This is a genomic window from Kribbella sp. NPDC056861, from assembly GCF_040687575.1.
Classification (GTDB): domain Bacteria; phylum Actinomycetota; class Actinomycetes; order Propionibacteriales; family Kribbellaceae; genus Kribbella.
The window spans coordinates 1-115,343 of sequence record NZ_JBFBNQ010000009.1 but is presented as its reverse complement, the minus strand read 5'-3'; the positions used below and the strand labels follow the sequence as shown (position 1 = coordinate 115,343).

The following is a 115,343-nucleotide window of genomic DNA, read 5'->3' as shown; positions in this document are numbered from 1 at the left end:
GTACGCCGCCCTGCAGGACCGTGTCGTCCTGGGCTCCGACTTCCCCAACATCCCGTACGAGTACGCAGTACAGCTGGAGTCACTGGAGCGCCTCGACCTGGGCGACGACTGGCTGCGAGCAGTCTGCTGGGAGAACGGCCTGCGACTACTCGGTGGGTAGCTGCGCGGCAAACCAGGCCAGCGTCAGCCCGGTGAGCAATGCGTCGCGGTCGAGCGACAAGTCGACCAGCTGAGCGTTCCAGGCCAGCAGTGCGGTGCTCAACACCAGCGCTGACACCTGCTGCCGCTCGTTGAAGGCAGTGAGGTTCTCGTTGAACCAGCGGACCTCAGCCAGCTCCACCGCGTCCAGGCCACGCTGCTCGGCCTGCGTCTCGGTCACTGCCGTGTACGCCGGTGTCGCGGCCAACCCGTTGCGGTCGTCGCCCACCTGGTACTCGCCGTACCCGAGGCGGCACATCAGCTCGTCCCACCCGGCCGCGGTCCGCCGGCTCGGCGACCCCTCGGGCAGACCCGCCAGCGCAGTCCAGGCGATGGACGGGATGACCAGGTGGTAGCCGCCCTGCGCTTCGTACGGGAGGGCGGTGTCGAGCACATCCATCACGCCACTGGGCCAGGCGTGGGTCAGCAGCACCGGCTGCGCGTTCGGATCGGCAGCGCGCAGGTGCAGGAAGTGCACGAACTGGCCGGCGATCTCGGTCGTGTAGTGGTCGTAGGTGTTGAGCCGGCTCTCCTGAGCGCGCCAGTCGAAGCCGCTGACCCAGTAGTCGAGCAGATCGTCGGCGTAGGCGGCAGGCACGATTCGGTCGAGTCCGGCCGCGATGTAGTCGCCGCCGTCGCGGAAGCCGCGCAGCCGCTGGTACAGCGAGTCGAGCTCGGCCTGCGGCACCCGTAGCCGCAATCGCCGAATCTCCGCCGTGCGCTCAATCGCCACCCATGAACCTCCGCGTCTCCCCCACCTCGATCGACCCTCTCCCAACAGCATGACGCCTGCGCCTTTCAGAACGCTCACCGCGGTCGGCCTTTCAACCACGATTGCACCTTTTGACAGCCCGGAACCAGTCCAGAACCGGTCCGGAACCGGTCCGGACCAGCCATTGCCGACGCTCATTCCAACGTTGTACTGTCGTCTGCGACCGCATCCCTCCAGCTCACGGGAGCCCTCGATGCCCACCGCAGCACCTCGCCCCGAGCACCCTCGGCCGCAGTTCACCCGCCCCGACTGGCTCAACCTCAACGGTGAGTGGCAGTTCGAGATCGACCGCTCCGACTCCGGTCTCGAGCGGGGTGTCCACGAGCGCGAGCTGCTGCAGCGGATCACCGTGCCGTTCGCGCCGGAGAGCCAGCTGTCCGGGATCGAGAACGTCGACTTCCTCGAGGCGGTCTGGTATCGCACGACGGTGACGATCCCCGCCGACTGGGCCGGCCACGACGCCGTACTGCACTTCCAGGCCGTCGACCACGACGCCACCGTCTGGGTGAACGGCGTCGAGGTGGTCCGGCACCGCGGCGGCTTCACCCCGTTCAGCGCCTCGCTCAGCAGCGTGGCCGCCCCGGGCGAGGAGGCCACCATCGTGGTCCGCGCCCGCGACAGCCGGTACGGCGTACAGGCGCGGGGCAAGCAGTCGCAGCCGTACTTCAACGCCGACTGCCACTACACCCGGACCACCGGCATCTGGCAGACCGTGTGGCTGGAGGCGGTCCCGTCGGTGCACCTGAACCGGCCGCGGATCACTCCCGACGTCGCCGGCTCCTGCTTCTACGTCTCCGTCCCGCTCTCGGCCAACAAGCCGGGCTGGAAGGTGCGCGCCGTACTGTCCGACGACGCTGGTGAGGTCGTCGCCGCCGAGGTACGCGCGGATCTCGATCTCGCGCCGCGTCTCGTGCTCGCCGTACCGGCCGACCGCGTCCGGCTGTGGGACACCGTCGACCCGCACCTGTACGGCGTCGAGCTGGAGCTGATCGATGCCGACGGCAACGTCGTCGACGCCGCCGACAGCTACGCCGGACTGCGCTCGGTCTCGATCAACGGCCAGGCCGTGCTGATCAACGGCAAGCACGTCTTCCAGCGGCTCGTCCTCGACCAGGGCTACTGGCCGGAGAGCCTGATGACGGCGCCGTCCGAGGAGGCGCTGGTCGCCGACATCGAGCTGAGCCTCGCCGCCGGGTTCAACGGCGCGCGGCTGCACCAGAAGGTCTTCGAGGAGCGCTTCCTGTACCACGCGGACCGGCTCGGCTACCTGGTCTGGGGCGAGTTCGGCGACTGGGGCGCGAACGTCGCGAACAACACCCAGAACGACAACCAGCAACCGTCGGCGTCGTTCGTGACGCAGTGGCTGGAGGCCGTCGAGCGGGACTTCAACCACCCGTCGATCGTCGGCTGGTGCCCGCTCAACGAGACGCACCAGTTGCTGCACGACCGGATCACCCAGCTCGACGACGTGACCCGGGCGATGTTCCTGGCCACCAAGGCGGCCGACGCGACCAGGCCGGTGCTGGACACCTCGGGGTACTCGCACCGGGTGCCCGAGACCGACATCTGGGACTCGCACAACTACGAGCAGGACCCGGTCGAGTTCGGCAAGCAGATGGCCGGCCTCGCCGACGGAGCGCCGTACGGGAACACGGGTGGTTCGGACGACAAGCCGATCTCGCTGCCGTACACCGGGCAGCCGTACTTCTGCAGTGAGTTCGGCGGGATCTGGTGGAACCCCGAGGCCGCGCAGGCGTCCGGCAACGACAACACCCAGTCGTGGGGCTACGGCCAGCGGGTCAAGGACGAGGCCGACTTCTACGACCGTTTCACCGGGCTGGTCGACGTGCTGCTCGACAACCCGTTGATGTTCGGCTACTGCTACACGCAGCTGACCGACGTCTTCCAGGAGGAGAACGGGATCTACCGCTTCGACCGCAGCAACAAGCTGGACGTGCCGCGGATCAGGGACGTGCAGATCCGCGCCGCGGCGTACGAGAAGGAATGAGTTCACAGCACTAGGACGGTTCCGTCGAGTGGGACCTTCACCCCTGCCGCCCGGATCCCGGCGTACTGCGAAGTCGCCGGATCCAGGGCGGGGTTGGTGTTGTTGAGGTGCGTATAGGCCCAGTTGGTCCCCGGCTGGGCCGCACTGAGTTTGCGGATCCGCTCCAGGCTCGCCTCGATCGGCAGATGGCCCATCACGGACTGCGCCTTCGTCGTCGCCTCGGCCTTGTCCACCATCTCGCCACCGTCATGGAAAGTGCCGTCCAGTACGACGTACGTCGCGCCGTCCACGAACTCGTCGAAGCCCTCCGGCCAGGTCGCCAGACAGGGTGCGTAGACCAGCACGCCACCAGTGGCCGGATCCTCGAACCGATAGGCGACCACCCACGGGCCGCTCGCCGCACCGGTCACGTACTTCGGCTGCTTGTTGCTGACCGCAAGCACCTTGACACGCAGGCCGGCCACCAGCTGGTCGGCGCCGATCGTCGACCAGGTCCAGGCGCCGTACTTGCCCAGCGTCGACCGAACCTCGGTCAACGCCTGCAGGACAGCGGGCGGCGCGAACACCTCAAGCCCGCCACCCTCGCGCAGCATCAGCAGCCCGAGCGTGTGATCCAGCTCGGCATCGGTCAGGAAGACGCCCTTGATCGGCGTCTCGCGCGGTCCAGGACCGGCCCGAAGCTCTTTGCTGGCAAGGATCTGTGAGCGAATGTCCGGCGACGCGTTGACCAGGTACCAGCTGTTGCCATCGGCACTGATCGCGAGACCGTCCTGGGTGCGTGGCACCAGGCCCGGATCGGAGCAGGTCGGGCAGGCGCAGTTCCACTGCGGGAAGCCGCCACCGGCCGCGGTACCGAGCAGGATCGCCTTCATCGGCGCATCTCGAACTCGGTCTTCGTGGTCGGGGTCCGCAGGATCAGATCGACCAGCTCGCGATCCGGCGACTTCTTGCAGACCGGGTCGGTCGCGGCTCCGTCACCGGTCAACAGGAACGCTTGACACCGGCAACCACCATGATCGATACCGCGTCGATCGCAGCTCCGGCAGGTGTCGCTCATCCAGTCCTCACCGCGATACGCGTTGAACGACTCCGAGCCGTACCAGATCTCGTGCAGCGACTTGGTGGTCGCGTTGTCGAGATTCAGCGTCTCGATCGCGCTCGCGGCCGGGCACGGCAGCACCGTCCCGTCCGGCGCGATCGTCAACTGGCGTGCGCCCCAGCCGTACATGCACGGCTTCGGATACTCCTCGTAGTAGTCGGCGACGATGTAGATGACCTGCATCTTGCCCTTGAGCCGATCAATGGCAGCCCGTACCACGGGCGCCGCCGCGGCGAGCTGCTCCTTGGTCGGCATCAACTGCTCGCGGTTGCGCAGCGCCCAGCCGTAGTACTGGGTGTTGGCCAGCTCCAGCCGGTCGGCGCCCATCTGCTCGGCCAGCGCGATGATGCCTTAGAGCTGGTCGTGGTTGGCGCGATGAAGCACGACGTTGACGCTGAGCGGGAGGCCGGTGCGCTTGATCAGCTCGGCGGCGACGATCTTGTGGTGGTGCGCGCGGGTGCCGGCGATCTTGTTCGCCCGCTCGGCATCGGCGGCCTGCACCGAGAGCTGGATGTGGGAGAGACCCTTGTCCACCAGGTTGCCGAGCCGATGCTCGCTGAGCCCGAGACCGCTGGTGACCAGGTTGACGTAGGCGCCGAGGTTCGCGGTGTGCTCGATCAGCTCCGCGAGGTCGGGCCGGCCGAGCGGTTCACCACCGGAGAAGTGCACCTGGAGAACACCCAGCTCACGCGCCTGGGAGAGAATCTCCTTCCACTGCTCGGTGTTCAGCTCCTGATCGCGTTGCAGCAGCTCGAGCGGGTTCGAGCAGTACGGGCAGTGCAGCGGGCAGCGATGAGTCAGCTCCGCCGTCAGTCCGAGAGGCGCCTCCGTCATGACCACTCCACCACCTGTCGATCGGCGAGCCGGGTGAGGACGTCGGCGACCTGCTGGGCCTGGACGCCGGCGTACTGCTTGCTCAGGGCAAGGGTGATCTCGTCGACACTGGTGTCGCCGTCGCACAGCCGGAGGATCGCGGTGGCGGTCGGGTTGGGGACGAGCACGCCCTCGGGGTACAGCAGCACCTGCAGGTCCCTGGTGTGGTCGTAGGTCATTCGCACCCCACGCTTGAGCCGGGGCTTCACTCCTTGGCCGCCGCACGTTCGATCGCGTCGAGCATCGACCAGAGAACGTCGCATTTGAAGGACAACGCGGCGATCGCGGCGTCCTGCTGCTCCCGGGTGACGCTGTGCTCGACGACCAGGTCGAGTGTGCCCTGCCCCTCACCGGAGACCGCGTCGATCCGATTGGTGAAGTAGGCCAGATCCTCGGCCCGGATCCACTCGTACGTCGCCAGCATGTCCGCCACCCGCTGCTTCATCAGGTGACCGGAGAACATCTCGGTCAGCCCGGAGGCCACCGCCTCCACCCAGGGCTTCGTCCGCGCGAACGTCACATAGGCATCGACCGCGAACCGTACGCCGGGCGCGAGGTGCCGCTGGTCGAGGACCTCCTCGCGACTCAGGCCAACCGCCTCGCACAGCCGCAGCCAGCGCTCGAGTCCGCCGTCGTCCCCGGTCCTGCCGTCGTGGTAGACGATCCGGTCGAGCCACTGGCGCCGGACCTGCGGGAGCGGGCAGTTGCTGATGATCGCCGCGTCCTTCTGCGGGATCATGCTCTGGTAGTACCAGCGATTGGCGGCCCAGAGCCGCAGCTCGCGCTCGTCGAGCTCGCCGGCGTGCAGACGCCGGTGGAACGGATGAGTTCCCCAGTACCGGTACGACAGCCCGCGTAATGCGGCGGTGAATTCCTCGGCATTCATCGTGGACACACGTGCCTCCGCAACCGACCCACGCACAATGGAACGTCACAAGTGGAACCGGGCAGGAACTAATGCCTTGTGACGGAACTGGCCTCAGGGGAATTCGGGGGCGGAGGCCCTGCTGGGCAGGACCTCCGCCGGCGGGGTCTAGTCGACCCGGGCCGCGTAGGAGGTGACCTCGGTCGGCGTCTCGAACTCGAGGAAATCAGGGGCGATCCAGGCTTCGCGCTGGGTAGTTTCCACCATGGTGTACTCCTTGCGTCGTGACGGGGGGCGCCGTCATGAGATACCCGGCCCGGCAGGGCCGGGAGCTGCAAGATATGACTTATGCAGGGAGTTTTACTAGCCCTGTCCGAAGTCTGGAATGCGCATACCGCACGAATTCGGGAATGTAAAGGCTTACAGGGTTCCGGTCACCAGTTGCAGTCCGAGACTGCTGAGCGCCACGGAAATCCACAGCAGCGCTCCCAGCGCCAGCGGCCGCCAGCCGGCCTTGCGCAGCTCACCCGGTCGCATCGAGAGGCCGATGGCAACCAACGCCGCGGTGATCAGGAAGGTGCCGACCAGCGCCAGGCTCTGCTGCCAGGCATCCGGCACCAGACCGACAGTCCGCAAGGTGGCCGCCACGATGAAGCCGATCAGGAAGAGCGGCACCATCCGCCGCCAAGGCAGCTTCTTCTGCTGACTGGTCGACGCGTCTTCGCGACGGGACTTGAGGATCACCAGGCCGATGACGACCGGGATCAGCATCAGGGAACGGGTCAGCTTGACGACAAGCGCCTGATCGCCGGCCTCCTGGCTGTAGCTGTAGCCGGCGGCAACTACCGACGAGGTGTCGTTGATGGCAGTGCCGGCCCACAGGCCGAAGGCTTGGGCGTCGAGACCGAGCAGGTGACCCAGCGGCGGGAACGCAAGGACCGCGACCACATTGAAGGTGAAGATGGTGGCGAGCGCATAGGCGACCGACGCCTTCTTCGCGCCGATCGCGGCCGTGGCGGCGGCAATCGCCGACGCGCCGCAGATCGCAGTACCGACGCCGATCAGCGTCTGGGTATCGCCGCGCACTCCCAGCATCCGCCCGAACAACCAGGCGCCACCGAGCGCGACAGCCAACGTCCCGAGCATCACCGGCAGCGAGTCGCCACCGACCCGGACAACCTGCTGAAGAGACAAGCCAGTGCCCAGCACAACGATCGACAACTGCAGCAACGTCTTGGAGGCGAACTCGTACCCCGGCCGCGACCAACTGCCTCGCAACGAAGGCACCAGCACCCCGGCCAGGACGCCGAGCACGATCCCGAACACCGGCCCGCCGATCACCGGAACCAGTCGCCCCAGCGGCACCGCGACGGCCGCCAGCGCGAGCACCACCAACAGTCCGGGTACCCGCTCGATGAAGTGGCGTGAGACAGGTTCACCCTCAGCAACAGCCGGTGACCTAACCTCGACGTGCACCACGAGCCGGTACCTCCTGACGAAAATGTGCGTACATTTAAGTTAGGAGATGACCGGACATTTGGCAACCCGGTACGAGCGGAGAGGTCCGGATGAGCGAGCGCAAGCTGGATCGCAGCGGTGCCCAGCCACTGTGGAAGCAGCTGCAGCAGGAGCTGGTACGCCGCCTCCGCGCGGGCGAGTTCGACGACCTCTTCCCCGGTGAGCTCGCGCTGGTCGAGGACTACCAGGTCAGCCGGCACACGGTCCGGCAGGCGCTCGGCAAGCTCCGGGCCGACGGGCTGATCGTCGCCGAGCGCGGCCGCCAGCCGCGGGTCGCCACCTCCCCAGAGATCCGGCAGCCGATGGGTGCGCTTTACAGCCTCTTCTCGTCGGTAGAGGCGTCCGGCCTGCCACAGCACAGCGTCGTACGGGCGCTGGATGTCCGGGCCGACGGGGTGATCGCCACCAGGCTCGACCTGGAGGCTTCGATCCCGCTGGTCTACCTGGAGCGAGTCCGGTTCGCAGGGGACGAGCCGCTGGCGCTGGACCGCGTCTGGCTGCCCGCCTCACTCGCTGACGGGCTACTGGACGCCGACTTCAGTCACACCAGCCTCTACCGCGAACTGACCGAGCGCACCGGGCTCCGGCTCGACTACGGCCGCGAAGACATCCGGGCGGTCAACCCGACGCCGGCGGAGCGCGCATTGCTGCACTGCCCCGCCGACGCGGCTGCCTTCTCGATCAACCGGCTGGGGCATGCCCAGGGACGCAAGCTCGAGTGGCGGCACACCGTAGTACGGGGGGATCGGTTTGCACTGGCTGCGGAGTTCTCGGCGCATGACGGGTACCGCCTGGCGCCGTCGACGGCCGGGGCTGCACTTTCTTAGAGGGTGATGGATTGCAGGTGGTCGACCACGGTGAAGGTCGAGCCGGCTGCCTCAGCTGAGGCGCGCAGCTTGGTTAGTCCACCCCAGTCGACGGCTGGCTTGTCCAGCGGCTGATCGAAGTCGTCCCAGTGAGTGGCGACAACAGTGGGCGCCTTGATCGTCTGCAGGAGCCGATCGGTGACGCCGGGCTCTCCACCGGGCGCCGCCAGCACCACGTCGACCTCTAGGTCTCTTAGCGAGACCGGGTCGAAGCCTGCGGTGCTGAGGCTGAGGATACGCAGTCCGCCGATCGTGATGACGTAGGCGAGCGTGCCGCCCTCCACCAGGTCCGCGATGGTCCGCGGCCGCGCCGGTACGTCGCCCGGCCGTGTCCCCGGGAACGCGAACTGGTGCCGCTTGCCACCGCACGAGTGCAGCGACCGGAACACCTCGACGGTGAACCCTTCGAACGGCAGGTACTCCCCGCCGCTCACCTGCGACAACTGGTCTCCGGGCGCTCTCATCGCCCGCAGCAGGTTGAGGTGCGTCTCGTTACCGAGCACTGTCGCGCCGGTCTTGCGGGCGACGTACGGGACGTCGGGGATGTGGTCGTAGTGCCCGTGGTGCACCAGGATCGCGTCGGCCGTGCTCACGTAGCGATCGACCACCTCGGGACGGCTGACCACCTTGGTCTTCGCGTCGGCGCCTGCCGCGCTGTAGGTGCCGGTGTGGAACCTGGTCAGCCAGGGGTCGGTGAGCACCACCGCCTTTCCGCACCTGAGCTCCCAGGCGTGGTTGCCCCACCACGTGAGCTTCACCGGCTCTCGCTGTTTAGTGGCCGCCTCAACTCCACTGGTACTCCGCCAGCCGACCACGCCCGCAGCACCTGCCGCGGCCGCCGCCGTCCCTGTCAGCACTCCCCTACGACTCAAAGTCACGCCGTCTCCCTCACTCGAAACCGGACCGTCAGTCAAGGCGTGGCGTAGTGCTCATGTCGAATATGCTCTTACATATGAATCGATCTTCTGGTGATATCGCTGCAGGTCAGCAGGGTCATGCTGACTGAGCGCTATCTGCAGATCTTTGTCGCGCTGGCCGAGGAACAGCACTTCGGCGACGCGGCGCGGGTGGTCGGGATCACCCAGCCGCCGCTCTCGCAGGGGCTGCGGCGGCTGGAGGCGATGGTTGGCGCCAAGCTGTTCGAACGCGGGCCTGGTCAGGTCGAGCTCACGCCGGCCGGGGTGGCGTTGCTCCCCTACGCCCGGCGGGCACTGGGTGCGATCGACGAGTTCCACCACGCCGCTGTCGCACAGGTGCCCGATGGCCCGGAGATCCGGCTTGGACTGGCGCCCGAGGTGCCTGCCTCTGTCGGTGCGGCAGTGGCCGCTGCGTGTGGAGCAGCCGTCCGCGGTAGTCGAGTCACCGCCGTCTCAGCGCCTACTAGCTCGTTGGTCAACCAGGTCTCCTCTGGCCGCCTCGCGATGGCTGTAGTGCTCCACCCAGCTGTCCTGGACGGTCTGCAGGCAGGCCCGGTCACCCTGCTCAGGAGCTGGGCGCTGGTGCCGACATCGCTGCACCCCGACGACGGTCAGCCGCTGCCGCTCCGCAAGCTTGGCGGCCTGCCCATCGCAGTACGGCCGCGTGCGGAGGCTCCTGCAGCGAGGGATCTGTTCCTGGACACGGTTGGCCTCCACCGGCCCGGTGGCGGAACAGTGGTCGTCACCGACGACAGGGCGGCGCTAGCGATGGTCGCTGCCGCCCAAGCGATCCTGGTGACGCCGGACGACTCCCTCCAAGCTGCAGGGGTCGGCAGACATCGCCTGATCGACGACCCGCTCCCTGTTCGCCTACGGCTGGTCTGGCCGCAGTCCCACGCTCTCCCGGCCGAGGTCATGGCAGAACTAGCCAACGCCCTGGTGACACCGTGACCGCCCGCATCCGTGCCGCCTTCGACGACGCAGGTGCGCGCGGCTGGCTCCATGCGATCTCCCTGGACCACCCGGACCAGACAGTCGACCTGGACCCGGACGTCGTCGTACCGATCGCCTCTGTCTACAAGCTCCCGCTACTGGCCGCCTACTGCCACCTAGTGGACACTCACCACCTCGACCCGCGAGAGCAGCTCACACTGCAACCAGCAGACCGCATCCCCGGCGCTACTGGCCTGTCGATCTTCCACGACCCGGTAACGCTGTCCCTGCGCGACTTGGCCGTCATGATGATGACCGTCTCCGACAACGCTGCTGCGGATGCCCTACTCAACAAGGTCGGAGAGGACCGGCTGTCCGAGCTACTGCGGTCCTTTGGCCTCCACCACACGTCGGTACGACGTGGGGCCGCCAGCAACCTCAGCGAGCTGCGACGGCGTACAGGGGCGAGCGATGTCGACGCAGCGTTCGCAGTACTGGCTGACAACGACCAGACGGACCCAGTGGGTGTCTACGACGCCGCTGGGATGGCTGCCAGCACTCCCAGAGACATGACGACGCTACTGGCTTCACTATGGACCGGCCAGCTGCTCTCGGCGGAGCAGACCGCGTTCGTTCAGAAGGTCATGCAGCAGCAGGTCTTCTCCCAGCGAATCGCCTCCGGCTTCCCGTACGACGGCGTACGCGTCGCCGGAAAGACCGGAACGTTCGGGGCGCTGCGGCACGAGGCCGGCGTGGTCGTGATGCCCGGCGGCGACGCCTACGCCGTCGCCGTGTTCACCCATGCAGCAAGGGGCGATCAACGGCTGCCACGCGTCGACGCGGCCATCGGCGAGGCAGCCCGCCTGGCCGTCGACCAGTTGCGTTAGTCAGCGACCACGGCGTACGCCTCGACCTCGATCAGCGCGTCTGGGCGGAACAACGCGACGACCTGCACCGCAGTACTGGCGGGCGGGTTCGCCGTGTCGATGTACGCGTCCCGCGCGACCCGGACGGCCGGCAGGAACGCGATGTCGGTGACGAAGAAGTTGAGCTTCACCACCTCGGCGAAGGTCGCGCCGGCCGCGGCCAGACAACGCTCCAGATTGGCGAACACCTGCCGGGCCTGCGCCGCCGGGTCGTTCTCGCCAACAAGGTTGCCTTCGGCATCAAATGCGACCTGCCCGGCGATCGCCACCCACCGGCCCGGACCGGTCACCACATGGCTGTACCCGTTCCCCGGCGCGACGCCTTCGGGGTTCAGATGACTGAGCTGGCTCAAGAGCTTCTTCCCATGGTCTGGACCACCATCTTTACCGCTTGGCGGTGTCAGAGGTGTGACAGGGAACACGCTCCAATGGGCAATTGTCGGCGAAACGGCCTAGCCTTCGGCCATGACTGAGTTCGAGCCCGACACCGAGCTGGTGTCCCGTCTCTCGTTGCCCAGCCACGTGATCGTCCAGGTGGACGGCCAGTGGCGGCGCGGCTGGTTGATCGGCCGCGAGCACGAGGACACGGGATGGATCGGCGTGGTGCAGTACGAGGACGACGACGGTACGGAGCACACGGACCGCCTGCCGGCGGGCCAGATCGCGGAGCCGGAGACGGACCGCCCGACCGAGGTGAGCACGCAGTAGCTCTCAGAGGAGGAACACACAGGAAGCCCCCGGGAGCATCCGGGGGCTTTCGTGTGTAACGACAACGTCGGGGCGCCTCATGCGACAGACGAGAACCCCGCCCCAGGCCCTTCGGGCGGTTGACCTGGGGCAGGATCCTCAGTGGCGTTACACACGGTGTATCGCTCGTTACCGGGTCGGCGTTACAGGTTTTCGCCAAGATTCCTGGTGGCGATCAGCCGCTGGGCCACGTCGCGCAGCTTGATGTTGCTGTCCTGGGAGTAGCGACGCAGTACGGCGAAGGCCTGGTCGTCGGTCAGGCTGAACCGTTCCATCAGGATTCCCTGCGCCTGGCCGATCAGCTTGCGAGCCTCGATCGCCTCCCACAGGGTCGACTCGGTCCGCGAGTTGGCGATCGCCACCGCGGCGTGGTCGGCGTACACCTGGGCGATCACGACGTCCCGCTCGGTGAAGCGATCGGGCGTCTCGGCGTACAGGGTGAGGGCGCCGACGACCACGGCCGGCGTACTGAGTTGGACGCTCAGCGCGCTGCGCAGCCCCGGCACGGACCAGCTCTGCCAGCGGGGGTCGGAGCCGAGGTCCGCGCTGACAACCGCCGATCGGTCGTTGATCGCATCAAGGGCCGGACCTTCGCCGGTCCTGAGCTGCGCGCGGTCGGCCTCGTCGGCCAGGGCGGTGGCCGCGTGCGGCTCCAGCCGGCCGGCCCGTTGAACCAGTACGACGCTCGCGTGCTCGACACCGATCGCGGCCTGCGCATAGCTGAGGAACCGCCTCGCGGTCTGCTCGGCATCGGGCTGCTCGTGCAGGTCGAGTGCCATCCGAGCCAGCAGCTGGGCCAGCTCGTCGTTCACCTCGCGGCTGCCGGGTGAGGCAGGAGGAGTTTCACCGGGAGTCGTCCTCGGGGTCGGTCCGTCGTCGCGGGCGGCATGCTGCGCCACCCGGCTGACTTCCCAACCTGGATGGATCCTACCCGGTGGACCACCAGGCGGATCGGAGTACCGGTGGTGGGTGTCCTGGACAAACGGCAGCCCCGGCGCACGCCTCTGAACGCCGGGGCCTGGAATGACCAATCTCTCGAGCGACCAGCCCCTCCTGGTTGACAAGTGCCCTTTCGTACCGTGGCCAATCACCCGAGGAGGGGCTGATGGCAACTTTCAGAAATTGATCGCCAGCAGCACCCGGCCGGACTCCGCGCCGCGGATGTCCAGGCCCTTGATCTGGTTGCGGTGCAGCTTGGTCGTGGTGGCCGGTTTCACCGTCGTACCGGGGGCTGCTGTCCAGGTCGCGAGCAGCGTCGCCTTGCCCGTCTCGTCGGTGACGTAGAGCTCGTAGCCGCGAGCCCGTTCGCTCGGCGTCGCCAGCTCCTCGTAGCGGCAACTGATCTCGATCGTCGTCCCCCACGGCTCGTCCACCAGTCGAGCGTCGGCGGTCAACTTGCTCGCCACGGTCTGCGCGAGCACCACGGTGTCGCCGTCCGGCTCCCCCCTGCTCAGGGTGCCCTGGATGACCACACCGGCCACGGCCGCGGTGGCGGCTGTCGCAGCCACCACCGCAGCCAACCGATAGCGCTTGCTGCGCCGGTCCCGCTGCACACTGCGCACCAGGCCCGGCAACAGGTTCGGCGGCGGGGCGGTGATCGTGGCCAGCGCCCGGTCGTCCGGCAGTACCGCCAGAGTCCCCGGTACGCCGGCCAGCGACGCCACCTCCGCCGAACACTCCGGGCAGGTGTGCAGGTGCTCCTCGTAGGCCCGCCGATCCCTCGCCGACAAAGCCCCGAGCAGGTACGCCGCGTCCCACTCCCGGTACGGGTCGCTCATTCCTTCGTCACCCCCCTCTCCTGCAGCGCGAGCTTCAGCGCCCGCAACCCATAGTGCAGCCGTGACTTGACCGTGCCGGCGGGGATGTCGAGCTCCTTGGCGATGTCGGTGACCGTGCGGCGTCCGTAGTACGCGCGCACGATCACCTGCCGATGGTCGTCCGACAACTGCGCCAGCGAGTCCGACACCAGCCACGCATCCAGTACGGCGTTCGCGTGGTCGGCGCTCGGTCTCTCCGGCAACTCGTCACTGGCCACCTCACGGGTGACCCGGGCGCTGCGCCGGTCGTCGATGACGAGATTGCGCGCCACCGTGAACAGCCAGGCGCGCGCCCCCGCCTCGTCCTCGGTCAGGATCTGCGGGCGCCGCCACGCCCGCAGCAAGGTCTCCTGAACGACGTCCTCGGCGAACCGGTCGTCCCCGGTCAGCCGGACGACGAACCGCCACAACGAGGGCGCGTGCACGTCGTGCAGCTCCCGCAGCAGTGCCGCACGATCGTCGGCCACCGGCACTCCTGTCCTGTCGTCGAGGTGCTCATCTTCCGGCTCCGCCGGGGTCACTCAGTCGCAGCTGCCAGCTGCCGCGCCTCCTGCTGCTTGAACACCGGCAGCCGCTCCACCGCCCAGGCCCCCGACCCGAGGAACGCGATCAGCAGGAACGCGAACGCGAACAACGCCGCCTTCTCCCCACCGTTCTGCACCGGCAACAGCGCGCCGGCCTGATGCACGCTGAAGTAGGCGTAGGCCATCGACCCCGAACACAGCAGCGCGGCGTACCGGGTGCCGAGCCCCAGCATCACGAACGCCCCACCGACGAACTGGATCGCCGAAGCCCACCACCCCGGCCAGACCAGTGCCTCCACCTGCTTGGTGCCCAAGATCCCGAAGATCGCCGCCGCCCCATGGGTGGCGAACAAAAACCCGATCACAATCCTGAAAACCGCCAGTACCTGATCCTGCCAGCGCTCCAGCACACTCATCACTTGCTCCTCACGGTGAACGGACGGGTCCACGCACCCCCTTCGCACAGCTGGTCAGGCCGCGCTCGGGGATGCCCTCACCCCCGAAGAACGACCGACCACCCCATCCGGTTCAACGCCACGTGATCTTTTAACTACCCTCCGAAACCAGTGGACTCGCTGGTCTACCCATTCGCGATCCACCCCCCAGACCTGCCAGACTGTCCCCAACACCCAGGGCCTCTAGCTCAATTGGCAGAGCAGCGGACTTTTAATCCGCGGGTTGTCGGTTCGAGTCCGACGGGGCCCACTTCGTATCTCGTACTGCGGACGCCCGCGCGCGGCTCCTGCGTCGCCGTGCTCCCCACCCCCCGGCTACCTCGCTCCTACGTCGCTCGTCCCGCCGCCGTGACGGCAAGGTGTGCCGCGTCGCCTGCTTATCCACGGCGGAGCTCGACGGGGCCTACAGCAACTCGTCTCCCACACGCCACCTCCGTCGCAACTCGCGGTCGTGCGCGGGTTGCTTGCTACCGAGTGGCACAGCAAGCTGGTCGGCTACTCCGCCGATCTGAGAGCAATCAATGGAGCAGATCGGCGTCTCTCGCAACACAGTTCGCGCGGCAGTCAGCCGCCTGGAACATGAGGGATTGGTCGAAGATCTCGGCGGAAGCCGCAGGCGAGTGGTCAGCCAGCGCATGCGCTTTGACTTCGACATGTCCAAGTTCGAGCTCGGCGCCTACACCAACGACCCACCGCCGGCAAAGACCAATGGCTTACCGGGTCGAGGCAGCGAACTGGACCGGCCGCCAGGTCGTCGTCAACGTGAGCGAGCTGCCCACGCCATCTTAGGTCGCGGAGTTCCTCGCGCTGGAGAAGGCCGGCACGCCAGCCGCCCCGAGGAAGGCATCCCAGAACGGGTCGCGATGATCGGACACGTGGACGCCACCCGACATCGCTTACAAGCTCATCGACGGCAGGGCGCCCCTGATGAGCCCCGAAGACACCAGTGCTCCCCGGCGGCATCTATCACGCCCTCGGCTTCCGCCAGGTCCGCTTCATCGACAACATCGAAGTCCGCATACCCACCGCCGAAGAGGCGGAGTTGATGTACCTGCCACCGGGCACCGCGGCAGGCCAGCACGCCCGAATCGGAATCGATGAGACCGGCCGCCGTGTCCGCGTCCTGATCCACGTCTGGGCCGGTGACCGCCAGGTCATCACCTACGACCTACCCGTACCCGAACGGCGCCTCCCGACCAACGGAGATCCCCAGTGACCACGTACCACGTACGCGCGGCCGTAGAGGTCGACGTCGAGGCCGTTCTAGCCCTCCGGCGCCATGCCAAAGAGTGGCTCAAGGCGGCCGGAATCGAACAATGGACCAAGAGCGCGTACGGCGCCCGCGTCATCGAAGGATGGATCGGCGCCGGCAGCACCTTCACAGTCTCAACCGACGACGGCGAGATCATCGGCAGCCTCTCCCTCGACAAAGGCGACCCAGACTTCTGGACCCCTGAGGAACTGAAGGCACCCGCCCTCTACCTCTACAAATTCATCATCCGCTCAGACCACTGCGGCTCCGGCCTGGGCGATGTCCTCCTGGATTGGTCCGGCTGCCGCACTGAGTTGGCCGACGCCTCTAGCTACGCCTCGACTGCTGGCGGGACAACGCCGGCCTACACAAGTACTACCTAAATCGCGGCTTCCAGTACCTCGCCACACGCACTCACCCCACCCGCATGTCCGGCGCCCTCTTCGAAAGACCAGCCAAAGTCCGCCTAGCCGTCAATAGAGATTCGAAACTGATCGACCACACTCTTGGTGGCGAACTGTTCCCCGCCGGCTCCGTCGACTTCAACAGGTAGCATCACCACCTGAACGCCCCTAGAGGTAGCTATGCCGGGGCTCGCACCCCGATCCGATTAGCTTCGAGCCATCTACTCCGCAGTCCCCAAGAGACGCTCAGCCTCAAGATCGATTTGTGCCCTACCCGAGTCCGGTAGACGGTCGACATACTGACGACGGTAGTCGCCTTTCAAGATATCTGCGCACTTGCTAATTTCGACGGTCTTGCGCGCGTCATCCAGCTGTGACGCCTCCGCTACGCGGTCCATGATCTTATCAAAAGCCTCCCTATTCATTCGACGGCCGAGCTGGATTCCAAGCAGACTCGGGAAGATTGTCGCAAACGTTTGACGCGCTTCAGTGGCACTCGGGGCCAGAGTTAAAAAGTTCAACAAAAATTCCGGCCTCATAGCGTAGCGACCATTATTTGCGCGAACAAAGTCTCGGGTATAGTGCAGGATCTTTGTTTCGCTTGTAAGCCACCATGTTGCCCAGCCGAATTCGCTAGACTTCGCCGCTTCGCGGTGCCGATTGCGACGTCCATATACCGCTAATGCAACTAGAGCGTCGTTCCTCGCTAACCTTGCATCCTTCTTCACTTCGGACAATTTTTCCGTAAGCGCCTCGACTTCCGCCGGATTGACAAGTGACTCAAGATCGCTCTTCGACTCAAAATCAAAGCCAAACAGAATCTGAAGGTACCGTCTTAACTCTTCCTCGCCATGAGGTTTATGCAAGTTCTTGGGGTCGCAGAACTGCCTGACGAATGCCGTCCAGTCGACTGGCCTTCGCCTTCCGAGGTCTTTATTCAGCCTTGCATAGAGGTAGGCTCGCAGCATGATATGTGGTGCTTGGCTAGCGAAATCATAAGTCAGATAGTCTTCAACCGCGCGAATATGGTTCTGATGCTCATAGTCAGCCGCCCGAAAGTGACTGATTACCTCTTCGAGCGCGGGTCCCGTGAGAATCAATTTCGCGCCTGCACGCACCGCCAAGAGCAATGTGTTTCTTGTCGTCTGATCCGGCTTTGCAAGATAATGTTCGCTCAAAGCGCGGATAATCTGATCCGATCCAACATACAAGCGGAAATCAGCGGTCATATCCTGAAAAAACTCAAGGAGCTTCGGTTCAGTCTTCAATGTAAACAGTAGGGCATATGTACGCGATAGTTTCTTCAGGTACTCCCGTTCGGTCTCGCTGGACTTGTACAGGACACCACGAAGGATCTGAAATGCACCATCGCCCACTCTCTGACCAAACTGCCCCGTTACGCCTTCCTCAGTCAATGCATTCCGAAGGCATTCAGTAATGGTTGGATACTCGTGCTCGCCTTCATCTTCCAAAAACGAGGAAAATTCAAGGCCCTCTCGCTCGAAGGCCATCCCCAGAGCGCGCAAGGCGATCTCACCCGCCCTACGGATCCCCACTTCACCCAAGCCATCTACACGAGGCGCAATAGACTGCAAACGCTCATGAAAACCCGCTAAGACATTCAGTCGCAATGCTTCATCCGCGCTATTTTCGTCGGCTATGTGGCGACGCGTCTCGAAGGGCAAAGCAAATGAATCTTCCGTCTTATGCCATCGAACAGCACGCCCATCCCTATAGTCCTTCTTCGACATCACTTTCAAGCGTCGATAGAGCCGCGGCTTAATCAAGGTGTGGACGCCAGGCAGTTCGGCGTCAATGCGATTCATTACTTCTTCCGCGGATCGCAAAATACCTTTATCGGGGTCAGTACCCTCCAAAGCCCAGAGCGCGAGCGCATCAGTCATCGCATTGACTAATGACTCATCCCCGGCACGATGCTCCATTTCTTGGGCGAGAAATACATACACCGCCGGAGACGCGACATGTCGCGAAGGCGATAGCAGTCGAGAAGCTCCGATTTGACGCAAATAGTCTGTATAGTGACGTAGGTGGTCATCGAACGCAGCCTGCGTCGCCGAGCTGGCATTCAGATGTACTGTTATATAGTTGCCATCACGAATAAGTATCGTGACGTCGAGTTCGTCCGTGAGATCACGTTCCACACGATCCGAATGCTTAACAGTTCTTGAAGTTAAATAGGTGAGGGATTTAGGCGCCCTCCCGAATTCTCTAAGCCGGTTGACTGTGCGACGGATCTTATTTTCAGCATCCGACTCAACTGATGCTTGATAGTAGACTTCGGGCCTCACCTTATCCGCAAAAATAGCGCCATCGCGAGCATCAGCGCCGCCATCCTTAATGCCACCGACCGGGACAAAGGTTGCTCCAATTAGTGAGCCATAGAAAGAGTTGGCAAATCTTTCGAATGGAAAACCCTCCGCTCGGTCAAGTGCAATCTGCACTAACTCCTGCGAAATTGCCTCGGTCCCCACAAGCCACCCCGATCTCTCAACATCCGCGTTGGCACCCACCACGCGCGTTCTCGCCGACTTCAACTCTTGGCACGCCAGACCACGCCTCCTGGGCGGTCGACCTAGCAGACGCTTCCAACGCTTACGCCAGACTCTCCTATCCGAACCCCCTGAGCAATCATGCCGCCACTACGACACGGAGGGAGTCCCATGGGATACCCCGTGATTTTGGACGGGAAGCGATGGGATCTGTCAGGGGCAATCCGCAATCCCGATCGGGTATACATGCAGGTCAGAGGGACGGTCGGGAACTAACGGGCACATCTGTCGAGCATCCGGGGCGAATCTGCCGGTTGTCGGTTCAAGTCCAACTGGGCCCACTCTGTACTGCGCACGCCCACGCCGGCTCCTTCGTCGACTGCTCCCCACCCCGGCTGTCTCGCCCCGTCGTCGCTCGTCCCGCCGCCGTGAAGGCGACCTGTGTCGATCACGGGCCTGTCCACGGGCAAAGCCGACGGCGCCCATCAGCGCCTCGCCCCCACATGCCTCCTCCGTCGGCACTCTCACCCACCCCGGTTCGCCTCTCCTCCACCGCGGCTCGCGGTTGTATTCGGCGCACCTGCTGCCACGTCACCCGGAGGGCCGTGCGCGCGATCCCGACAGGACACAAGTTGCGCGCGCACACCAGATGATCGACCTCGCCTAGCTCGAGGGCGGTGTCGACCGATGCGACCGTGGTCAACTCGACGGCCGTCGACGTGCAGGATCGTCCGCCAACCCCCTCAACGACGACGGCTGCCGCGCACTACCTTGGCTTCGATGTCCATCGACGAATCGTGGCGTGAGATCGAGCGCCTCCTGCCGCCCCGGATTGCCGCGACTCTTCGCCCGCCGGCGAGCGAGGAGTCGCTCCAGGCATGGGCAGAAACCGTGGGCAGCTTGCCGCAGCCGCTGGTTGAGCTGTACTCGGGTCATGAGGGCACTGATCATGCCGGCGGCAGCAAAGCCTTCTGCTTCGTCGGCGCTTGGTATCCGTTGCCGATCGAATCCGCGATTAGGTACTACCACCAGGTGCTGTTGCTGACCGACCTGTACAACACCGCGCCACTCATCCCGTTTGCGATCGGGATTGACGGCTCTCTGCTGAGCGTGTCGCCGGACGGGTCGGCGCCTGTGCAGATCGTTTACACGGACGGTCCAGGAGGTGTGCATCTGCCCAGCATCGAGAGTCTTGTTCAGCGGACTGTCGCGGGCTTGCGGGACGAAGATCCGGAGTACCGGCTCGAAATCACGCCGGACAATCTTCTCTGGGTTCATCGAGAATATGAGGCTGAGCACCTGGGTCGGGGGCGTTGCAGGTAGTTGCAATTCGGTTGGTGTGCCTGGTTGTTCTCGAAGGCGTCTGGAACGGTCGGAGCGTCGAGTGAGTCCGGTCCTGGGGAGGAAACTTGAAGCGCATCCGTGTGTCTGTGTTGCTGGCTGCCGTAGTCGGGCTGGTCGGTGCGTTACTCATAAGTCCGGCCGCTGCAGCCGTGACCTCGTTTCACGCCTGGATCACTTGTGATTCCGTGACCAACAAGATCGCCACCGGCGTGACCGGGTCGTACGGCGTACCGGCCAACACCGCGGTGAAGGTCGAGTTCAAGGTTGAGTTCGGGTACTACGCGACGGCCGCCGCATCGGCCAAGATCCCGGCGATGGGGTCCGTCACCACGGTTGCTGGTAAGTCGAGTGCGGCTGGGGATCTGACGGTTAGCGGCTATAGCCGCAGTTTTCCGATCAGTGCCAATCTCTTCTACACGGAGAAGGTCGCTGCCACGGTGAAGGACGCTGCGGGCAACATCCTGACCAGTCGGACTGCTACCTGTAACTACGACCGGCGGACCAATGTGACGTTGACGTGTGATCACGAGACGCAGACGATCACGGCTCGGGTGGAGGGCGCGCAGTTCAACGAGCCGCAGCCGATGGGATTGCAGATCAAGTACGAGCGCAGTACTACGTCGCAGGCGTCGGCCATTGACCCGGTTTTCACCATGCAGCGGTTTACCTGGGCGACGAAGGGCGTCTCGCCGGTCAACGGGGCGTTCAGTCAGGTTGGGTTCTCGGATCCGGCTACTGATTACTACTACCAGTCGCAGACGGTCTGGGCGACGGTGAGTTCGCCGTACACCGGGCGGGTACTGGGGTTCGGGACTGCCACCTGCGTCTACTCCGACCACCGCAATGACTGAAGAAGATGTTCACCAGAGATGTCGGAATGCGCCAAGGCGGTTCGTAGAGAGGGTGTAAGACCGGTGACGGGCCGGTCCGGTAGCTAGGAGATGACGATGAGCAACGTGGCGCGGCAGCTGAAGGAACTGTTTGTTCCAATTCATGAGGTTGTCTACATGGCTGATGAGCCGAACGACGAGCTGCAGGCACTGGGGTACGAGGGGTACTGGCCGCTGTACTTCGCGTCGCGGTCGGCGCCGTTGGGGAAGGTGCCGGCTGAGGTTGTGGATGCGTTGTTCTACAACTTCACTCCGGGTGAGGCTGCCGCTTGCATCCCGAGCGTCTGGGAGGTGGCAAGTCCGGAGGAGGTGCTTGCGGCGCGGGAGCGGGGGTGCGTCAAGGCGCTGCGGCGGATTCTGGGTGAGCTGGCCGACAGTCCGGTGATCGCGCGGGCGGCTGAGCTTGCCACGCGGGCTGCGTACAACGCACCGGCGGAGGGTCGGGGCCTGTACGCCGGGCTCAAGTCGTTGCCGGTGCCTGCGGAGCCGCTGGCGCAGCTCTGGCATGCGGCGACCTTGCTGCGCGAGCACCGGGGTGACGGGCACAACATCGCGCTGGTCGCGGCGGGGATCGATGGGCAGCAGGCGCATGTGCTGTTGGCGCTCTACCTGGGGATGAAGCCGCGGGAGTTCGGGCGGCTCGATCCGTTGAGTGACGAGCAGTTGGAGGCGGTCGTCGCTGGGCTTCGGGAGCGTGGGCTGGTCGACGCCGATGATCAGTTCACGCCGGCCGGCAAGAAGCTCCGGGACGAGATCGAGGAGCTGACCGACAGGTTGGCGGCGCCGGCGTACAGCTGTCTCGAGCAGCACGAGATCGACGAGCTGCTCACCGACCTCGGGCCGGTCCTGGAGAAGATCAACGCCGACCGGCCGTTCTAGGAACCTTGCGCAACGAAACCCCGCGAGGTAGCTTTCGCTACAACATGTAGCGAAAGCGGGTGTACACGTGGCTGGTCGGCCTCGGGATTCTGGGCTGGAGAAGCGATTGGTGGCGGCCGGGTGGGAGCTGCTGACGACCGACGGGTACGACGCCCTGGCGATGGCACAGGTGGCGGTCAAGGCGGGGGCCCATCGGACTGATGTGTACCGCCGGTGGCCGAGCAAAGCGCGGCTGGTGGTCGATGTGCTGGCGGAGTACTTGCCGCCGGTGCCGGATGTGGATACCGGGTCGTTGCTGAACGATCTCAGGGCCTTCGTCCAGGATCTCGCCAAAGCGTGGAATTCTCCCTGGAACGACGGGCTGGTCGGGTTGCTGGCTGACTTGCGGCACGACGAAGAGGCCAATGCTGCCTTCAAACAGATCGTCGCGCAGCGGGATCAGCCGGTGGTGAATGCGATCGCGCGGGCCGTGCAGCGCGGGGAGATCGGTCAGGTTCCCGAGTTGCCGTTAGTGGGTGACTTGCTGGAAGGGCCGTTGATGCACCGCAGGGTGTTCGGTGGGCGGCCGTTGTCGGCGGACGATCTTGAGGTGGTCACGCGATCGGCGTACCGGCTTCTCACGGGGACGGCCGTGACGGCGTGACCGAGCTCCACGAGTTGAGCGCAACAGAGCAGTTGGATGCCCTGCACAACAAAGCCATCAGCTCGCGGGAGCTGACCGCGCATTACCTGGAGCGCATCGAGCGACTCGATGGTGAGCTGGGCGCGTTCACGACGGTTGATCCGGAGGCTGCTCTCGAGCAGGCCGGCCGGGTGGACGACCGGCTGGTCAGCGGGCCGCTGGCGGGGCTGCCGCTCGGGATCAAGGATCTGTACGCGACGGCCGGGCTGCGGACGACGTACGGGTCGGCCGCGCTGCAGGACTTCGTGCCCACCGAGGACACCCGGACTGTCGGACTGCTGAGGCAGGCTGGAGCGGTCATCGTCGGCAAGACGAGTACGTCGGAGCTGGGCGCGACTTGCTACACCGAGCACGACGGGCGAGCGGCCGTTACGCCGTACGACACGACTCGCTACTCAAGCGGCTCGAGTGGTGGCGCGGCGACGGCGGTCTCGGCTGGGCTGCTTCCGCTGGCTCATGGCAGCGACTCGGCCGGCTCGATCCGTACGCCGGCAGCGGCTTGCCATCTGGTCGGGATCAAACCGAGTCGTGGGCTGGTGAGTGCGGCGCCGGCGGTGTCGTTCTTCAGTGCGGGGACGGAAGGGCCGATCGCCAGGACGGTGGCGGATGCGGCGCTGCTCCTCGAGGTGATGGCGCAGCCCTGGGCCGGCGATCTCTACGGCTGGCGGCTGCCGGCCGACAAGCCTCGCAGTACGCGGGCCTTGAAGGTCGCGATGTGGACCGACACCGGACTCGACGACGTCGACCAGCATCCCGAGGGCCTGGCCGCGGTACGCCGTACTGCGGATCTGCTGCGTGAGCTCGGACATCACGTGCAGGAGATCGCGATCCCTGCCAGGCTTGACGATCCCACCCAACAGGCGGTCAAGACGTGGTTCGCGGCGGCCGTCGGATTCGCAGTACCGGCGTTGGTTCCGGCGGAGCGCAGGCATCTGCTCAAGCCGTACACACGTCATCTTCTCGAGAGCACCTTGTCAGCCAATGATGTGATGACCTCGCAGGCGGTTCTTGCCCGCTACGCAAGCACTTTCCTCGCGACCTTGGACGAGTACGACGTCGCCCTGACGCCCACCACCAACGGTCCGCCGGTTCCGATCGGGCATTTCTTTGCCAACGGCACCGAAGGTGAATCCGATCTGATGCTCGCCTGGTCCTGCCACACCCCGTGGGCGAATCTGACCGGTCAGCCGGCCATCTCGTTGCCTTCACACCTGGACCCCGACGGTCTGCCGCACAGCATCCAGCTGGTCGGTCGACCCCGTCACGATGCCGAGCTGATCGCTCTCGCCGCACAGCTCGAGACGCCGTGAATCCCGGCGAGGGCCTGACCGAGCAGTACGCCGTACTGCCTGACGGGCGCAAGCTCCGGACCATCGTGGCCGGCGCGGGGCCTGGGCCGCTGGTCGTCTTCGAGGCCGGCATGAGTGCGCCAGCCGCTTCGTGGATCCATACCCAGCGCGAGATCAGCGCGCACGCACGCACACTCTCCTACGACCGCGCCGGGTACGGCGGCAGCGATGTCGATCGCCACGACAGGACCCTCGAACGCCTGGCCGACGACCTCACGTCGTTGCTTGATGCCCTCAACGAGACCGGGCCGGTGGTGCTCGTGGGCCACAGCTGGGGTGGTCCGATCATCCGCGAGTTCGCCGACCGGCACCCGGACCGCGTTGCCGGGTTGGTGTTCGTCGACGCGTCGCTCGCCGAGGTGATGCCTGAAAAGCCGGCGAAGATGAAGCGCGCCTTTCAGCTCCTGGCGCTGGTTGGACAGTTAGGTGGCAAGAACCTGATTCGGCGAGCGACCGTCCAGCACCCGTTCTCCCCCGAGATCAGCGAGACCGACGTCGCCATCCTGCTGCGCGACTACGCGTGTGCCCAGGCGATGCGGGCGGGCGCTCGCGAGGCCGCGCAGCTCGGTCCCGCGCTCGAGACGATGCGACGACTCCAGGCAACCGGTACGCCGGACGTCCCGACCGTGTGCCTGCAAGCCGGCCGGGTCGACCGTGGCATGACCATGCTGCGCCCGATCTTCAACCAGACCGCCACCGACCTGATGGACGCCGTACCCAATGGCACCTGCATCGTCGTCGAGAACGCCGGGCACCTCATCCCGCAGGAACAACCCGCCGCCGTCCGCGACGCAATCCTCAAAGTAGTCGCCCAAAGCAATTAAGCGTCAGGACAAGTCGGCGACTGGTGTGGCCGGGTCGTTGTCCAAGGCATTGGCCAGTTGCGGCACCAGCAGGTCCAGCGCGTAGAGCAGCGCCTGTGGGCCGCTGTAGGCGAGGGATCCGGACAGCGGTGTCTTGAAGGTCGTGTATAGCGTGCGGTCCGTCTTGACGACCTTCAGCTGGCCGAAGACCGGGCGCTTCAGCATGGTTGCCTTGGTCGCGCCGTTGATGAACAGGACATCGCGGTCGAGCAGGTCGAGCCGCTCGTCACTGATCTCCTCTTTCTCCTGCTGGGCGGCGAATCCCAGCGCGTCGAAGAGCGCCCGGCGGGGATCCTTTGCCGCCAGCAAGTAATGCTGACCGTTCTCCGGACCGAAGTCCTCCACCAGCACCTTGCCGGCGAACTCCGGATGCGCCTTCTTCGCCTCCTCCAGCTTCGCGTTCACCTGGTCCACCAGGGTTTGCGCCTCGGCCTGCTTGCCGAGCGCCTTGCCGGTGGTGAGCGTCTGGACGTCCCACGGGGTCTGCTCGTCGGCGTACTGCTTCGACTGCACCACCGTCGGCGCGATCGCGGTCAGTTTGCCGTACGTCGCTTGGTCGATCGTCTCGTAGATCGCCAGGATCAGGTCCGGCTTCTCCTGCGCGATCGCCTCGAAGTCGAGCTCGGCGGAGAAGGTACGGATCTGCTTGTCGCCGACCGCCGCCTTCACCCACGGGTAGTTCGGATACTCCTCGAACCACTCCCGCGTGCTGATCGGCACCTCGCCGAGCGCCAGTACGAAGTCCTGGTCGTTCCAGCCCGCCGTGACGATCCGCTCGGGCTTCTTGGTGATGGCCGTCGTTCCGAACTTGTGCTCGATACTGACCGGCCAACCCGCGGGCGCGGTGGCACCGTCTCCGGCGTCGTTCTGGCTGTTGCTGCAGCCGGCAACAGCCAGAACGAGCGCGGCGAACACGGCGGTCGAGCGCCGAAACAGAGAAGCCATGCGAGTTAGGTTAGCAATACCTAACTAGATCTGAGTAGCCGCGAGCAGGTCCTCCAACGAGGCTCGGGTGATCGGGTAACTGAGCAGGTCGAGGGTGCCACGTTCGGTCACGTCGGCCTGGTCCGCGTCGGACGGGTCGATGGCTTCGCAGATGGTGTTGTACATCCAGTTGAGCCAGCCACTGACGGCGACCGCGAAGGATGAAAGGTCGAGTTTTGGCCAGTCGGCGGCTTCGAGGTAACCCGCGCGAAAGGCCGAGACCGCCTTGGGGTTGAGGGTTGGGCGGAGGGTCCACTGGCAGAGGGCGAAGCCGACTTCCAGCGCGGGGGTGAGGGAGCCGGCGAAGTCCCATTCGGTGATGACGAGTTCGCCGGCGCGGCCGAGGCGGACGTGTTCGGGGATCAGGTTGCTGTTGCAGAGGATCAGGTCGGCGGGGTCGACGTCGATTTCGATCCGGCGCAGGTCGGCCAGGTCGGGGAGGGATTCCGCCAGTTGGTCGGCCCACGGTTTGCCAGCGGCTCGCGCTCGGCCGAGGAGTTCGGACCAGTCGGCATCGGATTTGCGGCTGGTCAGATACCAGTTGAGCGGCGTCCGGCTCGGGATGGCCAGCGCATGCAGTTTCCCGTACGCCGTACCGATGCCTTTGGCAACCATTGTCGGGGTCGGGATGACCGGCGCCGGGCCGACCTCGATCCACTCGTGGACCCGCCAGTGCTGGCCCTGGACCGACGTGATCAGGCGACCATCAGGCGTGCGCACCGGGGTTGGAGCGGCGACACCGACGGCGACCGCGGCGTCGCACAGTCGGGCGCCGACCTCGGCTTGCTCAGTGGTGATCCAGGCATAGACCGTGACGGCCAGCCAGCGGCCGCGGTCGGTCACCAGCGACCAGCAGCGACCCATCGGCGTGAACGAAACCGGCGATGCCGGAGCAACAACATCCCCAAGACCAAAGGCCGCGGCCAACTCTTCGGCGAGACCGACCGGAGCAATCGGTACTGCGGCCGCCCGCCGCTCGGCCTCGGACTTCAGCTCGGCCCAGTCGCGCATCCCGTACTCCGTCGCCAGCGCTCGCTGCGCATCGGCCAGCGATGCGGTGGGACTGGATTCGCGGAGCGCGGCCAGCAGGTCCTTGGCCTCTTGGCGCAGGAACCCCAGGCTCGGCTTGTCAGGCAGGAATCTCACAACGCGTCCTCTCGCGCCCGGACTCGCACGGGCCACAAGGAGCACGATGCCCTGGCCAATGAGGTAGCAGCGGGGTGGCTTCCAGCCTTCCGGCGAGTCTCGACGCGGCCCCAACCACGCTGCCCCTGACGCTAGCCGACCCCGCACGATCCGGTCAACGAACCCGGCTAGCCCCGCCACCAGCCGCCCCGGCTAGCCCTGCTGCTGGCCGACGCAACTAGCGCCTGGTGAGATCCCCGACGATCAACCCGGCCAGCGCATCGCTCGCGGCAGCGACGGTCGTCCGGCCGCGGGTCAGTTCGCTGGCCAACGCCTCGGCCGCCCCGAGCAGCCCGATGCACCGCAGCTCGAGAGTTGCCAACGACAACGACGAGTACGGCGCCAGCGCCCGCGCTATCATCGCCGTGTACTCCGCGTCGAGCGCGTTCTGCGCAGCCTCCGTCTCCGGATTCCCCTTGAGCGCGGCCGACAGCGCGCCGGCCTCGGGGATATCGGTGACACAGGCGAAGTACGCCGTACTCATCACCCGAGCGGTCACCTCGACCGTCGGCTCGGCGGCCTCCAACGCCGTCGCGAGCGCGGCCCGGTGATGCTCGTCGAGTTGCCGATACAGCGCCAGCAGCAAGCCGGCCCGCGTCCCGAAGTGGTCGTAGACGATCGGCCTGCTGACCCCGGCGGCCTCCGCGAGCGACACCAAGGTCAGACCGTCGGCGCCGCGCTCACGCAGTACGCCGAGGGCAGCTTCGAGCAATTGCTCGCGTCGGGCGTCCTTCGACAACCGGATCATTGTCCTCCTTGAAACTGCCTCCCAGCCTAGGCTACAAAGTGTAGGTTACAAAATGTAGCTACGAGAGGAAGAGCGTCAGATGAAACCCGTACTGATCCTCGGCGGCTCCGGCCAGGCAGGCTCCGACACCAGCGCATTGCTGCGGAAGTGGCACCCGGACCTACCCATCACGATCGCCGGTCGCAACCTCGCTCGTGCCCAAGAGGTCGCCGACGAACTGGGCAACGCGACAGCCGTCACCGTCGATCTCCAGCGCACCGATCTGGGTCTGCCGACCGCGGACCAGGCCGGCGGCGCGTCAGCCACGGCCGAGGCCGACTACTCAGCCGTGGTCGCCCTGCTGCGAGACGAGCGCTACAACGGCCTGCGCTACGCCCAGGACCACGGCCTGCCGTACTTCGGCATCTCCAGCGGCCCGGCGGAGATCGCGCCGGAGGTCATCGCGGTCGCCCAGCGCCCGACCGCGTCGCCGGTCCTGCTCGCCAGCCACTTCTTCGCCGGGTCCGTAGTCCTCGCGGCACTGCACTCAGCCAGCGAGTTCAGCCGCGTCGACAGCATCCACATCACCGCAGTACTGGACGAGCAGGACATCGGCGGCCCTGCAGCACTGGCAGATCTGGAGCGCTGGGCAACGATCACCTCATCAGGACTCGTACGCCGCGACGGCGTCTTCACCTGGTTGGCCGACACCGCGACGGAGGTCCGGCGGCTCGACGGAAGCACCTTGCCGGGGCAGATCGCGCCCGGGGTGGACATCCCCAGCCTCGCGTTCGCGACGGGCGCCCTCAACGTCCAGCTCGACTTCGCTGTCAACCAAGGTGATCATGCGGCCGCCGAGATCCAGATCGACCTCCAAGGCCTCAACCAAACCGGCGATCCCCTCCACACCACCCACTCACTCACCCACCAAGCCGGCCAGCGCCCGCTCACCGCAGTCGGCATCGCACTCGGCGTCGAGCGCCTGCTCGGTCTCCGCGACACCCCGTCGTACGGGTCCCCGACGGCCCAGAGATCTACCCCGGTACCGCCAGGCATCCACACCCCCGAGTCCCTGATCGACCCCGGCTACGCGGTCGAGCGACTGCTCGAGTCCGGCGCCGACTTCGCCGAGGCAGCCGTCCGCAGCTGAGGCTTTGTGCTACGACTGCCTGATGGTGGATGAAGAAGGCGGACGCCGGGAACTGTTGGCCGATGTCCCGGGAGCGGGGGCGTCAGGCGGCGGCGAGAGTCTGACGACGGTGCTGGTCGCGTTCGTGGCGAACGTGTTGATCGCGATCGCGAAGTCGGTGGCGGCGGTGATGACGGCGTCGGCGTCGTTGCTGGCCGAGGCGGCGCACTCGTGGGCCGACGCGGGCAACGAAGTCTTCCTCCTGATCGCCAACCGGCGAGCACACAAGCCGGCCGACGAGCTGCATCCGCTGGGTCACGGGCGCGAGGCGTACGTCTGGTCGCTGTTCGCCGCGCTCGGGCTGTTCGTCGCGGGCGCCGCGGTCTCCATCACGCACGGCGTCCAGGAACTCATCTCCCCGGAACCGGCCGACCACTTCATCATCGGGTACGTCGTACTCGGCGTCGCCTTCGTCCTGGAAGGCATCTCCTTCCTGCAGTCGGCCCGGCAAGCCCGCGCCGAGGCGAACACGCTCGACCGGGATCTGATCGAGCACGTGCTCGCGACCTCGGACCCGACGCTGCGCGCGGTGTTCGTCGAGGACGCCGCCGCGCTGGCCGGCCTGGTCATCGCGGCGGCCGGTCTGCTCGCGCATCAGCTGACCGGTTCGTCGATCCCCGACGCCGTCGGCTCGATCCTGGTCGGCCTGCTGCTCGCCTGGGTCGCGCTGCTGCTGATCAACCGCAACCGCCGATTCCTGGTCGGCCAAGAGGCAGATCCGCAGGTCCGCAAGGCCGCGCTGCAGGCCCTGCTGGACGCGCCGGAAGTTGCCCGGGTCACCTATCTCCGGCTGGAGATCGTCGGCCCCCGGATGATCTCGGTGATCGGCGACGTCGACCTCACCGGCGAGGACACCGAGTCCCATGTCGCCGTCCGGCTCCGCGCCCTGGAGGCCAAGATCGCCGCCTCCCCCGCGGTCGCCGGCGCAGTACTCAGCCTCTCCGCCCCGGACGAACCGACTCTGAGTGTCTGATCTCCCCGACGCCGTCAGGCAGGCGGTCAACGGCGCCGAGGTACTGGCAGTCGAGCTACTCACCGGCGGCTTGGCCAACAACACCTGGCGGGTGCGGTTGACCGACGAAACCGTGGTCGTGAAGTCCTCGAATGACGAACAGTCCGGCGTCTTCGCGGCAGAAGCGGCAGGCCTCGCCGTACTACGAGCCGAGGGCCTCCGCACTCCCGACGTCATCGGTGTCACCGACAACTCGCTGACGCTGGCGGCGCTCGATCCGATCACCCCAGGCACAGACGAATTCTGGGAAGCTGCCGGACGGGATATCGCCAGGCTGCACACCAAGACCTCGCCACAATACGGCTGGCCGGAAGACGGCTGGCTGGGACGGCTCCCACAGGAGAACGCGTGGGACGCCGACGGCCACCGCTTCTTCGCGACCAGGCGAGTACTGCGCTATCTCCGCGAACCCATGACCCAGGACGCTCTCTCCCCGCAGGATCGAGCCGCGATCGAGCGACTCTGCGACCGGTTCCCCGACCTTCTTCCCGAGGCGCCGGCCGTGCTGACCCATGGCGATCTGTGGCGGGCGAACGTGATCGCGACCCCGGACGGCCTGCCGGTCTTCATCGACCCGGCGGTGAGCTGGACCTGGGCAGAGGTCGATCTCAGCATGATGTTCTGCGCCGGCGGAGTACCGGACCGGTTCTTCGCGGCGTACCACGAACTCCATCCGCCTGAGCCTGGTTGGCAGCAGCGGCTGCGGCTGCTCAACCTGCGCGAGCTGTTGAGTGTGGTCGCCCATTTCGGGGCGGTCGGGGACAACGTCGCGCAGATTCGGGCCGTGGTCGCGACCTATCGATAGGGGTCGTCGGCCGGTAGCCAGCAGGTGGTGAGGTCGGCGCAGAACGGCGGGATGTCGTCGGTCAGGGCGTGGATGCTGGACTGGATCGCGGCCCGCGGGTCGGACTTGCGGGAGATCAGCGACCAGGTCCAACACGGCGCCGGGTCGATGACAGGGCGTTCGACCAGGTCGGCCGGGGTCGGCGTGGTGGTGCGCTTCGGGTTGTTGAGGACCGGGCGGCGCAGGCGGCGAATGTGCTCGTGGAACGCCGGGCCGGTCAGGCCGCCGTCGTCGACGTACTCGAGTCTCGCGCCTGTCGCGCGCGCCAGCTCCTCGGCGTACTCGTTCCAGGACGACCAGGTCGCGATGTCGGCGTCCACCAGGATGACGACGTCCTTCGCGCGGACCGGCGAATCGTCGGGGCCGGGCGAGACGGCGTACAGGCGGTCGGCGCCGATGAAGCGCGCCTCCAGGTCCTGCTCGGCCAGAGCGGGAGTCTTGATCCACGCGATTGCCAGGTCGACGCTGCCGTCGGCGACCCGCGCTGCCTGCGTGTGGGACGGCATCACCCAGGCGTCGATCCGGAGCCGGGCGATCCCGGAGACGCGGGTGAGGAGGTCCGGCGGGTGCCAGCTGACGTAGCCGAGGCGGACCGGTTCGGCCTGGGAGAGGCCGGCGGCTGAGCGGCGCAGCTCGTCGGCCTGGTTCAGCAGGTCGCGGGCTGGCGCCAGCAGCGCTTCGCCGGACGGCGTCAGGGTGACCGAGCGGCGGTCGCGGTCGAACAGCCGGATGCCGAGGTCGCGTTCCAGTGCCTTGATCTGCTGGGACAGCGACGGCCCGGCGATGTGCAGGCTGGCGGCGGCGCGGCCGAAGTTGAGCTCCTCGGCCACCGCGACGAAGTACCGGAGCTGCCGCAGTTCCATCTGAGCATCGTAGGCGTTGCCTCCCAGCACGGAGGCAACAAGTCCTGGAACGCCATGCTGCGCCGCGCCACTATCGAGTCAACGGAGAACGATCGCTCTCCCTTGATCAGCAGAAAAGAGCAGCACAGTGAGCACCCAGAAAGTCGCAGTCGTGACCGGAGCGTCCCAGGGCATCGGCGCCGGCCTGGTGACCGCCTACCGCAAGCTCGGGTACGCCGTGCTGGCGAACTCGCGAACCATCCAGCCGTCGGACGACCCGTTCGTGCTGACCGTGCCCGGCGACATCGCCGCCCCCGGCGTCGGCACCGAGGTGATCCAGCAGGGGCTGGCCGCCTTCGGCCGGATCGACACCCTGATCAACAACGCCGGGGTGTTCATCGCCAAGCCGTTCACCGACTACACCGACGAGGAGTTCGACCTCGTCACCGGCGTCAACCTGCGCGGCTTCTTCGAGGTCACCCGGTCCGCCATCAAGGCGATGCTCGACCACGACGGCGGCCACATCGTGAACGTCTCGACCAGCCTGGTCGACCACGCCAACGTCAACGTGCCGTCCGCGCTCGCCTCGCTGACCAAGGGCGGCCTGAACGCCGTCACCAAGTCGCTCGCGATCGAGTACGCCGCCCGCGGCATCCGCGTCAACACCGTTGCCCTCGGCATCATCCGGACGCCGATGCACCCGGAGGAGACGCACGCGGCGCTGGCCGGACTGCACCCGGTCGGCGAGATCGGCGATGTCTCCGACGTCACCGGCGCCATCACGTACCTCGAAGAAGCGCCTTTCGTCACCGGCGAGATCCTGCACGTCGACGGCGGCCAGAGCGCCGGCCACTAGTACCCCGCACCGGGCGGGCGGTCCTCCCACCGTCCGCCCACCCCTCAAGGAGCATCAGTCATGAGCATTCTCAGCACCCTGCTCGACCAGTGGAAGGCCGGCATCGACGCCCACGACCCGGCGGCCGTCGCCAAGCTCTTCACCGACGACGCCATCTTCCAGGGCCTGCACCCGTACAGCATCGGCCCGGCCGGCGTCGCGGAGTACTACGCATCGCAACCGCTCGGCATGCGGGCCGACTACGAGATCCTGGAGACCCGGCAACTGAGCGACGATCTCGTCCTCGGCTACCTGGAGGTCGCCTTCTCGTTCGTCGACCGCCCGACCCTGAAGGTCTTCCTCAGCATCATTGCCCGACGCAACGACAGCGGCTGGCAATTCGACCACTACCAGGTCTCCAAGCTGGGTTAGGAAGTAGCTAACTTACAAGTGGGTACTTCCCGCCGACGACCGGGTGACCTAGCGTCAACGGCATGGCAGACCTCGAACGGAACAAGCAGATCGTCGTCGACTACTACCAGACCGCGTTCGACGGTGAGCCGGAGAAGGCCGCCGAGCAGCACGTCGGCGACCGCTACGTGCAGCACAACCCGATGGCCTCGGACGGCACCGAGGCCTTCATCGGCTTCGTCAAGTGGCTCCGCGGCGAGCACCCCGAACTGAAGCTGGAGATCAAGCGGGTCGTTGCCGAAGGCGACCTTGTTGTCACCCACTCGCACCTCACCCTCGAGCCCGGCGAACCAGGTCAGGCGCTGGCCGACTTCTTCCGGGTCGAGGACGGCAAGGTGGTCGAGCACTGGGACGTCATCCAGGACATCCCGGCGACCGCCGCCAACCAGAACTCGATGTTCTAGTCTCCCTGTTTGCTAGCTAATGTTAAAGTGGAGCATCAAACATTAGCTAGGAGTTGGCGTGAGCGTTGCGGAGCTGATCGCGGCCGGGTTCGCGATGGGTGGCGAGCGGCTGGTCGCGCTCGATCTGGTGGACACGAAGCTGCTGGCGGTCGATCCGCCGGTAGACCTGATCGAGACGCCGGAGCAGTTGGCGAAGTGGTGGGAGCTCCAGCACGCACGGTTGCCGGAGGGCCCGGTTCCGGACGGTACTGCGGTGCGGCGGTTGCGGACCGCAGTACGGGAGGTTCTCGACGCTCAGCTGGAGGGTCGCCAGGCGTCACCGAGCTCGGTGGAGGAGCTCAACGCGGCGGCCGCAGGTGCGCCGCGGAGTCTGCGATTGACGGTGACGGACGACGGGCCGCGGGCCGAGACGCGGTGGCATCCGGAGTACGGCGGGAATGCCGCGCTGGCGATGATCGCCGGCGAGACCATCGAGCTGCTGACCGACGAGGCCCAGCTGAGCACGCTCCGACGCTGCGCGAACCCGAACTGCTCGATGCTCTTCCTCGCCGAGCACAAACGACGGCAATGGTGCATCGGCAGCGTCTGCGGCAACCGGACCCGGGTCGCTCGGCACTACGAGAAGACGAAGCGCTCATGACCGGCTTCCACGAAGGCGAGTTGGCGGTCCAGCAGAAGGCCGGGGTCGCGCACGACGCGTCGCGGCTGGAGGGGATGCTGCGGCCGGCATCGCTCGAGGGTGGCGCCAAGAAGTTCCTGGCGCAGCGCGACTTCGCCGCGATCACGGCGCGCGATGACGACGGGCGGTTGTGGACGACGGCCTTGTCGGGATTGCCTGGCTTCCTCGCCTCGCGCGACAGCACGTTGACGATCGGTACTGCGCCTGGCGCGGGCGACCCGTTGCACGGAGTACCGGCGTGGCAGCCGGTCGGCGTACTGGTGATCGACCTGGCGCTGCGGCGGCGGGTGAGGATCAACGGGGAGCTGGTTCATAGTACCGGGGAAGAGTTGGAGATCGCGGCGGAACAGGCGTACGGCAACTGCCCGCAGTACATCCATCCGCACGAGGTGACTCAGCCCGCGTCGAGCTTGCCGGTCATCACGGACGGGACGCTGGGTGCCGAGCAGAAAGCGCTCATCGAGAACGCGGACACCTTCTTCCTCGGTACCGCGCACCCGACGCGTGGCGCCGACACCTCCCACAAGGGCGGCGAGCCGGGCTTCGTGCGGGTCGAGGGCGGCGACGTGTGGTGGCCGGACTATCCCGGCAACAACATGTTCAACAGCCTCGGCAATATCGCGATCGACCCGACAGCCTCGTTGCTCTTCCTCGACTTCGCGACCGGCACGGCGTTGCACCTGACCGGGACAGCGACCATCGAGTGGGACGCTGGGGGCGAGACAGGCCGGGCGGTCCGCTTCCACCCGACCCGCACAGTACTCAACAGCTGGAGCTGATCATGGCGACGCTGCACTCGCTCAATGTCGGTCTGCCGAAGGACGTGGCGTGGAACGGGCGCACGGTCCATACGGGAGTGTGGAAGTCGCCGGTCGAGGGGCCGCGGATGGTACGGCGGCTGAATGTCGACGGTGACGGGCAGGGCGACCTCGGCGGCCACGGAGGTGAGCAGCGGGCGGTGATGGTCTACCAGCTCGACTCCTACGCGTACTGGCAGGAGTACTTCGGGCGCGACGACTTCACCTATGGGATGTTCGGCGAGAACTTCACGGTGGACGGGTTGCCGGATGACGAGGTGTGTATCGGCGATCGGTACCGGATTGGCGAGGCGGAGTTCGAGGTCAGCCAGCCGCGGGTGACCTGCTATCGGGTCGGCATGCGGCTCGGCGAGCCGGAGCTTCCTTCGTTGCTGGTCGCGCATCATCGGCCGGGGTTCTACCTGCGGGTGATCACGGAAGGTGTGGTCGAGGCTGGGGACGAGATCGTTCGTACCCGGGTGGGGCCGGAGGCGTTGAGCGTGGCCGATATCGATGCGCTGTTGTATCTGCCGGATCGGGATCGGGAGAAGCTGCGGCGATCGCTGGAGATCCCGGCGTTGAGCCCGGGGTGGCAGCAGTCTTTTCGTGAGCTGGTCGAGCAGTACTCCGCGGCGCAGTCGGCGGCTGCGGCTGGCGGCGAGGCAGGCGTCGCTGGGCAGACGGCGGCTGCGGCTGGCGGCGAGGCGGGTGTCGCTGGGCAGACGGTGGTTGCCGGTTGGGCTGGTTTTCGGGCGCTGGCGGTCACCGCGGTGGTGCACGAGAGCAGCTCGATCTCGTCGGTTTGCTTCCGTGCTGTTGATGGTGAGGCGTTGCCTGCTGCCCGGGCTGGGCAGTACCTGACTCTTCGGGTGACGCCAACTGCTGGGTCGTCGGCGGTCCGCAGCTACTCGTTGTCGTCAGCACCGGGCGCAGCGGAGTACCGGATCAGCGTCAAGCGCGACGGGCTGGTGAGTAGCTTCATCCACGACCACCTGACCGCGGGGATGACCGTCGACGCAGCCGCGCCGCGCGGTGACTTCGTGCTGACCGACGACCCTGGGCCGGTCGTGCTGGTGTCCGCGGGCGTCGGCATCACGCCGGTGCTGGCGATGCTGCATGCACTTGCTGACAGCAAGAGTTCATCAGTGGTTTGGTGGATTCACGTGGCTCGCGATCCTGCGCAGCAAGCCTTCGCCGCCGAGGCGAGTGAGCTGCTGGCGACTCTCCCCCAAGCTCATCAGCACGTCTTCTACACCGCCGATAGCCAGCGCCCTGGTCGCGAGCAGTTCGCCGCGCTGGGGTTGCCGGCCGACGCGACGGCGTACGTCTGCGGCCCGGCCGTATTCATGGCCGAGATGCAGGAAACTCTTGCGGAGTTGGGGATTGGGCGCGTCCACACCGAGCTGTTCGGCGCTTTGCCGTCGATCAATCCCGGGCTGGTCGATCAGCGCGCGGTACCACCCCATCCGCCAGAAGGTGCGCCGGGCAACGGTCCGCTGATCACCTTCGCCCGCAGTGGTTTGTCGGTGCCGTGGTCCGAGCAGCACGCCTCGCTACTGGATCTGGCCGACGCGTGTGACGTACCGACGCGGTGGTCGTGCCGCACGGGTGTCTGCCACACCTGCGTCACGCCGCTGATCTCCGGCGAGGTGACCTATCGGCCCGAACCACTCGAGCCGCCGACCGCCGGCCAGGTGCTGCCTTGTTGCGCCCGCCCGGCCGGCGATCTGGTGCTCGACCTCTGAGCCGCTCGCCTACTTGGCGATCTCCCAGACATGGCCGGCCGGGTCGGCGAAGGCCGCGGTACGGATTCCCCACGGGCGATCCATCGGGCCGTTGAGGAACTTGACGCCGCGGCCGGACAGTTCGGCGTACAGGGTGTCGACGTCGTCCACCGGCACGGTGAGCTGGAACCGCCGACCCGCCTCCGCGCCGCCGACCGGTGCCGGGTCGATCAACTCGGGCGCTTCGGTGACCTGCAGCAGGTTGATGAGCAACTCACCGACCTTGAAGGCGACCGACACTTCGTCCCCGCCGTCGAGTGGCAGCCCGAACACCTCCCGGTAGAACCGCTTGCACTCGTCCAGGTCCTCCACGAACAACGTGATCGCAAAAACCGACCGCGCCCAGGGTGCTACTTCACTCATCACCGTCTCCTCTCGAATGACCTTGCGCCCGCCACGTCGGAGCGGCCCCGGCCAACTCGACATTCCGACCCGGCATGATGGAACGGTGAGCGAAGACCTGACACCGGAACTGGCCGCGACCATCGAAGAAGCCTTCGCCCGGCGCGACCGGGAGAACATGCAGCCGACCATCGACTTCTTCGAGGATCTGCTGAGCAAGCATCCCGGCAACCCGTACGTGCTGTATGAGGTCGGCGGCTCGTACGACACCGCCGGTCAGGAGGAGAAGGCGGTCCCGTACTACGAACAGGCTCTGCCTGGTTTGAGTGGGGACATCAGACGGCGGTGTCTGCTTCAGTACGGCAGCACGTTGCGCAATCTGGAGCGCTTTGATGAGTCGCTTGCGGTTTTTGCGGCGGCTTGCAAGGAGTTCCCGGAGTCTGACTCGCTTCGGGTTTTCAAGTCGCTTACCCATCATGCGGCTGGTCACCCTGATAAAGCGCTGGCGACGTTGCTGCTGGTTATTGCTGACCGGGTGGATACTCCGGAGATCAAGCGCTACGAGGCGGCGATTCGGGGCAATGCGGAGTACCTTGCCACGCTGAAGTAGGTCGGTGGGCGCGGTGCTTGACCTGGTTGCTAGCAGGCGTTGCCTATCCCCGGGGTGCTGGGCTGGTGGTTGCTGTGGGCTTGCTGGCGGCGGGCACCTTGCTTGAGGTTCTCGCCGCTGCGCCGCAGAAGTAGGTGAGCAGGCCGTCCGTAGTTGAAGCGGGGGTCCGTGGTTGGTGCCGGCGTCCGTCGATGGTGCCGGCGTCCGCGGTTTGTACCGGCGTACGTGGTTCGTGGTTCGTGGTTCGTGGTTCGTGGTTCGTGGTTCGTGGTTCGTATGTGGTTGCTGTGGGCTCGCTGGCGGCGGGCACCTTGCTTGAGGTTCTCGCCGCTGCGCCGCTGAAGTTGGTCTAAGGCCGAGGAAATTTGATCGTCTGGCTGTGGCGCGGCGGGTGGGTTAGCAGGCGCAGGCTATTCCGGTGGGGGCGGTTAGGGGGTCGGAGGGGCGGCGGGTGATGCCGTTGGCGGTTTCGACTGGTAGGCCCTCGCGGGTCCAGTACTCCATGCCGCCGATCATTTCTTTGACTGGATAGCCGAGTTTGGCGAACTCCAGGGCTGCTTTGGTGGCGCCGTTGCAGGCTGGGCCCCAGCAGTAGGTGACTACTGGGGTGCCCGGTGGGACTGCGGAGGTGGCACGGGCGGTGATCTCGGCGGTTGGGAGGTGGATTGCTCCTGGGACGTGGCCTTGGTCCCAGCTTTCCTGGCTTCTGCTGTCCACCAGGACCCAGCCGGTGAGGCCGGCGCCGATGTCTGCGGCTACGTCTGATGGGTCGGTCTCGTAGGTGAGTTTGCTTGCGAAGTGCGCGATGGCTTGCTGTTGCTCGGCGGGAGCTGTTTTCAGTACTGCTGACATGTCGTCTCCTTCAGGCCAAGGTCAGTTGGAGAGACCAGCGTCAGGCAGCGGAAGCACCTCCCACCAGTGGCAGGAATGACCTACTGCGGCAAATTACTGCCACGGCGTCGGTGGACCAGTGGAGGGAGGTCGGTGTCCCGGATCTTGGCTCGGGCGCGGGCTGTTTTGATCGCGGCGCTCAGTGTTTCCACGTCGTACGCGCCGTAGTGGCGTTGGCCGTTGACGAAGAAGGTCGGGGTGCCGGAGACGCCGCTGAGGTCGGCGGACTCGACGTCCTGGGCGACTCGGGCAGCCGCGACGTGACGTTTGACCTCGTCGTGGATGCGATCGTTGTCCAGGTTGAGTTGCTGGGCGTACGCCATCAGGTCGGCGGGCTTGAGGTTCTCCTGCTTCTCGAGCAGCAGGTCGTGCATCTCCCAGAACGCACCTTGCGCGGCCGCCGCCTCGGAGAACTCGGCTGCGATCTGCGCGCGTGGATGGACGTCGGTCAGGGGTAAGTGACGCCAGACGTAGCGCAGGTCGTCATCCTTCAGCAGATCTCGCACGACGGGCTCCGCGAGTCCGCAGTACGGGCATTCGAAGTCGCCGTACTCGACCAGGGTGACCGAGGCTGTCTCCGGGCCGCGGATGTGATCGCGCTCCGGGTCGACCGGCTCGATCAGGTCGACCAGTTCGTCGACGTCGCCCAGCATCGCGACGGCCTTGCGCGCTGGAGACAGCAGCCGGGCCGCCTGGAAGACCAGCCAGGTGAGGATCGTGGCGACTACCACCGCGGACAGCAGACCGAGCTTCGCCTCCGCCAGCGCCGGGCCCTCGAACGCCAATGTTGCTATCAGCAACGACACGGTGAAGCCCATGCCGGCGATCGTGCCGCTGCCCGCGACCGCCGCCCAGCCGACCTGCGGACGCAACCGGCCGCCACTGAACCTGGTCAGCAACCACGAGGCCGTCATCACCGCGACCGGCTTGCCGATCACGTAGCCGAACAGGATGCCGAGCGTGATCGGCGACCGGTACGCCTGGGCGAGGAAGCCGCCGTCGATCGTGATGCCCGCATTGGCGAGGCCGAAGATCGGCACGATCAGGTAGCTCGTCCAGGGGTGGTAGAAGTGCTGGAGGCGTGCGTTGGGCGAGAGCGTCGAGGTCAGACCAAGGGTCGCCGACCGGGCCAACTCCGGGGTCGGCTGCTCGCGGAACAAGCGGAACAGCCCGGTCGCCTGCTCGAGCTCGTCGCGGCCCGGTGAGTACGCCGAGGCGGTCAGGCCGATCGCCAGGCCGGCCACCACGGGGTCGACACCGCTGGTCAGCAACGCGGCCCAGGTGACCACGCCCAGTACGACGTAGACGCCGACCTTGCGGATCTGGAACAGGCTGGCGGCGACGAGTACACCGAAGGCGATGATCGCGATCATCAGCGGCATGAACTCGATGTCTTCGCTGTAGACGATCGCGATCACCAGCAGCGCGATCAGATCGTCCACCACGAACACGGTCAGCAGGAACACCCGGACCCGATCCGGCACCCCGCGCCCGACCAGCGCCAGCAGGCCGAGCGCGAGCGCGGTGTCGGTCGACATCGCGACACCCCAGCCGTGCGCGCCCTCGCCGCCGTGGTTGAAGGCCAGATAGATCAGCACCGGCGCGGCCATCCCCGCCACGCCGGCCACCACCGGAAGCACGAACCGGCTGCGGTCGCGCAGGTCGCCCAGGTCGAACTCCCGGCGCGCCTCCAGCCCGACGACCAGGAAGAACAGCGTCATCAGCCCGCTGTTGACCCACTCCTGCAAGGTCATCTCGAGCTGACGACCGCCGAGCGCCAGCGAGAGATCGGTGTGCCAGAAACCGTCGTACGAGCCGGGCGAGAGGTTGGCCCAGGCGAGTGCGGTCAGGATCGCGATCGCGAGCACGCCCGAGCTGCCCGACTCGGTCCGCAGGAAGTCCCTGATCGGCGCCGCGAACTCCTTGGTCCAGGTCGTCCGCCCGCTCAACAGCCCCGAGAAGTCAGCCATCCCGCCCTCCAGTTGCCTCGTCCACTGGAGTGGTCGCGAAGGACTCGACATAGGTGAGCACGGCGTCGAGCGCTGCTCGCAGCGGAGCGACGTTTCGCCTGGTTTGCGTCAGCAGCGTGCCGCCCTGAAGCGCGGCGAGCAGCGCCATCGCCAAACCTCGCGGATCAGCCTCTTCACGAAGTTCGCCGCGGTCCCGCATCGCCTGCAACCCCTCGCGCAGCAACTGCTCCCACTGCTCGAAACCGACGGCCAGGCGGCCTCGGGCGAGCAGGTCACTCTCGGCCACCTCGCCGGCCAGCGAGCCGAGCGGGCAACCGCCTTGGCAGTCGTTGTCGATCAGCCGCTGCACCGCGGCCGACGCCCAGCGACGCAGGGCCGCGAAGCTGTCGAGCGCGCCCAGCTCGGGGCTGCCGTGGAACTCGATCACGACCCTCGCCTGGTGGTCGACCACGTCGGCGACCAGGCTGCGTTTGTCCTGGAAGTAGTGGGTCATCTGCGAGCCGCTGACCCCCGCGGCCGCACGGACGTCCTCGATGCTGGTGCCCGCGACGCCGTGCGCGTAGATCAGGTCGGCGGCGGTGGAGACGATCCGCTCCTTGGTCGCTCGACCCTTCCGCGTCAGCTTCGCAGTACCGGTCATGCGGACACCTTACTCGGTCTTTTGGGATGAGTAACCCAGAACAGCATTGACCCCGCAAAACCGGTTCATAACAAGATCGGACATCCGGCTACCACTCCCGGGGGGCGAGGCTGCATGATGTCCGCTGAGGAACACTCCAGCCACGGGGTGCCCCCCGACGATGATTCATGTCTGGAGCCACGATGGCTGACTTCGAGGTTGCCGCGCCGACGTCTGCGGACGCCTTCGCGCAACTCGCTGTCGAACTGCACGACGCGCCCGGCGTCGAGGAGACCGTCGATGCGGTGGTCCAGTTCGCGCTGCAGGCGCTGAACTGCATGTACGCCGGAATCGCACTCTATGTGCGCGGCTCGCGACCCGAGGTCGCCGCGAGCACCGACCCGGTCGTCAACGACGTCTACGAGCTGCAGATCAGCTCGGACGTCGGCCCGCTGATCACCGCCCTGCGGGATCGCGACAGCGTGCTGATCCGGGACACCAGCAAGGACGAGCGGTGGCCGGAGTGGGCGGCGAAGGTGGCCGGCCTCGGGGTCCGCAGCGTGCTGGACGTGCCGCTGACCACTGGCGACGGCAGCCGCTCGATCGTCGGCGTACTCGGCCTGTACTCCGCTGAGCCCGATGCGTTCGGCGAGGACGACGAGGCGATCGCGCACATCCTCGCCCGGCACGCCTCGGTGGCGGTCGCGTCGGCCCGGCACGAGGAGACGATGGCGCAGGCGGTCGACGCCCGCAAGCTGGTCGGCCAGGCGATGGGCATCCTGATGGAGCGCTTCGACGTCGACGGCGATCGGGCCTTCGCCATCCTCAAGCGCTACTCCCAGGACACCAACACCAAGCTCCGCGACGTCGCCCAGCAACTGATCGACACCCGCAAACTTCCCCATTAACACCCGCGGGGGCGGCGGTAAGGTCGGCAGGGTGGGAGTGGGAGCTTGGCGGCCGTTGAGCGGGCCGTCACATCAGGTCGCATTGGAGATCCTGCTGGACGGGCCCCTGTCGCGGGCCGAATTGGCTCGGCGGGTGGAGTTGTCGGCGGGGAGCCTGACCCGGTTGACGAAGCCGATGCTGGAGTCGGGGCTGCTGGTCGAGGTACCGGGTGGGCCGGCTGATCCCAAGGTCGGGCGGCCGTCGCAGCCGCTGGACATCGTGCCGACCTCGCACCACTTCGTCGGCGTGAAGCTGACTGGGGACACCGCGCTCGGGGTGCTGACGACGCTGCGGGCCGAGGTGATCGCGACCGAGGAGCGGCCGCTGCCTGATCACTCCCCTGAGGCCGTCGCGGAGCTGGTGGTGGAGATCGCCCGCTCGTTGGGTGACGGGCGGCCGGCGATCACTGGACTCGGAGTGAGTCTGGGCGGGCACGTCGACAGCTCCGGCGACGTACTGCGGGGCGACTTCCTCGCCTGGGAGGACGTGAAGTTCCGGCAACTCATCGCCGAGCGCACCGACGCACAGGTCGTGGTCGCGAACGACGTCACCGCGGTCACTGAGGCGATCCACTGGTTCGGCGCGGGGCGCGGGATCAGCAGGTTCTGCCTGATCACCATCGGCGCGGGGGTCGGCTACAGCCTGGTCGTCCACGACAAGCTGGTCGACACCACCGAGGCCGGGCTCGGCCTGGTCGGTCACACCCAGCTCGACCCGAACGGCCCGCCCTGCGAACGCGGCCACCACGGTTGCGCAGGCTCGATGCTGACCACCGACGCCATCACCACCCAGATCAGCCAGGCCCTCAACCGCCCGATCGGGTACGACGAATGCCTCGACCTGGCCGCCGCCGGCGATCCTGAAGCAAGTCGCGTGGTGAAGGCTGCCGGGCACGCCCTGGGCCGCCTGATCGCGGCAGCCAGCAACTTCACGATGCCCGAGGCCGTCATGCTCGGCGGCGAGGGCGTCCGGCTGGCGACAGTCGCCGCGACCGAGCTCGAGGCGGGCCTCCGGGCCGACCGTCACCCAGCAGCCGTCGCACCGCCGATCATCCTGCAGGACCCGTCCTTCACCCAGTGGGCCCGCGGTGCCGCAGTGATCGCCATCCAGACCTTCGTTCTCGGCAAGTAACTGGCTATCTCAAAATACCCAGTTACACTGATCTCCATGGATGAGCTGGTACGCCGCTGGGCGCACGGCTGGTGCCTGTGTCGAGGCCTGGCCGCCGCGCAGGACCACGAGACCGCCCTGGAGGTCACCCTCGACCTCCCCGGCAGGACGCGTGAACTCTTCGCGCTCACCGACCGCACGGACGTGATCGACGACCTCGCGATCGAGATCACCAAGGCCACCGAGCCGACCTGGCTGACCGTCACGACCCAGCACCCCGACGCGACAGCCGCAGTACTGGAGCAGGCCGGGTTGGAGGTCTTCGCCGAGCGATGCCTCCTGATGTCCATCGACCTCAACCTGCACGCAGAAGCCGCCACGCCGGCGCAGTACCGGGTCGAGACGAGCAGCGACGGACCGCTGGAACGCACACGAATCCTTGATGCCCAGGGCAACATCGCAGCTCGCGGGATGGCCGCGATCGTCGGCCAGGACGCCGTCATGCACGACATCCAGACCGACCCGGCCCACCGCCGCCTCGGCCTCGGCAGTGTCGTGATGGCGACCCTCAGCAGCCGGGCACGCCAACGCGGCGCCGCCACCGGTCTGCTGATGGCGACGCCCGAAGGCGGCTACCTCTACACCAGGTCCAGCTGGTTGACAGAGGCAACGATGTTGACGGCGATCAGCGGAACTGACCGGCCACGTAGTCGCCGGCCGGCTGCCGGGTGATCACGTTGAGCCGGTTGAAGCTGTTGATCAAGGCGATCTGCGCCACCAGCGCGAGCAACTGCTCCTCGTCGTAGTGCTTGGCCGCGGTGGCCCAGACCTCGTCCGAGACGCCACCGTTGGCATCCGCGAGCCGGGTGCCCTCCTCGGCCAGCTCCAGCGCGGCCCGCTCGGCCTCGGTGAAGCAGGTCGCCTCGCGCCAGGCGGCGACCAGGTTGAGCCGCAGTTGCGACTCACCGGCGGCAACGGCGTCCTTGGTGTGCATGTCGGTGCAGAAGCCGCACCCGTTGATCTGGCTGCAGCGCAGGTTCACCAGTTCCAGCGTCGTGTACGGGACCGACGACGCGCCGACCACACCGGCCGCGCCGACCAGGTGCTTCATCAGCTTGCCGGCCGCCGGGCTACTGAAGACGTTCAAACGGGCATCCATGACTGGACTCCTCTGTCGTTTTGGTGTGTACACAGTTACGACACGACAGCCCCGCCGACTGTGACTCCGCTGCGAGGTGACCTACGTCTCGCGCGACCGGAACGCGGCGACCTTGGTCCGGTTCTGGCAGGCGGTCGAGCAGAACCGCTGGGTGTGATTGCGGGTCGCGTCCAGGAACAACTGGTCACATCGCTCGGCCACACACCGCCGCAACAGCTCGTACTCCGAACTGCCGAGCAGGATCGCCGCCGCCGTCGCGAACTCGGCCAGCCAACTCGTCGCCACCGACGCGTCCGGCCCCGCGAAATGCAGATGCCAAGGCTCCCCGCCGTACTGCGAAAGCTGCGGCGCCGCCCGAGTCGCCCGCAACAGCTCGTTGAGCTCGCGCGCACTCGCGTCGATCTCCCCCGCGGCCAGCAACGCCAGTACGCCGTACAGCCGGACTCCACCGGCCGCGAACTCCGCAAGCGCCGCCTCGTCCACCACCGGCGACAGGTTGGTGGTCAGCCGTAGTACGGCCTCCACATCGGGGATCGACCCCGCGGCCTGCGCCCGCCCGCGGCTCCATTCCGCCCCGAAGCGGTTACCCAACGCGAGCCCCGCGTCGAGGGATGCCTTCAGATGACCGGTCGCGTCCACCCGCCCAGCCTAGTGATCCGGCTCGATCGAAAGGACGAGCGGTATGACGTGGTGTCGTACCAGGGTCGTACGCGCCGGTGAGCCAACATCCGACCGGGAAACGATGTGTCAGCTCGTTGCCGGAAACAACAATGAGCGCTATGAACCTGGTCCAGAGCCCGACCCGTCCCTGCCTGGGACTGGCCGAGGCCGTGATCGATCTGTCCGTGGTCAGGGACAACGTACAAACCCTGCGCAAGCGCATTCGCCCGGGCACGGAGCTGATGGCGGTCGTCAAGGCCGACGCCTTCAGTCACGGCGCGGTCCATGTCGCCCGCGCCGCGGTCGAGGCGGGCGCGACCTGGCTCGGCGTCGCCCGGGCCGACGAAGCCCTTCAGCTGCGGGCTGCCGGGTTGACCGAACCCATCCTGATCTGGCTGTACGACGCTGCCGAGCTGCTGCTGCTCGCCGACATCGACGTCAGCGTCTCCACCGTCGCCGAACTGCAGCAAGCGGTCTCGGCTCCCAACGTGCGCAACGTCCACCTCAAGCTCGACACCGGCATGCACCGCGGCGGCAGCGCGCCCGACCAGTGGATCGAGCTGACCCGCACCGCCGCCCACTACGAGGCACTCGGCGCGATCAAGGTCCGCGGCATCTGGTCGCACCTGTCGCACGGCGACGAGCTGGACGCGACGCACAGCAAGAAGCAACTCGAACTGCTGCGCACAGGGGTCACCCTGGCCCGCCGAGCCGGTCTGGACCCGGAAGTGATTCACCTGGCCAACTCCTCCGGCGCGCTCACCCTGGACGCGCCGGACTGCAACCTGGTCCGGATCGGGGCCGGCCTGTTCGGCATCGACGAGGTCGACGCCGGTCTCCGGCAGCCGATGCAACTCGTCTCGAAGGTCGCCCAGGTCCGCCGGATCCACGCAGGTGAAGGCGTTTCGTACGGGCACGACTTCGTGGCCGAGCACGACACCACGATCGCACTGATCCCGATCGGGTACGCCGACGGCATCCCGCGGATCGCCTCCGGCCGGGCCGGCGTGCTGGTTCGCGGTGTCCGGCTGCCGGTGATCGGCCGGATCACGATGGACCAGTTCGTCGTCGACGCCGGCGACCTGCCGATCGAGCCCGGCACGCCGGTAGTTGTCTTTGGCAACGGAGATGCCGGTGAGCCGACGGCCGCCGACTGGGCCGCCTGGGCCGGCACCATTCCACACGAGATCTACTGCGGAATCGGCTCCCGGATCCCGCGCCGCTACGTCGAAGGGATCCACCAGTGAAGGTCGTCGTGATCAGTGGCGGAGCCAGTCCGGAGCACCAGGTCTCGCTCGCCAGCGGACGCGGAATCGCCAAGGCGGCCGAGCTTTCCGGGCACAGCGTGGTACCGCTGCTGATCGATGCCGAGGGCAACTGGCAGGACGGACAACACGAGGCGATCGCGTTGCTGCAGGACAGCGACGTCGCGATCCCCGCCCTGCACGGGGAAGGCGGGGAGGACGGCGTCATCCAGGGCTTCCTGGACCAACTCCACATCCCGTACGTCGGCAACGGCGTCGCGGCGAGCGCGGTCGGGCTCGACAAACATCTGACCAAGGCCGTACTGCGAGCGCAGGGTCTCCCGGTCGCCCCGGGGATCACCGTCCGCGGCGCGGACCTTCGCGACCCCGAGGCGGTCGTCCAGCGACTCAAGGCAGCGGGGATCGAGTTCCCCGTCTTCGCCAAGCCGGCCAGTGGCGGCTCGAGCTTCGGGGTCGCGCGAGCCACTGACCTGCAGTCGCTGGCGACCGCCTTGGCCGTCGCGGCCGAACTGGACCCGCGGGTCCTGGTCGAGCAGGAGATCCACGGCCGGGAGATCGATCTCGCGGTGATGGAGTTCCCGGACGGCCGGGTCGAGGTCGCGCCGGCGCTGGAGATCCATGCCGATCCGGATCAGCCGTTCTTCAACGCGGCAACGAAATACGACAGCGGGCGGACGCAGTTCGTCGTACCGGCGCCGCTGGAGGCCGAGCTGACCGAGAAGCTTCGCCGTACTGCGCTGGAGGTGTTCGACGCGCTCGGCTGCCAGGGGCTGGCCCGGGTGGACTTCTTCGTCCCGGCCGACGGCAACCCGCTGGTCAACGAGATCAACACCTTCCCGGGCTTCACGCCGGCCTCGCAGTTCCCGCGGATGTGGGCCGCGGCCGGTATGTCGTACGCCGACGTGATCGAGAACCTGCTGACCACCGCGGCCGCCAAGAAGTCCGCATGACCGTCCTGCTGAGCGACGAGCGCATCACCCGGATACCGGCGATCGAGAGCGGCGAACCGCTGGTCGACCTCTTCAGCCGCGGCATCTCCGCCGAGGGACGCCAGTACGTCCGGGAGTCGCTGGCCGATCGGCTCGCGGTCGCCGAGAGTTTCCTGCCCACCGGGATCCGCTTGCACGTCGTTGAGGGGCTGCGCGCGGTCGAGAGCCAGCAGGAGATCTACGACGGCTACGTGGCCGAGTTGCGCACGCTCAACCCTGGGATCTCCGACGACGAGGTGCACGTCCTCGCGAGCCGGTTCGTCTCGCCGGTCGAGGTCGCGCCGCATGTCGCAGGCGCGGCAGTGGATCTGACGCTGATGGGCGAGCACGGCCCGTTCGATCTCGGTACGCCGATCGACGCGACGCCCGAGCAGAGCAACGGCGCGTGCTTCTTCGCAGCCACCAACATCAGTCGCGAGGCCCGGACCAATCGCGCGTTGCTGGCCGACGTACTGGCTTCGGCGGGGCTGGTGAACTACCCGACCGAGTGGTGGCACTGGTCCTTCGGGGATCGCTACTGGGCGTTCGTCGAAGGGCGCGAGCAGGCGATTTACGGGCCGACGGCGGTGCTGGTCGCCAGCTGAGGCGTGCTGTCAGGTGAGGCGTGCCGTCAGACTGCTTGGTCGCTCGCGTCCTGGGCCATCGACGGCGCGACCCAGAGGCTGTCGGCGGTGCCGCGGTCGAGGTGTTCGGTGTAGATGTCGACCTTGTAGGTGATCACCCGGAGACACTCGGTGAGCTCCTCGATCTGCGCGGCGACCGCCTCCTGGTGACTCTTCAGCAGCGCCAGCCTTGCCTCTTCGTTGCCGGCGCCCTGCCGGACCAGGTCGGTGTACCGCCGGATGGTGTCCAGCGGCATCCCCGACGACCGGAACTTGATGCACATGTCCAGCCAGTCGACGTCGTCCTCGCTGTAGACGCGGCGACCGTTGGCCTCCCGGCGTACCGGGTCGGCGAGGATGCCCTCCCGCTCGTAGAAGCGCAGCGCGTGCACGCTCAGTCCGGTGCGTTCGGAGACCTGCCCGATGCTCAACCCGTCAGCCATGCCGCTCACAGTAGCTGCGGCTAGAGTCAACTCTAGGAGGATTTCAGCCCTTGGAGCGCGGCCAGGGCCAGCTGGACATCTGCCTGGGTGGAGTAGATGTGGAAGGACGCGCGCAGGTTGCCACCCCGGACCGCGGCCCGTACGCCGGCTGCCGCGAAGGCCTCTTCAGCCCCCGGGAGCGAGGTGCTGACGATCGCCGAGTTGCCCGGCGGCAGGCCCAGTCCGGCGCGGAACTCGTTGGCCAGGGCGAGGTTGTGCCGGTGGATGGTCTCGACGCCGATCTCCTCGATCAGCTCGAGCGCGGGGGCTGCGCCAACGAAGCTGAACCAGGCCGGCGACTGGTCGAACCGGCGCGCGTCGTCGGCCAGCTCCATCCGCGTTCCGTAGTACGAGGTGTGGACGGTTCGGCCGGCGTACCAGCCTGCGTGCAGTGGGCGGCAGCGTTCTTGCAGGCGCGGTGAGAGGTAGCCGATGGTCGCGCCGCGCGGGGACATCAGCCACTTGTAGGTGTGCGCGATCAGCGCGTCGACCCCGGCCACGTCGAGCGGCAACCAGCCGACCGCCTGGCTGGCGTCGACCACCAGCAGCGCGCCGATCTCGTTGCATCTGGCAACAACTTGGGCGAGGTCGAGCACGGTTCCGGTGGCGGACTGGACCGCGCTGACGGCGACCAGGTCGATCCCCGGCTGGATCGCCTCGACGAACTTCTCGGTACTGGCCGCGGTCACCTCGACACCACGGTCGGCGTGCACCATCCAGGGGTAGACGTTCGAGGTGAACTCGATGTCGTCCACGAGCACCCGCGACCCGTCCGGCAGCGCGGCCGCGATCGGCGCGATCGCCGCCGACACCGTGCTCCCGACGAACACGTCTTCGGCCGCGGCCCCGACGATCCGCGCGAACGACTCCCTGGCCCGGATGGTGGACCCGTCCCACGGCTCCCAACTGGTGGCCCCGACCTGCCAGTCGTGGAGCACCGACTGCAACGCCTCCCACGCCGGCCGCGGCGGCAACCCGTACGACGCCGTGTTCAACCATCCCGGCTGCGGCTCCCACAACTCCGCGTACTCAGAACTCATCCGACCGCCTCCTGTACTGCGTAGTGCCCGATGTCAGCCCCCAGTGTGACCACACCCCTCGGAACTCGGTGGTTTTCGGGCTGGTCAGCTCGTGCTGGTGAGGCGTTTGCCGGCTGGGTTGAGGACGTGCCAGGTGCCTTTCAGGCCTTCGCCCAGGACGTCGCCAGGGGCTTTGTCCTTGGCGAAGCGGTAGAGCGGCCAGCCGTTGAGCGTTGCCTGGACGTCCTTGTCGGGGCGGACGACAGTGCCGACCTTGGCCTGGCTCACGCCGGCTCCGGCCAGTACTCCGGGTTTCTTGACGTAGACGGGGATCCAGGCGGCCAGGCAGGCTTTGCTGACGCAGACCGATTTCGATGGGTCGCGGCTGTCCAGGACGGACATGTAGAGGGTGAGGCCGTCGGCGTCGACGGCGACCAGGCCTAGGTTCGTCGTACCGGCTTTGATGACTTCGGGTTGTGATGCTGGTGTTGATGGTTTGGCGGTTGGTTTCGCTGTTGGTGGTGGGGTGCTGGGCGCCGCGGCAGGTGGCGGTGGTGCGGCGGCCGGTGGTGCTGTGGTGATGACGTTTCCGGCGGCGGGACTGAGGGCTGCCACCGCGACGGTGGCGCCGATCACCCAGAGCATGGTCGGCAGGCTCTTCAGCATCATGAGGCCTTGAAGATCGCGCCGTCGCGTTGCTCGAAAGCGACTGCGGGTAAGGGATTCTTGGCTGGTCCGGCGACTCGCTCGCCGGTGGTCGCGTCGAACTTGCTGCCGTGGCAGGCGCAGTCGATCGTTCCGTTGCCGACTCCTGTCACCGCGCAGCCCTGGTGGGTGCAGATCGCCGAGAAGGCGCAGATCTTGCCGCCGGCGTCTTTGGTGAGGACGAGGCTTTGGTCCTTCAGGATCACGCCGCCGCCGGCTGGGATGTCGGCGACCTTTGCCAGCGGGGCTGGGCCGGGGGCAGGCGCGTTGGTTGTAGCGGGGGCGCCGGTGGTTGGCGGCGCAGTACTGGGAGCTGGTGCACTGTTGGTGGCTGGTACTCGCTGGACGACGCATCCGGTCATCAGCGCGGCCGCGCCACCTGCGGCCAAGAGGGTTCTGCGTTCCATTGTCTTGTCTCCTGTCAGCGCAGCGGGACGCCGGATTGGGCGAAGTACCAGACCGAGGCTGTCGCCCAGGCGCCGATCAGCAGGGCGAACAGCAGTCCGCCCGAGATCGGCAGGGCCCAGCTCGGCAGCTTGTCGGCTCGCAGCGCGAGCATCTTGGTCGTGAACGCGCCGTAGAAGGCGCAACCGAACAGCGAGTGCAACGCCGTCCTGGTGTCGAACGTGCTGAAGCCGAGGCTCCACAGGCAGTGATAGGCCACCGGCAACGTCGCGACGAACGCCACCGACCCACTCCACCGATGCAGCTGCGACAGCACCGCGGGCGCCTGGCGCTTGACCGGCAACCGCCCGTACATCCACAACGCCGACACCACCTGGAAGACCACCAGTACGACGGCAGCCGTGGCGAGCCAGGCCTTCATCGGCGTCAGGTTCGTGAACCCGACGATCAACGCCAGCGGCCGCCCGGTCGGCGTGTGCGCCTTCCCGTAGAACCCCAGCGAGACCGCGACCAACGCGCCGATCACGGCAAACCCCAGCAAAACAAGGACTCCCCGTACCCCGGACTGCTGCTCCGGCGGAGCCACCACGTCTGTACTCATGTCCCCTCCAACCGTCGTATGAGGGCTATACGTGCCAACAGCCGGACCGGTTCAACGGGAACCGTCGCAAGCGGCGTACCAGAGCGCGGGTGGCTGCTTGACCTAGACAGCGGTCTAGCTCCTAGGTTCTGCGCTAGACCACAGGAGCTAGGAGTTGGACATGCGCTACCGCACACTCGGCGGGACCGGTATCGAGGTGAGCGTGCACTGCCTCGGCACGATGATGTTCGGCGCGGTCGGCAACCCCGACCACGCCGACAGCGCCCGGATCATCCACGCGGCCCTCGACCAGGGCATCAACTTCGTCGACACCGCCGACATGTACTCCAGCGGCGAGTCCGAGGAGATCGTCGGCAAGGCACTGCAGGGCCGCCGCGAGGACGTCGTACTGGCGACCAAGGTGCACTTCCCGATGGGCGAGGGCCCCAACCGCGGCGGCAACTCGCGGCGCTGGATCACCCACGAGGTCGACCAGAGCCTGCGCCGACTCGGCACCGACTGGATCGACCTGTACCAGGTACACCGGCCGGACCCGGCAACGGAGATCGAGGAAACCCTCTCGGTCCTCACCGACCTGGTCACCCAGGGCAAGATCCGCACCTTCGGCTGCTCGACCTTCCCCGCCGAGGACCTGGTCGAGGCGTACCACGTCGCCGAACGCCGCGGCTACGGCAAGTTCCGAACCGAGCAACCGCCGTACTCCCTGGTCACCCGTGGCATCGAGCGCTCCCTGCTACCGACCACCCAACGGCTGAACATGGGCGTCCTGACCTGGAGCCCCCTCGCCTCGGGCTTCTTGTCCGGCAAGGTCCGCCGCGACCAGCCGGTAGACCTCGCCGCTGGACGTGCAGCATTAACCCCGCACCGCTTCGACCCTTCACTGCCGGCGAATGCCTCGAAGTTCGACGCTGTCGAGCAGTTCGCCGAGCTTGCGGCTGGTCTCGGCCGGACGCTGCCAGAGCTGGCGCTGGCGTTTGTGACCGCGCATCCGGCCGTGACGTCGGTGATCATCGGCCCGCGCACGATGGAGCAGTTGGAGGGGCTGCTGGCGGGTGCTGATCTGACACTCGAAGACGACGTCCTGGACCGAATCGACGAGATCGTCCCACCGGGGACGGACCTGCATCACTATCAGTCGGATGGACTTTGGTCGTCGCCTGCTTTGACTGATCCGGCTAAGCGCCGGCGGTTGGTTGGTGATCGGTCGGCTGGTTAGACCGCCCTTGCCTGCGTTTAGTTGGTCTGTCTTGCCGCATTAAGCGCTTGATGGCGTGAGCATCCAGGCGCGGCGAGTTGGCATGCAGCGTCACCCCTTGAGCGGGCGGCCCTGGATGAGCACGCGTGGCACCACCGGTCCGAGCAGACCGGCTGATCCGCGTCGCAGGCTCGGGCCGCGTCAGCATCCAGGCGTTTGCGAGGTGGCGCCCAGCGCCACGAGCCCTCGGCTGGCGGTCGTGGACGGGCCTGCGTGGCACCACCGGTTCAGGCAGACCGGCTGATCGGCATCGCAGGCTTGCCCGCGTCAGCATCCAGGCGCAGGCGACGTGGCGCCCAGCGCCACGAGCCCTTCGGCGGGCAGACCTGCCCGAACACGTACAGCACCACCGCCCTCAGGCAGATTGGCTGATCCGCATCGCAGGCTTGGCTCGCGTCAGCATCCAGGCGTTTGCGAGGTGGCGCCCAGCGCCACGAGCCCTCTGGCGGACGGTCGAGGATGAGCAAGCCGCCACCAGATCGGCTGGTCCGCATCGCAGGCTTGGCTCGCGTGAGCATCCAGGCGTTTGCGAGGTGGCGCCCAGCGCCACGAGCCCTCGGCTGGCGGTCGTGGCACCACCGGTTCAGGCAGATCGGCTGATCGGCATCGCAGGTTTGCTCGCGTCAGCATCCAGGCGTTGGCGAGGTGGCGCCTAGCGCCACGAGCCCTCGGCGGGCGGACCTGCCGGACACGCACAGCACCACCGTTCCAAGCAGACCGGCCGATCCGCATCGCAGGCTTGCCCGCGTCAGCACCCAAGCGCAAGCGAGGTGGCGCCCAGCGCCACGAGCCCTCGGCAGGCAGGCGCGGTCAGCAGGCGTAGGCCCACTGGCCAAGCAGATCGGCTGATCCGCATCGGAGGCTTAGCCCGCGTCAGCATCCAGGCGCTAGCGAGGTGGCGCCTAGCGCCACGAGCCCGGCGGACGGGCGGTGCGGGTGGGCGGGCGCAGGACCACTGCCCAAGGCAGATCGGTTGATCCGCATCGCAGGCTTGCCCGCGTCAGCATCCAGGCGTTAGCGAGGTGGCGCCCAGCGCCACGAGCCCTCGGCGGGCGGCGGGCAGCAGGCAGGCTGCGGGCCGACCACCGAGGAGCCGTCGAGAAGTTGTCGAAGGCTGAACCTTCTAGCCCAGCGAGTACAGATCGCGGCTAGTTCTCAACAGAAGCCCGATGGATCTTCACCACCAGCTCAAGCAAAGTCGCCCGCTCGGCCGCCGTCAGCGGCGCGAGCGTTGCCTTTTCAACCTCCCGTACGACGCCCCGCCCGCCCGCGAGCGCCTTGCGGCCTGCCGCGGTCAGCGTCACCTGATAGCGCCGCCGATCGAGTGGATCGCGAGCACGCGCTACCAGTCGGCCGGTAAGCAGCTCATCCATCAGCCGCACCATGTCGCTCGGATCCACCCCCAGTGCCGCGGCCAGCGCCTTCTGCGCGACCGGCCCGTGATCGTCGAGCTCCGCGAGCGTGGCGTACTGCCAGAGCGTCAGGCCGGGGCGCTCGGCCAGCCGCTCCGCGATCGCGCGGCGGCTCGCTACCGCCACCTTGTGCAGCACGAAGGTGGTCGTCTCCAGCAGGCTCTCCATCGGCATATCGTAGGCTCTGACCAATCGTTGGTATTTACCCACTATTCTTAGGAGTCTTGAATGGACGCTTTCTACCCGCGACTGCTGGTTCGCGATTTCCCTGCTGCCGTTGAGTTCTACCGAGGCGTGCTGGCCGAGTTGTTCGGTGTCCAGCCGGTCAAGGTGCTGGCCGAGGCGAGCTATGCGAACTGGGATCTCGAGGGCCAGACCGGGTTAGTGCTGTTCGGTCGCGCCATGATGGCCGGCGCGGTCGGCACCGAGGAGTTGCCGACAGACGGCCCGACCCAGGACAGCACGATGCTGGTCTTCAAGGTGGCCGATGTCGACGCGGCTGTGCCGGTCCTCACGCAGTACGGCGCTGCCGTGGTCACCGAGGCGCAGGACCGACCGCAGTGGGGAGCCGGCCTTCGCACAGCTCACCTGCGCGACCCCGAAGGCAACTTGCTGGAACTGCAGTCCTACTGAGCGCCGGATGACACCATGACGGTTGGGGTACTGGTCTGACAGCAGCCCCGCCCATAGGAGGACGTATGAGCTTCGACAGACCAGGACTACCGCTCCCCGGCCAGAAGGCCGCGGAAGTGGAAATCGGCGAGGACCTGCGCGCGGAAGGGGTCGAACTGAACCCCGACGGCGAGCTGGAAGGCCTGGACCACCCGGGCACCGTCTCGGCCGGCCCGCAGCCGAACCCGCCGCGCCGCCCTCACGAGGCCGTCGTGGTCCCACCTGCAGAGCAGGTCGAACAGCCCGAGGCCATCGAGACCGACGAGCCAGTCGCGGCCGACGGGCCGGTCGAGGCAGTCAGGCCGGTCGAGGCAGTCGAGCCGGTCGAGGGCAACGAGGCGCACGAGCCGGTCGACGACCCCGCCCACGAGGACCCCGCCACCACCTGACCGCTCAGCCGCGGCGGAATTGGGTGATCGTGACGCCCGGCGCTATCTCGACCTGACCAGTGGCGACGTAGCCGCGGGACAGGTAGAGCGTGGCGGCCGGGGTGTTCGCCGTACCGGTCGAGACCAGGCTGGTACGGCGTGGCTCAAGCACGTCCAGGTGGTCGAGCAACGCGCGACCGTGGCCTCGCCGGGATGCAGACGGGTCGACCACCAAGCGGCTGATCTCGACGGTGTCCGCGTCGGGGAACTCATAGGCGACCGCGGCAACCAGTTCGCCTTCGGAGTACCGGCCGAGCCAGTGTTCCGTGGAGGACATGAGTGTCGCGAGGTCTTCGTGCAGCGGCGGGATGCCGTCGAAGCCGATCAGTTCGGCCTCCACCGCGTACGCCAGGCGCTGCACGACCAATACCCGCTCGGCGGTGGGCTGGTCGGTCAGGTCGAGGGCGCGGATCATCCCATCACGCTAGCAATCGGGCTCCGAGTTGTAGGTTGGCTACGCCTACAAAGCGAAGCGAGGATGACGAGTGGACGCCACGGTCGACCGAGACGCCTGGGGCGTGCCGCACCTGACGGCCGCCGACCCGCTGGCCCTCGCCTATCTGCAAGGCCAGAACGCGGCAACCGATCGCGCCTGGCAGCTCGAGCTGCAGCACCACCGCTCGCTCGGCAGCAGCGCCGCCTTCCTTGGTCCTGAGGCACTCAGCTGGGACACCTTCGCCCGTCAGGCGCGCCTCGACGACACCGCGCAACGCTGCTGGGAGCAACTCGACGGCCACACCCGCAGCTGGATCTCGGCGTACGTCGACGGCGTCAACCACACCCTCCCGGCCGCCGGCAGCAGCGCCCCCGAGTTCGCCGCCACCGGCCTCACCCCGACGCAGTGGCAACCGTGGGCGCCGCTCAGCAACTGGCTCGCGATCCACATCCTGTTCGCCGGCTTCCCCACCAAACTTTGGCGCGAGCACGTCGCCCGCCACCTCGGCGACGACTTTCTCAACCTCTTCAACGCCGAGGGTCCCGCCACCGCCGGCAGCAACGGCTGGCTTATCCCCGGCAGCAAGACAGCAACCGGTACGCCGATCATCGCGGGCGACCCGCACCGGTACGTCGAGAGCCCCGGCGTCTACCAGCAGATCCGCCTGACCTGCCCCGAGTACGACGTGATCGGACTCGCCGTCCCCGGTGTCCCCGGCATCGCGCACTTCGGCCACACCGGCACCGTCGCCTGGGCGATCACCAACGCGATGGCCGACTACCAGGACCTGTACGCCGAGCAGCTCCGCCGCACCGACTCAGGCGTCGAGGCACTCGGCCCCGACGGCTGGCAACCGACTGCCCGGCACACCGAGGTCATCGAGGTGGCCGGCGCCGAATCTGTCGAGATCGAGGTGATCGAGACCGCCCGCGGCCCGGTGATCATCGGCGGCGTCGACGAGTCGCAGGCGATCAGCCTGCGCTATCCCCCGCGCGTCTCCCACCGACTCGGCTTCGAGGCTCTACCCAAGTTGCTTAAGGCAATGACCGTGGAGGACATCGACAATGCCGTCGATCGATGGGTCGAGCCGGTCAACGTGGTGATGGCCGCCGACACCGCAGGTGGTCTGCTGCACCGGACGGCGGGGTTGGTGCCGACGCGTGACAACACCAACCGCCTGCGCGTAGTACCGGCTTGGGAGGCGGCGCACGAATGGCAGGGCTGGCACGACCCGATGCCGCGAGCAACTGTCACCGATGCGATCGCGATGGCCAACAGCCGCGGGATCGCCGAACCGCTCGGCGTCGACTTCGCCGCCCCGCACCGCTACAACCGGATCAGCGAACTGCTGGCCGAGCGCAACGACTGGACCGTCGGCGAGATGCCGCTCATCCACACCGACACCCTGCTGGGCTCGGCCAGTTCGTTGCTCGATCTCCTCATCGACCTCAAGGGCCTGTCGCCCGAGGCAACCACCTTGCGCGAGCAGCTCCTCGGCTGGGACCGGCGAATGGATGCCACCAGCACCCTCGCCTCCAGCTACTCAGCACTCCGCAAGGCCCTGGTACGCCGCCTGGCCGAGCACCCGGCGATCGCTGTACTCGATCAGGACCTAGACCTGCCCGACCTCTTCGTCCCGTACCTCGACACCCTCGCCCACACGTACTTCGCGCTGGAAAGCCTGATCGCCACCGACCTCCTCCCCGAGGTCAACGTCACTTGGCTGACCCAGGAGGCGCTGGAAGAGGTTGCCCACCGCAAGCCACGCGGCCCGTGGGGCGACACCCACCACCTGACCCCGCTGCACGCTCTGCGAGGCCCAGTCTTCGCCCCAGGCGAGGACCACTACGACCTGGAGGTCTCCGGCGACCACCACTGCGTCTGGTCCACCTCAGCCGTGCCGGGCCTCACCGACACCTGCATCCGGGCCTCCGCCGCCCGCTACGCCTGGGATGTTGCCGATCGCAACAACAGCGCATGGATCGTGCCGCTGGGCAGCTCAGGCGTCCTCGGCGATCCCCATCACCACGATCAGCTCCCCCTCTGGCTCCGCGGCGAGCTCACCCCGGTGATCAGCTGAGCCGGCCCTCGTACGTCTCCAGCACCACCTGCAGGCGATCCCGGCGGAAGCGCCCCGGCTGCAGGTCGTAGACCCGGCGTCCCGCCTCCGTCCAGAACCTGTCCGCAGGCACGGCATCGGCCCCGGCCGGAACGAACTTCAGCACCTCAGCCACCGCCGCCACCGCGAACCGCGTCATGATCCCGGCCGCGGCCGGGTCGTCGGTCGGCACTACCGACATCAGCTGATCGGCGACATCGAGCCACTGGCCCGGGTCGACGAGCACCGACGGCTCCGCGCCACCGAAGTTCGGATCAGCACCGGCGTGCTCCCGAGCCGGCAAGCGGAACAGGTACTCCCGGGCGGTCGAGCACTTCTCACACGTCCCGCTGTACGCCGCCACCAGCTCGCCCTCCACCTGGGCCAGCCCGTGCTCCCACTCGGTCTCGGTCGCCCCACAGTCACCGCAGGGCGTCAGATCGAGGTAGACGTACGCCTCATCGCTGGTCCGCGCCACCGGCAGTACCGTCATCTTGTCCTCCCGTCTCGCACTTCTCGTCATCATCGTCGCAGTCGTCATCGTCATGCGGTGGAATGGCGACGTTGGTCGGCGCCCCCAGCAACCGCACCCACGGATCGACCGACATCCACCCGGGAGCCGTCGGCGCCGGCGGTTGGCTCGGCGGCGGGGATGCCACGACCGCCACGTCCGTACGCCGCCCGTCGGGGTCGAGGATTTGCTCGAGCTGGCGGTAGTCGGACTCGAACATCGTCAGATACGCGACCCCCTGCGGCGCGAGCTCCACCGCGAAGCTGTCGCTGACCTCCCCGGTGCGCAGCAGGCGCTGCCGGACCAGCTCCACGTCGTACTGGACCTCGACCCGCACCGTGACCGCGCGGCTCTCCTCGAACCGCGTCCACTCGCGACGCAGCCCGCGGGTGTCGACCGTCTGGTCGGCCAACTGGTCGCCGACGGTGATTCCGCCGCTCAGGCCGAGATCGGCTTCGGAGACCTGGGATGCACCGTCGACGGGGAGCAACCGGCCTGCTGTGATGGTGTGGGTAACTCCCTGCTGGCTGCGGTCCTGTTCCCCTAGCTCCACGTGATCACCCGGTACGCCGATCAGCTTCGCGCCCAGGACGGTCGCGCCGATCCGTACCTCGACTGTCTGGGCGGAGTACCCGGGCCGGGGCAATGGGAGCAGTGTGAAGCCGTCGTCCTGCGCCATCCGGCTGAACGACGCTGCCAACGTCACCGGCGAGAGCAGGCTCTCCAGCTCGGTCCGGTGTGCCCGGGACCCGGCCGGCCCGAGCAGATCCGGCTCGGCCAGCCGGGTCAGCACGGCCTCCCGTAGCTCGTTGCCCTCGGCGCCTTCCGTGAAGAAGATCGGCGGCACCCCGCGCTCGTTCAATGACCTGATCGGCGCGTCCGTCGTCTGCGGCGCCGCCCCGGATCCCGACCCGGTCGAAGCCTCGGGACTCGTGGACGCCGGCACAGGCAGTGCCGGCGCCATCGTCCGGGCCGGGATCAGCTGAACGATCTTGCCGGTCAGCGCGACCGTCGGCCGGCCGGTCACCTCGACCACGAACTGCAGGTCCCGCGCGACCCGGTGCAGTCCTTCCCCGGTCGCCATCCGTTCGATCCGCAACAACTGCGAAGCCGATGTCACCGAACTCGAGCCGGTCCGGTCGGTACCGAGGTTCTCCGTCCGGCCCTCCTGGATCCCGCCCCCGACCTCGGTGCCCGCCGACCGTCCGGCGCTCGCCGTCCGCGACTGGTCGTCGTACAGGTAGCGCTGGACCCGGCTGATCGCGTCGTTGGTGACCCCCAGCGACGTCGGCTGCCCGGTGAACGCCGCCCGGATCCTCACCTGCACCTGCTCCGAGCCCAGCCGGCCAGCCCGGCTGATCGGATAGGCCCGGGTGAAGCCGTCCGGACCGAGCATCTCGTCCAGCCTGCCGACCCAGCGGGGGCCGGCCAGGTCCGCGAACAACGCCTCGGTCAGCATCGGGTCGCTCTCCGGCCCGGCGTCCTGCGCGGTCAGCAAGGACCGGACGGTGTCGAAGAAGGTCACCTCCGTGCCGGACTCGGCGACCGTCGCCGCCTCGACCACACTCGACCCGAGATTCTCCCGGTACTGCGCGGGCAGGTCGACCGCGACCGTCCCGGCCAGGTCGGCGGCCTCGGCGAGGACCAGGTCGAGCTGCGCGGCCTTCGAGCGTGGCGTCGGCCGCTCAGGCGTGAACTTGGCCAGTACTTCCCGCGGTCCGTGGTTCCGGGACAGCGCAGGCAGCGGTTCGTTCGCCGCCGCCGCGACGGACAGCATCCGGCGATAGTCGCGGATCAGCGCGGCGGCAAGCCGGCGATCCAGTTCGAGGTGCCCTTGCAGGTACCGCTCGACGACGTCCGCCAGTTGCGCCGGCGGCAGTGTCAGGTCGCCGTCGACATGGAAGCGCAGGACGTCCCGCTCAGGAATCTCGAACGTGGTCACGCCGTCGACGACCTGAGGCGCGGAACTGCCGGCCGCCACCGACAGCTCGGTCTTCGCCGAGAACAGGTAATGCCGGCCGACCTCGATCACCATTCGTTCGATCCCGGTGGTCGTCTGGCGGGTCCGGACCATCGCCGAGGTGGTGCCGTGCTGCGCCGCCATCGAACCCGTCGCCTGGTCGCCCACCCCGAAGTTCATCGCCGCGGAGCTGCCGGTACTGCGCCCCGCCGACAGGCCATGACTGTTCAGCGCGAGGTTGATCTCCAAGGTCACCTCGTCGGTGAGCCCGAGCAGCACGAGATCGCTGAGCTGCCCACTGATCGCGAGGCTGCCACGGGTCGACGCCACGCGGGCCGACTGGATGACCACATCCGTCCGGTACGTCGTCTGCGCCCACTCCGGATGCGCCAGCAGATGACGCGGGTCCAGCAACGCGGCGAGGTGATGTCGCGCGGCCGGATCCTGGCCGGTCACCTCCGCGGCGAGCGCTGGCAATCCGTTCGTCCGCACGCCGATCATCACGGCTCGGTCGAGCACCTTGTGCGCGACCGGACCTGCCGATACCTGGGTCGGCGCGAGCTCGGTCGACGGCAGCAGGTCGGTGTCGACCAAGACGCGCGCCGACGTACCGGGTGATCCGAGATGCCGGATCCCCTCACCTGGGGCCGCGTCGAGCTCGACCACCTCGAGGCGATGCGGTACCTCGAACACCGCCAGCGGGGACAGTGTCTCGATCAGGCCGGCCCGGTTGACCGTGCCACCGGTGATCCAGCCAAGCGTGCGGCCGAGCGACTGGCGGCCGTAGGAGAGCCCCGACCTGATCGCCGGCCTGCCCGGGGTGTCCTGGCCCAGTCCGAGCGGCGAGGCGGTCCAAGGCAGCGACTTCGACCAACTGCCGGACCGGACGGCGTTCTGCGAGCCGATGTTCAGGACCTCCATCGCCTCGTCGGTCGAGACCGCCACCGACGACGGCGCGTCGGGGTGGATGGCGATCCGCAACGTCAGCGATTCGGTCGGCCCGTCGGTCGCCGCCTTGGTCAGCGTCACCAAGATGCCGCTCTGGACTGCGATGTCGTAGCCGGCCTCCAGTCGACCGACGGACAACTGCGCACGAAGCTCGGTGAGATTCAGCAGTTGCGCCTGCGCCGCGACCGGATCCGAGGTCAGCCGGGTCAGGTCGACGTCGCCGTTGACGTCCAGGGCCGGGAGGAATCCACGCTTCGCCAAGGGCTCGGCGAGTTCGGCCAGCGCCTGCTCGCCGCCGGTGACGTACTGGACCTGGGTCGGCCCGGCAGCGTTGAGCTCACCACTCGGCGTCTCGAGCCAGGTCGGCAACTTCAGCTCGCGGCCTGGCACCTGGCGGCCCTCGCGCGGGTCGCCGCGGAGTACCGGCTCACCGTTCTCGATCAGGGGGTTGCCGTTGTCGTCGAGCACCAGCGCGCTCTTGGCGATCGGCAGGCCGTGCCGGTAGGCGTCCGTAGTACGGAGTCTGAGGAGGGCTTCGGTCTCGCCGGTCACCACGGCCGGCGACTGGCCGGTCAGCGCAAGCGTCACCTGGTGATCCAGCACGAGCCGGTAGCCCTGGGTCGGACCGATGTAGCGCTGGATGCCGATGTGGACCGCGGATCCACCGCCTGCAAGGGATTCCGTGCGGCTTCGGGAGCGACCGGCGGAGGCGGTGGGGCCTAGGTCGAGCTGCTCCTCCCCCAGGTTGCTGAGCGCGTCACCGCCGTAGCCGAGGGTGGTGGCCAGCGAAGTACTTGTAGTGAAGTTCTGCTGGCTGGTCGCGTTGCTGAACCCGAAGCGGAGCCGCTCCTGCCAATGCGAGCTGCTTGATCCACCGACCAGTTCGGTCCGCTCGTACCGGACGGTGGACTTGATCTGCAGGTGCCCGACCGGCCGGCCGGCGACCTGTAGCGGCTGCAGGATCGACTGCTCGGTGCTCTCTGGCAGGCGCGCCGGCAGGTCGTGGTGGATGGCGGACCGGATCTGCTCGTGCAGCAACGCGGACTGGTCGCCGAACTTGCTCAGCTGCTCCGCGAAGGCGGAAGACACCTTGTCCGTCAGACTTTGCAGGCCGTCGAGCGAGGTCAGCACATGGTTCGGCAGGCGTCCGGACGGCGGGGTGCCGCGCTCGACGGTGTCGGTGGGCGCGTCCGTGAGATAGACGTGCGACGACCAGGCATGCAATCGAGCAGCATCGCCCTTGTGACCGGCCGAGACCCGAACATCGGCGAGTCGGGCGGTGGGCTCACCGAGCGGGCGCGCGGTCACTCGCCAGCTCGCCGCCGCGACGATCAACGCCGACTCGCCGCGATTGTTCTCGATCCCACCCTCCAGCCCGTACTGCGCCCCGGTGGTCGTCCGGCTGCGGCCTTGGGTCGATCCGTACTGGAGCTTGGCGCTCAGCAACTGACCGGCCTGGGCGATCCACGAGCTGTCCGCGAAGAGCTTCGTCAACTGCTGCAGCGCGAACGCTCCACTGGTACCAGCCGAACCGTTCTGGGTCAGGCCGAGTCGGCGAGAACCCTGCGACAGCTGGGTGATCGACGTCTCCGTCGTCCGGGCCGACGGATCGAGCAGCTCGGTCAACTCCGACAGACTCAGCTGGAACCGCAGCTCGATCGGGTGCGCGTCGCCGACCTGGATCGTGGTGCCGTCCGTGGTAAGCACCTGCGCGAACTCCGCGGTGAGTCGTTGCTGCAACGCGCCGACCGTGAAGCGGTGGTCGACACCGTTCGCCGCCAGGACCGCGTTCACCCGGTCGGTCAGCGCGGACAGATGCGGCAGCCGGTCGGTCGGCAGCAGACTGGATCGCGCCATCGGCGACGGAGCCAGCGCGGCCTGACTCTGCTCGTACGCCGTCAACCGGGTGGCCAGTCCGGCCACGGCCGCCGCCCGCTCCACCGCAGTACGGGTCGGTGCGTCCAGCAACAGATGGTCGTAGCCTTGGGCAACGATCTCCGCTTGGCGCAAAGCGTTCCGGTACGCCGCCGCACGCTGGTGCTGCCGCTCGATCGTCTCGGTCTGCTTGATGATCTCCTTGCGGGCGCTGTGCTCGCGGAAGTACCGGCCGGTGTCGGCGCTCGCGGCCGCCTTGGTGACCGCCTCCTCGGCCTGACTCAGACGCTGCTCGGCGAGCTGCGCATCGCGTTCCTTCGCCGCCACCCGTGCTCGGAGGTCGTCGATCGTGCGGTGCATCGCATCCCGCTTGCCGGTCAGATCGGCGACATCGAGCTGCAGTTGCTCGACAGCCGACAGGCCTGAGGTCCACGGCATGGCAGGCGGCTGGTGCCCGCGCGCCTCGATCGCCTCGGCCAGCCCGGCCAGGTCCTGGCGCAGCGCCTGCTCGGCTTCGACAGCCTCGGATCGCCCAGCCAGTACTGCGTCCGCCGCCTCCGACCATTGGCGGCTGAGCAGGCGGAACTCGTTCTGCTGCGCTGTCACGCAGGCGTCTTCGGCGTTCGGGTTCTGCTGCGACCGGGCGCGGCTGAGGAGTTGCCGCAGCCGGCTCCGGGGTGCGCTGTTCTCCTCCAGCGCATGGGTGATCTCGTGTACCCAAGCGCGCGTCAGCTGGTCGCCGGCCAAGCCGGGCGCGAACCTGACCAGGTGCGGATCTTGCGCGGTGCCGCCGCGGATCGTCGTCGCGGCGACCCGGCCGGCGCGGACCGGTCCGGGAGCGGCGCGGAAGATCTGTTCGCCGTGTTGGCGGCTTCTGACCTGGATCAGGTCGGATCCGATCTGGTCCGGCTGACCCTCGATCACGCCGCCGAAGTCGCTCTCTTCGGCCGCCAGCGCGGCCTCGACCAGCTCGGCGGTCGTTGCCCGCGGTGCATCGGCGGGTCGGCCGTCGGCGACGAACCTGGTGCCGTCGACTTCCGGCGCGTGGACAGTGTCGCCCTCCGTGCTGGTGGGCTGTGAAGTGAGGAACTGTTCCAGCTGGTGATAGTCGCTTTCGAACATGGTCAGGTACGCCGTGCCGCGCGGTGCTTGCTGCAACTGCACCGGGTCGCCAGAGCGGATCTCGCCGTCGCGCGCTAGCTGCTGGCGGACCAGGTCGACGTCGTACCGCACCTCAACCTCGACGGTGACGGCACGGCCCTTCTCGAAGCGGCTGCGCTCACGTCGTACGCCGCGGCCGTCCGACGTCTGGTCGGCCAGCTGGTCGCCGGCCGAGACACCACCGGTCGTCCCGAGGTCGGAGTTCTCGGCGGAGGTGCCGCCGTCGATTGGGAGTAGCCGGCCAGAGGTGGTGGTGTGCGAGACCGTGTGCTGGCTGCGGTTGACCTCGCCGATCTCGACGCCGTCGACCGGACCGCTGACCAGGCGGGTGCCGACGACGGTCGCGACGACTCGCACCTCGACTGTGCGGGAGGTGTAGCCCGGGAGTGGGAGCCGGAGGATGGCGAAGCCGTCGTCGTGGGCCATGCGGCTGAAGGATGCGTTCAGGGTGACGGTGGAGAGGATGCCGGCCAGTTCTGCGGCGTGCATACGGGCGCCGGCGGGGCCGAGTAGGTCGGGTTGTGCCAGGCGTTCGAGGATCGCGTCGCGTAGATCGTTGCTTACGGCTCCTTCTACGAAGTAGGCGTCTGGCAGGCCTCGGGAGTTCAACGACCCGCTGGACGCGGTGGGGGTCGGTTGGGTTGTGACAGGGGTCGGCTGGACTTCTGGGAGGACTCTCAAGGGAATCAGCTGAACCAGATCACCGGTCAAAGTGACGGGAGCGATCGGGGTCAGCGGCGAGTCCGCGCGGGTGAGGGCGCGACCGGTGCGGCTCCGGGCGGGAACGCCCGTCGCCTCGGGCATCAGCTCGATGGTGAACTTCAGGGCACGCCGGACGCGGTGCTGCCCGTCGAACGTGGCGAGACGTTCCAGCCGGGTGGTCTGCTCGCCGACCGACACCGCGGTGGAGCCACTCCGGTCCGTGCCCACCGTGCCCGACCGGCCCTCCTGCCAACCGCCGTCGAGCCCGGCGCCGACCGATCGGCCGGTCGACGCGCTGCCCGAGCGTTCGCCGTACAGGTAGCGCTGCACGATGCTGACCGTCGACTTGGTGGTGCCGAGCGATACCGCCTCGTCCACGAACTCCGCGCGGATCCGCAGCGTCACCTCCTGCGCGCCCAACCGGCCCGGCTGCGCGAATGGGTACGTGCGACTGAAGCCGTCCGGCCCGAGCATGTCCTCCAGCCGACCCCACCAGCGCTTGCCTGCCAGGTCGACGGACAGTGCCTCGGCCAGCATTGGATCCTGCTCCGGACTGAGGCCGAGCTGCTCGGTCATCAGCTCCCGAACGCGGTCGAGCAATGCCACGTCCCGGCCCTGGTCGGTCACCCTCGCCTGCTCGACCAGGCTCGACCCGAGGTTGTTCTGCAGGTGTTCGGGGATCCGGATGGTCCGCGTAGAGTCCAGCGCGGTCGCCTCGGCGAGTACTAGCTCCAGTTGAGCCGCCTTGCTCCGCGGAGTCGGCCTGCCCGCCTGCGGCTGCAGCTTCTCCAGCAGTACCCGGGCGGTGTGACCAGCCGACAGCGCCGGTACCGGCTGGTTCTCCACCGCGGCAGCCGCCAGCGCCGCGCGGTAGTGCCGGATCACCCCGCCCGCGAGCCGGCGATCCAGCTCCAGGTTGCCGTTCAGGTAGCGCTCGACCACATCCGCCACCTGCTCCAGCGGCAAGGTCAGCTCGCCGTCGAGGTGGAACTGCAGCGCATCGCGCTCGGCGACCTGCAGCACCACCGGCGCATCGGCCGTCACCGGTGTGCCGTCGGCGGTCACGGTCAGACCGGCCACGCCCTGCAACAGGTAGTGCCGGCCGACCTCGATCGTCAGCCGCTCGACCCCGGCGATAGTCATGTCGGTCCGCGAGGTGGAGGACGACGTCCCGTACTCACCCGACGCCGTGCCACCCTGGGCGTCCATCGTGCCGCCGACGTTGACCGAGGTCGATCCACCGGTGCTCTGGCCGGCCGACAGCCCATGGCTGCTCAGCGCGAGGTTGATGTCACCGGCCACCGCATCGGTCATCCCGAGCAGCGTGACGGCGCCGATCCGGCCGGCGATCGCGAGACTGCCCCGCACCGAGATCGGCCCGGCGCCGCGCAGTACGGCATCCGTCCGGTACGTCGTCCGCGCCCACTCCGGATGTGCCAGCAGGTGCCGCGGGTCCAGGAACGCGGCGAGGTGGTGCCGAGCCGTGGGGTCTTGCCCCGCCAGCTCAGCGGCGAGTTGGCGCAGCTCATGCGTGTCCAGGGCGACCAGGGTGGCCCGGTCGAGCACCTGGTCGCTGACCGTGTCGGCGACCAGCTGGTTCGGCGTCACCTCGGTGGACGGCAGCAGGTCGGTGTCGAGCAGGATGCGCGCCGACGTACCGGGCGTACCGAAGTACTGGATCGGCTCCTCTGCTGTGGAGTTGAGCTCGACCACCTCGAGGCGATGCGGTACTTCGAACGCGGCCACTGGCGAGCGGCTCTCGACCAGGGTGACCTGGTTGACGGTGCCGCCGGTGAACCAGCCCATCACCCGGCCCAGGGACTGGCGGCCGTAGGAGAGGCCGCCCTTGACGATGCCAGTGCCGGTCTCGCCTGCGGTGAGGCCGAGCGGCGACGCGTTCCAGGGCAGGGACTTCGACCAGCCGTTGGTCCGGCCGGTCGTGTCGGAGCCGATGTTGAGGGTCACCATCGCCTCGTCGGTGGTCACCCCGACCGCCGACGGCTGCCCCGGCCGGATGCTGACCCGCAGGCTCAGGGTCTCGGCCGCGCGACCGGTTGCCGCCCTGGTCAGCGTGACGACGATGCCGTCCTGAACGGCGATGTCGTACCCCGCCTCCAGCCGGTTGACCGAGAGCTGGGTCCGCAACTCGGTCAGGTTGAGCAGCTGGGAGTGCCGTTCGAGCGGGTCGGTAGACAGCTTGCTGAGGTCCGGATCGCCGTTGGAGTCCAGGGGCGGCAGGAAGCCACGCTCGACCAGCGGATCGGTCAGCGCCGCCAACGCCTGTTGGCCACCGGTCACCTGCTGGGCCAGTCCGGGGCCGGCGCCAGTGAGGCGGCCGGTGGCGTTCGCGAGCCAGGTTGGCAGCTGGAGGCTGCGGCCGGGGACCGGTACGCCGGTACGCGGGTCGCCTCGGAGTACGGGCTCGCCGTCGGTCAGTACGCGGTTGCCCTGCTGGTCGTGGATGAAGGCGCTCTCTGCGACGGGCAGGCCGTGCCGGTAGGCTTCGTTGGTCTGCAGCCGGGTCAGGCCGACCGTATCGCCGGTGACGTTGCCCTGCGATTGGCCGTCGAGGACCACGGTGACCTCGTGCTCGAAGACCAGCCGGTACGCCTGGGTCGGGCCGGTATAGCGCTGGACACCGACGTGGATCCCGACGCCGCCACCGCTCGACGACTCGGACCGGTTCAGCGAGCGCCCGGCGCTGACGGATGGGCCGACGTCGACGGTGGTGTCGCCGAGGTCGGTCAGCACATCGCCGCCGTAGCCGAGCGCTGCGGTGAGGCTCGTGCTGGCCGAGAAGTTCTGTTGTCCGTTGGCGGTGCTGAAGCCGACGCGGACGCGCTCCTGCCAGTGCGCTGTGCTCGGTTGGCCGACCAGCTCGGTCTGCTCGTAGCGCACGGTGGTCTTGACCTGCAGGTGGCCGACCGGGCGCCCGTTGGCCTGCAGGGGGCGCAGGATCGAGCCCTCGGTGCTCTCGGCCAGTCTGGACGGCAGGTCGTGGTTGATCGCCGAATGGATCTGCTCGCGGAGCAGCGATGCGTCGTCGCCGAACTTGGCCAGCTGGTCGCTGAACTTCGCGAAGACTTTGTCGGTGAGGCTTTGCAGGCCGTCGAGAGAGGTCAGGGTGTGGTTCGGGAGGCGCCCGGCGGGTTGGGTGCCGTTGGTGGTGGTGCGGGTGGGTGCCAGGGTTGTGTAGGCATGTGAGGCCCAGGCTCGCAGCCTGGAGACGTCCTTGGCGGTGCTGCTGTCTACCCGTACGTCGGCGAGCAGGTGGTCGGGCTCGCCTAGGTGACGAGCTTGCAGGTGCCAGCTGGCGCGGGCGGAGTACAGGAGAGACTCGCCGCGGTTGTCCTCGACCGCGCCGTCCTGCCCGTACTGCGCGCCGTTCGACGTGACCGAGCGGCCGCGGCCGGAGCTCTGGCTGCCCTTGACGGTGACCAACTCGCCGACGGCGTTGATCCAGGACTGCTCGCCGAACAGTTTGGTCAGCGTGTTGAGCGCGAAGGCGGCGCTGGTGCCGACGTGACCGTTCTGGCTGATGCCGAGCTTGCGGGACGGTTGCGGCAGAACGCCGAGCATCGTCTCCGAGGCCTGCACCGACGGGTCCATCAGCTCGATCAGTTCGGTCACCGACAGCCGGAGCCGCAGCTCGATCGGGTGGGCCCGGCCGATCTGCAGGGTCGCGCCGTCGGAGGTGACCAGCTGACCGAACTCGGCGTTCAGCCGGTGCTGCAGCTCGCCGACGGTGAAGCGGTGGTCGACGCCGTTCGCGATCAGGACGGCGTTGACGCGTTCGGTGAGGGTGGACAGGTGTGGCAGCCAGTTCGTGGGGAGCAGGCTCGACAGGGCGATCAACGGTGGGGCTATGTCGGCCAGGCGTTGTTCGTAGGTGGTCAGCTCGGTCAGCAGGCCGGCTGCGTGTGCCGCCCGCTGCTGCGGGTCCATCGAACGGGCATCGGCCAGGAGGGTTTCATAGCCTTGGGCAGCTTGTTGCAGCTGGTCGTACGCGGCTTGGTAGGCGGCGGCGACTTGGTCGTGCCACTGCTTTACCTCGGCCTGCTTGGCGGCGTCCTGCTGAGCCTGGTGGACGCGTGAAGATCTGCCGGAGTCCTGGTCCTGGGCGGCTTTTGCTGCGGTCTGCTCTGCCTGCTGAGCTGCTTGCGCGGCCTCGGCGGCTTTGGCTTCCTTGGCGTCGATCCGGCGCTGTAGCTCTTGGAGTTGGCGTTGGGTGTCGTTGAGCTGGCTCTCGACCGTGGCGACGAACTCGTCGACCGGGTCGTGGGTGGACTGCTCGATCGGCGCGGTGTTCTCGAGCTGCGGTGCTTGGTGCCCACGTGCCTCGATCGCGGCGGTGAGGCCGCGCAGGTCGTTCTCCAGCGCTTGAACGGTTTCAGCGGTGCCAGTACCAGCCTGTACTGCGGACTGCGCGGCTCGGAGTTGGCGGGTCAGCAGGCGGTACTCGTTGAGCTGCGCGGCGACGCAGGCGTCCTCGGTGCGGGCGGACGGTCGCCGCAGAATCCGGCGCAGGCGGCTACGGGGCGCGGCCTGCTCTTGCAGGGTGTGGCTGATCTCGTGGACCCAGGCGCGGGTGAGCTGGTCGCCGGCCAGGCTCGAAGCGATCCGGACGAGGTGTGGGCGGGTGATGCTGCCGTCGCGGACGGTGGTGGATGCGACGCGGCCTTGCGGGACGGAGCCGTCGACGTAGCGGAAGTACTGGGGGCCGCGTTGGTCGGTTTGCACGACGACGATGTCGTCGGCGACGAAGTCGGGGCGGCCGTTGATCAGGCCGCCGAAGTCGGCTTCGTCTGCGGCGACGGCGGCTTGGACTGCTTCTCGGGCGGAGAGTTGTGGGGTGTCGGTTGGGCGGCCGTCGCGGACGAAGCGGGTGTCGCGGACCTCGGGTGCGTGGACGGTTCTGCCGCGCTCGCCGGATGATGCTTGGGGACTGTCCGTGGCTGGGGTTGTGGTGGGGTTTGGGGTTGTGGCGGGGTCTGAGGTTGTGGCGGGGGTTGTGGTGGTGGCGGGGGCTGTTGTGGTGGTGGTTGCCGGCGCAGCGGCTAGCCGTTGGGCCTGCTCTGCAAGGCGTTCCGCAGTACGACGCAGGGCGGCTGGGTCGAGTGGGCTCTCGTCGGTGGTCTGCGTGGGATCAGTGCGCGGATCCGCCGGCGGGGTGGTCTCCGCCTCGGTGGCCTGCTCAGCGGTGGGCTCTGCCGCAATGGGCTGCGCCGCCGAGGCGGGCTGCTCCGCGGTGGTCTGCTCCGCGGTGGGTTCCTCGACGCGGTGTCTGCCTTCGTACTCGGCATGGTGACGGCCGGACGACTCGTCGGCATGGTGCCGGCCGGTCGCCTCCTCGGCGTGGTGACGGCCGGTCGCCTCGTCGACGCGGTGGCGGCCGGGGGGTGTGTCCAGGGCCAGGTCGGTGATGAGGTCGGCGGCGGTGGCTGGGCCGTGGGTCTCGGTGGCTAGCGGGCCGGTGAGAGTCGGGTCGGTTACTCGGACGGTGAAGCGGTGTGGGTCAGCAAGTGTGCTCGGGCGGGCTGTGCGGTCGATGGTGACCTCGACCTGGTAGCCGCGCTCGACCAGCGAGGCCAGGCCGCGTTCCAGCGCGTTCAGGGCATCGGGATCCGCGACGGTGCCGTCCTCGAACAATGACTGAGCGCCGTTGACCCGGGTGTGGTTCCACTCCAGCACGCCTTCGCCGGCGGAGTCCGACCGATGGTGCCGACCACCCGGGGCGTCAACGACCGGTACCGCGGGTGGCGCCGACTGGAGCGGGATCGTCACCCGGCCGCCCGGTCGGTCGAGTCCGGGCGAGACGCTCAGGACGGGAAGTACCAGGCCGTTCGGTACTCCGGACGACCGCCACAGCAGGTTGGCGTTCTCCAGCGCCTCTTCGTACTGGGTCCGGACCAGCGCGCGGGAGTCGTCCGTACCGTGTACGGCGTGGTGGTCGACGGCCTCCGCGGCCTGCGCCAGCTTCTCGAGGGCGATCAGTCGCTCGGCCAGCAACGGTTTGCCGGCCGGCTCGGCGATCAGCCGGCGGATTGCCTGCTCGACACCGGCGCGGATCTGGTCGGTCAGCCCGACAACCCGGCGGCCGGTTGCCACGTCAACGGTCCCGAGCTCCGGGAAGCTCTGCGTAGATCTGTTGCCGTCGGCAATCGCCTCGAACATTTGGATCTCGAACTGCACCTTCCGCCGGGCCTCGGCGAGCTGGTCGTCGGTGAAGCCGAGCGCCTGCAGCCGATCGACCTCCGCGGCCAGCTGATCGATCCGCTGCAGCGTCTCGACCCGCCTGGTCCGGGCGACTTCGTCGAAGACGCTCTCCGCCCGCTGCGTGGGTACGCTGTCCAGCTCGGCCCGCCGGACGGCAGCCCGGATGTAGTCGGTGTAGTTCCGGTCGGTCTCCAGCGGCTCGACGGTGGCAGTCGCAGCGGCGGTGCCTCGGGTGATTCGTTCGGTGATCTGTTGCGCGCGGGTCGACAGCTGGCCGACCAGATAGCGGCTCAGGGCCTGTTGTTCCAGCAGGTCCGAGCGGTTCAGCGCCTGGCTGGCGAGCACAGGCTCCAGCTGGGTTGAGATGCCGATCTCGGTCCGGCGGAACAGGTACCGCGCGATCGGCGTACCGATGATCGCGCCGGACGCGCCAGCCACGGTCAGGACGACCCCCAGGTCCGGCAGGTCGAAGACCAGGTCCAGGCCGACGGCGCTCAGCGCGCCACCCAGCGACGCGGCGGCCACCTGGATCGTGTACGCCGTCCAGGACGACTGGCCGCTGGGCCGGGCGCCGGCTGGGGCCGCGGTCGGTACCGGCAGTCCTCGCTCATCGGCCAGGTCCGCCAGGTCGGACGGCGCCCCGACCAACTGCTCCAACTGCCCCGCCAGCCGCCGGAACTCGCGCAGCCTGGGCTCGACCGTCTCGGCCAGCGCGGCGATCTGCACGGCCTCCTGCTCGGCGCGGGCCCAGACCTTGCGAGCGTCGTTGGCGGCTTCCTCGCGGTTGATGAAGTACTTGTCGCCCATCGCTCCGGTGACCGAACCGACCAGGCCTGGTCCGACGGCGTTGAGCAGCCCCTCCACCTGCGCGCTGACGTGCTTGGCCAGCTCGGTCGGGTCGACGTCGACGGTCTGCGAACCACCCACGAAAACCCGGCGGGCAGCGGAGGAGACGTTGTCGATGAACTGCACGGCCAAGGTGATCTTGAATGGCGGCGCACCAGGGATCTTCGGGTTGACCTGGGTCACCCCTGGCGCGGGCAGGGCCGCGGGCTCGCCGACCGACCGGCCGGCACGGACGTCGAGAGCCGTCAGCACCCGGTCGAGACGGGTTTGCAGCTCGACCAGTTCGGTGGCGAGCTGGTTGGCGTACAACGCGGGATCGGACAGCCGGATCCGCTCCGTGGCGTCTACCCGGCGTAGCCGGAACTCGAGTTTCTTGACGTCGACCAGCCGTTCGGCCAACGACTTGGCCAGGGCCGAGGACGCGATCACCATCGCGGTCGAGAGGGCCGGTATGCCGACCAGCGTCAGTGCCCCGGAGACCGCGGCGGTCGCGAGCGTCGGGGTCGCGTACCGGATCAGGTAGTTCCGCCATGCGGTTGCCATTGGCAACTTCTCGATGGGTGGCCGAACCGCCTCCGGTCCGTCGAGCAGGCCGCGCAGGCCCGGGTAGTCGAAGCGGCGCTGGGTCCGCTCACCGACGTACGCCGGACGCTTGCCGACCTGCTTCTGCGCATCCAGATAACGCTCGGACAGTGCGCCGGTGAAGGCGTTGATCAGGGTGGGGACCGCGATGCCTACGCCGACCAGCGGGTCGCCGGTGAAGACGGTCGCCGCCGCGCCGATCACCATCGTCGACCAGCCCGAACCGATCACCGCCTTGACCAGGTAGCCGCCGCGGCTGACCCGGTCGTCGCTCAAGGCCTGGCCTCGGTCCTTGATCCGATCGAGTACGGCGCGTTCGTCCTGGTTGAGCATCGAACGCAGCAGCTCGGCGTTGGGTTGCTCGTCGACTACGCCCATCGCCAGGGCGAGTTTGCGGATCTCGGCTTGTACGGCGGTACGGCGTACCGGCTCTGTGGCGGGGATTCGCTCGTCGAGCATCCCTCGCTGGCGCAGCTCGGCGCGATCGCCGGCGTCGGCGGGGCGCTGTACTGCTTGGGTTTGTGGTGCGCTGTCGGGCTGGAAAACTTGTGTGCCGTCCTCGTCGCCGCGGATGATGGCGGCGGATTCGGCGAGTACCCGGGCGAGCATCGGGGCGATCTCGTCCTGGGTGAGTCGGTCCGACAGGAGCAGGTCGACGGTCGGTACTCCGTGCAGCTGGACGGAGTACTCCAGTTGCTGGCCGGGCTGGAGCGGGCCGACCCGCTTCACCAGGCGGAAGGTCTCGCCGGATGAGGTGGTGATCCGGTAGATGCCGTTGCCTTCGGGGTGGATTGCCTGCAGCTCGGCGGCTGTCAGTAGGTCTGATGGGTCTGCCAGTAGTTGGCCGGAGTGGGCACTGACCAGGACCCATCCGGGGACGAACCGCTCTACCCGGTGCGAGATCTCATCTGTGACGACCGTGTTTGCGTCGGTCGTGGTCTCCGTGGTCGGCTGAGTGGTCGGTGCCGCTGCCGAGTCGGTGAGTGTGTCGAGGAGTCGGGCGAGGGTGCGTGCGGAGTACGTCGACCTGCCGGTAGCGGAGTTGATCTCGACGGTGTAGCTGTACGGCGACACCTCTTGCGATGGGCGGGGTGTCCGGGTGATCGTGAGCTCGACCTCCGCACCGGCTGCGATCTGCTCGGCCAGTACGTCCTCGAGTCGGGCGTAGGCATCGAGCTCTGTGACCGGGAAGTCGCTCATCAGCGCACTGAGGCCGGAGTTTCCGAAGAACCGCCACCCCAGTACGCGCCCGTCGTACAACGGACGCCCGGCCCGGGAAGCCAACTCGGCCAGTCGCTCTCGCACTCGAGGCGCGGGGTCGTCCAGTACTCGGGTCAGCCGGGCGATGATCTGTTCGCCGACCTGAAGCGGTCCGCGCGGCCTGATCACCTCGTTGCCGTCGAACACCCGGCTCAGCCGCTCACCGTCGGCAGTCCGCACCGGTCCACCGTCCACCGCAGCATCCCGAGCAAGGTTCGGAGCCGGAGCCGGCGCCGAGGCCGGGACCTGGGCCTGAGGCGGGGCAGGGCGGTCGGTGGCTGTGGGGGTTGGGGCGTTGTCGGCGGGGCCTGGGGTGGGTGGGGTTGGGTCTGCGGGAGGTGTTGGGGTGGTTGGTGGGTCGGTGGGGGGTTCGAAGACGTTTTCGGTGCCGGGGTGGAAGTTTTCGATGGCGCTGGGCTTGAGGGGGACGAACACTTCGCCGGGGGCGTTGCGGAAGGTTCGGGCGTTGGTCCAGATCGTGCGGCCGGCCGGGTCGATGACGCGATACGCGACGGTGATCCAGTCGGGGCGGGCGCCGGGCGGGAGGATTACGTCGTACTCGACGGTGTTGCCTTGTTGCACCCAGTCTGCGAGTTCGTTCTCGAAGTTGTTGAAGGCGCCGCTGTTGAGCTCCCTGTCCTGCGGGAAGTAGTTGGTTCTCACCACCTCGTGGAGGAACTGCCAGGCCAGGGCATGGCCGCCGGAGTCCGTCAGCTCGCCTCTGAGGTGGGCGCGGTGTCTCGCGTTCCGGTCGCTGCGCGGCCGGCCCTGGCCGCGGAAGACCTCGGCGAGACGGGCTCGGACCATTCGCGGGCGGCCCGAGTTCTCCACCAGCCAGCGGGCGAGGTTGCGGCCGTGTGATGTCTCCTCGGTCCAGACCACTTGCTCGGCTTGGGCTTCTGCGTCTGCGGAGACCTTTGGAGATGCGGGGTCGAACCAGCCGAATTCGTTCGACTCCGAGTTGCCGCCCGGCTCGGTCGGTGGGTCGATTGGGCCTTGGGGGCTGTCTGTGCCGGTCGTGCCGGTCGGGTTGTTGGCGCTGGTACTGGTGTGGGTTGGGGTGGCTGGTCGTGGTGTGGGGGCGGTGGGTGGTGTCGCCGCTGCCACGGCGGGGGCTGCTGCTGCCAGTGCTCCGGTTTGTACGAGCTGGGCGGGGGTAGCAGTTTCGCTTGTGGGGATTGAGGAATCGGTGGTGGGGGTTGCTTCGATGGTGGGGGCTACTTCGGCGGTGGGTGTCTCGTCCGTGGTTGGTGTGTCGTCGGTGGTTTCGGTGGGGTTTGTTTGTTGGGCGCGGGTGGGTCGTGGTGTCGCGGCTTCGGTGGTGGTTGAGGGGTTGGTTTGGGAGGTAGGGGTCTGGGTGGTTGGTGAGGTGGTGTGTGGGGATGTGGTTGGTGAGGAGGACGTGGGCGGACCGCTCACGGTTTGGGTGGGGGCGACCGGAGCTTGCGGTGCTGAGGTCTGGGTGGTTGGGGTGTCGGTGCCGGACGTACTGGTGGTTGGGGTGTCGGTGCCGGGAGTGGTGGTGGTTGGGGCGTCGGTGCCGGGCGTAGTGGTGGTTGGGGTGTCGGCGGTTGGGGTTTGCGGGGCGGTTGTCTCGGTAGTTGGTGTGCCGGCGTCCGTGCCTGGGGTGTCGGCGGATGGGGACTCGGTGGTGGGGGTGCCGGCGGTTGGGGTTTGCGCGGTGGGGTCTGCCTGGGTGTTGCCGGGTGCCTCTTGGGTCGGGTCGGACTGGTTGTTGATCTGGTTCGGGTGGGTGGCGTCGCCGGGTGAGACCGTGTTGGTGTGTCCGCCTGGGGTGCCTGATGTTCCGACGGGTGGGCGACCGAGGCCTTCAAGACCGCTAGAGCTATCTCCGTCTGTACCGCCTGTACCCGAAGGCTCGTTGCCGGACGACTGCTGATTTCCACCAGCCTGGTTCCCCGGGGTCTGCTGATTGCTACCCGGTGGCTGTTGGTTGCCCTGGGCATCATTTCCGGCAGGAGACGTGGGGGTGTTGTTGTCGGTCGCGCCAGGATCACCACCCGTACTGCCAGGCGGCCGGGCTGGCGCGGGCGGAGTTGGCCCGGTCGGGTCGGCCGGGCCGACCGGAACAGGATCCGGCACCCGGACCGGGAGCGGGTTGCCGCCCAGATTCTGGATACCCACAGAGGCTCGTTGGCCGAGGTTGCCGCCGGCGTGGACCGCTCCGACCCGGCCGACTGCCAGCGCACCCGCGAGCGGGCCCTGGTTGACGATCGCGTTGCCGAACTCTCCCCAGGTCGGCACCGTCCCGTCGACCAGGTGGGTGGCGGCCACGCTGAGGATCGGGGAGCTGATGACCGTCGTCGGGAACGCGTGGCCGGCCTGGTTCAGGAAGTCACGGCCGGCGCTGCGGTCGCCCAGTCGCAGGCCGTCCGCCAGCCGGTTCGCCGGCAGGGCTCCGAGTCGGCCGATCGGGCTGAGGACCTTGTTCAGGCCTGGGCCACCGGCGCCGGCGATCGCGTTGATCAGCATCTGGTCGGTGTTGATGCCATCCTGATATCCCTGCACGTTGTTGAGGAGGTCCTGGACCAGCCCGGCGGCGACCTCGTCGGCCGCTTCCCGCGTCGCTTCGAAGAGTCCCTTGCCGGCCGCGCCGGCCACCCTGAGCACCGACTGCGGGATGGCCGCCGCCACCGGACGGGCCACCGCGGTGGCGGCCGCGCGGACGACGGCGGTCAGCCGCAGCGCCATCCCTGCCAGGATCCGGGCCTGCCAGAACGCCGCGGCCGCCGCGGGCATCACCAGCGTGGCCGCGAAGAAGAACGCGTTCAGCGCCAGCTCCGACAAGATCGCGTTCCGGACGTTGGCGACCTCGCGCGCGAAGGTGAAACACAGCTCCGCCATGTCCTGGTACGCACGGATCGCGGACCGCAGGTCGGTCAGCGTCTGCCCCGCGTTGCGGGTGTAGACGGCGCCGGTCACGTCGCGCCAGACCGCCGGGATGCCCTGGACCGACTGCTCAGCCTCGGCGACCGAGGTCTCCAGAGCCCGGCCGAGCTCCTGCCACGCCTCGCCCATCTGCCACACCACGGCCTCGTCGGTGGGCGGCCAGATGTTCTCGTCCCAGTAGGTCCGCAGCCACAACCACAACTCGGTGGTCGGCTCGGGAACGCTCACTCCAGGGATCGCATCCGCGCGGCGTCGTCCGCGGCGTGCTGGATGTACTCCGCGACGATCTTGGCGCCCTGGGTGCCCATGTGCTCCAGCAACGGCTTGACGTTCTTCGACAGCTGCTTGAGCTGCTCGTCACTGGCGTTGTAGCTGGCCCGGAAGTTGGTCGACAAGGTGTCGAACCCGGTGTCGGCCTCCCGCTCACCGGCCTCGATGGTGCCGGTGGCTCCCGGCAGCGCGTCACCGAACGGCTTGCCGGACTCGTACAGCCGGCGGAGCAGCGCGCTGGTCTCCTCCGTGTACATGTCGATGTCGCCGATTCCACCGAAGTTGATCGGTCCCTGGCTCATCAGCGGCCTGCCTTCCGGGCGTCGGTGATCGCGGTCAGGAACGGTTCGAACGCGAGCGCCGACGGGTCGTCGCTCCCCGCCGGGAACAGTGCGGGCAACTGCTCGGCCGCAGACTTCTGCGCGTCCTGGACGGCCTCGTTGATCACGTCCCGGATCCGGCCGGCCAGCGCCTCGGCGTCCGGGCTGCGGTACACGCGGGGATCCAGAACCAGCTCGCGGACCTCGCCGTAGAGGCCGACCGTGGCCTCGACCAGCCCGTCGGGCGACTGCGCGGTACCGGTGGTGTCGTCGCTCAGCGCGCGGAACCGCCGGATCTCACGGTCGGCCTCGTCGAGCTGACCCAGCAGCGAGTACGCCGTACCGGGCACCTGATCACGGGAAACCATGTCGCCTCCTCCGTCGCTGAACTCTCGCCACTATCGCCAGCGCGGCCGAGCCGCGGAGCGCCTTGACCTCTTCCGGCCACCCGACCCGGCGAGCGCGCGGGATCGAGCACCCTCGAAGGCGTGAGCAAGAGATCGCGCGTCCCGGCCCTGCTGCTGGCCGCTGCCGCGGTGGCGCTCGGCATGCCGGCGGTACCGGCGTCGGCGGCGCCGCCCCGCGGCGCCTGCACGAATCCGGAGCCGGGCCGCCCGGTCGAGAAGTCGTTGCCCTGGGCCCAGTCCCTGTTGATGCCCCAGCGGGCCTGGCCGTTCAGCACCGGCGCCGGCGTGACGGTCGCGGTGGTCGACTCCGGGGTCGATGCCGACCATCCGCAGCTGCGGCGCAAGGGCAAGGTGCTGCCCGGTCGCGACTTCTATCTGGTCGGCAAGTTGCCGGGCAACTTCGACTGCGTCTCGCACGGGACCGGGGTGGCCGGCATCATCGCGGCCGACCAGATCCCCGGGATCGGCTTCCAGGGCGTCGCCCCCGGCGCCCGGATCCTGCCGGTACGGGTGAGCGAGCGCGAGACCGGAGACGGCGGGCAGGCCGAGCTGATCGACCCGCAGATCCTTGCCAAAGGCATCCGGTTCGCCGTCGACCAGGGCGCGCGGGTGATCAACCTGTCGATGTCCGGCGACCAGGACCAGGCGCCGGTCCGGGCGGCGGTCGCGTACGCCGTCGCCAAGGACGTGGTGGTCGTCGCCGCCGCCGGCAACCGGCAGAGCAACGCCCCAGGCGGACTCCCCTCGTACCCGGCCCAGTACCCCGGAGTCCTCGGCGTCGGGGCGATCGACAACGCCGGCAAGCGACTCGGCCCCTCACAGGTCGGCCCGTACGTCGACCTGGTCGCTCCCGGCGGCGGCGTCCTCACCGCCACCCGGCATACCGGGCACGCGTACTCCGACGGCACCAGTTTCGCCGCGCCCTTCGTTGCGGGCAGCGCGGCGTTGGTGCGGGCGGCGTACCCGAAAATGACTGCTGCACAGGTGATCCAGCGTCTCAAGGCCACGGCGGCACCGGCTCGTGGCGGGGCCGACAGCGCGGAGTACGGCGCGGGCATCGTCGATCCCTATCGCGCTGTCACCGAAGGCATGGCCGGGGTGGCCGCGAAGTTGCCGCCGATGCAGGCGCCGCCGGTCGACCAGCAAGCGCTCGACGCCGCCGCGTGGTGGACCGCTGCCGGGCTCGACGCGCGCTGGATGACCGCGATGGCCGTGGCCGGTACTGCGCTGATCGTCCTGCTCACCACGATGCTGGTCGGCGGCCGGCGCCGTCGCTGGCAGGCGGGCAGATCCTGCCTGGTGCAACGACGCGAACCGGTCGCGGCCGAGCTGCCTCCGGAACGCCTCTTCGCCCAGACCGACTGACGCCCAGCCCGATTGACCTCGTCTGCCCCCAGACGACAAGAAACCCCGGCCAGTGGTCTCTGGCCGGGGTTTCTTGTTCTGCTGATGGTTCACATGCCGGCGGCGATCCCCCGGCAAGTGGCCAGTGTGCTCTGGCCGTCGGCGGCGCACTGGTTCCACGCCGTTCCCTGGCGCTGCTGGTGCTCGGCAGCGTTGAGGGTGCCGTTGACCTCCTGGTGGATGGCCGAGACGGCATCCACACCGGCGCCGTCCATCCAGGCGTTCTCGTGCAACGTCTGGCTGGCCCGCAGATGGTCCTCGGCGGAGAGCTGACGCTGGCTGGACATGTTGGTCATGGCCGAGGCCGAGTCCGCCATCCCACCGAACTGCTGGAAAAGCTCTGGCATGGGTCCTGCTCCTCTCTGATGGTGTTCGGTCGGCCGGTCAGGCCGTCAGCGAGCCGCCCAGCCCGTTCATGGTCTGGACGTCGTTGCTGATGTGGGTGTCGTAGTGGTTGCCGATCTGGCCGATGCTGGTGGACCGGTTGTTCACCCGCTCGTGGTGCGGCCGGACGTTGCCCTGCCAGTTCTCGCCGACCGTGGACGCGGCGTTGTAGCCCGGCCCACGCCACGACCCGTTCAGGTCCATCGTGGTCGCCGCGGTACGGCTGGCGTTGCCCGACAGGTCCTGGCCGTAGACCGAGGTGACGTTCGCGTGGTGCGCGATGTTCTCGGTGAAACCCTGGATGAAGTCGCTCATCCTCTGCTCCTTTCCGATAGTGATACCTGTTCGCCAAGGTAGGGAGCGCTGCCCCGGTGCCACCGCGGACGACACCTTCCTGCCACTCCCGGTCGGCGCCGCGGCGGGAGCGTGATGATCCATGAGGAGCGAACTCTCGTGGAGGTTGACGATGGCAACAGTGGTGGTCCGGCGGCCGACCCGGCGGCCCGCGCCCGATCTGCCGGGCGGCGAGTTGTTGCTGGAGGCACCGCCCGAGGTACCGGAGGCCGGTGGCCGGCAGTGGGCGCAGATGCTGATGGTGCTGCCGATGGTGGCGATGATGGGCGCGATGATGCTGATGTTCTCCGGCAGCATCGCCAGCAGCCTGCGGTACGTGATCTTCGGCCTGTTCGGGCTGGCGATGATCGGGATGATCGTGCTCGCGATCTTCAACCGGGGCACCGGCGCCGGCAAGGTCGAGATGGGTCAGGCCCGCCGGACCTACCTGCGCCACCTGGCTCAGCAACGGCTGCGGCTCGGGCGCGCGATCGACCAGCAGCGGGAGACGCTGCACTACCTGCACCCCGATCCCAGCTCGTTGTGGGCGCTGGCCGGCAGCTACCGGCTGTGGGAGCGGCGGCCGGACGACGCGGACTTCGGCGTCACCCGGATCGGCATCGGCCGGCAAGGCCCGATGACGGCGATCGTGCCGCCGGACACCCAGCCGCTGGAGCGGCTGGAACCCCTTTCTGCGTTGGCATTGCGGCGCTTCGTCTCGACGTACGCGACGGTGTCCAACCTGCCGCTGGCGATCGCGGTGACCGGATTCGCCCGGATCTACCTGCCCGGTGACGAAGTACGGTCGCAGTCGCTGGCCCGGGCCATGGTCGCCCAACTGGCCGCCCTGCACGCACCGGACAACCTGAGGATCGCGGTCTGCGCCGGCGCCGATCGGCGCGACGACTGGGACTGGGTGAAGTGGCTGCCGCACGCCCTGCATCCCGAGCGTACCGACGCGCTCGGGCCGTTGCGTCTAATCGCCGGCTCCATCACCGCACTGGAGGCGATGCTCGACGACCTGCTCGCCGACCGGCCTCGGTTCGATCCCGATCTCGCCAGCTCGACCCGTGGGCCGCAGGTGGTCGTCATCCTCGACGGCGGCGACGCGGACGGCTCGGACCATCTGCTGGTGGGGGCAGGCCTCGACGGAGTCACCATTCTGGATCTGACCTTCCCGCCGCCCCGTGCGCTCGACCCCAGCGCGATCAGCCTCGACCTGTCGGCCGACGGCGACCTGGATGCCGAGACGATGGACGGTACGGAGAGGATCGGCCAGGCCGACACCTTGGATCTGGTCACCGCCGAAGGGTTGGCCCGGCAGCTCGCGCCGCTGCGGCTGACCGCGGGCGCGCACGGCGAACAACCGCTGAGCGCCGACCTGGGCCTGGCCGAATTGCTGGACCTCGGAGACCCCTTCGACTTCGACCCGGACGACACCTGGTTGCCGCGGCCGAGCCGCGACCGGCTCCGGGTCCGGTTCGGGCTGCGGGCCGACGGCCAGCCGATCGAGCTCGACCTGAAGGAGTCGGCGCAGGAGGGGATGGGGCCGCACGGTCTGCTGATCGGCGCGACCGGCTCCGGCAAGAGCGAACTGCTCCGGACCCTGGTGCTGGCGCTGGCGATCACGCATCCGCCGCGCTCGCTGAACTTCGCACTGGTCGACTTCAAGGGTGGTGCGACCTTCACCCGGCTGGACAAGCTGCCGCACACCAGCGCGGTGATCACCAACCTGGCCGAGGAGCTGCACCTGGTCGACCGGATGGCCGACGCGATCAACGGTGAGCTGCTCCGTCGCCAGGAGCTGTTACGGGCCGCAGGCAACTTTTCCTCCTTGCGTGACTACGAGAAGGCCCGGGCCGCCGGCGCCCCGCTGGACGAAGTACCGACCTTGCTCGTCATCTGTGACGAGTTCAGCGAGTTGCTGACCGCGCGGCCGGACTTCATCGACATGTTCGTCCAGATCGGCCGGGTCGGCCGGTCGCTCGGCGTCCACCTGCTGCTCGCCAGCCAGCGGCTGGAGGAGGGCCGGTTGCGTGGCCTCGAGACCCACTTGTCGTACCGGATCGGCCTGCGGACGTTCTCCGACATCGACAGCCGGACGGTGCTCGGCGTCAACGACGCGTTCCACCTGCCGCGCGCCCCCGGTCACGGGTTCCTGCGGGTCGGCACCGAGCAGATGGACCGGTTCCGGTCGGCGTACGTCTCCGGGGTCCATCGCCGGCCGGTTGCGGGCATGCTGCCGCTGAACGGTGAGCAGACGGTCGAGCTGCTCGACTACTCCACCGGGTACGTCGCCGCGGCGGTCGAGGAAGAGGACGACGAGACGACGGCCGATCCCGACGGCGCTTTCGACGAGACGATCGGCGAGAGCCTGATGGACGTGCTGGTCGACCGGTTCGAGGGCAAGGGAACGCCGGCCCACCAGATCTGGTTGCCGCCGCTGGACGAGGCGCCCGCGCTCGGCACGGTGCTGCCGGGCATCCTGGGCGGCCCGACCGTACCGGGCTTCGAACCCGGCCGGCTGACCACCATCGCCGGCATCGTGGACCGGCCGCTCGAGCAGCGCCGCGACCCGTTGCTGATCGACCTGTCCGCCGGTGGTGGGCACGTCGCCATCGCGGGGTCGGTGCAGAGCGGCAAGAGCACGGCGCTGGTCACCCTGATCAGCGGACTCGCGCTGACCCACTCGCCGCGCGATGTGCAGTTCTACTGCCTGGACTTCGGTGGCGGTGTGCTTAGCGGCGTACAGGATCTGCCGCATGTCGGTGGGGTGGCCGGCCGGCAGGACGTCAATGCTGTCCGGCGCAGTGTGATCGAGGTGCTCGGCATCATCTCCGAGCGGGAGAAGTCGTTCGCCAAGCTGCGGATCGACAGTATGGAGACCTATCGCGAGCGCCGCCGCCAGGGTGAGCTGGCCGACCTGCCGTACGGCGATGTCTTCCTGGTGATCGACGGCTGGGCGACGATCCGCAACGACTTCGACGACCTGGAGCCGTTGCTGGCCGATATCGCCACCCGCGGGCTGGCCTACGGCGTGCACCTGATGATCACGGTCGCTCGCTGGTTCGACCTGCGGACCAACATCCGCGATCTGTGCTCGACCAAGCTCGAGCTGCGGATCGGTGACCCGATCGACTCGATGGTCGACCGGCGGGCGGCGGCGCTGGTACCGGAGCACGCGCCAGGACGCGGTATCTCCACCGGGCGACACAACTTCCTGATCGCCGCGCCGCGGCTGACCGAGCCCGACGGCGAGCAGCGCGTCTCCGTCGGTACCGCGGAGCTGGTCCGGACGGTGGCCGCCGCGTGGCCTGACGTCACAGCGCCAGAGGTACGGCTGCTGCCGACCGACGTACCGTACGAGGCCGGAAACGGCGCCAGCTCCCGGGAAGCCGGGCTCGCGGTCGGTGTCGCCGAGCGCAGTCTCGAACCCGTGCTGCTGGACCCGGTGACCAATCCGACCTTCATCCTGCTCGGCGACGCCGCGTCGGGAAAGACCAGCTTCCTGCGGACCCTGCATCGGCGGATCGTCGAGACCTACACGCCCGAACAGGCCTGTGTGCTGGTCATCGATCACCGGCGCAGCCTGCTCGGCTCGGTCGAGGGCGAGCACCTGCTCGGCTACGGCACCGGGCACCAGGTGTCCGCGAGCCTGATCAATCGGCTGGTACAGATCCTGGACCAGCGCCTGCCCGGCCCGGACGTCACCCCGCAGCAACTGCGGGACCGCTCCTGGTGGCAGGGACCGGATGTCTTCGTACTGATCGACGACTACGACATGGTCGCGTCCGGCGAAGGCCACCCGCTGATGCCGCTGCTGCCGTACATCCCCCAGGCAGCGGACATCGGACTGCGGGTGTACGCCGCCCGGCGGACGGGTGGAGCGATGCGGGGGCTGTTCGAGCCCGTACTCGCGAAGATCCGCGATGTCGGGTCCCCTGGCCTGCTGCTGTCCGGCAGCCGGGAGGAAGGCCTGCTGCTGGGCGGGTTGCGGGCTCAACCGCTGCCACCCGGGCGCGGCTTCCTGGTCAACCGTCAAGGCAGTACCCAGCTGATCCAGCTGACGCATCCGCCGGCCGACCTGGATCCGGCCGTCTGACAAGAGGTTCAGGTGCGGCTTCGTCCGCACACCATCACAAGGAGGTTCGATGGCCGACATCGAGATTACCGCGACCGAGCAGTTCACCAACTTCGATCAACAGATGGCCGCACTGGTCAGTGGCTTCGACACCAGCATGGGCAGCGCGGCGGACAAGTCCGCGTCACCGGCCGCGGCCGGCGCCATGGAGGAGGGCAGGCAGTTCATGACCCAGGAGCGGCAGGCCCGCGACACGCTGGCGCAGTTCATGAGCCAGACGTCCGAGGGACTGCACGGGTACCAGACCGCTGTCGGTGCGATCAGCCAGGAGTACAACAACCTGATCGCGCTGAACAACACCACCATGAACGCGTTGCTGCAACCGGGGAAGACCCCGGCCGCCGTCAACCCTATCTTCAACTGGCCGGACGTTCTGCAGCGCCAGGCAGGAGGAAACTGATGGCCGACTACAACGCGAAGTACGGCGTGACCGCCGCCACGACGCTCGACCAGCTCGAGACGGCGGTGAACGCACTGGCGACCGTCGCCGCGGAGGAGCAGCAGCTGGTCGGTCCGCTCAACACCTCTCGCGAGATGTGGACGCGAGCGGGGCAAGGAACGATCGGCGCGGCCGGCGACCTGCGGAAGAACTCGGCGGAGCTGCTGTCGGCCTGGCGCAGTCAGGCCGACTCCTCGCTGTTCAGCTCCGCGGTGGACCGCTCGTCGAACTCCCTGATCGACGCCGGTGGGCGGATGTCGGGTGGCGCGGGTCCAGCGGCAGGCGGTGGGGTGGCGACGCTGCTGGGGCCGGTGATCGAGTACATCACCAGGACCGGCCAGGAAGCCAACCGGATCAAGGGGACGGCGCTGCAGCAGATCCAGACGGCCCGGCAGATCGCGGCGTCGCTGGCCTCCGAGCCTGGCGCGACGGTCGGCGCGGCCGACATCGAGCAACAGTACGTCGAGCAGATCCGTCCGACAGTGGCGGAGCTGGGGCAGGCGCTGAACTTGCTTGCCACCATCTACCAGGGAACCGGGCCTCAGATCGTCAGTACTGCGCAGGGCATGAAGTGGCAGGGGCCTGGTGCCAATGCCGGCGGCCAGCCGGGTGCTCGGGCAGGTGGCGCCGGTACTGGTGGCGCTGGTGCGGGCGGCGGCGGAGGCGCTGGTGGTGGCGGTGCTGGAGCCGGTGGAGCAGGCGGCGGTGGAGGCGGCGCTGGCGCCGGTGAGGCTGGAGCCGGTGGCGCGGGCGGTGGCGGCGCGGGCGGTGCAGGCGAAGCGGGAGCCGGCCCCGGTGGTGCCGGTGCAGGTGGCGCAGATGCTGGTGGAGCAGGCGCAGGTGGAGCCGGCGGCGCGGACACTGAGCTGCCGGAGCTCCCTGGTGGTGGCCTGCCAGGAGGTCTTCCGTCGTTGCCGACTGGCCCTGGCGGCACAGGTCTGGCCGGGCTGCCACCAGTGGCGACGTTGCCGAACCCGAACCTGCCGACACTGCCGACCGGTCCGAACGGCTTGCCGATCCCTCCGGGTGGTCTCCCGACCACCGGGCCGGGAAGCTTCCCCCCGTTGATCCCGCCGATCAACCCGCCCGGTGGGCCGAACAACAAGCTGCCCGCGCTGCCGCCCCTCCCCGGTGCGGGCAACGGCGCAGGCGGTGGCCACGGCAGCGGTGGAGTCGGCGGCGGCGGGCTCGGCAAGAGCCTGCGTGGTGGTCACCTCAACCTGCCGCAGATCGGTGGTACCGACCTGGCGAAGCCGGGTGGTACCGAGCTGCGTGGCGACCAGCCGATTGCACGCGCCGGCGATCAGACCAGCGCGCCGTCCCAGCCCACGACCGGACGAGCACCAGGCGCACCGGCCGGGCTCGGTGGAACCACATCGGGTACTACGGCCGCCGGCGCCGGTTCGGGCGGCGTACCGCCGATGATGCCGCCGGGCAGCGGTGCCGCAGGCGGCGGAGGCGGAGGGCGAGCCGGTAAGCCGGGCGCCGGAACGATCCGGCCGGTCAACCGCAAGCGCAAGTCACAGGACGACGAGACGCCAGGTGTCCCGCTCGGCCTCCGGGGCAAGGCCGGCAAGTCCTTGCCGGGCGGCTTCCCGATGATCCCGGCCGCAAGCCGCCGTCGCAAGGACGAGCGGGAGAAGGTCGACACCATCCAGCTCCTCGACGAGGAGCTCTGGCAGGTCGAGGAAGCCGAGGCCGCCGAGAAGCGGACCGGCCGCCTGGCCACCTGAGCGGTTCGGGCCCCGGGGACACCCCCCTCCCCGGGGTCTGAACTGGCCGCCGATCCAGGCGCGGCAAAAGGAACGGCCCGGCCATCTGAGATGGCCGGGCCGTTCTTCGTTGTCTGGTTGACAGTTGGTGGATCAGGCGACGGGTTGTACTGCGGCGGCGGGATCCAGACCAGGGCCCTGAGGGATGCGGGCTACCAGTTGGGCGGGGATTCGCAGCGGCAGCACGTCGGCGTAGCCGAGCGTCTCCAGCAGCGCCGGGTCGGCCAGCGGGTAGGCGCGGCCGAGGTCGGTGACGATGGAGATGGTTCCGGCCTGGGCCTGGTTCGACGGCATGGCTTCGACGATTGCGGCGGCGCCGGGCTCGACCAGGATCCGGTCGGCCAGGGCGGTGCCCAGTTTGCCGCGTTTGATGGTCATGGTGGCCTGGTCGCGGGACGGCATCGAGGCGTCGATCGCCACGGTGGGGACGGTGTCGCCAGGACGGTACGTCGCGCAGACCGTGCCCTGACCGTTGCGCGGGGCAACGAATTGCGGGCGGGAGCGTGGCGACTGGCCCTCGTCGGCTCGGGTCGACGGCGGTTCGGCGCGGCCCAGGGACAGCAGACCGAGGGGGATCGCGACCGGCGCCTTGCCGCCGTACGCCGCCATGTTCGGACGGTACGCGCGCTGGATGTCGTACTGCAGCGCGGTGATCGGCCGGAGCTTGTCCTTCAGCGCGACGTAGTACTGCTGAGCGCCACTCGACGTGGCCACCACGAACAGCTGCCCGACCCGGGTGGCCGCCCGATCCGGGACGGCGGTGGACGGTTTGCCCACGTCCGCGCTGCTGATCGGCGCGATGGGATCGCCGTCCGGCAGCGCGGCGACGAATGCCGCGCCGACCCTGGCCCACGGTTCCGACCCGAGCGCGAGCCCGACCGTCGTGGTGTCCGACTTCTGGATCCGGTGCCGGTAGCCCTTCCAGATCAGGTACTGATCGCCGGTCTCCATCACCGCCACCAGCATCGCGGAGTCCCCCATCGGCTGGTCCTGGCCGGGTTGCGACCCGACCATCAGGACCGACTCGCTGGTGGCCGCGCCGCTGGCGTCCAGGGCAGGCTCGGAGCACAATGTCCAGCCGCCGGTGAGCAGCCGCTTGCGATCCGGCAGCGCGTCGGGGGCGTCCTTGATCCCGATCAGCGATCCGCGCGGTACGTCGGCCAGCGACCGGCGCGACACCCGGCGCACCTCGCCGTACTTGCCCAAGGCAAGCAAAGCGGAGGCGTAGTTGGTGACCGGGTGCAGATGGCCGTCGACGTACACGAACCGGGTCCCGGTCTCCTTCTCCACCACGACGACATCGCCACCGCTCCAGGCCTTGCTGCCACCGGGCACCACCAAGCCGTAGACGCCGGCCACGACCAGCGCGAGCACGAGGATCGCCGCGCCGCCGAACGCCGCCGACAACGGCCGCTTGAACGGCGGCTGCTCCGGATCCGTCTCCCGGGTCACCAGCGCCGAGGTCATCCGCTGGACGGAGAACTGATGGGCCTGCAGCTGATCCTTCCTGGTCGCCATCTCAGCCTCCCCAGCCCCGGACGGTCCCGTACAGACCCAGTACCGCCGCCGCGACCGGGATCACGGCCAGCGTCACCATGACCTCCAGGATCTCGGCGTACCGGCTCAGGTACGGGCTCGGCCGCCGGCCGCTGTAGCGGAGGCCGAAGAAGACCGCGAGCGCGGCCAGCAGCAGCACGGCCGGTGCGATCACCGCGACCGGATCGACCAGCTCCCGGGTCAACGGACCGAGGATCAGACCAGCACCGCCGACTACGGCGGGGATCAGCAACAACAACCGCTGCTTCACGATCGGATACAACCGGGTTCGCAGGAAGGCCCCGGCGCTCAGCAGGCAGACCAGGATCGTCGCCGACCGCGTCTCGGCCATCACCAGCAGGACCTGGCAGGTGGACAGTACGACCATCAGCCCGACCAGCATCCCGGTGAGCAGCCCGTCGGCGCGGACCACAGCGCCGTACACGTGTTTGCGGGGTGGCAGCGGATCGTCGCGCACCAGGTCGGCCGTAGTACGCGGCAGGATCGGCATCGGTAGCCGCCCGAGCCGCAGCGCCAGCGAGGCGAACAGTGGCGAGAAGCCCAGCAGCAGAGCGCCCAGCATCGCTGCGACGTCCGGCCCGTCGAGCGCCGCCGACGTACCAACCCACCCTCCCAGTACGCCGAGAACGCCGACGCTGACAGCGCCGACGAACAGGACCGCGCCGTCCACGACACCGAGGTAGCAGCCCGCACCGGCGAGCATCAGAGCAGCACTGGCAGCCAGTACCTGCGGCGCGCCGATCGCCGGCCAGCTCTCCGTACCAGCCAGCAACAGCCCTCCTCCGAGTGCCGCGCACGGAAGGCCGATGCCACCGACCATGGCGCCGGCACCCGAGTCACCGACCACTCTGGCCAAGGTCGCCGCCCCGGCGACGAGCAGCAAGGCGGTGATCAGCAGCCAGCCCGCCGGCTCCTGCCAGGGCGCACCGAGTCGCAGCACGGTCGTGATGACCACCAGCAAGGCGACCGCCGCACACACCAGACCAGCCATCCTCGTGTGCCACGGCGACCAGACCGCGCCTAGCCGGCCGGACCCGGAGGCGACGGCGTCGACCAGGTCGTCGTACTCGAGCTCGGGCCACTCCAGCCGGCGCGGGACGAGGTGCAGGATCTCTCCGTCGCGGATCCGGTGCGAGCTGAGGCTCCGGCCGAGGACCAGTTCGGTGCCGTCGGCGCGGCGCAGGACCCAGCCGCCACCGGGAGCGCCCTCGTCGGCCAGCTGCTCACCGGCCTTGGTCAGTACGCCGGGCAGCACCTCGGCGACCGAGGACTGCTCGGGCAGGGCCAGGTCCAGCCGGCGCTGAGGGGTGGCAATGGTGACGCGGAGGAGACCGGTGATGTTCATGGCGCCCTTCTTTTCTTGCTCTTCGGCTCTCCCAGCCTCCGTCGTCCGGCCCGCGCCCGGGGCCGGCTGGCCTTTTCCTGCCGTCCGCCGCAGGCCCCGGCTCCGCGCGCCTACGCTCGGCCGATGACAGAGGAGGTACCGGTGATGACAGCCGAGCCACTGCTGGTGCCGGTCGGGCACGACGCCGGCGCGCGCCACGCGGCCGGCGGCGGGTGTCATCAGATCCGCGCCGGACTGGACCTGGCCGAGCTGCGAGAACCCGAGTACATCGTCTGGCTGGTTGCCCACGGCACCGATGCTCAGGCCCCGGCGACCCGCTCGTCCGTACTGCGGGACGCGACCGAACTGGAGCTGTCCGCGGCGGACGTCACGACCATCACCGACCGGCTGATCGCCGACGGGCTGCTGGCCGAGGTCTTCCCCGAGGCCGACGCCGCCGTCGACTTCGCCCGGCAGCATCAACTGGTGCCCCTGATGCTGGGGCTCGGCCCTGATCCGGAACAGCCGGCGCTGCAGACCATCGGGCTCTACGGCCGCCCTGTCCTGCAGGTCTCGGACGCGGTCTTCGATGTCTGGGAATGGGCGCAGCTGACCCCGCATCTGTGGTTCGCCTGCGAGGACGCGGCCGAGGTCGCCCGGCGGTCAGGCGTGACCGCGCCGCAGGAGGTCGACCCTCGCGGCGTGCTGGCCGGCTTGCTGCGATCGGTGCACGGCCTGCTGTGCTCCCGCGCCGCCTATCTCGATCGCCGGGAGCTCGCCGGATGACCGCGCCGATCTTCCCGGTCGGTCACTACACCGGAGCCCGGGTCGACCACGGCCGGGCCATCCACACGGTCCGGGTCGGCTGGCGTCAGCACAAGCTCGACGAGGACGCGTTCGCGTTGTGGGCGCTGGCGCACGGCGTACCGGAGAACGGGAAGGCTGCCTGGACCGAGGCCGACGTACTCCGCCGGGCCGGCGAGCTCCGACCTGGTGAAGAAGCCGTCACCGATCGACTTGGCACTCTCGCAGCGGCCGGCTTGATCACCTCGGTGGACGACGAGGAGAAGTTCTGCCGGACCCACCGGCTGGGTGTGCTGTTCGTCGGCCTGGGCAACTCCCGGCAACGGCCGGACCGGTACTCGATCGGCCTTCCCGGCCACGGCGCCGCCGCGACTGTCGACTCCAGCACCTATCAGCTGTGGCAGTGGGGCTCGGTCGTCCCGACGTTGTGGCACAGCTGCGAACTCCGCGCCACGATGACGAGCGCTGCCGGCCGTACGACGTCCGCGCTCCAGCTCGCCCCGGAGGTGCTGGGCGACCTTCGGCCCCTGATCGCGAGCGGCTGCGCCTACCTGGACATGGTCGTGACCGGATGACCGGCAGGCGGAGTACGGGCCGGTCCGCCCCCTGGATGCGAAGATGAGTACCGCGATGGCAGAGATCTCACTCAGTGCGCTGGTGCCCCGGGCCAAGGGGCCGGTCGCGTCGGTGTTCCTGATGGCGCCACCCGCTGGTGGGCGGACCACGGCGGTGAAGGTCTACCCGCAGCCGCTGGATCGCCGCACCTACGCCGGGATCGAGACCGAGCAGGCGAAGCTGGCCGGGCTGCGGTCGGCGCGGTCGATCGTGCTGGTGGACTCCCTCGACGAACTGCCCGACGGCAGGACCGGACTGCGGATGGAGTTCTGCCCGCAATCGCTGCCTGATCTGGTCAGCCGCGGGCCGCTGCCGATCGGCGACGTGATCGTGCTCGGCCAGATCCTCGCGTCGGTACTGGCGGAGGCGCACGAGCTCGGCCTGGTCCATGGCGGCGTGACGCCGGCCAACGTGCTCGAGCGAGCGTCGGGGCAACCCGCCCTGAGCGACTTCGGTACTTCGCTGCGGTTGCGGTTCCCCCGGGACCTGATGGTCGACGCGGCCTACACCGCGCCCGAGGTACTGCGGGACGGCGAGCTCTCCGAGCAGGCGGACGTCTACGGTCTGGCCGCCGTGCTCCAGCTGGCACTGACCGCGAGTTCTCCCTTCCCCACAAGGACCGGCGAGACCCTCGACGACGTCGTTCTCCGAGTACTCCGTGAGCCCGCGCCCCCGGTGTCGGGACCAGACGTTCCCTCGGCACTGACCAAGTTGCTCCAGCGCATGCTCGCCAAGGAGCCGCTCGAACGCCCGGACGCCGCCGAGGTGGCTCGGGCGCTGGAGGTGTTGCTGCTGGCTCCGGACGAGGCCGGCAACGACCTGGACTTCGACGACTTCCGCGACGAACTGGCGACGGCCCGGGTCGCCCAGATCCCGCCGCCACCGGCACCGATCAAGAGGTCGGTCAAGAAGGCCGGTCGCCAGTGGAAGAAGCCGTCCAAGTCTCTGGTGATCGCGGCAGCGGCTGTGGTCGCGTTGCTGGCCGTCGTGCCCGTGATGATGCAGCAGCCCGAGCCGAAGCAGGCCGGGCCGGCGCCGGCCCCGACCACGCCACCCATCCCGGTCCCGACCGCCACGGAGTCGTCACCGGTGCCGGCGGTCCGGCTGGAACTCAAGCCGCCCAAGGACAACGGGACCTCGGTGGTCCTCGAGTGGACCAGCTCCAAGCCGCTGGTCTACGCGGTCTACCTGGCCGAGCAGGGCGGCAAGGGCGCACAGACGACGTACAAGGGCCGGGGCACCTCGATGACGGTCAAGGTGATTCCCGGCCTGAAGTACTGCTTCGAAGTACAGGGCACGGATGCCACCGCGATCTACGTCAGCAAACCCCAGCCCATCCGCGGCGCCACCTGCCAGAACTGAGTCCTGTTCCTGCCAGTGGTCAGCAGGCCCGGAAATCGGCACTACTGTGCCCCCATGCGCGCCAGCTACCGGGACGACGCGGCGGCAAGAGTCGACCGTTGCCATCGAAGAATCTCGGCATCCCACGAGCTCCTGCAGCAACTCGCGGTCAGCACCGGGCCGGCGAAGGTCCGGGCCCATCCGACCAAACGTTCCGTTGCGACCGCCCGGCTGGAGTTCGCCGCCGCGGCCAAGGCTCAGGAGCTCCGTACGGCGGCCCTGCAACTCACCGAGGCGGCCTTGGCCGCAGCCATCGCCGTCCGGACCTTCCTGAACGAGGCGGTCGCCCCCGACCGGAAGACCCGGCGCGAGGCGCAGTCGTACGTCCGCAAGCTCCACCGGCTGGCGGCTCTGTGCGAGCGGACCACTCGCGACGCCACCGAGGCGGCCATCGCCGTGCACCCGGTAGAGAGCCGGACGACGGTGTCCGGCAAGCACCGCGGCTGACGCAGCTAGATCAGGCTGCGTACTTCGAGGGCCGCAGCAAGCCTGTCCTGCCACGGTCGAGTGCGTAGACCGCGGCGAAGCTCGCGAACGCCTGCCCAGGCAGACCTCCCCAGGTCCTCGCCCGCCGGCCCACCTGACCACAGCGCCTGATCGACCGCCTCGGCAACAACGCCCAGCCCGTTGCGAGCCTGGTTGTCAGCTACATCGGCTGAAGCCGTAGCCAGGTCGCGCACCGTCATACCCGATGTCACCGCGACGCCATGGGCCCGCAGCCGGTCCCGCGCTTCCGCCCAGGCCCCGACAACAGCAGCAGTCCCAGTACGCCGCTGACGCCGCCAAGCACGGCCGAACTTCAGCAGCGGCACCCCGACCAGCCACAGAAGCAGCAGCGACGCCAGTACGACGAACGCCCCGAGCAGCGGGACATGCAGCCCACCCCAGTCCCGGTCCTGTTCCGGATCCGCGGCCGGCGGAGGTACGACCGGATCCTCGATCTCGTTGATCGGCGGCACCTCGGCGCGCGCCTTATCCGTCACGTCCGTGTCACTACCCGGCACTACCGGCTTGCCCACCTCTGCCTGCCCTGCCGGGTCCAGCGGCCACCACCCGACGCCCTCGACCGCCACCTCGGGCCAAGCGAGCGCATCGCCGTTGTGCACCGTGTACCAGCCGTCTGCATCCGCCTTAGCCGGCGCACGGAAGCCCACGACCAGCCGAGCCGGGATACCACTGTGCCGAGCCAGTACGACGTACGCGGCCGCGAACTGCTCGCTGGTCCCCGGCTCCTTGTCCACCAGGAACCGGCTCAGCTGCGGCCACCCGTGCCCGGTGGGGAGGGGCTGACCAACAGCAAGCTTGTACTGCTTGCGAAGGTAGGTCTCCAGCGCCAGCGCCGTAGCGAAGGTAGCTCGCCGGTCGGCCAGAGCCGTCGCAGCCAGCGCAGGGATCTCATTGGGCACCGAACCGAGGTCTCCCAGCCCACCGGGCGCATCCGCGTCGACACCGGCCTGCAGCAGGTACTTCGCGTCGACGGCCGGCTTGGACCAAGTCAGGTCGTACTTGTCCGGCGCCTCGGGCACCAGCAGCGTGCCGCCGATCGGCTCGACCTGCGGCTCGACCGCACCACTCACCGACGACGGGAGAAGCTGCCCAGGCAGCCACGGACCGGCGAGTCCCAGCAACTCGACCTTCGCCTGCTGCTTGGTCACATCGACGGTCACGTCAGGCCCCGGCGGCAGCTCCGAACCGAGCCGCAGGAAGGGATGACTCGTCGTCCAGTTCGCGCCGTCGAAGTCGTCCAGCGCCACCTGCCGCCAGCGACCGACCGGGTCGGGCGACTGGTAGCGGAAGACCACCTTGTCCTTGTTGCCAACACTCAGCCGACCCGCCAACTCGTCGAGCGGGTTGGTGAGACGGGCCCGCGGAGCAGCCGCGCTCTGGGCCTGCTGCAACGTGTACGGCTGGTGCTTGGTGAAGTCGAGCGCGCTGATCACGAAGCCGCCGAGCACCGCGATCACCGTCACGATCGCCCCGGCCGCCAACGGCGTCAGCGACCCGGTACTCCGGGCCTTGTCGTCGCGGGCAGCTCGATCCGGCAGCAACAGCGCGGCGACCACGAGACCGTAGCCGAGGGCAACCAATACCGCCATGCCGCCGGTCAGCGCGATGTAGAGCTGGCTGATGCCGACCACTGCGAGACCGGGCAGCATGGCGGTCAGCGGCGGAGTACGATCCAGCAGTTCCAGACCCAGCAGGCAGGCCAGCAACACGAGCAGCGGGATGAACAGCACCAGATCGGCGTCCGGCCTGGCGGGCCAGGTGGACTCCAGCGTCAGCTGCCAGGAGGTCAGCCCGCGGCCAAGCGCTCGCACGGATTCGGCCGTCGGCAGGCCGGCCACGGTCGTCGTTCGCAGTACGGTCTCGATGATCGCGAGGACCCCAGCGAGCACGACGAGGATCGGACGCCAGGTCAGCAAAGACGGCACTGCACGGCAGAGCTCGGTGATCAGGTAGGCGACCAGGCACACCGCGCCCACCGGCAGCAGCAACGAGGTCACGCCGAAGACCGGTCCGAAGCACAGGCCTGCGACGAAGGCTGAGCCGAGCACCGCCAGCGTGCGGCGACGGGTGCTCACTCGATCACCCCGCTCCACTGCTGCAATGCTTCCGCGGCGTCCGGGGCCAGGATGACCCGCGCGCCGAGGATCGGCGCGACGCCGTGCACCGGCCCGAGGCCGAGCACGGTCACCGAGCTGTACCTGACCAGCAGCGGCGCGAGATCGCTGGCCGTCCCGTGGACTCCGGTGACGACCACGATCGCTCCACCGCTCGACGGTCCCCTGGTCAGCGACGCGGGCAGCAGCCCCACGCGGTCCTCCGTCCGGGTCGCGATGCAGAGCTCGTCGAGAAACTGCCGGGAGGCCAGCGCGCCGCCCGGAGCCGCCAGGTCGGCGCCGGCCGAGGTCAGCAGCCGGCACCGGTGGCCGGCCATCGAGGCGGCGAACAGGATCGAGGCGACCACCTCGGCCGCCTCCTCAAAGCTTGCTTCAGGCAACGACTCGGCGCGGGTGTCCAGCAGCACGGTGAGTCTGGGCTGGTCCGGGTCGACGAAGTCGCGGACCATCAGCTGTCCGGTCCGGGCGGTCGCCTTCCAGTGCAGGTGCCGGACCTCGTCGCCGACGACGTACGGGCGGACGTCGCGCAGGTCGGACGAGCCGCGCAGCGAGTCGTCCGCGGTCCGGCCGACGTGGTGGTGCCGGGGCCGGCCGGCCACGACGGTGCGGGTGGCGTGCCGCTTGGGATGCACCCACAGGGTGGCGGTCTCGCCGGTGGGCAGGCGGTTCACGGCCAGGCCGAGCGGGTCGGTGCGTTCGAGGGTGAGCGGACCGACCTCGATCCGGCCGCGACGCGAGGTCGGCAGCTCGTACCGGTACGTCGCTTCACCGTCCGGCGCGATCCGGCGGATCCGGACCAGCTGACGGTCGGCGCCGGCCGAGTCGTGAGCGGTGAAGGCCGGCTGCCAGCGGGAGCCGGTGTTGCGGACCCGCAGCGTCGCGAGGGCGGGTCGTCCGCGCTCGACCCGGTCCGGGGTCAGTCCTCGCTGCACCGACACGTGCGGCTGGCGGACGGTGAGGACGGTCGCGGCGATCAACGCGCCGAGGCCGATCCCGCCGAGGGCCCGGAAGAACGGGTAGCCGCCGAATTCGCCCAGCACGTACGCGGCGATCGATGCCACCAGTACCGCCACACCACGCCCGGTCAGTCGCATCGCTACCTCACCAGTCCAGGGTGTTGGACTTGGGCAGAATGCCCGGTCCGGTCGCGGTGACGTAGACCTGGCCCTCGGTGTCGTCGTTGTAGAACTTCTGCACGTCGATCACTCCCTGGGCGTTCGACGTGATCCCTTCCGGGCCTTCCTTGTGCAGCTCACCGTAGTTCGTGGTGTGCCCCTGGAACATGTACTCCGTGTTCGGCTGCAGCCCGGTGGCGCGGATGTGGATGTTGAAGCACTTCCCCGGCTCGCAGACGTCCGGATCGCTGTTCACCGCGGTGCCCTTGCTGATCGTCAGCGTCGAGGCGCCACCGCCCGCGCTGGGAGTCGCGCTGACTGTGGCGATCGCACCGACCAGGATCCGGCCGTCAGGCGCTCGTGTGACGACCGTGACCGCAAAGGTGTAGCGCTTGCCGTTGGTCAACCCCGCCCAGCGGTAGCTGGTCGCGGTGGTGTTCTTCGGATCGCCGTCCTGGCTGATGCCGTAGCGGATCAGCTGACCGCCGTTCAGATTCGGCCGGCTCCACGACAGCGTGACCGCGCCGGTCGACGGCGTCGCCTTCAGCCCGACCACCGCGTCGGCCGCGCCCGCGAGGGTGATCCGTGCGCTGGAGCTTCCGGGGCCGGTACCGACGCGGTTCACCGCTCGCACGGTGAAGGTGTAGGCGCTGCCGTTGGTCAGGCCGGTGATGGCGGCCGTCCGGGCCGAGGCCGTGGCCGGCTTGCTGCCGCCGGCCCAGGAGATCAGGTACGACGTGATCGCCGCGCCGTTGGCGGGCGCCGCGTTCCACGTCACCGTTGCCGATCCGTCGCCCGCCCTGGCGGCGACGGCGCCGGGAGCGCCGGGCCTGGTCGCCACCGAGGTCGGCGGCGGAGTCGAGGGCTTCGGTGACGGTGGGGTGGAGGGCTTCGGGGCCGGCGGCTTCTGGGTCGTCGGCGGCACGACTGGTGGGGTGCTCTTCCGCGGTGGGACGACGGGCTGGGTGCTGGGTGGTTCGACCGGTTGGGTCTTCGGCGGATCCACCGGCTGGGTCTTCGGCGGATCGACCGGCTTCGTCGGTTTCGTCGGTTTCGTCGGAAGGACCGGCGGCTCGGTCGGCTGGACGGCCGGGGGTGGCGTCGGCGGCTGCGAAGGGGGTGTCACGGGCACGACCGGCTTGCGCACGGTCGGGGTGGACGGCTTCGGCGGGACCGGGGTCGGCTGCTCGGCCGGCTTCTTCGCCGGACCGGTCGCCTCCACCTCGGTCACCAGACCGTTGCCATCGACAACCATTACGTGCTCGCCCGCCTGGCTGTCCAGGTAGAGCCGCGAGTCCGCCCCGCGGGTCAGCGTCGGCCGGTCGGCCGGATCGGCGCCGGCCTGCTTCGAGGCCGCCGGGATCTTGCGCGGGGCAGTCTGCTCGACGCCGTCGCGGTCCAGCGTCACCAGGGTTCCGTCGGCCGTGTTGATCAGCGCGAGCCCGTCACCCGACGAGGCCAGCTGCTCGTACTTGCCGGGCTTGAGCTGCCGGACCACCGGCTTGCCGGCCGGATCGGCGCTGGTCAGACCGGCCGTGTCCACCAACTGCAGCAGGTTCTTGCGGGGATCGAGGATCGCCACCCGGCCGGCCACGTCGTCGGCCGCGACGATCGCACCCGGGGCGATCTCCAGTCCGCTGAGCGAAACCACCCGGCCGAGGCCGTCCTTGCTCACGGCCCGCATCTCCCGGGCGGTGGTGTCGACGAACACCGGCTGGTCGTCGACCAGGGTCAGCGAACCGACGTGCCCGCTCGGCAGCTTCGCAGTACAGGATAGCCGGGCCGCGTCCAGCGGCAGCTCACACAGCTGCCCGGACGACAGTCCGTGCACCCACAGCGTCCCGTCCGCGGTCACCACCGACTGGCCGAGCTGACCGTCGGCGACGATCGCGGCCGGGTTCTCGCCCAGCCGGCTGATCTTGCCCGACTGCGGATAGATCGCGTACGCCGCGCCGGCCGCCTCCAGGCCGATCGGGATCTCGTCCGGTGGCGCGGGCAGCGGGTCCGCCACCCGCAGATCGGACTTGGACCACTCAGTGGTCGAGCCCTGGGACAGCACGAAGCCGCTCTTGTCCGTCTCCACCACCCGGGTGCCGGGGCCGGCGCTCGGGACCGGCAACTGGCCGTCGACGGCCTTCGTGTCACCGTTGATGTGGAAGACCGTGCCGAGGGTCCGGTTGTAGACCAGGTGACCGGAGTGCAGGAACTTGGTCCCGGCACTGCTCGTCCCGGTCCCGGACACGGCGATCACGGTCACCGTCATGCAGGCAGCGACCACGCTGGCCAGCGCTGCCCGGCCACGCCAGACTCCGGCCGCAGGCGCCTGCTCGCGGTCGGGCACCACTCGGCGTAGTACAGCGGTGACAGCCTTCATGGCGTTCAAAGTAGGACCCCCGTGTCCAGCTCAGGTACAGATCCGATCCAGGCGCCGCCGGGTCAGCCGACGCTCGCGGTCGGCGCCGGGGTCGCGGCCAGCACCTCGTCGACGACCGAGGACGGCGGCCGCTGGCTCAGCTCGGCGTCGGGCGTGAGGACCAACCGGTGGGCGAGCACCGAGAGGGCGATCTGCTTGACGTCGTCCGGCGTGGTGAAGGCCCGGCCGTCGGTGGCGGCGTACGCGCGGGCGGCCCGGACCAGCGCGATGCTGCCGCGGGGGCTGGCGCCGTACCGGACTGCGGTGTGCTCGCGGGTCGCCGACGCGAGCTTCACGGCGTACGAGCTGATCGCGGGGTCGACGTGCACCGAGCGGACAGCGGCGATCGCGTTGCGCAGCGCCGGGACGTCGATCACCGGGCTGAGCGAGTCCGGCCCGATCCGGCCGGTGTCGCCGAGCACGATCCGGACCTCGGCGTCGTGGTCGGGGTAGCCGATCTCGATCCGCATCAGGAACCGGTCGAGCTGCGCCTCGGGCAGCCGGTAGGTGCCCTCCATCTCGATCGGGTTCTGGGTGCCGATCACCAGGAACGGGTCCGGCACCGCGCGGGTGATCGAGTCGACCGTGACCCGGCGCTCGGCCATCACCTCGAGCAGCGCGGACTGCGTCTTCGGCGTACCGCGGTTGATCTCGTCGGCGACCACGACGTTGGCGAAGATGCCGCCCGGGTGGAACTCGAACGACTCGTTGCCCTGGTGGTAGACCATCACGCCGGTGATGTCACCGGGCAGCAGATCGGGGGTGAACTGGATCCGGTTCCAGGTCGCGTCGATGCTGCGCGCGATGCACCGGGCCAGCGTGGTCTTGCCGAGGCCGGGCACGTCCTCGATCAGCAGGTGCCCCTCGGCGAACAGCGCGGTCAGCGCGAGCCGGACCACCTCCGGCTTGCCGTGGATCACCTTCTGCAGGTTGTCCGCGACCAGCCGGTACGCCTCGCCGGGGGGAATCGTTGCACTCATCAACTACTCCAGGTGAACTTGTTGGACGTGACGGGAGTCTCGCCGTCCGCGGTGGCCACCACCCAGACCTGCTGGCCCGGGGCGTCGGTGGCGAACCGGTCGTCGATCACGATGCTGCCGGACGAGTCGGTGGTCAGGGATGCGCCGGGGTTCGACGGCGTCCACTCGGTGGTGAACGGCTGGAAGAAGTAGGCGGTGTTGGGTTTCAGGCCTCTGCCGACGACCTTGATGAACGCGCAGCCGGGCGGCTCGCAACTCCGCTCGCCGCCGTCACCATGGGTCGTGTCCGCACCTCGCGAGGCCGTCAAGCTCGCATCCGAGCCGGTGTCGCCGCCACCCAGCTTGACCGTCCGGCTCGCGATCTTGCCGGTCACCAGCCGCCCCTGCGGATCAGTGACGACAGCCCGCACGGTGACCCGGTACGTCGCTCCGCTGGTCAGCCCGGTGATCGTGTGACTGGTCGTGGTCGCCGTCTCGCCCTTGCTCGTACCGTTGCCTTGGACAACGTTCACGGCGACGTCGTACCCGCGCAGCGTGCCGCCGTGCAGGTCGGGCCGGGTCCATCTCATCGTCACCCGGTCGCTGCCGGCCGTGACGGTGAAGCCCGCCGGCGCGTCAGGCGCACCGCCGTCGGGCACCAGCCGCGCGGTGCTGCTGCCCGCACCCACACCGACGCGGTTCACTGCGCGCACGGTGAACGTGTACGCGGTGCCGTTGGTCAGCCCGGTGACATTGATGCTTCGTGCCGTCGCCGGCAATGAGCGGCTGCCACCGTTCCAGCTGACCTGGTACGCCGTGATCGCGGCGCCGTTGGCCGCGGCCGCCTCCCAGTTGACCAGCACCGAGGAGACGCCGGCCTTGCCGGACACGCTGCGCGGTGCTCCCGGCTTGCCCGCCTGCACTGCCGGCTTGGTGGGCGGCGGTGGCGGCGGGGTCGTCCTCGGTGGCGGTGCCGGCTTGGTCGGCTCGCTGCTCGGCTTGGTGGTCGTCGGCTTCGCGGTGGGCTGGGTGGGCTGCTCGGTCTGCTTCGGCGGCTTGCTCGTCCGGGGGTTCTGCGGCTTCGGCTGCTCGGGCGGCCTGGTCTGCTCCTCGGTCGGCTGCTGCGTGGGCTGCTGGGCCGGTGGCTGCGTGGGCTGCTGGGTCGGCTGTTGCGTGGGTCCTTGGGTCGGGCGCTGGGTCGGCTTGCCGGTGGGCTTCGACTCGGGCTTGGGCTGCTTCGGCTTCTCCGGCAGCGGGCTGCCCGTGTCGACCGGCGTGACGTCGCCGCTGTCGTCGACCACCATCACCTGCTCGCCGGAGCGGCTCGCGACGTACAGGCGGGTGTCGCCGCCGCGGAACAGGCCGGAGTGGTCGTCCTTGCCGACCACCGCCTTCTTCGACGGCGGCGGGATCTGCCGCTTGGCCTTCTCGTGGCCGTCGCGATCGACCGTGACCAAGGTGTCCGTGCTGTCGTCGATCAACGCGAGGCTGTTGCCGGACGAGGCGATCCGGTCGTACCGGCCGGTGCTCAGCGTCGTCTCGATCGGCGCCGCGTCGGGCTTGCCGGTGGTCAGTTGCGCGGTGTCGATCAGGTGCAGCACATTGCGCTGCGGGTCGACGATCGCGACCCGGCCGGCCACGTCGTTCTGCGCGATCACCGAACTGCCCGGCAACTGCGGCATCGGCAACGCGACCTGGCGGCCCAGCCCGTCCTCGTCCACGCCGTACATCGCGCTGCCGGTGGTGTCGACGAAGACGACCCGGTCGTCACCGATCAGCGTCAGCGCGCCGGTATGACCCTGCGGCGCCTTGGCGGGACAGGACAGCCGATCCGCGTCGACCGGCAACTGACACAGCTGGCCGGTGTCCGTCCGGTGCACCCACAGCGTGCCCGCGGCGGTGACAACCGGCGGACCGAGCGGTACGCCGGGATTCTCCACGGCGGGCCGGTCGCCCATCCGCACGATGCTGCCCTGCTGCCGGTAGATCGCGAAGACGGCGCCACCTGCCGCGAGGCCGACAGCCTGCTCGCCGGTCGGCGCCGGCCGGGGGTCGAGCACCCGCAGGTCCGACTTGCCGAACTCGTAGATGCGGCCTTGCGCGAGCGCGAACCCGCTCTGGTCCGACTCGACGATCTGGGTGCCCGGACCGGCGCCCGGCAGCGGGACCTGGCCGTCGACGTTCTTGGTCGACCCGTTCACGTGGAAGATCGTGCCGAGGGTGCTGTTGTAGATCCACTGGCCGTGTTTGGCGAACTTGAGTCCGGGCGAGGCGTTGCCCGCGCCCGCGACGGCCACTCCGGTGACGACGATGCACACCGCCACCACCGCGGCGAGCGCGGCCCGCGGGCGCCAGCCCTCCGAACGCCAGCCGTCGGTACGCCCACGCCGTCCGGTCCGGGTCGAGCCCGGCTCACGCGGCGTGAAGCGACGACTCGGCACCGTGAGCGGCTTCACACGTCGAGGCTAGATCACACCGGGTACAGTCCGCGTCCAAATCCGGTCCAGTCACCCGGATTCTGCCTGTTCTTCCGGCTCAGCTGTCCGGCCAGGTGAGGTAGTTCGAGGTGACCAGGCCACCTGGGCCGTCCATCGTCACGTGAATCTCCTGACCGACTGCCGAGTTGTGGAACTTGTCCATCTCGATCGTGCCGTCGGCATCGGATCTCAGCTGGTACCCGCCCTTGTGCATCTCGCCCCGCCCGCTGGCGTAGGCGCGGAAGGTGTAGGTCGTGTTCGGCTGCAGGTTGCGGGCGCGCAGGTGGATGTACGCGCACCCGGACTCGCCCTTCGGGCAGTTGGAGTCGGTCTTGTCGGTCGAGTCCCCGTGACTGATCTGGAGTGTCGCGGGCGGCGGCTTGGGTGCCGGCGGCGTAGCGGACCTCGTCGCGGCGGCGCTGGTCAACTGGCGTCCGTCGGGGGTCCTGGTCACCGCTCGTACCTCGAAGGTGTAGCTGCGGCCGTTGGTCAGGCCGGTCCACTGGTAGCTGGTCGACGAGGTCTGCCTGACCGTGCCGCCCTGCGTGACGGTGTAGTGCAGGAGGGTTCCGCCGTTGAGCGCTGGACGGTTCCACGCCAACGACACGGCTCCGGGGGTTGCAGTCGCGGTGAGGCCGGCTGGCTGGCCGGGGGCGGCCGCAAGTGTGATCCGTGCGGTGGAGGCGCCTGCGCCGCTGCCTGCGCTGTTCACCGCCCGGACTGTGAAGACGTACGACTGGCCGTTCGTCAGGCCGGTCACCGTGGCAGTGCGGGTGGAGCCGCTGGTAGTAAGGCTGGAACCGGGCCAGCTGACGACGTACGAGGTGATTGCCGCTCCGTTGGGGGCGGCCGCGGTCCAGCTGACTACGGCTGAGCCGTCGCCGGCCCTGCCGGTGACGCCGCCCGGGGCACCGGGCTTTCCGGCGACAACCGGCGGCTTCGTCGGCGGGGGCACTGTTGGCGGCGGTGTGCTCGGCTTGGCCGGGGGCTTCGTGGTTGGGGGCTGTGTCGGCGGCGTGCTCGGCTTCACCGGTGGCTTCGTCGGCGGCGGCGTGCTCGGCTTGGCAGCGGGCACGCTCGGCTTGGTCTGCCGCGGATTCTTGGTCGGCGGCGGGTTCTTGGTCGTCGGCGCTGACGGTCTCTCAGTCGACTCAGTGGCTGGGTCAGTCGGCTGCTCCGGTAGGCCCTGCTCCGGCGGCTCGGTACTGGCCGGCGGCTCGGTCGGCTTGCTGCTTGGCCGGCCAGATGGCGTGCTGGGCGGCGGCTCGACCGGCGGTGGCGTGCTCTTCGGCGGCTCGACCGGCTTCGGGGTGACCCGGCCGCCACGCTTGTCGACCTGGCCGGACACGTCGACGTCGGTGACCTCACCGTCGAGGTCGACCACCATCACGTGCTCGCCGGCCCGGCTGTCGACGTACAGGCGGGAATCCCCGCCACGGAACAGCACGGACCGATCCTCCGGGCCGGTCTTCGCCTGTGCGGACGGCGGTGGGATCCTGCGCAGCGCGCGCTCGTCGCCGTTGCGATCCAGCGTCATCAACGTGTCGGTGGTGGTGTCGATCAACGCCAGACCGTCACCGGAGGAGGCGAGCTGCTCGTACTTGCCCGGCCGGAGCTTCTTGACCACCGGCGGCGCCGGGGTCCGGCCGCTGGTCAGCGATGCCGCGTCCACCAGTTGCAGCAGGCCCTTGTCCGGGTTGATCATCGCGACCCGGCCGCTGAGGTCGTTCGGCGCCACCAGCGTGGCCGGGGAGACGTCCAGCTGGGCGAACGTCGCCGCCCGCCCGAGACCGTCGTCGTCGACGGCCCGCAGCTCCTTCGCGGTCAGGTCCACCACAACCGGCTGATCACCGACCAAGGTCAGCACTCCGGTGTGTCCCGCCGCGAGTTTCGCACCGCAGGCAAGGCGATCGGCCTGCAACGGCAGCCGGCAGATCTCGCCAGTGGCGACCCGGTTCACCCAGAGCGTCCCGGTCGAGGTCACCACCGGCTGACCGAGCACGCCGTCGATCGACGCCGCCGCCGGCTTCTCACCGAACCGCTGGATCTTCCCGGCCTGCCGATAGACGGCGTACGCCGCCCCGGCGGCCTCCAGGCCCACCGGACGCCCAGCGGCCGGTACCGGCAACGGGTCGGCGACCTGCAGATCCGACTTGCCGAACTCGATCGTGCCGTTCTCGGCCAGCACGAAACCGCTCTTGTCCGTCTGTACCACCTGCGAGCCCGGAGCGGCGCCGGGCACCGGCACCCGCCCGTCGATGTTCTTCGTGCCGCCGTCCAGGTGGAAGACGGTCCGCAGCGTGCTGTTGTAGATCAGGTGGCCCGACTGGACGAACTTCATCCCGGCCGGTGCAGTGCCTGCCCCCGTTACGGCGAACCCGGTCACCGTCACGCACACTGCGACGACGCCGGCGAGCGCCACCCGGCCGCGCCGGTCCCGCGCGCCGACGGTGCCGCCGCGACGGCGGAGGCGACCGATCAGCTCGGAGACAGCGTTCACCCATTCACGGTAACTCCGGCTGTCCAGTACCGATCCAGAACCGATCCAGCCGCTAGGGCTCGGGCACCGCCGGGATCCGGAACTCGAAGATGGCGCCGCCCTCGTCGGCGTTGTAGACCTTCAGGTCGCCTCCGTGGGACAGCGCGACCCAGCGGACGATCGACAGTCCCAGCCCTGATGACCCACCACCGCTGCTGAACCGCTCGAAGAGGTCCTCGCCGATCGTCGGGTCGACGCCCGGCCCCTGGTCGGCCACCGTCACCCGGCCGTCGGCGACCGTCACGGTGACGATCGCCTGGTCGGCGCCCGGCGCCCGGCCGTGCCGCATGGCGTTGTCGAGAAGGTTGCCGATGGCCCGTTGTAGCAGGACGGGATCGGCCCGGACCTTCGTCGGCGCGGTGACCACCGAGATGCGGGCCGCCCCGGCCGGGGTGTCCTCGACGACACCGGCCACCAGCTGGTCGAGCCAGACCGGCTGCATGGTCAGCTGCTCGACACCGGCCGCCAGCCGGGCTCGTACGAGCAGGCCGTCGATGATGTCGCCCATTCGCCCGGCCAGCCGGACGGTACGAGGCAGCAGCTCGGCGCGTTGGGCCGGATCCTGGGCGGCGGTCTCTGCCAAGGCGCGCAGGGCCGCTACCGGCGTACGGAGGTCGTGGGCGGTCTCGGCGAGTAGAACTTCCTGTTGCTCGAGAGCCGCCATCGCGGGCCGGATCGCCCGGCCGGAGAGCCAGTAGCCGGCGACTGCAGCAGCGCCGAGCAGGAAGGCGCAGCTCAACAGGACAACGAGAACCAGCTGATTGTGCTCGCTGTTCTGCCGCTTGAGATCCGTCCAGGCCAGTACTGCGCCCGCGTACTTGTTGCCTCCGGCAGCGAGGAAGGGCTCGGCCAGCACCCGGACCTGGTCGCCGTTGCTGGCCGTGCTGTTGACCACCCGGCGCTGGCCGCTCGACACCGCGTCGGTGGCGATCGCGGTGAGCTCGGCGTCGTCCATCGGCGCGCACTTCTTGCGGCTCTCGATCTTGGCGAACGGCGTCGCCCCACCGGCCAGTACGACGAACTGCGGGCAGTCGTTGGCCAGGGTGTCGCCGTTCACCCGGTCGGCGTTGATGGCGCCGGTGTCGGTGAGCAGCCGCAGGACCGGCGCGGTGACCACCCGCAGACTGTTGTCGGTGGCATCGATACGGCGGTCGGTGTCGAGGATGATCACCAGCGGGGCCAGCACGACCAGGCCGATCGAGTTCATCACGGTGAAGATCGCGGTCAGCCGCCAGCGCAGCCGCCGGAGCCGCTCGACGGACGGGCCCCTCATCCGGCACCACCGGCAGTGGTCAGCCGGTAGCCGCGACCGCGGACCGCCTCGATCAGTTCGGGCTGGCGCAGCTTGTTGCGGAGCCGGCGAATGGTCACGTCGACGACATTCGACATCGGGTCGGCCGCGGCGTCCCAGCAGTGCTCGATCAGCGCTGCCCGCGAGACCGCCTGCTCCGGCCGGACCATCAGGTACTCCAGCACGGAGAACTCCTTCGCAGTAAGGGTCAGCAGGACGCCGGCCCGGCGGACCTCCCGGCGGCCGGTGTCCACCTCGACGTCGGCGTACCGGAGTACCGGCGGGCGGCCGGTCCCGGCGCGGCGGCACAGGCTGAGCACGCGGGCGGTCAACTCGGCCACCGCGAACGGTTTGACCAGGTAGTCGTCACCGCCGTGCTCGAACCCGTCGACGCGGTCGGCCAGGCTGTCGCGGGCGGTCAGGAACAGCACCGGGACCGCCCAGCCCTCCTGCCGCCGACTGCGAATGTAGACGATCGAATCGCCGTCCGGAAGCATCCGGTCGAAGACCACACAGTCGTACGAATTCACCCACAACGCCTCGTCGGCCGCCGCGATGTCGCCGACACTGTCGACCGCGAGCGCGGCTGATCGCAGGCCGGCGGAAACCGCGATCCGCAGGTCCTCGTCGTCCTCTACCACCAATACCCGCACGCTGGGTCCTCTGTGTCATCGAAATGTCATCGTCGACACGGATCGTATGTGTCATGAACGGTCACTCAGCGCACACTCCGGCCCGGATCGCGTTCCGGGTGCTGGGCCCGCTCGAGGTCGACGGACCCGACGGGACCCCGATCGACGTCTGCGGCGGCAAGCCCGCCACCATGCTGACGCTGCTCCTGCTGCACCGGAACGCCTGGGTCAGCACCGACCAGCTGATCGATGCGGTCTGGTCCGGTAGCGAGCCGCCGGCGTCGGCGCAGCGCAACCTGAAGACCTACGTCTGGCAGCTGCGCCGGGCGCTTCCGGACGAGCGGATCGAGAGCCGTCCAGGCGCGTACCGGGTCAGCGTGCTGCCCGGTGAGCTGGACGCCGACGTCGCGGCCGCGCTGTCCGACGAGGCCCGGCGGCTGCTCACCGACAACGCCGCTGGCGAGGCTGCCGCTGTGGTGGATCGCGCTCTCACCCTGTGGCGCGGTTGCCCGTACGACGGCCTGACCGCCGACGCATCGACCGCGGTCGACCGGCTGACCGAGCTGCACCGCTCGTTGCGCGAAGACCTGGCCGACGCCAACCTCGCCCTGGGCCGCCCTGCCGACGCGATCGCGCTGCTCCGCGCGCTGACCGACGAAGAGCCGCTGCGCGAACACGCGTGGACCAAGCTGATGTCCACGCTCCGCGCCACCGGCCGCCGGCACGACGCGCTCGCGGCGTACCAGCGGGTCCGCACCACCTTGGTCCGCGAGCTCGGCATCGAGCCCGGCGCCGAACTGACCATGCTCCACCAGGAGATCCTCAACGAGGAAGCCCCTGCTCCGGCGGCTGCGGAGCCCGCCACAGCTCCAGCCACGGTCATCCAGTCCGACCTCCCCCCGCGGATCGCGGGCTTCGTCGGCCGGGCGGCTGAACTCGCCGCGATCCGCGGCTTGGCCGCGACCACTGGCGTTGCTGTGGTGACTGTCGACGGAATGCCGGGGATCGGCAAGACCGCCTTCGCCCTTGAAGCCGCCGCGACGGTCGGGCTGGAACGACAGCTCTCCCTGGATTTGCGCGCGAGCAGCGGCGAGCAGCTGACCACCTCCGAAGCTCTGGGCCGGTTGATCCGGCGGGTCGGCTTCAGCGGTCCGTTGCCCGTAGCAACTGATGAGCTGGCGACGCTGTGGCGTCAGATCGCGCCTCGGGTCCTGCTGCTGCTCGATGACGTGCTGGACGTGGCTCAGGTCCGAGAATTGTTGCCCAATGCACCTGGTTCGCTGGTGCTGTCGACCAGCAGGAATCGGCTGGCCGGTCTGGATCGCGACCTGGCGATCAGTCTGCAGCCGTTGACCGATCGGGAGACCGACGGGCTGGCGGACGAGGAGATTCTGCGCTGGTGCGGCGGGCACCCGGGAGCGATCCGGGAGCTGACCGATCGGGTGCGTGACCGGCAGCCGTGGACCGCGGCCCGCTTGCTGGGCCGGTTGGACGATCGGGCCGCGCGGGCTCGCGAGTTGGCTGCGACCCTCGCCCGGTTCGACACGACGTACGACGGTCTGCCGGCGCCGGTGCGCCGGTTGTACCGGTTGCTGAGTCTGACCCCTCAGTTCGACGTACGCCGGGCCGCTCGACTGCTCGATGCCGACCAGCTGGAGGTGGAGCCGATGCTCGACGAACTGCTTGACCGGCACCTCATCTCCGAGCCGGCGCCTGGCCGCTTCGCCCTACACCCCGTGGTCCGCGACCACGCGGCCTTCGCGTCCGACGACGAGCTGGTGGCCATCTCGCCCAAGAACCCGAGGGTCGCATGAGGCCCCCGGCCGCGGCGGCCCCCGCACCCGGGCAGGAGGTCGGGTACGCGCCCGCGCCGGCCGCAGTACCAACGGCCACTGCAGTCGGTACTCCGCTCGCCCGCGCCGCAGTACTACGGCAACGCTCCGCGCCACCGGTGGCAGCACCGGCAGCTGCTCCAGTCGCTGCGGCTCAGCTCTCGTACTTGGTGAACCCGCCCGTGACGCAGGAACCCACGGTCGACCCGGTAGAGCTCCCCGAGCGAGCGATCCGAGTGGGACAGATCGTCTGCTGGCAGATCGCCCTGGTGGCGGTCGGCGCAGCTACAGCCGGCTCCCGGCTGGTACTGATCCTCACGGCGCTGGCAGCCGTCTCCTTGATTCTCCTGACCGCAGTACGCATCCGTGGGCTCTGGCTGTATCGCTGGGCCGGCATCCTGCTCGGCTTCCTCTTCCGTCATCGCCGGCTCGACCTGGCCGGCGACCCGGCGATGAACCTGGTCAGCGTGTTCTGCGGCCGCACCTCGGCTCAGGAGCTGACCGTCCGGGAGCAGCCGTACGGCGTACTCAGCAGGCCTGCAGGGTCCAGTGTGGCGCTCCGAGTCGGCTCCGACGCGCAGCACCAGCTACTGCCGCGCTTGAGCTCCTTGGCCGACTCCGCTGACGAGCAGCCAGTCGGTGTGTCGGTGCAGCTCGTCGTCCACACCGGCACCAAGCAGAGTCAGCCCCAGCGCGCTTGGGTCGCAGTGGCGGCCTCCCGAACCCCGGACATCGCCACGGACGAGCAGCTCAGCCAGGTGCTGGCCAACACAGTCCGCCGGCTGGTACGCCGGTTCGACCGGGAGCAGATCGACTGCATGCCGCTCGACGAGTCCGACCTGCTGGCGTCGATCGGCGCACTGGCGCACGCCAACGCCGGCCGGGGGCAGATCCGCGAACGCTGGACGACCTGGGCCGCCGGACCTGTCCTGCAAGTCTGCATCCGGCTCAACGGCTTCGCCCAACTGCCCCGGCCCACTGCCCAGGCACTGGTCGACACGCTGCTCGGCACCGGCACCGGATGCGCGCAGACCTTGGCCGTCACCGTCACGGCACCCGCCGAGACCCACGAACCCGCGCTCCACGACGCCGTACTCCGCATCGCCGCCGCCCACGCGGCGACGCTCGACACAGCCATCACCGTCCTGACCACGCTGGCCCGCTCGTTCGGAGTGGAGCCGGAACGCCTCGACGGGCGGCACACCACCGGTGTCGCCGCCACGCTACCTCTGGGGGTCCCCTTCTCATGACTGTCACTCTGCTGAGCCGTCCCACCGGCTTCCACCAGGTCCCCGCCCAGGACGGCATCGCCGGACTGCTGGCCGACGCCCAGGACTCGGTGATCGCGATGAGCACCCTGACCCCGAGCGGCCCGGCCTTCGGCCCGCGTGACGTGCGCCCGGGCATCCGGTACCGCGCGATCTACCCCGACACGGCCCGTACCGCGCCGACGCTGTGCCGGCACCTCGGGGCGATGTCCCTGGCGGGTGTAGCCGTCCGTACCGTCCCGCTGGTGCCGATGAACGCGCTGATCATCGACAACTCGATCGCGGTCCTCCCGGCCGACACGGCCAACGGCAGCGTCGCAGTACTGCGCCTGCACAGCGTGGTGACCACTGCGACGGAGCTGTTCGAGCGGGTCTGGCCCGACGCCGTACCGCTGGCCGACTGCGACATCCCGGTCGGCACCGATCTCTCGCTGCGCGAGCAGGAGATGCTGCGGCTGCTGGCGCTGGGGGCGACCGACGAATTCGCTGCCGCCCAGTTGGGGATCTCGGTCCGGACGGTGCGCCGGATGGTCGCGCAGATCATGAACCGGCTGGGTGCGCGCAGTCGCTTCCAGGCCGGCGTCAAGGCCGCCGACCGTGGCTGGCTGCTCGACCGGGCGAGCTGATGCCTGGTCCGTTGCCGCCCGGCCCACTGAGGACCGGCCGGGTGCTCACGGTCGCCGCTGATCGGCCCGGTGCTTACCCGACGATCGGCGCCGCGCTGCTGGATGCGCCGGACGGGGCTGCCGTCGCGATCGCGGCCGGCACGTACGCCGAGACGCTCGAGCTCAACGGCCGGTCGATCACGTTGCAGGCCGAGGCGGGGGCGACCGTAGTACTGGATGGTGAGGGAGCCGAGTGGCCGACGTTGCGGGCCGTCGACGGCGAGCTGACGCTGCGCGGGCTCGACGTACGGGCTGGTGACAGCCTCGCGGTGTCGGTCGACCGAACCGTGCTGACCATCGAGCAGTGCACGGTCCGCAGCCGGACCCGGCCGGCGATCTCGGTGCACGCGAGCAACGCCTTCACCATTGACCGGTGCACGGTCCGCGGCGCGGAGACCGGCATCGTGGTCGAGGGCGCGAGCGGGCGGATCCTCGACACCGAGGTCTCCGAGATCTCCGGTGACGGGATAGTCGTTGCCTTGGGCTCCGATCCGCTGATCCGCGGCTGCACGATCAGCTCGTGCGGCGGGCGTGGTGTCTACGTGTACCAGTACAGCCGCCCCGAGCTGACCGACACGGAGATCTCGTCCACCGGCGCCGAGGGGGTCGGGGTCGCGCACGGCAGTACGCCGATCGTCCGGCGGGTGAGCGTCCATGACACCCGCGGGTCGGCGTTCACCTTCTCGCCCGGCTGCGGCGGAACCCTCGAAGGCTGCCGCAGCGACAACACCGGCCAGCCGGCGATGGCGATCGCGGCCGGCGCGACGGTCGAGGTGATCGAACGCGCCGCGGCCCGCCCGGCCGAGGTCGGCGGCCCGCTGGACGATCTGCTCGGCGACCTGGACGAGATGGTCGGTCTGCCCGGGGTGAAGTCCGAGGTGCACGCGCTGGTCGACGAGATCCAGGTCAACGAGTGGCGGCGTACGGCTGGGCTGAGCATCGGCGGTGTGAGCCACCACCTGATCTTCGCGGGCGCGCCCGGTACCGGTAAGACGACGGTGGCGCGCCTCTACGGCAAACTCCTGAAGGCGTTGGGCGTGCTCCCGCACGGCAGCTTCACCGAGGTCTCGCGCCGGGACCTGGTCGGGCAGTACATCGGCCACACCGCGGAGAAGACCGCGCAGGTCTTCGAGAAGTCACTCGGCGGCGTGCTGTTCATCGACGAGGCCTACACGCTGTCCCGCTCGGCCGGCTCAGGCGGCGACTTCGGGCAGGAGGCGATCGACGCCCTGGTCAAACTGATGGAGGACCACCGCGACGACATCGCCATCATCGTGGCCGGCTACACCGGCGAGATGAACGACTTCCTGGACGCCAACCCCGGCCTGGCCTCCCGCTTCTCCAAGACGATCGACTTCGAGAACTACTCCGCCGAAGAACTCCTGCTGATCACCACCCGCATGGTCACCTCAGGCGACTACCTCCTCGACCCGGCGGCAGCCCCGTCCCTGACCGCCTACTTCGACCGCACAGCCACTGGCGCCAACTTCGGCAACGCCCGAGAAGCCCGCCGCCTGGTCGAAGCCATCCGCAAGGCCCAGTCCCAGCGCCTGCGCAAACTAGGCCGCCTGCCCACCACCGACGAACTACGCCACCTCTCCCCCGAAGACGTCACCGCAGCCACCAGCTGACACGTCCCACTCACAACCTCTGTCAGCGGCCCTTGGGCGCCCGGGGGCCGGCGTTGCTCCCGGGCGGGCTCCCTGTGGTCAGCTGGGGACTTTGGTGTCCTTGGCTGAGCGGTGGTCTCGGGGGCGGCGGTCGGCTAGTGATGAGTCAGAGGAGCGTGGGGCCGGGCAGACCGGGCCGCGGCGGATCGGGCCGCCACCTAGCCTCCTGCTCTTCCACTGCTTCTCTTCGTAGTCGTAGTAGGTGTCAACGCCTCCGACAGTCATAGGTGTCCTCCCGGTCGTCCCCCCGGTTACGGCCCCTGCTGACCTTCTCTACAGTCCGTCACCGACCGGGGCGAATACAAGCGATTCTTGAACTACCTACGCCATTCGGACACGGAAAATTGTTTCAGTTCGCGTAAATGCCGACGGTATGTCCTGCCAAACGCACACCGTCCGTGACGATCGCGGCGTCACCGAAGGCCATCACCTGGTACCCCGGTACGTCGGTCAGCGGGACGGTCACCTCGGTGTCGTCGAGGTTCACGATCACCCGCAACGACCCCCGCCGGACGGCCAGCCAGGAGTCGGCGTACGTGACGTCCACAGAGGTCAGGTCGCCGCTGCGCAGGTCGTCGGTGCGGGCCCGCAGGGCGAGCAGGTCGCGGTACCAGCGGAGCAGCTCGGCATGCGGCGCGGCGTCGACCTCGGTCCAGTCGAGCACCGAGCTGCGCCAGGTCTCCGGGTCCTGCGGGTCGGGGATCTCCTCCGCGTCCCACCCGTACGACGCGAACTCCCGTCGCCGCCCGGCCCGGACCGCCTCGGCCAGGTCAGGCTCGGTGTGGTCGGTGAAGTAGCGCCACGGCGTCGAGGCGCCCCACTCCTCACCCATGAACAGCATCGGCGTGTACGGCGAACTGAGCACCAGCGCCGCCCCGATCGCCAACTGGCCAGGCGTCAACGCCGGCCGGTCACCGAGCGCGCGGTTGCCGACCTGATCGTGGTTCGAGGTGTAGGCGAGGAACTCCCAGCCGCTGTGCCGGTCCCGATCCACCGGCCGCCCCCAGTCCTTCCCGCGGAAGGTCGAGTACGAGCCGTCGTGCAGGAACACCTGGGTCAGGGTCTTGGCGAAGACGGCCGGGTCGCCGAAGTCCACGTAGTACCCGGCTCGCTCGCCGGTCAGCAAAGTGTGCAGCGCATGGTGGAAGTCGTCGCTCCACTGCGCGGTCATCCCGAGCCCGCCCTCGGCCACCGGCTCGACCATGCGCGGGTCGTTGAGGTCCGACTCGGCCACCAACCCCAGCGGCCGGCCTACCTCGGCAGACAAAGCGGCAGTCTCCGAAGCGAGCTGTGCCAGCAAATGCTGCGGGCTGTCGTCAACCAGCGCATGGACCGCATCCAACCGCAACGCGTCGAGGTGGAACTCTCCGAACCACCGCAACGCGTTGTCGCAGATCCACCGCCGAACCTCAGCCGACCCCTCGTCGTCCAGGTTGACCGCCGGACCCCACGGCGTCGTGTGCTTCGTCGTGAAATAAGGCCCGAACGAATCCAGGTAGTTCCCGCTCGGCCCAAGGTGGTTGTAGACCACGTCGAGACACACGGCCAGCCCGACCGCGTGACAGCGATCCACAAACCGCTGCAGCTCGGCGGGTCCGCCGTACGGCTCGTGCACCGCGTAGAGGTCGACACCGTCGTACCCCCAGCCGTGCCGCCCGGGGAAGGCCGCCACCGGCATCAGCGAGACGACCTCAACCCCCAACGCCACAAGGTAATCCAGGTGCCCGGCAGCTGCCTCCAGCGTCCCCTCGGGCGTGAACGTCCCCAGGTGAAGCTCGTAGAAGACAGCACCCCGTACGTCGCGCCCAGCCCAGCCTGCATCGGCCCACTCAAAGGCAGAAGCGTCGAAGACCCGGCTGGGTCCATGGACCCCGTCCGGCTGCCAGGGGCTCCGCGGGTCGGGCATCGGGTCGCTGCCGTCGACAGAGAAGGCATAGGACGTCCCATGCCCGGCCGAAGCCACCTCCAGCGACCACCACCCACCGTCGCCCTTCTCCATCTCCAGCGACTCATCCAGAACGAGCGAAACAGTAGATGCAGCAGGGGCCCAGACAGTGAAGGTGTGCAACCCATCAGCTCCTAGTGAGTAGTGCCACTGGCAGTTCGTCCAGCAGGTCATGGATCCGAGCCGCTCCACTACCCACCGAGCGACCGGTCAACACGTCCTTCCAGTCCCCCTCGGGCAGTACGACGGTGCTGTCGCCCCAGCCACCCAAGCGGTACAGAGCGACCGGCAACCGGGTCGCGATCGTCACCACCGAGTCACCCCGGCCGAAGGCGACCGCATGTCCACTGGACGTCGGCAGCGGCTTGTAGCTCCCGACGAAGGCCTCCGGGTTCTGTCGACGCAGCCGCAGCGCCTTCGACGTCACCAGCAGCTTCTCCTCCGCCAAACCGCGCGGCCGGGCACCCGCATCCAGATGCGCCAACCGCTCGATCCGCTGCCCGTAGTCGACCGGCCGACGGTTGTCGGGGTCCACCAGCGACAGGTCTACCAGCTCGGTGCCCTGGTAGACGTCAGGGACACCGGGCATCGTCAGCTGCACCAGCTTCTGCCCGAGCGTCGCCGCCCGGATGTACTGCGCTTGCCCATCGGCAAACTCGCCGATCGCAGCCAGCACGGCCTGATCCCCGAGCACGCCACTGATGAACGACGCCACCAGCTCCTCGTAGTCGGAGTCCGCCGAGGTCCACGTCGTACGCCGCTTGGCCTCCCGCACCGACTTCAGCAGATAGGCCTGCAACCGGTCCTCGGCGATCGGCCCGTTGTCCCAGGTCCCGAAGAGCGTCTGCCAGACCAGGTACTCCGCGGAGCCGTCCAGCTCCGAGTCGCGGTGCTGCTCGGCCATCGAGCGCCACGACCGAACAGCCGCGGTCCAAGCCGCCGGCTGCTCCGACAACACCCCGAGCCGGGCCCGAACGTCCTCGGACCGCTTGGTGTCATGCGTGGACAGCGTGGTCATCGTCCGCGGCCAGCGATCGTTCAGCCGGGCCGAGAACGCGTGGAACTCCTCCGGCGAGACCCCGAAGTGCTCCGGGTCCCCACCGACCTCGTTCAGCGACGTGAGCCGGAACCAGCGGTAGAAGGCGGTGTCCTCGATCCCCTTCGCCATCACCGGCCCACACGTCTGCTGGAACCGCACGATCAGCTCTTGCCGTGCGTGCTCGTCGATCCGGCTCGCAGTACCGGCCTCGCGGCCGAGCAGGAGGTCACGGACCAGCTCCAGCGTCTCCTGCTGGTCCTCGTCCAGGTTGCGCCGAGCCTTCTCGGTCGCGTGCTCCAGCGCCCGGACAGCAGTCGGGTCAGGCTGCTCCCCCGGTACTACGTACGCCCGGTACCGGTCGAAGTTCACCAGCAGCTCGACAACCACCAGGTGGAAGGCTCGGCGGGTGTGGTCGCGCAGCCGCACGTCGTCCTGGCAGATGCGAGCCAGTAGCTCCACGAGACGGTGCACCTCGGCGTACTGGCCGTGCTTGACCACCTCACGCTTCGCCTGCTCCACCACGGGCGCGAAGTCGGCCGGCTCGCCGGTGAGCTCCGAGTGGAAAGCAGACAGCGGCGCTGCGCCGGCCGGGTCGACGAAGAGCCCACCGACCCGCAGGAGTGCGTCGTACCCGGTGGTGCCCGCGCAGGGCCAGTCGCTCGGCAGCTCCTCGTCGCCTTCGAGGATCTTCTCGACCACCACCCACGCGCCGCCCGTGCGCTCGGCCAGGCGACGCAGGTAGCCCCGCGGGTCGGCCAGGCCGTCCGGGTGATCGATCCGGAAGCCGTTGAGCTTCCCCTCGTGCAGCAGAGAGAACAGCAGCTCGTGGGTCGCCTCGAAGACCTCCTGGTTCTCCACTCGAACAGCAGCCAGGGTGTCGACGTCGAAGAAACGCCGGTAGTTCAGCTCCTCGTCGGCGACCCGCCAATGCGCCAGGCGGTACCACTGCTCGGTCACCAGCTCGGCAATCGGCAGGTTCTCGGTGCCGGGACGCAGTGGGAACTCGTGGTCGTAGTACCGGAGTACGTCGCCGTCGACCGACAGCTCCCCGTCGGCGAGCACCTTGCCGATCCGCTGGCCGAGCACCGCCATCAACAGCGGCTGGTTGCCCGAGCCCCAGTCGACATCGAACCACTCCGCGTACGGCGAGCCGGGGCCGTCGCGTAGTACCGACCAGAGGGCGGCGTTGAGCCGTGCGGGCGTCGGCACCGCCACATGATTCGGTACTACGTCCGCGATCGCCCCCATCCGGTGGTCGGCCAGCCGAGTCGACAGCCGGTCGAACGCAGGACGCCCACCGGCCGGCTCGGACAACCTGCTGTGATCGACCACGTCGTACCCGTGCATGGAACCGGGTGCGGCCTGCAGGATCGGTGACAGGTAGACGTGCGAGATCCCGAGGCCGTGCAGGTAGGTGACGACCTCCGCCGCCGCGTCGAAGCCGAAGTCGGCATGGACCTGCAGCCGATAGGTAGCCTGCGGGATCGCCGTCACTGTGCTGCCTGTCGCGGCCTGGTCAGGACGAACATGCCGTGGGCTTCGACCCGGACGGTGCTGCCGGCCGGGTGCTCGTCCTCGTTGACCCGGCCGGTCGGGCGGATGGTGTCCACCAC

General features: G+C 68.5%; 97 protein-coding genes and 1 tRNA gene (1 of these 98 running past the window's edge). 48 read left to right on the top strand and 50 right to left on the bottom strand.

Features of this window, described 5'->3' with window-relative positions; all coding sequences use genetic code 11:
* A protein-coding gene (locus AB0P21_RS37385) for an amidohydrolase family protein (protein ID WP_363703514.1) crosses the window boundary here: on the top strand, positions 1–160 show its end. It extends 710 nt beyond the left edge of the window; the window shows 160 of its 870 coding nt (coding positions 711–870); the start codon falls outside the window, past its left edge; it ends in the stop codon at positions 158–160.
* On the opposite strand, the gene AB0P21_RS37380 is transcribed toward AB0P21_RS37385, so the two are convergent.
* Entirely contained in the window at positions 146–931 is a 786-nt protein-coding gene (locus AB0P21_RS37380; protein ID WP_363703512.1) for an epoxide hydrolase N-terminal domain-containing protein, read from the bottom strand. The genes AB0P21_RS37385 and AB0P21_RS37380 overlap by 15 nt on opposite strands.
* A 232-nt stretch (positions 932–1,163) precedes the next feature.
* Between AB0P21_RS37380 and AB0P21_RS37375 the strand changes: the two genes are divergently transcribed.
* Positions 1,164–2,978: a sugar-binding domain-containing protein gene (locus tag AB0P21_RS37375; RefSeq protein WP_363703510.1), complete on the top strand. Its 1,815-nt coding sequence runs from the start codon at positions 1,164–1,166 to the stop codon at positions 2,976–2,978.
* Positions 2,979–2,980: 2 nt separating this feature from the next.
* Here AB0P21_RS37375 and pqqB read toward each other — a convergent pair whose 3' ends face one another.
* The 7 genes from pqqB to AB0P21_RS37340 all read right to left on the bottom strand — a co-directional run bounded on the left by pqqB (position 2,981) and on the right by AB0P21_RS37340 (position 7,207).
* Positions 2,981–3,850: a pyrroloquinoline quinone biosynthesis protein PqqB gene (pqqB, locus tag AB0P21_RS37370; RefSeq protein WP_363703508.1), complete on the bottom strand. Its 870-nt coding sequence runs from the start codon at positions 3,848–3,850 to the stop codon at positions 2,981–2,983.
* Complete coding sequence (locus tag AB0P21_RS37365) at positions 3,847–4,404, bottom strand: SPASM domain-containing protein (protein ID WP_363703506.1); 558 nt, start codon at positions 4,402–4,404, stop codon at positions 3,847–3,849. The genes pqqB and AB0P21_RS37365 overlap by 4 nt, the downstream gene beginning before the upstream one ends.
* Before the next feature lie 24 nt (positions 4,405–4,428).
* Entirely contained in the window at positions 4,429–4,911 is a 483-nt protein-coding gene (locus AB0P21_RS37360) for a radical SAM protein (protein WP_363703504.1), read from the bottom strand.
* Positions 4,908–5,213 (bottom strand): pyrroloquinoline quinone biosynthesis peptide chaperone PqqD, encoded by a 306-nt coding sequence (gene pqqD, locus AB0P21_RS37355; protein ID WP_363703502.1) that lies wholly within the window; start codon positions 5,211–5,213, stop codon positions 4,908–4,910. Before pqqD ends, AB0P21_RS37360 begins: the two co-directional genes overlap by 4 nt.
* The gene (pqqC, locus tag AB0P21_RS37350) at positions 5,156–5,836 is read right to left on the bottom strand and encodes a pyrroloquinoline-quinone synthase PqqC (protein ID WP_363704145.1); all 681 of its coding nucleotides are present in this window, start codon (positions 5,834–5,836) and stop codon (positions 5,156–5,158) included. Before pqqC ends, pqqD begins: the two co-directional genes overlap by 58 nt.
* 147 nt (positions 5,837–5,983) lie before the next feature.
* Positions 5,984–6,082, bottom strand: coding sequence for a pyrroloquinoline quinone precursor peptide PqqA (pqqA, locus tag AB0P21_RS37345; protein ID WP_020387832.1), 99 nt, complete (start codon positions 6,080–6,082; stop codon positions 5,984–5,986).
* Positions 6,083–6,235: 153 nt separating this feature from the next.
* Entirely contained in the window at positions 6,236–7,207 is a 972-nt protein-coding gene (locus AB0P21_RS37340) for a putative sulfate exporter family transporter (protein ID WP_363703499.1), read from the bottom strand.
* Positions 7,208–7,383: 176 nt separating this feature from the next.
* On the opposite strand from AB0P21_RS37340, the gene AB0P21_RS37335 reads away from it, so the two are divergent.
* On the top strand, positions 7,384–8,160 hold the full coding sequence (locus tag AB0P21_RS37335) for a GntR family transcriptional regulator (protein WP_363703497.1): 777 nt from the start codon (positions 7,384–7,386) through the stop codon (positions 8,158–8,160).
* On the opposite strand, the gene AB0P21_RS37330 is transcribed toward AB0P21_RS37335, so the two are convergent.
* Complete coding sequence (locus AB0P21_RS37330; protein ID WP_363703495.1) at positions 8,157–9,077, bottom strand: MBL fold metallo-hydrolase; 921 nt, start codon at positions 9,075–9,077, stop codon at positions 8,157–8,159. The genes AB0P21_RS37335 and AB0P21_RS37330 overlap by 4 nt on opposite strands.
* 117 nt (positions 9,078–9,194) lie before the next feature.
* Between AB0P21_RS37330 and AB0P21_RS37325 the strand changes: the two genes are divergently transcribed.
* Both AB0P21_RS37325 and AB0P21_RS37320 read left to right on the top strand, forming a co-directional pair.
* Positions 9,195–10,067, top strand: coding sequence for a LysR family transcriptional regulator (locus AB0P21_RS37325; RefSeq protein ID WP_363703493.1), 873 nt, complete (start codon positions 9,195–9,197; stop codon positions 10,065–10,067).
* Complete coding sequence (locus AB0P21_RS37320) at positions 10,064–10,936, top strand: serine hydrolase (RefSeq protein WP_363703491.1); 873 nt, start codon at positions 10,064–10,066, stop codon at positions 10,934–10,936. The genes AB0P21_RS37325 and AB0P21_RS37320 overlap by 4 nt, the downstream gene beginning before the upstream one ends.
* Here AB0P21_RS37320 and AB0P21_RS37315 read toward each other — a convergent pair.
* Positions 10,933–11,328, bottom strand: coding sequence for a RidA family protein (locus tag AB0P21_RS37315; protein ID WP_363703489.1), 396 nt, complete (start codon positions 11,326–11,328; stop codon positions 10,933–10,935). The two genes, AB0P21_RS37320 and AB0P21_RS37315, sit on opposite strands and share 4 nt — an antisense overlap.
* A 112-nt stretch (positions 11,329–11,440) precedes the next feature.
* Between AB0P21_RS37315 and AB0P21_RS37310 the strand changes: the two genes are divergently transcribed.
* Entirely contained in the window at positions 11,441–11,683 is a 243-nt protein-coding gene (locus AB0P21_RS37310) for a hypothetical protein (protein WP_363703487.1), read from the top strand.
* 182 nt (positions 11,684–11,865) lie between these two features.
* Here the strand turns inward: AB0P21_RS37310 and AB0P21_RS37305 are convergent, their stop codons facing one another.
* From AB0P21_RS37305 to AB0P21_RS37290, 4 genes are all read right to left on the bottom strand, one after another.
* Positions 11,866–12,621, bottom strand: a complete 756-nt coding sequence (locus tag AB0P21_RS37305; RefSeq protein ID WP_363703485.1) for a GAF and ANTAR domain-containing protein — start codon at positions 12,619–12,621, stop codon at positions 11,866–11,868.
* 216 nt (positions 12,622–12,837) lie between these two features.
* Entirely contained in the window at positions 12,838–13,500 is a 663-nt protein-coding gene (locus tag AB0P21_RS37300; protein ID WP_363703483.1) for a zf-HC2 domain-containing protein, read from the bottom strand.
* Positions 13,497–14,006: a sigma-70 family RNA polymerase sigma factor gene (locus AB0P21_RS37295; protein WP_363703481.1), complete on the bottom strand. Its 510-nt coding sequence runs from the start codon at positions 14,004–14,006 to the stop codon at positions 13,497–13,499. The genes AB0P21_RS37300 and AB0P21_RS37295 overlap by 4 nt, the downstream gene beginning before the upstream one ends.
* 50 nt (positions 14,007–14,056) lie before the next feature.
* Positions 14,057–14,479 (bottom strand): DoxX family protein, encoded by a 423-nt coding sequence (locus AB0P21_RS37290; RefSeq protein WP_363703479.1) that lies wholly within the window; start codon positions 14,477–14,479, stop codon positions 14,057–14,059.
* 216 nt (positions 14,480–14,695) lie between these two features.
* On the opposite strand from AB0P21_RS37290, the gene AB0P21_RS37285 reads away from it, so the two are divergent.
* From AB0P21_RS37285 to AB0P21_RS37270, 4 genes are all read left to right on the top strand, one after another.
* A tRNA-Lys gene (locus AB0P21_RS37285) sits at positions 14,696–14,768 on the top strand.
* Between the two features lie 271 nt (positions 14,769–15,039).
* Positions 15,040–15,564 carry a GntR family transcriptional regulator gene (locus AB0P21_RS37280; RefSeq protein ID WP_363703477.1) on the top strand — a complete coding sequence of 175 codons (525 nt, stop codon included), beginning with the start codon at positions 15,040–15,042 and terminating at the stop codon, positions 15,562–15,564.
* The gene (locus tag AB0P21_RS37275) at positions 15,465–15,734 is read left to right on the top strand and encodes a UTRA domain-containing protein (protein WP_363703475.1); all 270 of its coding nucleotides are present in this window, start codon (positions 15,465–15,467) and stop codon (positions 15,732–15,734) included. The genes AB0P21_RS37280 and AB0P21_RS37275 overlap by 100 nt, the downstream gene beginning before the upstream one ends.
* Positions 15,731–16,153, top strand: coding sequence for a hypothetical protein (locus tag AB0P21_RS37270; protein ID WP_363703473.1), 423 nt, complete (start codon positions 15,731–15,733; stop codon positions 16,151–16,153). The genes AB0P21_RS37275 and AB0P21_RS37270 overlap by 4 nt, the downstream gene beginning before the upstream one ends.
* Before the next feature lie 242 nt (positions 16,154–16,395).
* Here AB0P21_RS37270 and AB0P21_RS37265 read toward each other — a convergent pair whose 3' ends face one another.
* Positions 16,396–18,705, bottom strand: a complete 2,310-nt coding sequence (locus AB0P21_RS37265) for a hypothetical protein (protein WP_363703469.1) — start codon at positions 18,703–18,705, stop codon at positions 16,396–16,398.
* A gap of 759 nt (positions 18,706–19,464) precedes the next feature.
* On the opposite strand from AB0P21_RS37265, the gene AB0P21_RS37260 reads away from it, so the two are divergent.
* The 6 genes from AB0P21_RS37260 (at position 19,465) to AB0P21_RS37235 (ending at position 24,652) form a co-directional block, all read left to right on the top strand.
* Positions 19,465–20,007, top strand: a complete 543-nt coding sequence (locus AB0P21_RS37260) for a hypothetical protein (protein WP_363703467.1) — start codon at positions 19,465–19,467, stop codon at positions 20,005–20,007.
* Positions 20,008–20,213: 206 nt separating this feature from the next.
* Positions 20,214–20,879, top strand: a complete 666-nt coding sequence (locus AB0P21_RS37255) for a hypothetical protein (protein ID WP_363703465.1) — start codon at positions 20,214–20,216, stop codon at positions 20,877–20,879.
* 96 nt (positions 20,880–20,975) lie between these two features.
* On the top strand, positions 20,976–21,797 hold the full coding sequence (locus tag AB0P21_RS37250) for a MarR family transcriptional regulator (RefSeq protein ID WP_363703463.1): 822 nt from the start codon (positions 20,976–20,978) through the stop codon (positions 21,795–21,797).
* A 67-nt stretch (positions 21,798–21,864) separates the two neighbouring features.
* Positions 21,865–22,440, top strand: a complete 576-nt coding sequence (locus tag AB0P21_RS37245; protein ID WP_363703461.1) for a TetR/AcrR family transcriptional regulator — start codon at positions 21,865–21,867, stop codon at positions 22,438–22,440.
* Complete coding sequence (locus AB0P21_RS37240) at positions 22,437–23,789, top strand: amidase (protein ID WP_363703459.1); 1,353 nt, start codon at positions 22,437–22,439, stop codon at positions 23,787–23,789. Before AB0P21_RS37245 ends, AB0P21_RS37240 begins: the two co-directional genes overlap by 4 nt.
* On the top strand, positions 23,786–24,652 hold the full coding sequence (locus AB0P21_RS37235) for an alpha/beta hydrolase (protein ID WP_363703457.1): 867 nt from the start codon (positions 23,786–23,788) through the stop codon (positions 24,650–24,652). The genes AB0P21_RS37240 and AB0P21_RS37235 overlap by 4 nt, the downstream gene beginning before the upstream one ends.
* 3 nt (positions 24,653–24,655) lie before the next feature.
* Here the strand turns inward: AB0P21_RS37235 and AB0P21_RS37230 are convergent, their stop codons facing one another.
* The 3 genes from AB0P21_RS37230 to AB0P21_RS37220 all read right to left on the bottom strand — a co-directional run bounded on the left by AB0P21_RS37230 (position 24,656) and on the right by AB0P21_RS37220 (position 27,608).
* Positions 24,656–25,636 (bottom strand): ABC transporter substrate-binding protein, encoded by a 981-nt coding sequence (locus AB0P21_RS37230; RefSeq protein WP_363703455.1) that lies wholly within the window; start codon positions 25,634–25,636, stop codon positions 24,656–24,658.
* Positions 25,637–25,660: 24 nt separating this feature from the next.
* The gene (locus AB0P21_RS37225; protein ID WP_363703453.1) at positions 25,661–26,821 is read right to left on the bottom strand and encodes a hypothetical protein; all 1,161 of its coding nucleotides are present in this window, start codon (positions 26,819–26,821) and stop codon (positions 25,661–25,663) included.
* Between the two features lie 217 nt (positions 26,822–27,038).
* Positions 27,039–27,608, bottom strand: coding sequence for a TetR/AcrR family transcriptional regulator (locus AB0P21_RS37220; RefSeq protein WP_363703451.1), 570 nt, complete (start codon positions 27,606–27,608; stop codon positions 27,039–27,041).
* 79 nt (positions 27,609–27,687) lie between these two features.
* Between AB0P21_RS37220 and AB0P21_RS37215 the strand changes: the two genes are divergently transcribed.
* From AB0P21_RS37215 to AB0P21_RS37205, 3 genes are read left to right on the top strand one after another with little or no spacing between them, the layout of a single operon-like run.
* On the top strand, positions 27,688–28,737 hold the full coding sequence (locus AB0P21_RS37215; RefSeq protein ID WP_363703449.1) for a saccharopine dehydrogenase: 1,050 nt from the start codon (positions 27,688–27,690) through the stop codon (positions 28,735–28,737).
* A gap of 22 nt (positions 28,738–28,759) precedes the next feature.
* Entirely contained in the window at positions 28,760–29,749 is a 990-nt protein-coding gene (locus AB0P21_RS37210; protein ID WP_363703447.1) for a cation diffusion facilitator family transporter, read from the top strand.
* Entirely contained in the window at positions 29,742–30,593 is an 852-nt protein-coding gene (locus AB0P21_RS37205) for a fructosamine kinase family protein (protein ID WP_363703444.1), read from the top strand. The genes AB0P21_RS37210 and AB0P21_RS37205 overlap by 8 nt, the downstream gene beginning before the upstream one ends.
* On the opposite strand, the gene AB0P21_RS37200 is transcribed toward AB0P21_RS37205, so the two are convergent.
* Positions 30,584–31,495 carry a LysR family transcriptional regulator gene (locus AB0P21_RS37200; RefSeq protein WP_363703442.1) on the bottom strand — a complete coding sequence of 304 codons (912 nt, stop codon included), beginning with the start codon at positions 31,493–31,495 and terminating at the stop codon, positions 30,584–30,586. The two genes, AB0P21_RS37205 and AB0P21_RS37200, sit on opposite strands and share 10 nt — an antisense overlap.
* A 127-nt stretch (positions 31,496–31,622) precedes the next feature.
* Here AB0P21_RS37200 and AB0P21_RS37195 point away from each other — a divergent pair, with 127 nt between their 5' ends.
* The 6 genes from AB0P21_RS37195 (at position 31,623) to AB0P21_RS37170 (ending at position 36,405) form a co-directional block, all read left to right on the top strand.
* Positions 31,623–32,330 carry an SDR family oxidoreductase gene (locus tag AB0P21_RS37195; protein ID WP_363703440.1) on the top strand — a complete coding sequence of 236 codons (708 nt, stop codon included), beginning with the start codon at positions 31,623–31,625 and terminating at the stop codon, positions 32,328–32,330.
* Positions 32,331–32,390: 60 nt separating this feature from the next.
* A complete protein-coding gene (locus AB0P21_RS37190; RefSeq protein ID WP_363703438.1) occupies positions 32,391–32,741 on the top strand; it encodes a hypothetical protein in 351 nt (116 codons plus the stop codon).
* Positions 32,742–32,803: 62 nt separating this feature from the next.
* A complete protein-coding gene (locus AB0P21_RS37185; protein WP_363703436.1) occupies positions 32,804–33,184 on the top strand; it encodes an ester cyclase in 381 nt (126 codons plus the stop codon).
* A 58-nt stretch (positions 33,185–33,242) separates the two neighbouring features.
* The gene (locus AB0P21_RS37180) at positions 33,243–33,824 is read left to right on the top strand and encodes a CGNR zinc finger domain-containing protein (RefSeq protein ID WP_363703434.1); all 582 of its coding nucleotides are present in this window, start codon (positions 33,243–33,245) and stop codon (positions 33,822–33,824) included.
* Positions 33,821–34,642 carry a pyridoxamine 5'-phosphate oxidase family protein gene (locus AB0P21_RS37175; RefSeq protein ID WP_363703432.1) on the top strand — a complete coding sequence of 274 codons (822 nt, stop codon included), beginning with the start codon at positions 33,821–33,823 and terminating at the stop codon, positions 34,640–34,642. The genes AB0P21_RS37180 and AB0P21_RS37175 overlap by 4 nt, the downstream gene beginning before the upstream one ends.
* 2 nt (positions 34,643–34,644) lie before the next feature.
* Positions 34,645–36,405: an MOSC and FAD-binding oxidoreductase domain-containing protein gene (locus tag AB0P21_RS37170; RefSeq protein WP_363703430.1), complete on the top strand. Its 1,761-nt coding sequence runs from the start codon at positions 34,645–34,647 to the stop codon at positions 36,403–36,405.
* 9 nt (positions 36,406–36,414) lie between these two features.
* On the opposite strand, the gene AB0P21_RS37165 is transcribed toward AB0P21_RS37170, so the two are convergent.
* Entirely contained in the window at positions 36,415–36,807 is a 393-nt protein-coding gene (locus AB0P21_RS37165; RefSeq protein WP_363703428.1) for a VOC family protein, read from the bottom strand.
* A gap of 85 nt (positions 36,808–36,892) precedes the next feature.
* Between AB0P21_RS37165 and AB0P21_RS37160 the strand changes: the two genes are divergently transcribed.
* A complete protein-coding gene (locus AB0P21_RS37160) occupies positions 36,893–37,396 on the top strand; it encodes a tetratricopeptide repeat protein (protein WP_363703426.1) in 504 nt (167 codons plus the stop codon).
* A gap of 396 nt (positions 37,397–37,792) precedes the next feature.
* On the opposite strand, the gene AB0P21_RS37155 is transcribed toward AB0P21_RS37160, so the two are convergent.
* The 3 genes from AB0P21_RS37155 to AB0P21_RS37145 form a co-directional block, all read right to left on the bottom strand.
* A complete protein-coding gene (locus tag AB0P21_RS37155; RefSeq protein WP_363703424.1) occupies positions 37,793–38,248 on the bottom strand; it encodes a rhodanese-like domain-containing protein in 456 nt (151 codons plus the stop codon).
* A gap of 80 nt (positions 38,249–38,328) precedes the next feature.
* Positions 38,329–40,257, bottom strand: coding sequence for a Na+/H+ antiporter NhaA (gene nhaA, locus AB0P21_RS37150; protein ID WP_363703422.1), 1,929 nt, complete (start codon positions 40,255–40,257; stop codon positions 38,329–38,331).
* Complete coding sequence (locus AB0P21_RS37145) at positions 40,250–40,897, bottom strand: TetR/AcrR family transcriptional regulator (RefSeq protein WP_363703420.1); 648 nt, start codon at positions 40,895–40,897, stop codon at positions 40,250–40,252. The genes nhaA and AB0P21_RS37145 overlap by 8 nt, the downstream gene beginning before the upstream one ends.
* Before the next feature lie 182 nt (positions 40,898–41,079).
* Between AB0P21_RS37145 and AB0P21_RS37140 the strand changes: the two genes are divergently transcribed.
* From AB0P21_RS37140 to AB0P21_RS37130, 3 genes are read left to right on the top strand one after another with little or no spacing between them, the layout of a single operon-like run.
* Entirely contained in the window at positions 41,080–41,784 is a 705-nt protein-coding gene (locus AB0P21_RS37140; RefSeq protein ID WP_363703418.1) for a GAF and ANTAR domain-containing protein, read from the top strand.
* A gap of 31 nt (positions 41,785–41,815) precedes the next feature.
* Positions 41,816–42,955, top strand: a complete 1,140-nt coding sequence (locus AB0P21_RS37135; protein WP_363703416.1) for an ROK family transcriptional regulator — start codon at positions 41,816–41,818, stop codon at positions 42,953–42,955.
* A 36-nt stretch (positions 42,956–42,991) separates the two neighbouring features.
* Positions 42,992–43,666 (top strand): GNAT family N-acetyltransferase, encoded by a 675-nt coding sequence (locus tag AB0P21_RS37130; RefSeq protein WP_363703414.1) that lies wholly within the window; start codon positions 42,992–42,994, stop codon positions 43,664–43,666.
* Here the strand turns inward: AB0P21_RS37130 and AB0P21_RS37125 are convergent.
* A complete protein-coding gene (locus tag AB0P21_RS37125) occupies positions 43,620–44,093 on the bottom strand; it encodes a carboxymuconolactone decarboxylase family protein (RefSeq protein ID WP_363703412.1) in 474 nt (157 codons plus the stop codon). The two genes, AB0P21_RS37130 and AB0P21_RS37125, sit on opposite strands and share 47 nt — an antisense overlap.
* Before the next feature lie 81 nt (positions 44,094–44,174).
* Positions 44,175–44,732 carry a CGNR zinc finger domain-containing protein gene (locus AB0P21_RS37120; RefSeq protein WP_363703410.1) on the bottom strand — a complete coding sequence of 186 codons (558 nt, stop codon included), beginning with the start codon at positions 44,730–44,732 and terminating at the stop codon, positions 44,175–44,177.
* Positions 44,733–44,872: 140 nt separating this feature from the next.
* Between AB0P21_RS37120 and alr the strand changes: the two genes are divergently transcribed.
* From alr to AB0P21_RS37105, 3 genes are read left to right on the top strand one after another with little or no spacing between them, the layout of a single operon-like run.
* Positions 44,873–46,000, top strand: coding sequence for an alanine racemase (gene alr, locus AB0P21_RS37115; protein WP_363703408.1), 1,128 nt, complete (start codon positions 44,873–44,875; stop codon positions 45,998–46,000).
* Positions 45,997–46,968 (top strand): D-alanine--D-alanine ligase family protein, encoded by a 972-nt coding sequence (locus AB0P21_RS37110; RefSeq protein WP_363703407.1) that lies wholly within the window; start codon positions 45,997–45,999, stop codon positions 46,966–46,968. Before alr ends, AB0P21_RS37110 begins: the two co-directional genes overlap by 4 nt.
* Complete coding sequence (locus AB0P21_RS37105) at positions 46,965–47,591, top strand: M15 family metallopeptidase (RefSeq protein WP_363703405.1); 627 nt, start codon at positions 46,965–46,967, stop codon at positions 47,589–47,591. The genes AB0P21_RS37110 and AB0P21_RS37105 overlap by 4 nt, the downstream gene beginning before the upstream one ends.
* A gap of 26 nt (positions 47,592–47,617) precedes the next feature.
* Here the strand turns inward: AB0P21_RS37105 and AB0P21_RS37100 are convergent, their stop codons facing one another.
* From AB0P21_RS37100 to AB0P21_RS37080, 5 genes are all read right to left on the bottom strand, one after another.
* The gene (locus tag AB0P21_RS37100; protein WP_363703403.1) at positions 47,618–48,052 is read right to left on the bottom strand and encodes a MerR family transcriptional regulator; all 435 of its coding nucleotides are present in this window, start codon (positions 48,050–48,052) and stop codon (positions 47,618–47,620) included.
* Positions 48,053–48,084: 32 nt separating this feature from the next.
* Positions 48,085–49,131, bottom strand: coding sequence for an aminotransferase class V-fold PLP-dependent enzyme (locus tag AB0P21_RS37095; RefSeq protein WP_363703401.1), 1,047 nt, complete (start codon positions 49,129–49,131; stop codon positions 48,085–48,087).
* Positions 49,132–49,215: 84 nt separating this feature from the next.
* On the bottom strand, positions 49,216–49,779 hold the full coding sequence (locus AB0P21_RS37090; protein ID WP_363703400.1) for a hypothetical protein: 564 nt from the start codon (positions 49,777–49,779) through the stop codon (positions 49,216–49,218).
* Positions 49,776–50,222 carry a Rieske (2Fe-2S) protein gene (locus AB0P21_RS37085; protein ID WP_363703398.1) on the bottom strand — a complete coding sequence of 149 codons (447 nt, stop codon included), beginning with the start codon at positions 50,220–50,222 and terminating at the stop codon, positions 49,776–49,778. Before AB0P21_RS37085 ends, AB0P21_RS37090 begins: the two co-directional genes overlap by 4 nt.
* Positions 50,223–50,236: 14 nt before the next feature.
* Positions 50,237–50,821, bottom strand: a complete 585-nt coding sequence (locus tag AB0P21_RS37080) for a DUF6529 family protein (RefSeq protein WP_363703396.1) — start codon at positions 50,819–50,821, stop codon at positions 50,237–50,239.
* A gap of 160 nt (positions 50,822–50,981) precedes the next feature.
* Between AB0P21_RS37080 and AB0P21_RS37075 the strand changes: the two genes are divergently transcribed.
* A complete protein-coding gene (locus tag AB0P21_RS37075; protein WP_363703394.1) occupies positions 50,982–52,037 on the top strand; it encodes an aldo/keto reductase in 1,056 nt (351 codons plus the stop codon).
* Between the two features lie 1,187 nt (positions 52,038–53,224).
* Here the strand turns inward: AB0P21_RS37075 and AB0P21_RS37070 are convergent.
* Positions 53,225–53,656 (bottom strand): MarR family transcriptional regulator, encoded by a 432-nt coding sequence (locus tag AB0P21_RS37070; RefSeq protein ID WP_363703392.1) that lies wholly within the window; start codon positions 53,654–53,656, stop codon positions 53,225–53,227.
* Between the two features lie 60 nt (positions 53,657–53,716).
* Here AB0P21_RS37070 and AB0P21_RS37065 point away from each other — a divergent pair, with 60 nt between their 5' ends.
* Positions 53,717–54,121, top strand: coding sequence for a VOC family protein (locus tag AB0P21_RS37065; RefSeq protein ID WP_363703390.1), 405 nt, complete (start codon positions 53,717–53,719; stop codon positions 54,119–54,121).
* Between the two features lie 65 nt (positions 54,122–54,186).
* A complete protein-coding gene (locus tag AB0P21_RS37060; protein ID WP_363703388.1) occupies positions 54,187–54,549 on the top strand; it encodes a hypothetical protein in 363 nt (120 codons plus the stop codon).
* Between the two features lie 4 nt (positions 54,550–54,553).
* On the opposite strand, the gene AB0P21_RS37055 is transcribed toward AB0P21_RS37060, so the two are convergent.
* On the bottom strand, positions 54,554–55,003 hold the full coding sequence (locus tag AB0P21_RS37055) for a GNAT family N-acetyltransferase (protein ID WP_363703386.1): 450 nt from the start codon (positions 55,001–55,003) through the stop codon (positions 54,554–54,556).
* Between the two features lie 70 nt (positions 55,004–55,073).
* Between AB0P21_RS37055 and AB0P21_RS37050 the strand changes: the two genes are divergently transcribed.
* On the top strand, positions 55,074–57,104 hold the full coding sequence (locus AB0P21_RS37050) for a penicillin acylase family protein (protein WP_363703384.1): 2,031 nt from the start codon (positions 55,074–55,076) through the stop codon (positions 57,102–57,104).
* Here the strand turns inward: AB0P21_RS37050 and AB0P21_RS37045 are convergent.
* The 4 genes from AB0P21_RS37045 to AB0P21_RS37030 are packed head-to-tail and all read right to left on the bottom strand — an operon-like array spanning position 57,097 to position 77,051.
* Positions 57,097–57,615: a hypothetical protein gene (locus AB0P21_RS37045; RefSeq protein ID WP_363703382.1), complete on the bottom strand. Its 519-nt coding sequence runs from the start codon at positions 57,613–57,615 to the stop codon at positions 57,097–57,099. The two genes, AB0P21_RS37050 and AB0P21_RS37045, sit on opposite strands and share 8 nt — an antisense overlap.
* Positions 57,581–76,321: a hypothetical protein gene (locus AB0P21_RS37040; protein WP_363703380.1), complete on the bottom strand. Its 18,741-nt coding sequence runs from the start codon at positions 76,319–76,321 to the stop codon at positions 57,581–57,583. Before AB0P21_RS37040 ends, AB0P21_RS37045 begins: the two co-directional genes overlap by 35 nt.
* The gene (locus tag AB0P21_RS37035) at positions 76,318–76,665 is read right to left on the bottom strand and encodes a hypothetical protein (RefSeq protein WP_363703378.1); all 348 of its coding nucleotides are present in this window, start codon (positions 76,663–76,665) and stop codon (positions 76,318–76,320) included. The genes AB0P21_RS37040 and AB0P21_RS37035 overlap by 4 nt, the downstream gene beginning before the upstream one ends.
* Positions 76,665–77,051: a YbaB/EbfC family nucleoid-associated protein gene (locus AB0P21_RS37030; protein ID WP_363703376.1), complete on the bottom strand. Its 387-nt coding sequence runs from the start codon at positions 77,049–77,051 to the stop codon at positions 76,665–76,667. The genes AB0P21_RS37035 and AB0P21_RS37030 overlap by 1 nt, the downstream gene beginning before the upstream one ends.
* Before the next feature lie 120 nt (positions 77,052–77,171).
* On the opposite strand from AB0P21_RS37030, the gene mycP reads away from it, so the two are divergent.
* Positions 77,172–78,455, top strand: coding sequence for a type VII secretion-associated serine protease mycosin (gene mycP / locus AB0P21_RS37025; RefSeq protein WP_363703374.1), 1,284 nt, complete (start codon positions 77,172–77,174; stop codon positions 78,453–78,455).
* 89 nt (positions 78,456–78,544) lie between these two features.
* On the opposite strand, the gene AB0P21_RS37020 is transcribed toward mycP, so the two are convergent.
* Positions 78,545–78,841 (bottom strand): hypothetical protein, encoded by a 297-nt coding sequence (locus tag AB0P21_RS37020; RefSeq protein ID WP_363703372.1) that lies wholly within the window; start codon positions 78,839–78,841, stop codon positions 78,545–78,547.
* 37 nt (positions 78,842–78,878) lie between these two features.
* Positions 78,879–79,193, bottom strand: coding sequence for a hypothetical protein (locus AB0P21_RS37015; RefSeq protein WP_363703370.1), 315 nt, complete (start codon positions 79,191–79,193; stop codon positions 78,879–78,881).
* Positions 79,194–79,344: 151 nt separating this feature from the next.
* Between AB0P21_RS37015 and eccCa the strand changes: the two genes are divergently transcribed.
* Genes eccCa through AB0P21_RS37000 form a run of 3 tightly spaced genes read left to right on the top strand, consistent with a single transcriptional unit; the run spans position 79,345 to position 85,524 of the window.
* Positions 79,345–83,313: a type VII secretion protein EccCa gene (gene eccCa, locus AB0P21_RS37010; RefSeq protein ID WP_363703368.1), complete on the top strand. Its 3,969-nt coding sequence runs from the start codon at positions 79,345–79,347 to the stop codon at positions 83,311–83,313.
* 49 nt (positions 83,314–83,362) lie between these two features.
* Positions 83,363–83,752, top strand: coding sequence for a hypothetical protein (locus AB0P21_RS37005; protein WP_363703366.1), 390 nt, complete (start codon positions 83,363–83,365; stop codon positions 83,750–83,752).
* Positions 83,752–85,524: a hypothetical protein gene (locus AB0P21_RS37000; protein ID WP_363703364.1), complete on the top strand. Its 1,773-nt coding sequence runs from the start codon at positions 83,752–83,754 to the stop codon at positions 85,522–85,524. Before AB0P21_RS37005 ends, AB0P21_RS37000 begins: the two co-directional genes overlap by 1 nt.
* Before the next feature lie 132 nt (positions 85,525–85,656).
* On the opposite strand, the gene eccB is transcribed toward AB0P21_RS37000, so the two are convergent.
* Entirely contained in the window at positions 85,657–87,081 is a 1,425-nt protein-coding gene (eccB, locus tag AB0P21_RS36995; protein ID WP_363703362.1) for a type VII secretion protein EccB, read from the bottom strand.
* A 1-nt stretch (position 87,082) separates the two neighbouring features.
* Entirely contained in the window at positions 87,083–88,465 is a 1,383-nt protein-coding gene (gene eccD, locus AB0P21_RS36990) for a type VII secretion integral membrane protein EccD (RefSeq protein WP_363703360.1), read from the bottom strand.
* A 123-nt stretch (positions 88,466–88,588) separates the two neighbouring features.
* Between eccD and AB0P21_RS36985 the strand changes: the two genes are divergently transcribed.
* The 4 genes from AB0P21_RS36985 to AB0P21_RS36970 are packed head-to-tail and all read left to right on the top strand — an operon-like array spanning position 88,589 to position 91,711.
* Entirely contained in the window at positions 88,589–89,230 is a 642-nt protein-coding gene (locus AB0P21_RS36985; protein ID WP_363703358.1) for a hypothetical protein, read from the top strand.
* The gene (locus tag AB0P21_RS36980; protein WP_363703356.1) at positions 89,227–89,823 is read left to right on the top strand and encodes a hypothetical protein; all 597 of its coding nucleotides are present in this window, start codon (positions 89,227–89,229) and stop codon (positions 89,821–89,823) included. Before AB0P21_RS36985 ends, AB0P21_RS36980 begins: the two co-directional genes overlap by 4 nt.
* Positions 89,824–89,866: 43 nt before the next feature.
* Positions 89,867–91,225 carry a protein kinase gene (locus AB0P21_RS36975; RefSeq protein WP_363703354.1) on the top strand — a complete coding sequence of 453 codons (1,359 nt, stop codon included), beginning with the start codon at positions 89,867–89,869 and terminating at the stop codon, positions 91,223–91,225.
* A gap of 54 nt (positions 91,226–91,279) precedes the next feature.
* Complete coding sequence (locus AB0P21_RS36970) at positions 91,280–91,711, top strand: hypothetical protein (protein WP_363703352.1); 432 nt, start codon at positions 91,280–91,282, stop codon at positions 91,709–91,711.
* Positions 91,712–91,716: 5 nt separating this feature from the next.
* Here AB0P21_RS36970 and AB0P21_RS36965 read toward each other — a convergent pair whose 3' ends face one another.
* From AB0P21_RS36965 to AB0P21_RS36930, 8 genes are all read right to left on the bottom strand, one after another.
* Positions 91,717–93,846 carry a DUF3488 and transglutaminase-like domain-containing protein gene (locus AB0P21_RS36965; protein WP_363703350.1) on the bottom strand — a complete coding sequence of 710 codons (2,130 nt, stop codon included), beginning with the start codon at positions 93,844–93,846 and terminating at the stop codon, positions 91,717–91,719.
* The gene (locus AB0P21_RS36960) at positions 93,843–94,979 is read right to left on the bottom strand and encodes a DUF58 domain-containing protein (RefSeq protein ID WP_363703348.1); all 1,137 of its coding nucleotides are present in this window, start codon (positions 94,977–94,979) and stop codon (positions 93,843–93,845) included. The genes AB0P21_RS36965 and AB0P21_RS36960 overlap by 4 nt, the downstream gene beginning before the upstream one ends.
* Positions 94,980–94,986: 7 nt before the next feature.
* Positions 94,987–97,374 carry a fibronectin type III domain-containing protein gene (locus AB0P21_RS36955; RefSeq protein ID WP_363703346.1) on the bottom strand — a complete coding sequence of 796 codons (2,388 nt, stop codon included), beginning with the start codon at positions 97,372–97,374 and terminating at the stop codon, positions 94,987–94,989.
* A gap of 62 nt (positions 97,375–97,436) precedes the next feature.
* The gene (locus AB0P21_RS36950; RefSeq protein ID WP_363703344.1) at positions 97,437–98,393 is read right to left on the bottom strand and encodes a MoxR family ATPase; all 957 of its coding nucleotides are present in this window, start codon (positions 98,391–98,393) and stop codon (positions 97,437–97,439) included.
* A complete protein-coding gene (locus tag AB0P21_RS36945) occupies positions 98,393–100,828 on the bottom strand; it encodes a fibronectin type III domain-containing protein (RefSeq protein WP_363703342.1) in 2,436 nt (811 codons plus the stop codon). Before AB0P21_RS36945 ends, AB0P21_RS36950 begins: the two co-directional genes overlap by 1 nt.
* A gap of 79 nt (positions 100,829–100,907) precedes the next feature.
* Positions 100,908–103,349, bottom strand: coding sequence for a fibronectin type III domain-containing protein (locus tag AB0P21_RS36940; protein ID WP_363703340.1), 2,442 nt, complete (start codon positions 103,347–103,349; stop codon positions 100,908–100,910).
* A 52-nt stretch (positions 103,350–103,401) separates the two neighbouring features.
* Complete coding sequence (locus AB0P21_RS36935; RefSeq protein WP_363703338.1) at positions 103,402–104,661, bottom strand: HAMP domain-containing sensor histidine kinase; 1,260 nt, start codon at positions 104,659–104,661, stop codon at positions 103,402–103,404.
* On the bottom strand, positions 104,658–105,332 hold the full coding sequence (locus AB0P21_RS36930; protein WP_363703336.1) for a response regulator transcription factor: 675 nt from the start codon (positions 105,330–105,332) through the stop codon (positions 104,658–104,660). Before AB0P21_RS36930 ends, AB0P21_RS36935 begins: the two co-directional genes overlap by 4 nt.
* A 53-nt stretch (positions 105,333–105,385) precedes the next feature.
* Here AB0P21_RS36930 and AB0P21_RS36925 point away from each other — a divergent pair, with 53 nt between their 5' ends.
* From AB0P21_RS36925 to AB0P21_RS36910, 4 genes are read left to right on the top strand one after another with little or no spacing between them, the layout of a single operon-like run.
* The gene (locus AB0P21_RS36925) at positions 105,386–107,125 is read left to right on the top strand and encodes an AfsR/SARP family transcriptional regulator (RefSeq protein ID WP_363703334.1); all 1,740 of its coding nucleotides are present in this window, start codon (positions 105,386–105,388) and stop codon (positions 107,123–107,125) included.
* On the top strand, positions 107,122–108,393 hold the full coding sequence (locus AB0P21_RS36920; protein ID WP_363703332.1) for a type VII secretion protein EccE: 1,272 nt from the start codon (positions 107,122–107,124) through the stop codon (positions 108,391–108,393). The genes AB0P21_RS36925 and AB0P21_RS36920 overlap by 4 nt, the downstream gene beginning before the upstream one ends.
* Positions 108,390–109,037: a helix-turn-helix transcriptional regulator gene (locus tag AB0P21_RS36915; protein WP_363703330.1), complete on the top strand. Its 648-nt coding sequence runs from the start codon at positions 108,390–108,392 to the stop codon at positions 109,035–109,037. The genes AB0P21_RS36920 and AB0P21_RS36915 overlap by 4 nt, the downstream gene beginning before the upstream one ends.
* Complete coding sequence (locus tag AB0P21_RS36910) at positions 109,037–110,707, top strand: right-handed parallel beta-helix repeat-containing protein (protein ID WP_363703328.1); 1,671 nt, start codon at positions 109,037–109,039, stop codon at positions 110,705–110,707. The genes AB0P21_RS36915 and AB0P21_RS36910 overlap by 1 nt, the downstream gene beginning before the upstream one ends.
* A 388-nt stretch (positions 110,708–111,095) precedes the next feature.
* Here AB0P21_RS36910 and treZ read toward each other — a convergent pair whose 3' ends face one another.
* Together treZ and treY are read right to left on the bottom strand one after the other, a co-directional pair.
* Positions 111,096–112,814 carry a malto-oligosyltrehalose trehalohydrolase gene (treZ, locus tag AB0P21_RS36905; RefSeq protein ID WP_363703326.1) on the bottom strand — a complete coding sequence of 573 codons (1,719 nt, stop codon included), beginning with the start codon at positions 112,812–112,814 and terminating at the stop codon, positions 111,096–111,098.
* A 4-nt stretch (positions 112,815–112,818) separates the two neighbouring features.
* Entirely contained in the window at positions 112,819–115,224 is a 2,406-nt protein-coding gene (gene treY, locus AB0P21_RS36900) for a malto-oligosyltrehalose synthase (protein WP_363703324.1), read from the bottom strand.
* Positions 115,225–115,343 lie beyond the last annotated feature (119 nt).

Coding starts and splice junctions, on each gene's coding strand:
- AB0P21_RS37375 (WP_363703510.1), top strand. CDS start 1,164: ATGCCCACCGCAGCACCTCGCCCCGAGCACCCTCGGCCGCAGTTCACC.
- pqqB (WP_363703508.1), bottom strand. CDS start 3,850: ATGAAGGCGATCCTGCTCGGTACCGCGGCCGGTGGCGGCTTCCCGCAG.
- AB0P21_RS37365 (WP_363703506.1), bottom strand. CDS start 4,404: ATGGGCGCCGACCGGCTGGAGCTGGCCAACACCCAGTACTACGGCTGG.
- AB0P21_RS37360 (WP_363703504.1), bottom strand. CDS start 4,911: ATGACGGAGGCGCCTCTCGGACTGACGGCGGAGCTGACTCATCGCTGC.
- pqqD (WP_363703502.1), bottom strand. CDS start 5,213: ATGCGACGTTCTCTGGTCGATGCTCGACGCGATCGAACGTGCGGCGGC.
- pqqC (WP_363704145.1), bottom strand. CDS start 5,836: ATGAATGCCGAGGAATTCACCGCCGCATTACGCGGGCTGTCGTACCGG.
- pqqA (WP_020387832.1), bottom strand. CDS start 6,082: ATGGTGGAAACTACCCAGCGCGAAGCCTGGATCGCCCCTGATTTCCTC.
- AB0P21_RS37335 (WP_363703497.1), top strand. CDS start 7,384: ATGAGCGAGCGCAAGCTGGATCGCAGCGGTGCCCAGCCACTGTGGAAG.
- AB0P21_RS37325 (WP_363703493.1), top strand. CDS start 9,195: ATGCTGACTGAGCGCTATCTGCAGATCTTTGTCGCGCTGGCCGAGGAA.
- AB0P21_RS37310 (WP_363703487.1), top strand. CDS start 11,441: ATGACTGAGTTCGAGCCCGACACCGAGCTGGTGTCCCGTCTCTCGTTG.
- AB0P21_RS37300 (WP_363703483.1), bottom strand. CDS start 13,500: ATGAGCGACCCGTACCGGGAGTGGGACGCGGCGTACCTGCTCGGGGCT.
- AB0P21_RS37290 (WP_363703479.1), bottom strand. CDS start 14,479: ATGAGTGTGCTGGAGCGCTGGCAGGATCAGGTACTGGCGGTTTTCAGG.
- AB0P21_RS37280 (WP_363703477.1), top strand. CDS start 15,040: ATGGAGCAGATCGGCGTCTCTCGCAACACAGTTCGCGCGGCAGTCAGC.
- AB0P21_RS37260 (WP_363703467.1), top strand. CDS start 19,465: ATGTCCATCGACGAATCGTGGCGTGAGATCGAGCGCCTCCTGCCGCCC.
- AB0P21_RS37250 (WP_363703463.1), top strand. CDS start 20,976: ATGAGCAACGTGGCGCGGCAGCTGAAGGAACTGTTTGTTCCAATTCAT.
- AB0P21_RS37230 (WP_363703455.1), bottom strand. CDS start 25,636: ATGGCTTCTCTGTTTCGGCGCTCGACCGCCGTGTTCGCCGCGCTCGTT.
- AB0P21_RS37220 (WP_363703451.1), bottom strand. CDS start 27,608: ATGATCCGGTTGTCGAAGGACGCCCGACGCGAGCAATTGCTCGAAGCT.
- AB0P21_RS37215 (WP_363703449.1), top strand. CDS start 27,688: ATGAAACCCGTACTGATCCTCGGCGGCTCCGGCCAGGCAGGCTCCGAC.
- AB0P21_RS37210 (WP_363703447.1), top strand. CDS start 28,760: ATGGTGGATGAAGAAGGCGGACGCCGGGAACTGTTGGCCGATGTCCCG.
- AB0P21_RS37200 (WP_363703442.1), bottom strand. CDS start 31,495: ATGGAACTGCGGCAGCTCCGGTACTTCGTCGCGGTGGCCGAGGAGCTC.
- AB0P21_RS37190 (WP_363703438.1), top strand. CDS start 32,391: ATGAGCATTCTCAGCACCCTGCTCGACCAGTGGAAGGCCGGCATCGAC.
- AB0P21_RS37185 (WP_363703436.1), top strand. CDS start 32,804: ATGGCAGACCTCGAACGGAACAAGCAGATCGTCGTCGACTACTACCAG.
- AB0P21_RS37175 (WP_363703432.1), top strand. CDS start 33,821: ATGACCGGCTTCCACGAAGGCGAGTTGGCGGTCCAGCAGAAGGCCGGG.
- AB0P21_RS37170 (WP_363703430.1), top strand. CDS start 34,645: ATGGCGACGCTGCACTCGCTCAATGTCGGTCTGCCGAAGGACGTGGCG.
- AB0P21_RS37165 (WP_363703428.1), bottom strand. CDS start 36,807: ATGAGTGAAGTAGCACCCTGGGCGCGGTCGGTTTTTGCGATCACGTTG.
- AB0P21_RS37155 (WP_363703424.1), bottom strand. CDS start 38,248: ATGTCAGCAGTACTGAAAACAGCTCCCGCCGAGCAACAGCAAGCCATC.
- nhaA (WP_363703422.1), bottom strand. CDS start 40,257: ATGGCTGACTTCTCGGGGCTGTTGAGCGGGCGGACGACCTGGACCAAG.
- AB0P21_RS37145 (WP_363703420.1), bottom strand. CDS start 40,897: ATGACCGGTACTGCGAAGCTGACGCGGAAGGGTCGAGCGACCAAGGAG.
- AB0P21_RS37140 (WP_363703418.1), top strand. CDS start 41,080: ATGGCTGACTTCGAGGTTGCCGCGCCGACGTCTGCGGACGCCTTCGCG.
- AB0P21_RS37130 (WP_363703414.1), top strand. CDS start 42,992: ATGGATGAGCTGGTACGCCGCTGGGCGCACGGCTGGTGCCTGTGTCGA.
- AB0P21_RS37125 (WP_363703412.1), bottom strand. CDS start 44,093: ATGGATGCCCGTTTGAACGTCTTCAGTAGCCCGGCGGCCGGCAAGCTG.
- alr (WP_363703408.1), top strand. CDS start 44,873: ATGAACCTGGTCCAGAGCCCGACCCGTCCCTGCCTGGGACTGGCCGAG.
- AB0P21_RS37105 (WP_363703405.1), top strand. CDS start 46,965: ATGACCGTCCTGCTGAGCGACGAGCGCATCACCCGGATACCGGCGATC.
- AB0P21_RS37100 (WP_363703403.1), bottom strand. CDS start 48,052: ATGGCTGACGGGTTGAGCATCGGGCAGGTCTCCGAACGCACCGGACTG.
- AB0P21_RS37095 (WP_363703401.1), bottom strand. CDS start 49,131: ATGAGTTCTGAGTACGCGGAGTTGTGGGAGCCGCAGCCGGGATGGTTG.
- AB0P21_RS37090 (WP_363703400.1), bottom strand. CDS start 49,779: ATGATGCTGAAGAGCCTGCCGACCATGCTCTGGGTGATCGGCGCCACC.
- AB0P21_RS37085 (WP_363703398.1), bottom strand. CDS start 50,222: ATGGAACGCAGAACCCTCTTGGCCGCAGGTGGCGCGGCCGCGCTGATG.
- AB0P21_RS37080 (WP_363703396.1), bottom strand. CDS start 50,821: ATGAGTACAGACGTGGTGGCTCCGCCGGAGCAGCAGTCCGGGGTACGG.
- AB0P21_RS37075 (WP_363703394.1), top strand. CDS start 50,982: ATGCGCTACCGCACACTCGGCGGGACCGGTATCGAGGTGAGCGTGCAC.
- AB0P21_RS37070 (WP_363703392.1), bottom strand. CDS start 53,656: ATGGAGAGCCTGCTGGAGACGACCACCTTCGTGCTGCACAAGGTGGCG.
- AB0P21_RS37065 (WP_363703390.1), top strand. CDS start 53,717: ATGGACGCTTTCTACCCGCGACTGCTGGTTCGCGATTTCCCTGCTGCC.
- AB0P21_RS37060 (WP_363703388.1), top strand. CDS start 54,187: ATGAGCTTCGACAGACCAGGACTACCGCTCCCCGGCCAGAAGGCCGCG.
- AB0P21_RS37055 (WP_363703386.1), bottom strand. CDS start 55,003: ATGATCCGCGCCCTCGACCTGACCGACCAGCCCACCGCCGAGCGGGTA.
- AB0P21_RS37045 (WP_363703382.1), bottom strand. CDS start 57,615: ATGACGGTACTGCCGGTGGCGCGGACCAGCGATGAGGCGTACGTCTAC.
- AB0P21_RS37035 (WP_363703378.1), bottom strand. CDS start 76,665: ATGAGCCAGGGACCGATCAACTTCGGTGGAATCGGCGACATCGACATG.
- AB0P21_RS37030 (WP_363703376.1), bottom strand. CDS start 77,051: ATGGTTTCCCGTGATCAGGTGCCCGGTACGGCGTACTCGCTGCTGGGT.
- AB0P21_RS37020 (WP_363703372.1), bottom strand. CDS start 78,841: ATGCCAGAGCTTTTCCAGCAGTTCGGTGGGATGGCGGACTCGGCCTCG.
- AB0P21_RS37015 (WP_363703370.1), bottom strand. CDS start 79,193: ATGAGCGACTTCATCCAGGGTTTCACCGAGAACATCGCGCACCACGCG.
- eccCa (WP_363703368.1), top strand. CDS start 79,345: ATGGCAACAGTGGTGGTCCGGCGGCCGACCCGGCGGCCCGCGCCCGAT.
- AB0P21_RS37005 (WP_363703366.1), top strand. CDS start 83,363: ATGGCCGACATCGAGATTACCGCGACCGAGCAGTTCACCAACTTCGAT.
- AB0P21_RS37000 (WP_363703364.1), top strand. CDS start 83,752: ATGGCCGACTACAACGCGAAGTACGGCGTGACCGCCGCCACGACGCTC.
- eccB (WP_363703362.1), bottom strand. CDS start 87,081: ATGGCGACCAGGAAGGATCAGCTGCAGGCCCATCAGTTCTCCGTCCAG.
- eccD (WP_363703360.1), bottom strand. CDS start 88,465: ATGAACATCACCGGTCTCCTCCGCGTCACCATTGCCACCCCTCAGCGC.
- AB0P21_RS36985 (WP_363703358.1), top strand. CDS start 88,589: ATGACAGAGGAGGTACCGGTGATGACAGCCGAGCCACTGCTGGTGCCG.
- AB0P21_RS36980 (WP_363703356.1), top strand. CDS start 89,227: ATGACCGCGCCGATCTTCCCGGTCGGTCACTACACCGGAGCCCGGGTC.
- AB0P21_RS36975 (WP_363703354.1), top strand. CDS start 89,867: ATGAGTACCGCGATGGCAGAGATCTCACTCAGTGCGCTGGTGCCCCGG.
- AB0P21_RS36970 (WP_363703352.1), top strand. CDS start 91,280: ATGCGCGCCAGCTACCGGGACGACGCGGCGGCAAGAGTCGACCGTTGC.
- AB0P21_RS36960 (WP_363703348.1), bottom strand. CDS start 94,979: ATGCGACTGACCGGGCGTGGTGTGGCGGTACTGGTGGCATCGATCGCC.
- AB0P21_RS36955 (WP_363703346.1), bottom strand. CDS start 97,374: ATGAAGGCTGTCACCGCTGTACTACGCCGAGTGGTGCCCGACCGCGAG.
- AB0P21_RS36950 (WP_363703344.1), bottom strand. CDS start 98,393: ATGAGTGCAACGATTCCCCCCGGCGAGGCGTACCGGCTGGTCGCGGAC.
- AB0P21_RS36935 (WP_363703338.1), bottom strand. CDS start 104,661: ATGAGGGGCCCGTCCGTCGAGCGGCTCCGGCGGCTGCGCTGGCGGCTG.
- AB0P21_RS36925 (WP_363703334.1), top strand. CDS start 105,386: ATGAACGGTCACTCAGCGCACACTCCGGCCCGGATCGCGTTCCGGGTG.
- AB0P21_RS36920 (WP_363703332.1), top strand. CDS start 107,122: ATGAGGCCCCCGGCCGCGGCGGCCCCCGCACCCGGGCAGGAGGTCGGG.
- AB0P21_RS36915 (WP_363703330.1), top strand. CDS start 108,390: ATGACTGTCACTCTGCTGAGCCGTCCCACCGGCTTCCACCAGGTCCCC.
- AB0P21_RS36910 (WP_363703328.1), top strand. CDS start 109,037: ATGCCTGGTCCGTTGCCGCCCGGCCCACTGAGGACCGGCCGGGTGCTC.